Source organism: Streptomyces sp. LZ34, assembly GCF_053890475.1.
Genome location: NZ_CM132680.1, coordinates 2,588,071 through 2,702,464 on the forward strand (window position 1 = coordinate 2,588,071; position 114,394 = coordinate 2,702,464).

Below are 114,394 nucleotides of genomic sequence, written 5' to 3' on the forward strand. Positions count from 1 at the left end.
GCGCTGCGTGGAGGCGCTGGACGAGCGGCCGGACGTGATCCTCGCGCACGCCGACCAGGCGGTCATCGACGGCGACGGCCAGGTGAAGGTCCCGTACGAGTACGGGCTCGCCACCGACTCGCCGCACCCGCCGGAGCGCTTCCGCAGCATGCTGTTCGAGCCCGGCGGCGACGACTTCTACGGGGTGATACGGGCCGACGTACTGCGCCGGGTGAAACCGATGGACAGCTACCACCACGCGGACCGCACGTTCGTCGCCGAGCTCGGCCTGCACGGGCCCTTCCACCAGGTGCCGGAGCTGCTGTACTTCCGCCGCGACCACCCCACCCGCGCCGAGCGGGCGAACCCCAGCAAGCGCTCCCGGTGCGTCAACCTGGACCCGCGCCGGGCAGGCCCGCTGCACCCGACGCCCCGGCTGCTCGCCGAGTACGTCTGGGGCTTCGTCGCGGCGATCCGGCGGGCGCCGTTGTCCCCGGCCGACCGGCGCGCGTGCTACCGCCACCTGGCCGCATGGATGGCCAGCCGGGCCCGGCCGGGCGCCGGCGAACGGGTCGAGGACCGCGCCCCGGTCGACCCGGCCCTGCTCACGGTCTCCGTCGACGCCCTTGTCGCCGGCCGTGAGGGGAGGCAGGCATGACGCCTGCGAACGAGACTCCGGTGCGCGTCGGGGTGTTCGGCCTGCTCGGCTCCGGGAACCTCGGCAACGACGGGTCGCTTGAGGCCGTGCTCGGGTACCTCCGCGCCGAGCACCCGGAGGCGGTCGTGGACGCGCTGTGCGGCGGGCCCGAGGCCGTGACGACCCGGTTCGGGATCCCCGCCACGCGGCTGCACTGGAACCGCGCGGAGTACCGGACCGCGTCACGTGCGGGCGCGATCGCGGCGAAGGGGCTGGGCAAACTCGTCGACGTCTTCCGCACCGCCGCCTGGGTGCGCCGGCACGACGTGGTGATCGTGCCGGGCATGGGCGTCCTGGAGGCCACGCTGCCGCTGCGGCCGTGGGGCTTCCCGTACTCGCTGTTCCTGCTCTGCGCGAGTGGCCGGCTGCTGCGTACCCGGGTCGCGCTGGTCAGCGTCGGCGCCGCCGAGATCGGCAACCGGCCCACCCGGGCCCTGGTGCGCTGGTCGGCGCGGCTGGCCGCGTACCGGTCGTACCGGGACGCCCAGTCCCGTGACGCGATGCGGGCGATGGGCGTGGACACCGCGCGCGACGAGGTCTACCCGGACCTCGCGTTCGCCCTGCCCACGCCGCGGGAATGGGGTATCCCCTGCTCGGAGCTTGTCGGAGAGCTTGGGGAAGCGCCCTCGGGCCCGCCGGGCCCGGTCTGCGTCGGCGTCATGGACTTCCACGGCGGCAACGACGACCGCGCCCGGGCCGAGGAGATATACCGGCGCTACCTCGACGGGACGATCCGGTTCGTCCGCGCGCTGGTCGAGGAGGGCAGGCCGGTCCGGCTGCTCACCGGCGACGCGTGCGATGCGTCGGTGGTCGCCGCGATCCTCGACGCGGTGGACTCACCGCTGGTCACCGCTGCCGAGCCGGCCTCACTGGCCGACCTGATGAACGAGATGGCGGCTGCCGACACCGTGGTGGCGGTCCGATACCACAACCTGATCTGCGCGCTGAAGGCCGGCACGCCGGTGCTCGCACTCAGCTATGCGGCGAAGAGCGACGCGCTCATGGACCGGATGGGGCTGGGCGCGTACTGCCACCCGGCGCGCGAGGTCGACGCCGACCGGCTGCTCGAGCAGTTCCGGGCGCTGGAGAAGCGATCGATCGAGCTGCGGCAGACCCTCACCGAGCGAAACCTGGCCGCCGCCCGGCAACTCGAGCACCAGTTCACCGCCTTGACCGCGGCCCTGTTCCCGGCGACCGACCACACCCACGCCCACGCTCGGCAGGAGTCTCCATGAAAGCGACCGAAGTCCCGGCGATCGCCGGCGCGTACCTCTTCGAGCCGACGCCGTACGCCGACGAGCGCGGTTTCTTCTGCCGCACCTTCGACGCCGACGTGGTCCGCTCGGTGGGGCTCGACCCGGACGCCTTCGTCCAGGACAGCCTGTCCCGCTCGGTCCGAGGCGTGCTGCGCGGCCTGCACCTGCGCTCCGGCGCCGGCGAGGCCAAGCTGGTGCGGTGCTCGTACGGGAGGATCTTCGACGTCGTCGTGGACCTGCGGACGGACTCGCCGACATACCGCAACCGGGCCTTCTTCGAGCTGTCCGACGAGACGCAGGTGACCCTGTACATCCCGGCGGGGTGCGCACACGGCTTCCAGGCTCTGACCGAAACCGCCGACACCTCGTACCGGATCGACCGCCCGCACGATCCGGCCGAGGACGTGACGATCGCCTTCGACGACCCGGAGCTCGCCATTCCCTGGCCGCTGCCGGTCACATCGATGTCCCAGCGGGACCGGGAGGCGCCGAGCCTCGCCGAGGTCCTGAAGCAAAAAGAGAGTTGAGGTCGGCGTGAACACCGAACACACCGAAGGGACCAAGGAGTTCGCCCTGCCCCGGTCGCGGACGGCGAACGAGCGGCTGCACGCCATGATCCCCGGGGGCGCGCACACCTACGCCAAGGGCGACGACCAGTACCCCGAGAACCTGGCCCCGGTCATCAGCCACGGCCGCGGTGCCCACGTGTGGGACGTCGACGGCAACCGCTACATCGAGTACGGCTCCGGCCTGCGGTCGGTCAGCCTCGGCCACGCCCACCCACGCGTGATCGAGGCGGTGCGGCGGGAACTCGACCGCGGCAGCAACTTCGTCCGGCCGTCCATCGTGGAGGTCGAGGCCGCGGAACGCTTCCTGGCCACGGTGCCGACCGCCGAGATGGTGAAGTTCGCGAAGAACGGCTCCGATGTCACCACCGCCGCGGTGCGCCTCGCCCGCGCCGTCACCGGGCGCCCGCGGGTGGCCATCTGCGGCGACCATCCGTTCTTCTCCGTCGACGACTGGTTCATCGGCACCACGCCGATGTCCGCCGGTGTTCCGGCGGCGACCAACGAGCTCACCGTGGCGTTCCCTTACGGGGACCTGGCCGCCACGGAGGAGCTGCTCACCCGGTACCAGGACGAGGTCGCCTGCCTGATCCTCGAACCCGCCACCCACGCCGATCCTTCCCCAAACTCTCAACTTCGTTCGAGCAGGGGAGACCCCACTCCCGGGTACCTCGCCGGCCTGCGCGAACTGGCCGACCGACACGGCTGCGTACTGATCTTCGATGAGATGATCACCGGTTTCCGCTGGTCCGAGGCGGGCGCCCAGAGCCTGTACGGCGTCGTCCCCGACCTCTCCACGTTCGGCAAGGCGCTGGGCAACGGGTTCGCCGTCTCCGCGCTGGCCGGGCGCCGCGATCTGATGGAGTTGGGCGGGCTGCGTCACTCCGGCGACCGAGTGTTCCTGCTGTCCACCACGCACGGCGCGGAAACGCACTCGCTGGCCGCCGCGATGGCCGTGCAAACCACGTACGTCGAGGAGGGCATCACCGCGCGGCTGCACGCCCTCGGCGAGCGGCTGGCCGCCGGTGTCCGCGAGGCCGCGGCCGGCATGGGCGTCGGCGACCACATCGTCGTCCGGGGCCGGGCCAGCAACCTGGTCTTCGCCACCCTCGACGAGAACCGGCAGCCGTCGCAGCAGTACCGCACCCTGTTCCTGCGCCGGCTCCTCGCGGGCGGGGTGCTGGCCCCGTCGTTCGTGGTGAGCAGCGCGCTCGGCGACGCCGACATCGATCACACCGTCGACGTGGTGGCCCAGGCATGTGCGGTGTACCGGAAGGCACTGGACGCCGCTGACCCCACCCCCTGGCTGGCCGGACGACCGGTGAAGCCCGTGTTCCGCCGCTTGGCGTGACGTGACGTGACGTCAGTGGCGCTCCCGCCGACCGGCGTCGGCCATCCGATCGGCCAGCCGGTCAGCCATCCGGTCGACCAGCCACGCGGTCGCCGGTATCACCGCCAGCGCGGTGCACCAGCCGCCGAGGACGTCGGTCGGGTAGTGCGCGCCCAGGGCGACCTGCGCCCAGCCCATGGCGGCGCCGGCAACCAGCCCCGCGGCGAGTACGAGCAACGTGCCGGCCGTCCTGCCGAGGCCGAGCCGGCCGGTCGCGAGCAGTGCCACCACGAGGGCGAGCGCGGTGGCGAAGGCGGTGTGCCCGCTCGGGTAGGACAGGTTCCCGTCGTGGATGGTGCGTCCCACCAGGGACTTGAGCAGCGTCGCCGTCCCCACGGCGATACCGACGCCGGCAACGATGAGCACCGCCGCGCGAGGACGCCGAAGCAGCAGGCAGCCCGTCACGGTGGCCACGACCAGCGTCGCCGCTCCCACGGGCTCCCCCAAGAAGTCCGTGGCCAGAGCGACGTGCCGCCACGTCGGCCCCACGCCTTCCACCGCCGCCCAGATCCGCGCGTCCACCATGCCGGGCTTGCTGTCGTCGGCATACAGGACCCCGAGCACGACGACCACCAGCGCGGCGAGGGCCGCGATCAGCCCGAGCCACACGCGCAGTAGTGGGGGCAGCACCGCGGGCGCCGACCGGCCGGTCACACGCCCACCGCGCCCGGTCGACCTGCGGTGCTTTGCCGTGATCGGTAGATGACGACTCCGGTGACCGTAAGTCCGGGCACGACACGGCCAATGTGTCCCGTCAGTACCTCGGCTCCCGCGCAGGTCGCGCGCATCGGGCCGCGCACACCGTCACAGACCATCCGGCAGATGTGATGCACCTCCCCCTCCCGTCGGAGCCGACGCCATGTACGGGCTGCGCACGGCTGGGCCGAGCAAGATTGCAAACACATCAAGCGCGAACCGGGCTGAGCCGACTTCCGGGCCCGCTCCGGCCAGGCGATCCAACGCCACTGACGCTGGTCGATGTGGCCTCCGGCTTCTGCTGACGCCAACTCCCCACCAACGAGCCCCCCCGTCGTGTCTGACTTGGCCCGCGCGGGAGCCATCAGCCTGTCCATCACCCTGGTCAAGGGCATCGGAATCAGTCTCTGATTACCACCCTAACCAACAATGCGGTCGCGGCACACCGCCGTCGGAAAGTCCGCGTGTCAACACTCCGCGCGGGCCTCGACTTATTCGCGGGTGCCGACGAGCTGAACCGTCCTGGCGCGCAATGCCGCGCTGACGGGCAGCACGGTTCCGGCCACGGCGAGCAGCGTGGACATGACGGTGATGCCGGTGATCACTGCGTACGGCACCGTGATGGGGGCCGTGCCGAACAGCTGGTGCAGTGCGCCCCACAAACCGGTGAGGTTGAGCGCGGTCGCGATCAGTGCCAGTGCCACCCCGATGGCGGCCACCAGGAGCGATTCCGCGATGAAGAACCGCATGACCTGTTTCGGGGTGGCTCCGGCCATCCGGAGCACCGCCAGATCGCGTCGCCGGTCGGCGGTCGCCATGAGCAGGGTGTTGAGGATCGCGATGAAGCAGAAGATCACAACGATCACGGTGATGGAGCGCTGCCGCACCTCGGTCAGGTGGCGTGCGTACGCGCTCTCCGAGGCGACCAGCTGGTCCCTGGTGATGAGGCGGGCTCCGGTTCCGGCGACCGCCTCGCGGATTGCCGTGGTCGTGGCAGTGCGGTCGGTGCCGGACTCCAGTGAGATGTAGGCGCGCCGCGCGAGTCCGTCGCGGGCGTAGACGGCGGTCTTGGCGAACCGCTGGGGCAGATAGGCGACGTCCTCGCCGGGCAGCGCATGGTAAGTGGCCGCGATGCGCAGGTCGGCCTCTTCGCCGTCGGCCATCAGGATCTTGAGCCTCGAGCCGACCTTCCTGCCCCACAGTTCGGCCACGACCGTGCTGTTGTCGTCCAGGGCGTCCAACGAGCCGTCGACCACCTTCAGGTCCATCATCCGCTTCAGCGCGGCACCGTCCACGACGAGCCCGTCGTTCACCTCCAGCCGGTCCTCGTCGTGGGTGTAGACGGTGGTGAGGATGGGGGCCGCGACCTGGACGCCGTCGATCCGGGAGACCTTCTCGACGACCTGCGGGCTGATGCCCGAAGTGCCGTCGGGGGCGAGCGCATACTCCGACTTCACCTGGTTCTGCAGTCCGTTCTCGCGTGCCGCACCGAGCGCGTCGGTGGCGGCCAGCAGCGAAAATGTCAGGCCGACGGTGAGCAGGACGGGCGCGGCTGTGGCAGCGGTGCGCCGCCGTGAGGTCAGCACGCTCTCCCGTACGAGCATGGCGATGGGTCCCGAGAAGCGGCGCACCGGCCACATCAGCAGCCGGGTGAACGGCCCGACGGCGAGCGGTGCGAGTACAGCGGCGGCCAGGACCGGAACCAGCAGCGAGAGAGCGTAGGCGCTGGGCGAGAGGACCATGGCGGGGTCGCCGAGCGCGATCCAGGCAGTGAGCCCGGCTCCGCAGACCAGCCCGATGGCGCCGAGCAGCAGTCGCCCCGGGGTCCTCCCGGAGTCGTCGACCGCCGCCTCGCGCAGCGCCTCGACGGGACGGATGTTGCCGGCCCGGCGTGCGGCGACGGTCACACCGCAGAGCGCCACCAGGACGCCGACCAGGAAGGCGGCGACGAGTGGTGTCAGCACTGTCCAGCGCAGCGAGGGTCGGATACGGAACCAGGGTGGGGAGACACCCATCCCGATGAGCATGTCGGCGAGCAACTGCGCGCCGAACAGGCCGAGTACCGTACCCACCACCGACGCGAAGCCGCTGACCAGCAGCGCCTCGTTCCGTATCATCCGGCGCACCTGTCGGGGGGTGGCACCCACAGTGCGGAGCAGGGCGACCTCGCGGCGGCGCTGAATCACCGCGAAGGCGAAGGTGGAGGCCACCACGAACACCGCTGTGGTGCCCGCCACACTGGCCATCACCGGCACCAAGGTGATGGTGTTGTCCAACGCCTCGCGGTCGCGGTCCTCGCTGGCGTCGGCCTTGTGACGGTCCTGCCCGGTGAGCACCTCGGCGTCCGCACCGACTGCCTCGCGCACCTTGTCGATCGCACCGAGTGCCACCAGAGCCTCGATCCGTGGGGCCAGGCGGGCCGCTTCGGCGTCGGTGAAGAAGACCGCGTCCTCCCAGTCGACCGGAGTGACAGTGCCGCTCACTGTGTACGATCCGACGCCCGCGGCAGTCAGCACGGTCACCTTGTCTCCGGTCCGCGCCTGGCCGGAGGCGACGACGATCTCCCTGTCGGAGGCGGGCGCGCGGCCGTCCTGCAACGTGTACCCGCCGAACCGTGCCACTGGCCAGGGATGCCCGACCTGGTCCTTGGGGCCGCCTTCGAGCTGGGCGTAGAAGGCCCGGTCCACCACGGCGCCGCCGGTGCCGGAGACCTTCCGCAGCAGATCCTGCGATACGCCCTTGGCCTGCGGAAACGAGCGGACGCCGAGGTCGTGGTGGGCGGGATTCCACGTCGGGTCGGAGGGCATCACCACCGCCGGGGCGCCTGCGAACCGCTCCACCGGCCGGTCCGGTGGGTCGAGCGTGGTCATCAGCAGTAGGCCCATGGCCGCGACCTGGGCGACCCCGAGTACCAACGCCACAACGGTGCCGAGGAACGACACCCAGCGGCCCCGCAGGGTCTGGAAAGCCACTCCTAGCACTTCGGCACCGCCAGCTCGGTCATCCGCGCGGCGACGGCTTCGGACGTGGGTGAGATCAGTTCGCCGACCAGACCGCCGTCGGCGAGGAACAGCACCCGGTCCGCACACGAGGCCACGTTCGGATCGTGCGTGACCATCACCACCGTGGTCGGTCCGCCGTCCGCCGGGCTGTCGACCAGTTTCCGCAGTACATCCAGCAGTTCGCGTCCTGTGGTGAGGTCGAGCGCACCGGTGGGTTCGTCGGCAAAAAGCACGGCCGGGCGGGTCACCAGCGCGCGGGCGATGGCGACACGCTGCTGCTGGCCGCCGGAGAGCTGACTGGGACGGCTCCCTGCCTTCTTCTCCAGCCCCACCTGGGCGAGTGCCTGCTGCACCGTCCGCCGATCGGGCTTGCGCCCGGCCAGCCGCACCGGCAGCGCCACATTCTGCTCGGCCGTCAGTGCGGGCAGCAGGTTGAACGCCTGGAAGACGAAACCGGTCGATTCCCGCCGAAATTCGGTGAGTTGGGTCTCGCTCAGCCCCGCGATATCCGTCCCGTCGATGAATACCCGGCCCGACGAGGGCCGGTCCAGGGCGGCGGCACACTGCAGCAGCGTTGACTTCCCCGAGCCGGACGGCCCCATGACGGCGGTGAAGCTCCCCTTCGGAAAGGAGACCTGGATGTCGCGAAGCGCGGTCACCGCGCTGTCGCCCGATCCGTAGGTCTTGGCCAGCGACTCAAGCCGTACTGCATCGTCCATGGATTCCTCGTCGTTGACGTGTGATGGCGGGATCTCTGCCGGTCCGCACAGCGCTGCGCGACGGACGATCCAGGCTGCTCAACGCACCTTGTGTACGATGTCCACATTGCAAGCGCCGCAGTGGGCGCCACAATGTGGGGAGGGCTTTTCGCAGGATACACAGCTATGTGGACGCCGTCCACAAAAGGAGTGGCGATGACTTCCAGGGCCGGCGCAAGGAAGCGCGACACCTACCGGCACGGCAATCTTCGGAACGCACTGATCCAGGCCGGGCTCGAACTGGTCCGCGACGGCGGGCCGGACGCGGTGGTCCTGCGCGAGGTCACCCGGCGGGTGGGCGTGGTCCCCAACGCCGCCTACCGCCACTTCGCCGACCGCAACGCCCTTCTGCGCGCCATCCGCCAGGCCGCGCTGGCCCAACTGGCCGCCGCCATGGAGACGGAGCTGGCGGCCCTGCCGCCGGCCGACGACCCGGTCGAGTCCGCCCGCGCCCGCATCCGCGCCCTCGCCGCCAGCTACCTGCGTTTCGCCCAGGCCGAACCAGGGCTGTTCCGCGCCGCGTTCTCCACCACCGACATGGCCGACACCGAAAACGAATCCGCCGACGGCCCCGGCGGCTTGACCGCGTTCCAGCTTCTGGGCGCGGCCCTGGACGACCTCGTCGAGAGCGGCGCCCTGCCCCCCGACCGCCGCCCCGGCGCCGAATACTTCGTCTGGTCCGCCGTGCACGGCCTGGCCGTACTCCTCATCGACGGCCCCCTGCGCGACCTGCTTCCCGTACAAGCCCACGAAGCCGGACAACGGCTCATGGACTCGATCGAACGAGGCATCTGATCCGGACCCCGCGGGACGCAAGAACTTTTGCTCCACAGCCTGACCAGGCCGGCGCTCACCCCCTGTACCGCGCTCGGCGGGCTCGCCAACCTAGCCGCCCCTGTGACAGCAAGGCTGCCGTCTCCCGGGGCACTCGGATGTACCGCGGCCCCTTCCGAACCTATGCGCCACGACGGACCCGGGCGGCCTTGCGGGCCTCGGCCATCTGGCGGCCCTCAGCAGCCCGGCGAGACTCGCCACCGCCGCGGCCGGCCCGCCCCGGGCGGGTGCCCAGACCGCGGAAGGGAGCGCCCCCGCGCTTCGGGCGCTCCGCGACCGGCCCACTGCCGCTGATGGGGACACCGGAGGGAGCCTGAGCGCCGGTGATGCGGCTCAGTTCGGCCTCGCCGGAGCGGACCTGAGTGATCTGCGGCCTGATGCCGGCGTCGGACATGAGACGGGCCATGTCCCGGCGCTGGTTGGGCAGGACCAGCGTGACGACACTGCCGGACTCGCCGGCGCGGGCGGTACGGCCGCCACGGTGCAGGTAGTCCTTGTGGTCGCCGGGCGGGTCGAGGTTGACCACAAGGTCGAGGTCGTCGATGTGAATGCCCCGGGCCGCGACATTGGTGGCCACCAGGACCGTGACGTGACCGTCCTTGAACTGGGCCAGGGTGCGGGTGCGCTGGGGCTGCGACTTGCCGCCGTGCAGCGCCGCGGCCTTGACGCCACTGCTCAGCAGGTGCTTGGTGAACTGGTCGACAGCGTGCTTGGTGTCCAGGAACATGATCACGCGCCCGTCGCGGGCGGCGATTTCGGTGGCGGTGGCGTACTTGTCGGCGCCGTGCACCTGCAGCACGTGATGTTCCATCGTGGTGACCGCGCCCGCCGACGGGTCGACCGAGTGGACCACCGGGTCATGGAGGTAACGACGGACCAGGAGGTCGATGTTGCGGTCGAGCGTGGCCGAGAACAGCATGCGCTGGCCGTCGGGGCGTACCTGGTCCAGCAGTTCGGTGACCTGGGGCATGAAGCCCATGTCGGCCATCTGGTCGGCCTCGTCGAGGACGGTGATGTTCACCCGGTCCAGGCGGCAGTCCTTGCGCTCGACGAGATCCGCGAGGCGGCCCGGAGTCGCGACGACCACCTCGGCCCCGGCACGCAGTGCGCCGGCCTGCCTGCCGATCGACATCCCGCCGACCACAGTGGCCAGCCGCAGCTTCAGCGACCGGGCGTACGGGGTGAGCGCATCGGTGACCTGCTGAGCCAGCTCGCGCGTGGGGACGAGAATGAGGGCCAGCGGCTTCCGCGACTCGGCACGCTGCCCGGCCGTGCGCACGAGGAGCGCCAGGCCGAAGGCGAGCGTCTTGCCCGATCCGGTACGCCCGCGGCCCAGGACGTCGCGCCCTGCGAGGGAGTTCGGCAACGTGGCGGCCTGGATCGGGAACGGCTCGTTCACGCCGAGAGAGGTGAGCATCTTCAGCAACTCGGCGGGCATGTCCAGTTCGCCGAAGGTCGCAACCGCGGGGAGGGCAGCGGTGACGGTGACCGGCAGCGCGAACTCCCCCTGTGGTGTGGAGGGGCGGCGCCCGTTGCCGCCCGAACTGACGCCGGGGCGACCCCGACCCTGTGGCCGGAAACGGTCATTCGTGCGAGCTGAACGGCTCATGGAGAACCTTCCTCGATGGGGCACGCATCGAGGAATTCCCGACAGAAATGAGCCGGATGAATTGCAAGAACGAGCCGAAAGTGAGACCAAGAGAATTTGAATGCAAAAAAGCAGTAAGCTGGGGCCACACCACAAGGTGCGAGCCCCAGCTACCTCATACGCTTCGACGTCAGGCGGGAGTAATGTTCTCCGCCTGCGGACCCTTCTGTCCCTGCGTGATGTCGAAGTTCACCTTCTGGCCTTCCTGGAGCTCACGAAAGCCCTGGGCGGCGATGTTCGAGTAGTGGGCGAAGACGTCGGGGCCGCCACCGTCCTGCTCGATGAAGCCGAAGCCCTTTTCCGCGTTGAACCACTTGACGGTGCCGCTAGCCATATCAGATCTCCTTCGGGGCAGTGCCCAGGGGTCCACACCGTGTGAACCCTTGCGTTGCCACAATGAACCCCGTCCGGATAAGCACCGGAGATACAAAAGTGCCCGACGGTATACAACCGCCGAGGCATTTGAAGTTTCGGGAACCACAACTGCAACTACCATCAAGCTTAGCACGCCACACGCATCCGCACTGCCTTTTGTCCGTGGCTCCGGATCGGCCGCGCAGGCCTGCGCGAACTCAAATACACGCAAAAGGTTAATTTTCGGATTACACAAGGTGCGACCAAGAAGAACTCCTCCCATTACCCTCTTGATGGTCGGTGCCGGTCTCGATAACGCCGCCGCCCCCGACTTCGGTCGGTCGACGATGACCGCGCAGAGTCCAGGGTCGGTGAAGGCCACGCCGGTCGAGTTCCATGGAGCCGAGGCCGCCAGCACGTGGCGGACCGGAAACCGTCCATCGAGTCCGCGGTGGCGGCTCGCTTCGCGAGGAAGCTCAACCGCACCTGGCGGTCGGGGTTGTCCCTGTTGGTGTCCGCCAACCTCCGCAAAGACAACCTTCAGCGTAGACGCGCACTTGCCCGGCGAGGGAGCCACCGCCGCGCCTCCGCCGACGGGCGAGCCGCCGCAGGAGAGCATGCGCCGAGGGCAAGGGCGAGGCGAAGACATAAGACGAGCAAAGCACGCGGAGGTCACCGGCAGGTCGGTATGAGGGTGAGAGGGCTCAGTGGAGGGGCTTGACGTGAGGGGAACAGAAGCGAGGAGAAGACGTGCAGCCTGAACGTGTGTCGGAACTCGCGGATCTGTTGTCGCGCGCGCGTAGTGCCAGGGCGGGCATGGGCAACGCCGTCCTGGTCCGGTCCGACTCGGGAATGCACTGTTCCGCACTCCTCGGCGAGGTGGCCGAACGTGTGCGGCGCTTGGGCAGCATAGTCCTGAGCCTGTCGTGTTCTCCTTCGGACGCTCACAGTCAGTCAGCCGTCGTCCGCCAGCTCAGGGCCGCCTCGCTCAAGGTCGCCGGCAGGGATGAAGACATCGAGGGCGAGGAACCGCTCAGCGGGATACCCGAAGGCACCGGCCCGTTCGACCATCAGCTCTGCGAAGTCCTGTGGGAAGGCTTCACGCAGGGCGCCCGCCGGCATCCGCTGGTCGTCATCGTCGATCACATCCAGTGGATGGACGAAACCTCGCTGCGCTGTTTCGGCTTTCTGGTACGCCGCCTGAACAACCTGCCGGTCTTGCTGATCCTGGCCTACCGTACGGACGAAACCCCGGTCGGCCGCACGCTGATCGACGACATGTCCAAGTGCGACCGATGCCAGTCCCTCACCCTCAGCCCGCTCTCCCCGCACAGCGTGCGCGACGTGGTCCAGACCGCCTATTCCGGGCAGAGGTGCGATGACGAGTTCGTGCAGGCTTGCGCCGAGGCCACCCACGGGCGCCCCTCCCACCTGGAAAAGCTGCTGGCGTCCCTGACCGCCGACTTCGTGCCCCCTCGGGCGTCACAGGTCGAGCGGGTGCGGCGATGCGGTGAACGGCTGCAGGCCGAGGCCGCCGTCGACCGACTGCTGCGCCAGCCCGCCGCCCTCCAGGAGGTCGCCGAGGTCGCCGCGGTACTCGGCGAAGAAGGCGATTGTGCGGTGATCGCGGACATGCTGGACCTGTACGGGGACACGATCTGGGGACTCACTGCGGAGCTGACCCGAGTGGGGGTCTTTCGCGCGACGGGCACCCCCGAGCGCTATCGCTTCAGCAATGCCGAGCTCAGGAAGCTGATTCACCGGGACATGTCCGCCGATGCGCGGCGCGCGTTGCACATGCGGGCCGCCCGGCGGCTGAACGATCTGGGAGCGCCGCTGCCGCAGGTCGCCGAGCACCTGCTGCAGGCCGACGTGGCCGAGGACGCGTGGGCGTGCAGTGTCCTGAAGAACGCCGCAGACGACGCCTTGAAGGCGGGCGCCCCCAAAACGTGTGCCGAGTACGCGTGGCGTGTGCTCCGGGACTGGATTCCGGAGGCGGAACGCGCAGAGGTGCTCTGGCTTCTGGGCCGCGCCGAGGTGCTCTTCGCGCCCGCGGCCGCCGACCGCCATCTGGACGAGGCAGTCCGTCTCTTCTCCGATGCGGAGCGCCAGGCGGCGGCGATCGTGGAACGCGCCCACGCACGGGCCCTGCGGCAGGGCAGTGCCGAGTCGGCTCTGCGTCCGCCCCGCACCGTGCTAGCCCATGTCGACGAAAAGGCGTTCGCCGAGCTCGCCGATACGGAACTGAGTCTGAGCCTGCAGTCCCTGACCAGTACGGTCCCTGCCGAGGGAGGGGGGGCAGTCCCAGAGGCGCTCGACCGTCCCGCCCTGAGCCACACACTCGGCGTCACCCCTGGCGAGCGGGGACTGCTGGCAGCCATCGCCGGCGATCTCGCCTGCAGGTCCGAGCCCCGCGACGTCCCGCTGGAGCTGGTGCGGCGGGCGCTGGCGGGCGAGCGGCCGGCTGACAGCACTTCGATGGTGCTGCTGCTGCGATGTATCACCGTACTGACGTGGGCAGGGCATCTGCGTGAGGCCCAGCGCTGGGCCGATCACATGCTGACCAGAGCGCTGCACCAGGACGCGCTCTTCCCCCGGGTGATCGCTCATTGCCGGCGCGCCGAGATCGCAGTGCGGATGGGAGATCTGCCCCTGGCGCTCACCGAGGCCAAGGGGGCGCTGACCCTCACCACTGCCCATCATGAGGTGAAGAGCTGCCATGCCGTCGCGGTGACCGAGGTCGCCAGGGTGCGCGGGGCCATGGGTCACTACGAGGAGGCCGTCGGCCTCCTGCAAGGACTCCACGACCTGCCCGCAAGCGCCCTGGGCATTCGGGGTAGGTTCCGCCTGCACTCGGGTGACCTCCGGGGCGCACTCGCCGACCTGATGGAGTGCGGGCACCGGCTGGAGGCACTGGAGATCGTCAACCCCGCTCTGAGTGCCTGGCGCGGCTTCGCCGCGCTGGCGTGGAAACGGCTGGGAAACGACGCGGAGGCTTGTCGGCTTGCGGAAACGGAGGTTGGACTGGCCCGGCGCTGGGGCAATCCCGCGGTCATCGGCCAGTCGTTGCGCTCACTGGGGGAAGTGAGCTCGGGGGCGGCGGCGGAGCGCGCGCTCGCCGAGTCCGTGTCCCTGCTCGAGCAGACCGACGCCCGGCTCCAGCTGGCGCTTTCACTCGTCGCGGCGGGCCAGGCGCAGGGGCGCAAGGGTTCTCTCGCACATGCCCGGCAAGCGCTGCACAGGGGAATGCTGCTCGCCGAAGAGTCGGGCGCGCAGTCGCTCACCGCCGAGGCGCACAAATCGCTGCTCGCCTCTGGGGGACGGCTTCGGCGCACTCCGGTGTCCGGGCTCCCGGCCCTCACCCCGGCCGAGCGTCGCATCGCCATGCACGCTGCCCGGGGGAGAACCAACAAGAGCATCGCCGATCTGCTGCACATCACCCCGCGCACCGTTGAGGTCCATCTCACGCATGTCTACAGCAAATTGTCCATACCTGGACGGAACGCCCTTCCCGACGCCCTGGGCGCGCTCTTGCGCCATGAGTGCTGAGGCGTGCACCCGGTCCTGACGGCATGCGGCTCCGGGCACCGCCGGGCTGCGTCTTCCCGGCCCGGCACCCCACAGGCCGCACCCGCCCTGGACCCCAGGGTGGCGGGGCACTTACCGGGCTGGTCGGTGGACACTTCCGGGCCTACCGGCGTCCCACCACGGCGAATCCCAGCAGCAGGACGAAGCCGTCACCGGCTACGAAGCTCTGCCAGGCGGTCATCGCGCGGAGATACGCCGTCATGCTGACCGCGCCCCGCTCGACCAGCGGCAGCAGCCGCTCCGGGGACAATTGCGGCGCCAGGGCCGCAAGCCCCACTTCGTCGCTGGTATAGGCGAACGGTCGCACGGTCACGTCCGTGTAGCCGGCGTCCCTGAGCACGCGGGGCAGTCGCCGGGCGATGAGCCGGTCCCCTCCGTCCGCGGACTGCGCCGCGCCGAGTGCGCGGTACGCCTCTTGCGACAAGCCCGACAGGTCGGGCTCCGCCGTCCCCCACAACCCGGCATCGATGTCGATCACGGCAAGGTGCCCGCCCGGCCGCAGGACCCGGCGCAGCTCTCGTGCCGCGGCGACCGGCTTCCTCAGGTGCTGGAAGACGTACCTCGACAGCACCAGGTCGAACGTCGCATCCGCGAACGGCGTGTCGCCGATGTCGCCCAGGAACAGCTCCGGCCCCGCTCCGGCTGCCCCGCGAGCGCGCGCCCGGTCCAGCAGTCCGGGGTGCACGTCCAGCCCGACGACGCGAGATCCCGGCAGCGCGGCGCTCAGTTCGGCGGTCACCGCGCCGCTTCCGCAGCCCGCGTCCAGCACCGCCCCACCGCCGGAGGGCGCCAGCGGCTTGAGGACTCGCCACTCGTGAGCCCAGGTCAGCGTGGCCTGGCGGTCCAAGCGCTCAACCTCCTGCTCGAATCCGCCCAGTTCCCTTTCGGGGCAGTAGCTACGAGCGCCTGGCGTCACCGGCTGTCCCGCCTCACCCATGGCGCCGCTCCACCCGCATCAGCAGACCGTCACGCGGACGTAACGTGACCAGCGCCTCGGGGACGACCGTGGTGCCGGGTGCCCGAGTCAGCCGGAGCCGCTGCAGGACGACCGTGAGTACGAGCATCGCCTCCGCCGTGGCGAAGGCCTGCCCGATGCAGACCCGGGGGCCACCGCCGAACGGCAGGTACGAGTGGCCCGCTCGGCTGTGCCGGCGTTCGGGCCGGTACTCCTCGGGCGCCTCCCAGTACTCCGGATGCCGGTGCAGCGTCCAGGGGCTGATGCACACCAGCGTGCCGGCGGGGATACGGAGCCCGCCGAGGAGGTCGTCGTGCACTGCGAGCCGGGAGATCAGCCACACCGGCGGGAACAGGCGGACAGCCTCGTCGAGACACTGCCTGGTATAGACCAGATCGGGCAGGTCCGCGGCGGTCGGCAGCCGGGTACCCACGACCCGGTCGATCTCGGTTCGAACCCGCACTGCGTGCTCGGGGTACCGGTCGAGCAGGTGGAGCGTCCAGCTGAGGGCCTTCGCGGTGGTCTCGTGACCGGCCATGACCATGGTCAGGACCTGGTCGTGCAACTCCTTGGCGGAGAGGGCGTCGCCGTGCTCGTCCCGGGCGCCCAGCATCGCGTCCAGCAGGTCCCCGGGGTGCCCATGGGGGCCGGTCAGCCGCCGGGCCCCGATCATGGTGCCGACCACCCTGTCCAAGAAGCTCTTCGCGCCCGCGTACGCCCGGAGCCGGGCCCGGAAGTCCTCGTCCTGGGGCGGGGTTCCGTCGAAGTGCCCGATGAACCGGTTGATGTCATCGACGGCCTGCCCGAAACCGCGGCCGCCCGCCGTCAGCTCGGAGCCGAGCAGCGCGGAGGCCACCACCCGCAGGGTGAGTGCCGTGAAGTCGTGGTCCACACGGACGGCCTCGCCCCGGTCGGCCGCCTCGCCCCAGGCAGTGGCCAGGTCGAGAGCCGCCTCGACCATCAGGCCGTCGAACGACTCGACCGCCAAGCGCCGGAAGGATGGCGCACACAGTCGCCGCTGCCGTTCCCACTGCGCGCCGTTGCTGGTGAGCAGCCCTTTTCCGAGCAGAGGAGTCAGCATGAAGTCGTCCGGCGTCCCGGCCTTGGTGTAGTTGGTGTAGTTGTCCTTCAGGATGTGCCGGGCGAATTCGGGCGAATTGGCGAACCACACAACCTGGCCGCGGGTCTGATGGCTGCAGAGGTCGCCATACTCGGTGACCAGGTCCTGCAGAAAGGTGAGCGGATCCGCGCGTATGCCGACCAGTTCCAGGTCCTCCGCCGGCCCTGGGGGGCGGTCGTCGGAGCCGGCCGTCGGGATGGCGTCGGACATGGAGCGGCGGGGCATGACAAGTCTCCTTCGGAACAGCAGGTCGGGGATCGTGCGCCTGGGCACGACCTGTTGTGGCTCGCGGTACCGGGCGCCGGCAGACGACTTGGGGGCCGTGGGCCGGCGCCCAAGGCGCCGCGGGTCGCATCCGCTTTCTGCAGCGACCCTCGCGCCGACGTCCGCCGCGTCGGTTCCCGCGGCGACGTACTGCCCGCTGCCGACCAGCAAGGCGATCGCCCGGCCGGAGAAGGGGGCCCGGACGGTCTTGGCGGCTCGGCTGGGTCAGGCGCACGGGGCTGTCCAGTTCGTCGGGTTGGCGCAGGTTCTCCAGTGCCTTAGGCCGGAACTACATCGCTGCCCTCCTTTCCACGGCTGCCGAGCAGGAACTCGCCGACGGTCGACTCACTCTCCCAGGGCACCCCGGAGGCGACGGCGAAGGCGTCGGAGTCGCCGCCGCCGAGCCCGCAGCCCGCGAGCCCCATTGCGGTGGCGACGCTGTACATCACCTGGTAGAGGACCCCCACGTGTTTGAGCACCAGGGCGTAACCCATCGAGGAGTACTTCCACATCACCCTCCCGAAGCGCGCCGTAATCAGCAGCGTCACCTGCGGCGGTGAGGACATCTGCGCGGTCGCGCGGGACATGTCGGCAAGGCGGGTCAGCGCCGGCCCCGGCTCGGCGACCAGTTCCAGCCGGTGTTTCTCGGGGTCGTAGTGGTACAGGCCCGGTTCCACACCGTCCACCTGGTGGATCAGCGGATAGACCTCAAGTTCGTATGCCCGGCCGCCGGACGGGTAGGGCCGGTCGCCCAGTTCCTGCGATCCGTCGTCATACGTGCCCCGGTTTCGTGCACTCCGGTACAGGAACTCGCCCAGTTGCTCGGCCGTGAGCGGCGCCGAGCTGTCGTGCAGCCGTAGCGACTGTCGGTCCTCCAGTACCTCGGTGAGGGTGCGGTCGCTCGCGCGCAGAGCCTGCAGGTCCGCCCGGGGCAACTCCACCGAGCGACCGTCGAAAGGCGGCCGGACCGAGGGCAGCGGCTCGGCGAAGCCCTTGGCCCAGTACGTGCCGCCGTACGGCAGGTCGTGGCGTCCGACACGAGTACGGCTGTGGAACCACAGCTCGTGCGGCGACCACTGCGCGAAGCGGAAGCCTTCTTCGGCGGCGCCGCTCCGCGGAACCAGAAAGCCGTGCCGGGCCAGGGCGCTCAGCAGCGCGGGGACCGCTTCGGGCCAGTCCACTGGGTGGGTCCGCGCGCCCGCGGGGTCGCGGGGAGCCGGCCCCGGACCCCGCTGTGTGGGCAGCGAGGCCAGCAGACCGACGAGCGCCGGATCGTGCAGTTCGGCAGCGACGTGCGCCAGCGGCGACTCCAGCGCCATGCCCGTGCCATCGGCGCGCAGCACGGCGAAGCGGGACATCCGCAGCTCGGCCGGGTCGCCGTCATGCCTGAGAACGGGCGGAACGACGGGGCCGAGCGGACGGAAAGTCAGCACAGCCGACCCCGCGACCGCCAGGGTGGTGGAGAGCCAGCCGCCAGCCCTCAGCCTCTGCAGCAGCTTGGGCATCTTGAGCATGCCGAGCTCGCCCTCGTGGCTCTGGACGACGTCCAGCAGCTCGTCACTGCCGACCCGTCTGGCGGCGAGCAGTTCCATGGCCGCCGTCAGTCCGGGTGTCAGAGCACCCAGCGAGGTACCGCGCTGCCCGATGAAGATCTGGGTCGCGCCGCTGGGGACGGGGACGATCCGAGCGCCCGGGTGAAGCCGCAGGAGTTCACCGACACGCGCCGGACCGCGAGCGGGTGGGGGGTTGCTGATGGCGCCGTAAGGATCGGGACCAGTCATGTCACCTCCAGGGAGATGCGTTGAGGAAACCCCTGTCACGGGGCAGGAGCGTGATGTCCAGGCCGCTTGCGCGGGCGGGGTGTCCACTCGGGGGCGAGCGGGTGGGGACGGATCAGAAGAAGACGCTTCGCGGGTTCATCCGGTCCTCGGCGGTTGCCGCAGACAGCCAACCCAGTTCCACCGGTACGGCGTAGAGTCGGCCCGGACCCAGCCGGCGCCAGAAGTGGCGCATGCCCGGGACCATGACCTTGGCGACCTTCAGCTCCAGGTCGGGCAGGCTCTGGTCGAGGACGATCACTTCGAGGCCAGCCTTGCCCACCCGCTCGACACCGTTACGGATGTCCTTGGCCAGGTCACCGGAGAACAGGCCGGAGTAGCTGTCGGCCGAGGTGGTGGGGAGGTTCGCGGACGGAACGACCCAGGGGTCCTGGGCAACCGTCACCTGCTGCAGCCACTCGAGCGTGTCCGGGTCGTCCTCCCAGTAGTCGGTGGACCCGTCCGCTTTGCGGTTGATCACCGCCGGCAGGAACTGGTTGACCTCGGTCAGGGCCCGCAGGACGGCGATCCGCACGTCCAGGTGCGCCCCAAACCCCAGCAACACGTCCTCCACCGGGTGGTCGACCCGGTGCGAGACCGCGGCGAAGGTGGGGATGCCCAGGTCGGTGGTGAGGTCCACCACCGCCAGGCTGCGGTTCATGCCGGCGTAGAAGTCGCGAAGGGTGTCGATGTACGGCTCGTGCAGGCTGTCGAGATCGAAGCCGGGCCGCAGCGCGCGGTTGTACCACCACAGGCCGACTGCGTCGCGCTCGCAGAGTTCATAGAACGCCTGCAGGATCGCCTCTTCGAGGGTGTTCCCGGCGGCGTTGCCGTTGCCGTCGCTGAAACAGTAGAAGTGGTCCGCCAGGTCGGGGTGGCCGAACCAGGCGTATCCTGCCGGCACCAGCCGCTCCCGGTCGTGCGTCAGCGACCACGCCGCCGTCCAGTCGATCTCGCGGCCGGTGTCGAACGGTTCCGGCACGATGTGCAGCCGACCCGCGCCGTTGTGGTTCCATTCCTCCCGGCCGGCGTACTGAGCCTCGGAGTACAGCAGCAACTCGTTGGCGTGAACCGCCAGGTCGGAACCGAGCGCGTCGAAGCTGGCCCGGCGGGTGGGGCGGTCGTTGCGCCACACTCCCGAGTACCGTTCGATGGCCTCGCACATTCCGCTGACACGGGCCTGGATGTCGGTGCGGCCCTTGCCACCGCTCTGACCGCGCAGGTTGCGGCGCAGCATGGCGAGATTGTCGCCGGGCATCGCGAAGTTGTGGCCGGCCGAGTAGCTGTAGGTGACGCCGTTGTCGACGTCATTGAGCAGCCGCAGGGAGCTGACGGCGCCGGTCAGTCGGCTGACGTGCTTCTGCAGCCGCTTGTAGGTGTCGTCGGGGCGCATCGTCCGGTGCCCGCCGTCCGCGCTGAACCGCACGGCCTGCTCGGTCAGTTCGATCCGTGGGGCGACATGCAGGACCGAGGGGTCTCCACAGCCGGGACACTGCGGCCGCCGGATCAGCTCGTGGCGTTCGGTCCGCATGGTCGGGACATGCACCGAGACCAGGACTCCCCGGTAGTCGGACGCCTCTGCCCCGATGATGCCGGCCACGGCACCGACGACCATCTGGGCCGAGAGTCCCCCCGACCAGGGAGACGTCGCCAGAGAGGTGAGGAGCGGAGCTTCGTCGCCCCGCTTGCGCTGGAGGTACGCCTCCACCTGCCGATTGCCTTCCAGCCGTTGGGCCAGGCACTGCCAGCATCCGGTGACGTCCGGCACCAGGTAGGGGCCGGTCCAGACATCGGCGCCGTGGGGCTTGGCCAGCAGCCAGGGTATGCCGGCACCGCGCAGGCGGGCGTCGACAGCGGCGAGTTCGGGGTTGCAGTAGTCGTCGGCGAGCACGATGGCCAGGGTCGGAGCGGAGGCACCGGCTGCGGCGGCGGTGACCGGCCGCACCTCGATGCCGGTCGTCCGCAGCGCGGCCACCACCTCCGCTTCGTCCACCGCACCCACCGAGGTGATCTCCACCTGGGCCTCGTCCAGCCGCCGGGTGGCCTCGGCGGCGTCCACGCCCTGGGCCTCCCAGAAGGCCACCGAGGCACGGTCGGTCCCGACAGGACCCTCGGCGAGGTGGTTGAAGCGCTGGAACTTGCTGATGGCGAAGACGACTTCACCCAGCGTAAACCGGTCGGAGAGCTTCTGGGCTATCTCGGCGATCGCGTGGGTCCCGTCCAGGAAAGGCGCCACCTCGGCAACCGCCTTTCCTTGGACCAGATAGTGGCCTTCCTCCGACACCAGGAAGACCCGATCCGGGCTGACGACCTGCGGGACAAGGTGTGCCTTAAAGCGAGGCAGATCCACTGCGCCCTCCAAAAACATCTCGATGTGGTCCGACACTCTATTACCCGTCGGGATAGGTAAAGCAAGGAATTCAGGACGCCCGTCAGTATTCTTTCGGCACTCCTCGACTGCACCTGCCGGATGGCCTTCTTATCTATAGGGGGGCCTCCCGCTACCCTTGCGGGCCACTAGCCTCCGACCGCCCTGAGCTGCAATAACTGCATGGGGACGCAGGTTCTGCGGATACGGGTGAGGCTCCAAAAAGTTCGGGACCACAATTAAAAAGATGGCAGTTGACTTACAGGTGGTCGACTCTGAATGATTTCCACGTCCACCCGAAGCCGACTTGGCAGAATCGACAAGCAATAAGGAGGACCCATGGAGCCCAGAGAGAGGTCGGCATTCGTCAGCTCTTACACCAAGGTGCTGACGGCTGCCTGGTCGAACAATGACTACGCGACGCGACTGGAGAGGGAACCGCGCGCCGCACTGGCCGAGCAGGGCCTGGAACTGCCGAAGAACGCAACCGTGAAAATCATCCGGAACATGGAGGGTGATCCCGACCTGGAGGCCCAGGTTGCCCTCTGGGAAGCCGGCAAGACGACCGGTGTCTACGAGCTGAGGGTACCCAACTCACCCCAGCTCGAGGACCGTGAGCTGTCCGAGGCCGACCTGAAGGGCGTATCAGCCAGCGACACCACCTACTGCTGCTGCTGCTCACCGTGCTGCTGCTGCACCTGATCCGATGGTGGACCGCCTGAACCCGCCGGCCGTAACGGACGAGGAACTCGTCCGTTACGGCCGGCGGGCCCGGCAGAGCCAGGCAACGAGACCGAGACCAGGAGAAGTTCGAGAAATGACGTCAGCCGACCCGCCGGCAGGGCTCAGCCCGTCCTCTGCCGCGACTGGACGGCGCCAAGTGCACCTGGTCGAGATGACCGTGATGCCCGGCGTCCGCTACAGCACCGTGCTGGGCTACCTGCAGGCCGCCGCCGGGGCGGCCCCGGACCTCGCTGAAGCCTGTTCCTTCACCAAACACGTGTACATGCAGGGCGGGGACGCTTTCGAGGCCGCCTGCGCCAAGGTGCTGGGCGCGCTGGAGGATCCGCTGGCGGTCGCCTTCACCGTCTACTTCTGGAACCGGCCCAGCACGCTTGAACTGGCCCGGCGGGTCAAGGAGCGCTGGCCCCGTTGCCGCATCGTGATCGGCGGAAACGATGTGACGCACCAGCAGGTGGTGTTCACCGAAGCGCCCTGGGTCGACGTCCTCGTCCACGGCGAAGGAGAGTTACGCTTCCGCGACCTGCTGCGCGTATTCCTGCGCCATGAGGAGCCGATCACCGCCGACGGCGAGTTGGCGGCCCTGCCCGGCATCAGCTACCTCTCCGCCGATGGCGAGGTGGTCACCACCCCCGAAGCCCCCCGGATCGCAGACCTTGGCGAGTTGCCCTCGCCGCTGCTCGGGAACACCTGGACCGACGAGGACATCGCGCAGTCCCGCATGTTGGTGTACGAAACCAACCGGGGCTGCCCCTACTCCTGCGCCTTCTGCTACTGGGGCGGGGCCACCAACTCCAAGGTCCGCCAGTTCCCCATGGACCGCATCCAGAAGGAACTGGAGCGCATCGTCCGGATCGCCGCCAACGGCACCCAACTGTTCATAGCCGACGCCAACTTCGGCATCGTCGCGCGCGACGTGGACATCGCACGCCACATCGTGGAACTGTGCCGGCGCCACAACAAGCGGCTGCTGGTGATGACGAACTGGGCGAAGAACACCAACGGCCGTGTGGTGGAGATCGCGGGGATCCTGTACCGGGCCGGGCTGACCGGGGCCATCACTCTCTCGGCACAGTCCTTCGACGCCGAGGTGCTGCAGATCGCCAACCGCCGCAACATCCGGGTCGACAACTACCGCCGTATGCAGATCCAGTTCCGGGCCCAGAACATCCCCACCTACACCGACCTCATCTGGGGCCTGCCCGGCGAATCCCGCGCCGCCCACCTGACCGGGATCGAGGAGGCGATCGCCTCGGGGGGCTCACCCGTCATCTACCCTCTGCTGCTGCTCAACAACACCGACTACACGCACGACCGCTTCCGGGACGATCACGGTCTGCGCACCGGGTACATGCCCTGCGACCCCGGGAACACGGACCTGATGGCCGACGTCGTGATCGAGCACTCCCGGATGACGTTCGAAGACTGGCTGAGCGGGATGGCCTTCCGGATCCCGCTGACGCTCTTCCACAAGTGCCTGCTCCGCTCGACCTTGAGAGTCCTCGCCGAGATCTCCGGCGTGCGCACGGTGGACCTGGTGGAACTGCTCGGCCCGTTCCTGCGCGAGGGGGGTGGGGACGACCCCTTGATCTCCTTCCTGATGGCCGACTACACCCGTGCCTGGCGGGAGCCCGCCAGCTTCAACCGCGACCTGCTGTACGGATACGTCGGGCACCCCGTGATCCACGAAGAAGTCCACTACCAGGCAACTCTCCGGCGCATGGTGGGCGATAAGGGCCGTGCCGCCCACTACGCCCGGGCAGCCGTGGACTTCCTGTACGAAGCGCTCATGCCTCAAGGGCGCCCACTACCGGACCGCGCCGATCTCGACATGGTCACCGACTTGGACCTGGCGGCGGCAGCCGTGTTCCGGGCAGGGATCCACGGGAAGGCGGAGCAACACGACCTCGCCCTGCCGGAAGCGCTGTTCGACCTGCTGAGGCGTTACGGCGACGTGCCGGGCGGAGCTCCCGCGGCGGTTTCCAGCGAAAATCTGGTACATGTCCGGATCGAGGTGCCCGAGTCGAGAACGCGGTACCCTTTCAGCGCATACGCGCTCTCGGTCTGGCACGGCAGCGGACGGCCTCTCCACGATGTCGGCATGCGCCTCGATGTTCACGACCACCGGACGGGGAGGCTGTCAAGACGCTCGCGGTATCACCCACAGCCTAGGAAGCCCCCGGCGGCTCCGGCCGCCGAACCCACCCCTGGGGAAGGATCCCTGCCGTGAACCGAAACCTGCGCAATGCCATCCCGGCCGTCTATGCGGCGCTCATCCCCTTGGGCTTTCTCATCAGCACCACCGCCGGAATCGCCGTGGTCATCGTCGGCGGAGTGCTCATCAGCGTGATTTACACCGCCACCAGGGGCGGCCGCGCCGCGGACGCCACACCGCGCCGCGCCCGTCGGCAGCGCAACCGCCGCTGAGGCGACACGGCCGGGAGACACTGGCGCACCAGGTCCGCCAGCCGCTCTCCGCCGCCCTGGCCAGGCGGCCTGTTGCCCCCTCCCCCGAACATGGGAGCTATCTTCACGCAGGTGACCGACACCATCGGTGACCGCCGCGCCGCTCTACGTGATGCAACGACAGTGGATGCCCCGGTTGCCCAACGCTCACCGCCGAGCCCCTGTGTGTCGCACGCGTCACCCCTGCAACTGGTCCGCCTTCGAATCCACCACCTCACTGGCCAGGGACCACTGGTCGAGAGCATGCATCCGTCATTGACGCGGCACCAGTCGATGAGCAGGTCAGGTGGGCTGGAACGGCGTCGCCGGCATCGAAAGCTGTCGCAAATTCAGCCGAGAAAGCTGAGCCGCACCTGGCGGTCGGGGTTGTCCTTGTTGGTGTCGACAAGGCACACGGACTGCCAGGTGCCGAGCGCCATCCGGCCGCCGATGACCGGGAGCGTCGCGTGCGGCGGAACGAGCGCGGGGAGCACATGGTCGCGGCCGTGGCCGGGGCTGCCGTGGCGGTGGAGCCAGCGGTCGTCGGCGGGCAGCAGATCGCGCAGCGCGGCGAGCAGATCGGTGTCGCTGCCCGCGCCCGTCTCCAGGATCGCGATGCCGGCGGTCGCATGGGGGACGAAGACATTGAGCAGCCCGTCCCGGCCCTGGCTCACCTCTCTCAGATAGGCCTCGCAATCGGCCGTGAGGTCGACCACCTTCTCGGTGGAGCCCGTGGTGATCCGGAGGATGTGGGTGCGGAAGGTCTGGGTCATGGCCCCATCCTCGTACGTCCGCCCGTAAAACCGCCGCAACAAAGGTCCGAGTGGCAAGACGCCATTGACCGGTTCCGGACACCCTCGCTACGTTCAAAGGCATGTCTACGTCAGCCTTGCTCACCACGCGCGGTCACATCGACCTGCTGCGGGTGGCCTCCGCCGCGTGTCCCGGCGGCTGCTGATCCTGTAGCGGCTTCGCGCGTAAGCACGCCTGCGCCGACGCGTCTTACCGCTCTCTCCGCTTCTCCCCCTCGCCTCCCTTCACCTCCCCTTTTGTGGAGCCCCCATGTCCCCGGTTCTCGAACCGGTCGTTCCGCTGTCCGCGCGCCGCCGCTCCGTGCCCCGGTGGCTGCGCCGTACGACCGGCCCCCTCGTCCTGCTCGTCGCCTGGCAGGTGTGCAGCGCCACCGGTGTGCTGTCCCCCGACACCCTCGCCTCCCCCGGCACCATCGCCCGTACCGCCTCCGGCCTGATCGAGGACGGCACACTGCCGCACGCCATGCTGGTGTCGGTGCAGCGGGTGCTGGTCGGGCTGTTGATCGGCGCGGTGGCCGGAGTGTCGCTCGCCCTCGTCTCGGGGCTGTCCCGGCTGGGCGAGGACCTGGTCGACGCGACGGTGCAGATGCTGCGCACCATTCCCTGGGTCGGGATGATCCCCCTGTTCATCATCTGGCTGGGCATCGGCGAGGCGCCGAAGATCGCGCTGATCGCGCTCGGTGTGACCTTCCATCTGTACCTGAACGTCTACGCGGGCATCCGCGGGGTCGACGCTCAGTTGATCGAGGCCGGGACCTCGCTCGGACTCGGCCGCTGGGGGCTGATCCGCCATGTGGTGCTGCCCGGCGCCCTGCCGGGGGCGATGACCGGGCTGCGCTACTCGCTCGCCACCGCCTGGCTCGCGCTGGTCTTCGGCGAGACGATCAACGCCGACGACGGGATCGGCTTTCTGCTCAACCGGGCGCGGGAGTTCTTCCAGACCGATGTGATCGTGGTCTGCCTGATCGTCTACGCCGCCCTCGGCCTGCTCGCCGATTTCATCGTCCGTACTCTTGAGAGGCTGCTGCTGCAATGGCGACCGAGCTTCACGGGCAAATAGGCCCGGTCGAGAAGGATCTGCCCGCCGAGATCCCCGCCGACCCCGCCGCCGTACGGGTCCACGGGCTGACCCGCGCCTTCGACGGCCGCGCCGTGATCGACCGGCTCGAACTGACGGTACACCCCGGCGAGTTCGTCGCCCTGCTGGGCCACAGCGGCTGCGGCAAGTCCACCCTGCTGCGCATCCTCGCCGGGCTCGACCGGGAGATCGAGGGCGAGGTGCTGGTGCCGCGCGCCAAGGCGGTCGCCTTCCAGGCGCCGCGTCTGATGCCGTGGAAGCGAGTCTGGCGCAATGTGCTGCTGGGGCTGCCCGGCCGCCCCGGGCGGGCGGTCGCCGAGCGGGCGCTGGCGGAGGTCGGGCTCGGCCAACGGTCGAACGCCTGGCCGAAGACGCTGTCCGGCGGCGAGGCCCAGCGCGCCTCGCTCGCCCGCGCGCTGGTACGCGAGCCCGATCTGCTGCTGCTCGACGAGCCTTTCGGCGCCCTGGACGCGCTCACCCGCATCAAGGCCCAGCAGTTGGTCGCCGAGCTGTGGCAGCGGCGCGGCTGCGCGGTGCTGCTGGTCACGCACGACGTCGAGGAGGCGCTGCTGCTCGCCGACCGGGTGCTGGTGATGGACCACGGCGTGATCGCGTACGAGAGACAGATCGGCCTGGAGCGGCCGCGCGACATCGCCGATCCGCGCTTCGCGGAGCTGCGCACCGAACTCCTGGACCGGCTGGGCGTGGCGGCGCCCGCGGCATCGCCCCGCAAAGCCGCATGACACCCCCTCAACGCCGAACCGCCCCATCAGCACAGACACACCCCGCACCATCCGAACCACCCTCACGAACGGATCTGCCGATATGAGACGGCGCATCGCCCCGGCCCTGCTCCTCCCCTTCGCCCTGCTGCTGGCCGCCTGCACCGCCACGTCGTCCGCCGACGACTCGGGCGGTGCGGGCTCGAACACCGACGGCAAGGGCGATGTCACCTTGCGGGTCGGCGACCAGAAGGGCAATGACGAGGCGGTGCTGCGCGCCGCCGGCCAGCTGGACGACCTGCCGTACAAGATCCGCTGGTCGACCTTCACCTCCGGGCCGCCGATCCTGGAGGCGGTGAGCGCCAAGGCGGTGGACATCGGCGGCGTGGGCAACACCCCGCCCGTCTTCGCCGCGGCCGCCAACTCCAAGATCGAGGTGGTGGCGGCCAAGCACGGCACGGCCGACGGCGAGACGATCCTCGTGAAGAAGGACTCGCCGCTGAAGAAGGTCAGCGACCTCAAGGGCAAGTCGGTGGCCGTCGCGCAGGGCAGCTCGGCGCATTACCAGCTCGTCGCCTCGCTCGCGAAGGCCGGGCTGTCGATCAAGGACGTCAAGGCCACCTTCCTCCAGCCCGCCGACGCGCTCGCGGCCTTCACCCGCGGCAAGGTGGACGCCTGGGCCATCTGGGACCCGTACACCTCGCAGGCGCTACGCTCGGCGGACGCCCGCACCCTCACCACCGGCCAGGGCGTGGTCAACGGCCTCAACTTCCAGGTCGCCAACCCCTCCTCGCTCGCCGACAAGAAGAAGGCCGAGGCGATCGCCGATTACCTCAAGCGGCTGCGCCGCGCCCAGGACTGGGTCTACAAGCACCCGGAGGCGTGGGCCAAGGTCTGGGCGAAGGAGACCGGTCTGCCGTACGAGGTGGCGCTGGACTCGGTGAAGCGGACCAACGGCACCCGGGTGTATGTGGCGGTCGACAAGGACGCCGTGGCCTCGGAACAGAAGATCGCGGACACCTTCGCCAAGCTGAAGCTGATCCCGCGCCGCGTCGACTTCGCCGATTACGTCGACACCCGCTTCAACGGCGGCCTGCCGCCCTCCACCACGGCGCCGCGCAGTTACGGAAAGGGCTGAGCCGACAAAATGAGAATTCAGAATTAGCCCACCAAAGAAAGGCCATAGCTTTATCCGGGAAGAATTCTGTTAACGTGCCGTCATGAAGTCGCAGCCCGTGGCGGAGGGGCGCGCCGATCCCGCTCGGCGTGCCCGTCGCCGTGTCCGTACCCCCAGCTCCGAGGGCCCTGTATTCGTCGATTCCTCAGGTCGCAGGGCCCGCCTGTTGAGACGGGCCGGCGTGGTCGCGGGAATCATGTTCTTCGGATACGCCATCGTGCTCGGGTTGGCCTTCATGGGCGGCACTCCCTTCGCCCCCGAGACGCTGATCCCGGGAAGCAAGGCGACTTCCAAGGAAGGCGAGCAATCGAATAAGGGCCGTTCCAAGAAGGGGAATTCGGCGACTTCCACGCCCTCCTCCGGGCCGTCGTCGGCCTCCGCGAGCCGCGCCGCCGTCACCGTGCCCACGGCCCGGCCGTCGCCCTCCACCAAGAAGCCCAAGGCGAGCGGGCGGGCATCTTCCTCCGCCACGGCCACCGCGACGGCGTCTCCCCGCACCTCCGGGCCGTCCGGCACCTCCTCGGCCTCGGCTCCGGCATCGGCCTCGGCTTCCTCCTCGGCGCCGCCGAAGGCGACCCCCTCCTCGTCCGTCTCGCCCGGCCCCGCCGCCACGGACACCGCCGAGGACAGCGCAACGAGCGAGCCGGAGGCCGTCGGCTGACGGCCCGGGTCCGTCGTTGTCTGGTGCCGGGTGACAGCAACGGGAGGGTGGACGTTTTCGTCCGCCGTCTCCGCCGACCGATCAGCCAAGGGCCTTGCGTACGTTGCTCCGCAGCACATCCAGATCGCCGCGGACCGCTTCGTACGTGTCCTTGTTCCGCTGGATGTCAGCGCGCTGACGCTTGGCGAGGGCGGCCCACCACACGCCGAAGGTGTTGTGCTCCCGCTTGCACTCGACGTCGGCGACGGCCGTGTCCACCTCCCGCCGGGTGTGGGTGGTGTTGCCGTCCTTGCCTCGCTCCCACGCCTTGTCCCGGTACGCGGCCATCGGGTCCGCGTACCGCTTGCCCCCCTTGTCCACGACGCACTTCGACCAGGTGGCGAAGGCCCGGCGCACCTGCTGGTCCTTCTTCAGCGCCTTCCGCAGGTCGGCATCGCGCCCGGGGGGATAGGTCCACATGCGCCTGGCGTCCGCGACGCCCTTGAGCAGTTGCTCGTTCGCCCGCCCCGAACACCCCCGCTCGGGGGGCTTGTGCCCGCTCGGTGTGGCTCCGCCGCTGGACATGCCGTACAGGGCCGCGTACTCCGTGTCCGTCATCGCCCGTCCGGTCGGCTCCAGGGCCTTACGGGGCTTCGGTTCCCAGCCGTAGCCCCACCGCTCGGCCCGGTCGAGGTCGAGCGCGCCCAGCGGTGTCGACATGGCGGTGATGATCAACGCCGCCGCACTGGGACGGCTCGGAGGCTTCGGGTCGGCGGGGAAGTCGGTGAACCCGAGGCCCACCATGCACCGCTGGGCCAGTCGGCGCTGCGCCTTGCTGAACCGCCTGTTCTCCTCGTCGCCGAGTCGGTAACGGTCGAGCGGGAGGTCCGGCAGGTCCTTCTCGTCCCTGACCTCGGGCACTCCCTTCGCACCAGGCGAGGAGGGCGCGTCGGCGCCGGCGCCGCAGCCCGCCACCGTCACCGCGGCCAGAAGGGCGGCAGCCCACCACCGCGCACACGTCGACACCTGCGAAACCATCGAACACCCTCCCCGGACGCCCCACCCAAGAGACCGGACCCTACCGTCCCGCCGCGTCGGCGAGGAGCGGGGCCCGGCGGGAAGATCCGGCCGCATGCCGTAGTTAGTAGAAGCGTGAACGACATAGCGGCGGTGCGCGAAGTGGACGTCGTGGTGATCGGGGCCGGGCAGGCGGGGCTGTCCAGCGCGTATCACCTGCGACGGGCGGGGTACGAGCCGGGGACCGGCTTTGTGGCCCTCGACCACTCCGCCGGCCCCGGTGGCGCCTGGCAGTTCCGCTGGCCGTCGCTGACGTACGGCAAGGTGCACGGGATGTACGACCTGCCCGGCATGCGGCTGACCGGCGCGGATGACGGCCGGCCGTCATCCGAGGTCATCACGGAGTACTTCACGCGCTACGAGTCCGCCTTCGATCTCCGGATCGTCCGCCCGGTCGACGTCGCGGCGGTGCGCGAGGGGGACGGCGGGCGGCTGCGGGTGGAGAGCCCGGCGGGGGTGTGGTCCACGCGCGCGCTGATCAACGCGACCGGCACCTGGGACCGCCCCTTCTGGCCCCGCTACCCCGGGCAGGCCACGTTTCGGGGGCGGCAACTGCACACCGCCCAGTACCCGGGGCCGGAGGCGTTCGCGGGACAGCGGGTGATCGTCGTCGGAGGCGGGGCCTCCGGCGTACAGCATCTGCTGGAGATCGCCGAGGTGGCCGCGGAGACCACCTGGGTGACGCGCCGGCCGCCCGTCTTCCGCTCCGGGCCCTTCGGCGAGGAGCAGGGGCGGGCGGCCGTGGCGATGGTGGAGGAGCGGGTGCGGCGCGGGCTGCCGCCGCTCAGCGTCGTGTCCGTGACCGGGCTGCCGATGACCGAGGCGATGCAGCGGGCCCGCGAGAAGGGGGTGCTCGACCGGCAGCCGATGTTCGAGCGGATCACCCCGGACGGGGTGGTCTGGGCGGACGGGCGGGCCGTGGACGCCGATGTCATCCTGTGGGCCACGGGCTTTCGCGCCGCCATCGACCACCTCGCCCCGCTGAAGCTGCGCGAGCCGGGCGGCGGGATCGCCGTCGAGGGGACGCGGGCGCTCCGCGACCCCCGCGTCCATCTGGTCGGCTACGGCCCGTCGGCCAGCACGGTCGGCGCCAACCGGGCCGGGCGGGCCGCCGTACACGAGATCCGGGAGCTGCTCACGGCGCCCGAGCGCGCCACCACCGCGCCGGCCGCGGCGGCCGTTTCGGTCTAACCGCTGAGCGGCCCTACGCCCCGCGCCCGGGGCGGCCGGCGACCGCGAAGGTCGAGTCGCGGACCACGAGTTCCGGCTGGAGGACGATGCGCCGGTGCCGGTGTGCGTCGGCGTCCTCGCCGGTCTCCTCGATCAGCAGCTCCGCCGCCGTACGCCCCATCCGGAACGCGGGCTGCCGTACGGACGTCAGCGGTACGGCGGCGGCCGAGGCGAACTCGATGTCGTCGTACCCCACCAGCGCCACATCCCCCGGCACCGACACCCCGGCCGCGAAGAGCGCCTGGAGCACCCCCAGCGCCAGCAGATCGTTGGCGCAGAAGACCGCCGTCGGCCGCGGCGACATCCCCAGCAGCCGCGCCCCCGCGTCCCGCCCCGCCGACACATCGAGCCGCTCCGCCTCGATGTGGACCAGGTCGTCGGGCCGCATGTTCTCCTCGGCGAGCGCGCTGAGCAGGCCTTTGTGCCGGTCCTGGCACTGGGGCAGGTGCATCGGGCCGCTGACGTAGACCAGGGCGCGGTGTCCCTGGGCGATCAGGTGGCGCCCGGCGAGGGCGCCGCCCTCGACATCGTCCACGGACACCGAGCAGGCCTCGTCGTCCGGCACCTCGCGGTCCACGAACACATACGGGATGTCGTGGCGCCGGAAGTTGCGCAGATTGTGCCCGGTCGCGTCGGCCGGGGTCACCAGCACGCCGCGCACCCGGTGTTCGGCGAACAGGGAGAGGTAGTCGGCCTCCTCGTCGGGGCTCTGCGCGCTGTTGCACACCATCACCCCGAGCCCCGCCTCACGCGCCGCCCGCTCCGCGCCGCTGGCCACATCCACGAAGAACGGGTTCGCCATGTCCAGCACCAGCAGCGAAATGATCCGGCTACGGCCCGCCCGCAGCTGCCGCGCCGACTCGCTGCGCACATAGCCCAGCCGTTCGATCGCGGCATGCACCCGGTCGCGGGTGGCCTCGGCGACCATCTCCGGGCGGTTGATCACGTTTGAGACCGTACCGACGGATACGCCCGCCTGCCGCGCGACGTCCTTGATCCCTACCATGCGTCCCACGACCTTCGACCGCCCGCCTCCCGCGGCCGGTGGCGGCCGCGGGACCCATGCTATGGCGTCCGGGGCGGCTTCCTCGCGCACCCTAGGTCCTGTCTCCGCCTAGGGGCAGGTATCCGTGGAACCGCTCGCGCTCACCCGCAACGCACCCCCCGAGGTGTTGGCACTGTCGCTCACGCAGTAACCGCTGACGCTCTGGAACATGACGTCGGCGGGGCTGTCGCTGCCGCGCTGCGCCGTGAAGTGGTCGAACTTCAGGCCGCTGCCGGTGTTGGCGATGACCGCCGGGCGGCCGTCGCCGTCGGCGAACCGCACCGAGCTGTCGGTGAAGGTGACGCGGTCCGCGTTGTGGAGATACCAGCCGAAGGCCGGGCGGGTGCCGATGCTCTTCGGGTTGTACTCCTTCGGGTCATTGCTGGGCACTCCGGTGGACATCGTGCCGTTGCCGCCGGGGACCGTCAGGTTGACCTTGTTGAAGGTGATGTCGCTGATGTGGTTCGCGCCCGACTCTCCCCACAAAGTGGGGCTGAAGGAGGGGCTGTTGCCGGTCCCGGTGATGTTGTCGTAGGTGACGTTGCTGATGTGGCCGACGCCCGGGTTGTTGCCGCAGCGCTTTCTGGTCCCGATCTTCAGCATGATGGGCGAGTGGACCCCGGTCATCGTGATGTCGCGGTAGTGGACGTCCGAGATGTCGGCCCCGTCCATGGACACCATGCCGAGACCGGACTTGTCCGCGCCGGTGATGGTGATGCCCTGGAAGTCGTAGTCGGTGAAGTCGCCGCAGGTCTCCGAGCCGAACATCAGGGCGTTGCAGCACTCCGCGGACAGCTTGCTGTCCCGCACCTTCACATGGCCGTTGGGGAGCTTGGCGCCGAGGGCGTAGTCGCTCTTGAAGGCGAGCGCGTCGTCGTTGGCGGCGATGTCGGCGTTGGTGACGGTGACATTGGTGGTGCTGATGATGTTCCAGCCGTCACGGTCGCTCGCGGTGTCGATCGTGAGGTGGTCGGAGGTCACGTTGTCGCAGCCGTTGATGAGGGCCGCGAAGTGGCCGCCGCGCCGCAGGGTGATCCCGCTGAGGGTCAGGCCCTTGCAGCGGGTCAGCGAGATGATCTTGTCGGCCTCGCCGGAGTCGGGGTTGCCGGTGATCAGGTTGCCGGCGCCGTCGATGGTGCCGGAGCCGGTGAAGCCGATGTTGGTGAGCTTGTCGCCGTAGAACATCGCGTTGTGGAAGTGGCTGTGCCCGTAGTCCTGGTAGTCGTCGTTCGAGTTGGACTCGGGTTTGTCGTAGGTGTCCGCGCTGGAGCCCAGGATGGTGGCGCCGGAGTCCAGCTGGAGGGTCACATTGCTCTTCAGATGGACCGTGTTCTTGGACTTGTACTGCCCGGACGGGAATTCCACGATCCCGCCACCGGCGGCGTTGGCCGCGTTGACGGCCTTCTCGATCGCGCCGGTGTCATTCGTCGACCCGTCGGCCTTCGCTCCGTAGTCCTTGACGTCGAAGGTGGCGGCGGCGCGGCCGGCGGCCGGGGCGGCCAGCGTGGGCGCCTGGGTCAGCCCGAAGACGATGGCGAGCACGAACACCGCTAATGCGGCGATTCTCTTCACCCTTCTCTCTCCTTCGCGTATCGGCCTTGGCAGATCCGATGTATCCGAAGGTTGAGCCGTGATCCCTGCGATCCGGTGAGCCACAGACGATGGCGGAGCACGAATAGATCGGATCTCTCTTCAGCGGAATGTAACAGGCGCAGAAGAGCTGTCAATGGGCTGGGCGCAGCCGCGCCAGGCTCGATCCGCGGACCACGAGCTCCGGCTGGAGCACGATCCGCTGATGCCGGTGCGCGCCGGCCGCCTCCCCCGTCTCCTCGATCAGCAGCTCCGCCGCCGTACGCCCCATCCGGAACGCGGGCTGCCGTACGGACGTCAGCGGTACGGCGGCGGCCGAGGCGAACTCGATGTCGTCGTACCCCACCAGCGCCACATCCCCCGGCACCGACACCCCGGCCCCGTACAGCGCCTGGAGCACCCCCAGCGCCAGCAGATCGTTGGCGCAGAAGACCGCCGTCGGCCGCGGCGACATCCCCAGCAGCCGCGCCCCCGCGTCCCGCCCCGCCGACACGTCCAGCCGCTCGACCTCGACATGGCGCAGCGCGTCGTCGCCCAGTCCCGCCTCGCGCAGGGCGCGCACCGCGCCGGTGCGGCGGTCGTGGCACTGGGCCAGCTGCATCGGGCCGCTGACATACGCGATGGAGCGGTGGCCCTGGTCGAGGAGGTGGCGGGCGGCGAGCGTGCCGCCGGTGACGTCGTCGACCGAGACCGAGCAGCCCTCCGCGCTGGGCACCACCCGGTCGACGAAGACGAACGGGATGCCGTGCCGCCGGAACGACTCCAGGTTGCGCCCGGTGATGTCGGCGGGGGTGACCAGGACGCCGCGCACCCGCTGCTCGGAGAAGAGCGCCAGATACTCGGCCTCCTCGTCGGAACTCTGCGCGCTGTTGCACACCATCACCCCGAGCCCCGCCTCACGCGCCGCCCGCTCCGCGCCGCTGGCCACATCCACGAAGAACGGGTTCGCCATGTCCAGCACCAGCAGCGAAATGATCCGGCTGCGCCCCGCCCGCAGCTGCCGCGCCGACTCGCTGCGCACATAGCCCAGCCGTTCGATGGTGGCGAGCACCCGGGCCCGGGTCTCCTCCGACACCGACTCCGGACGGTTGATGACGTTGGAGACCGTACCGACGGAGACCCCGGCCTGGGCGGCCACCTCCTTGATGCCCACCGGCCGTGCCATCAAGCCGCGACTTCCACAAGTTCCAGGCCGGTGAGGTCGGCGAGGGCGCGCAGTTCGGGCAGCAGCCGGCCGGTGGCGAGCGCCCAGTGGTGGGCGACCCCGCTCGCGCTCCAGGCGTCGGTCCACTCCCCCGGGTCGCAGCCGAAGTCGACCCGGGAGGTGGTGTTGCCGATCTCCAGCAGCGGGCCGCCGACCACCTCGCCCTCCGAGGCGACGATCTTGTAGCGGCCGTCCCGGGTCTGGCCGAGGCCGACGAGGGTGACCGGTCCGTGCCGCACGTCGAACTCGACGGACACGCCCCAGCCGCGCTTGCCGTGGTAGACACCGAGGCCGCGCAGCAGCGGCTTGCGCTCGCTGATGGCCAGGTGGCCGGGCCCGTCGTGACCCATCTCCACCACCGCGTCCCGGAAGTTGAGCGCCTGTAGCTCGGTGAAGGAGCCGCCCGCGCCGAACCGGTCGCAGATCAGCATGGCCAGCGAGGTGCGCAGCTCGTACTCGCCGGCCGCCGGGACGCCGCGGGCGGTGAGCAGCGACGAGCCGAGGATCATGCCCGCGCCCAGCTTCTCGTGGGTCTCGCCGTCCAGGCCTCGGTGGTAGTACGCGAGCGAGTCCAGGTCGAAGTCCGCCACCAGCCGGTCCAGGCCGACGGACACGCGCGCCGCCCAGGCCAGGTCCTCCTCGACAACGGAGTCGGCCAGCTCGAACATCTCACGGGTCTCGGCCAGCTTCGCCTCCACCTCGTCGTCCTTGACCTGCTGGACCCGCACCCGCAGATCGTCGAACTCCAGGACCTCGACATGGCCGCCGAGGTTGCCGGTGACCATGGTGAGGTCGGTGGACACGTCGTACATCCCCGGGTAGAGGTGTCCCATCAGCCCGTGGCGGCCGTGGCGCAGGACGGACCGCACCCCGGCGGCCCGGATCCAGCGGCCGATGCGGTCCCAGGCCCGCTGGTCCTCCAGATACCCGGACACCGAGCGGAAGGGGACGCCGACCCGCTCGAAGGCGTTCGCCATCTCGGGCAGCGGACACGCGCCGCAGTAGGCGAGCCAGGCGCCGGTGTCGAAGGACGCGTGGTCCATGGCCTCGGTGGGCTGGAGGTTGATCAGCAGCACGGGGGCGCCACTGCGCTGGGCGATGGGCACCAGCATGGTGGCGGTCATGTAGGTGGTGAGAAAGCCGACGATCAGGTCGCAGTCGGCCGCGCGGAGCTTCTCGGCGGCCGCCGCGCCCTCCTGGGCGTCGGAGATGAAACCCACGTCGACGACCTCGGCGTCGAACTCCCGCATGCGCTCGGTCACCCGGGCCGCGGAGCGGCGCAGCTGCGGGAGCAGATCGGGGAACTGGGGCCAGTACGCCCCGAGTCCGCCCGCGACCAGCCCGATCTTCGGTGTGCGCGCGACGGCGGCAAGACGTGCGGTCATGGTGGCTCTCTCACGTTCCTTTCCTGGTGCGATCGGGGGGCGGGCTGGGGGTGGTTCCCCCAGCCCGCCCCTCCCGGGGCTAGGCCCTGTCTCCCCGATCTCTGTGGATCAGCCCGCGGCGTCTGGTGCGTGCGATCGCAAGGCGGAGGGTCGCCCTCGTAGTGGGCCTACTCGGGCGGGCCCGACAACGCAGCGAGCGTGCGTGCCAGGCGTCGCGGGCCCGCAGAGATCGGGGAGACAGGGCCTAGGCGAGGTGGAACACCTCTGTCAGCGGCTTCATCGCCTCATCCGGCTTCGCGCCGTCCAGCGCCTCGAAGAACTCCGCCATCTCCGCCTGCCACCTGGCATTGACGTCCGTCTCCGCCATGGCCGCCTGAGCCGCCGTGAAGTCCTCCGTCTCCAGGTAGCCGACCAGCAGACCGTCCTCGCGCAGGAAGAGCGAGTAGTTGTGCCAGCCGGCGGCGGAGAGGGCGTCGAGCATCTCGGGCCAGACGGCCGCGTGGCGCTCGCGGTATTCCTCGAGCCGGTCCTGGCGGACCTTCAGCAGGAAGCAGACGCGCTGCATGCCGGGCCGCCTCAGAAGTCGAAGTCGTCGATGTTGTCCTTGTCGAAGACGGTGGGCGGGCCGAGGATGACCTCGCCGTCCTTGCCGATCGTGTACTCGCCGAGCTTGCCGGCCTTGAACTTCTCCCCCTCCGCGCCGGTGATCTGCCCGGACGCGAGCGCCGCGGCCGCGTAGGAGCCGAGGTAGCCGAGCTTCTTCGGGTCCCACAGGGAGAACTGCTCGACCGTGCCGTCCTTGACGTACTTGCGCATCTGGTTGGGGGTGCCGAGGCCGTTGATGACGACCTTGCCCTTGTACGAGGAGTCGCTGATGTAGCGGGCGGCCGCCGCGATGCCGACCGTGGTGGGCGAGATGATGCCCTTGAGGTTCGGGTAGGCCTTCAGCAGGCCCTGGGTCTCCTGGAAGGACTTCTGGTCGTCGTCGTCCCCGTAGGCCGTCTTGACCAGCTTCATGTTCTTGTACTTGGGCTTCTTCAGCTCGTCCTTCATGAACTCGATCCAGGTGTTCTGGTTGGTCGCGTTCTGGGTGGCCGAGAGAATGGCGATCTCGCCCTTGTAGTCGAGCTGTTCGGCGATGTGCTGGACCTGGCTGCGGCCGATCTCCTCCGAGCTGGCCTGGTTGATGAACAGCTGGCGGCATTCCTTGGCCGTGTCCGAGTCGTACGCGACGACCTTGATGTCCTTCTTCATGGCCTGCTTGAGCGGGCCGCAGACCGCGTTGGGGTCGTTGGCGGCGATGAGGATGGCGTCCTGCCGCTGCTGGATGAGGGTGTTGATGTATGACACCTGGGAGGAGGCGCTGGCGTCGGAGGGGCCGACCTCCTTGCCCTTGCCGCCGAACTCCCCGGCGGCCTTGATGCCCGCGTCGTCGACGATCTTCTCGTACGGGTTGTTGATCTGCTTGGGCAGGAAGGCGAGCTTGAGCCCCTTCTTCAGCGGGGCGTCGGGGTTGGCCTTCGCGTCCGTGGCCTTGACGTCGCCACCGTTGTCGGAGGAGGAGTCCTTCTTGGTGGTGCCGCCGCAACCCGCGAGGGTGACGGCCAGGGCACAGGCCGCGGCGACGGAGGCCGCGGCGCGGCGCCGGGAGGACGTGCGGAGGAACATGGAGAGACCTTTCGGGGAAGTGGGACGTGGTGCGGCGACGCGTCAGCTGGAGGGGGTGGCAGCGGCGGCTCTCCGGTGGCGCCATTCGCTGACGGTGGAGATCAGACGGGGGGTGAGGACGGAGGCCACCAGCAGCAGCCCGGTGACGATCACCTGGACCTCGTTGGCCACGTCGTTGAGGGTCAGCAGGTTCTTCAGGATGCCGATGAGCAGCACTCCGGCGACCGCGCCGAAGAGGGTGCCCTTCCCGCCGTCGAAGTCGATGCCGCCGAGCAGGACGGAGGCGATGACCAGCATCTCGAAGCCCGAGCCGTTGTCGGCGCGGGCGCTGCCGTAGCGGAGGGTGAACACCACGCCCGCGAAGGCGGAGACGAGCCCGGTGACGACGAACAGGAGGAGTTTGATGCGCTTGACGCGGATACCGGCGAAGTACGCGGCGTCCTCCTGGGCGCCGATGGCGAACAGCGACCGGCCCAGGCCCGTGGCGTGGAGCACCACCGCGGCGACGACGGCCAGCACGATGAACAGCGCCACCGGATAGGTGATGAAGGTGCCGGGGATGGTGGTGGTGTCCACCGCCCATTTGGCGTAGGTCTCGGGGAAGTCGGTGATGGCGTTGGAGCCGAGCACCACGGACGCCAGCCCGCGGTAGAGGGCGAGGGTGCCGATGGTGACGGCGAGTGAGGGCAGCCCGACCTTGGTAACCAGCCAGCCGTTGAGCAGCCCACCGGCCACGCCGACCAGCAGCACCACGGGCACGATGGTCTCGAACGCCCAGCCGGAGTCCCACAGCTGCCCGGTGAGGGCGCTGCTCAGCCCCAGCATCGAGGCCACCGACAGATCCACCTGCCCCGCCACCACCAGCAGCGTCATGGGCAGCGCCATCAGCGCCACCTCGGCGATGTCGTTGAAGGCGAAGGCCAGGTTGTCGCGGCTGCCGAAGCCTTCGGTGGTGCCGAGGCCCGTGACGAAGACCGCCACCAGCAGCACGCCGACCGCCGTGTCCCAGCGCAGCGCTCCGCGCAGCGGGCTCATCGGGCGCTCCTCTTCCTCAGCGCACGGGTCATGCGCACATTGACGATCCGGTCCACGCTGATCGCCGCCAGCAGCAGGGCGCCGGCGATGGCGTCCTCCCAGAAGGAGTCGACCTTCAGCACGGACAGGGCGCTGCCGATGGTGGTCAGCAGCAGCGCGCCCAGCGCCGCGCCCCACACCGTGCCGACGCCGCCGACGATGGCGACGCCGCCGACCACGACCGCGCTGACCACGGTCAGCTCCCAGCCGTGCGCGTTGTCCGCGACGACGGTGCCGAAGCGGGCCAGCCACAGCGCGCCCGCGAAGCCGGCGACGGCGCCGGAGAAGACATACGCGCCCAGCACCCGGCGCCGGATCGGCACCCCGGCCAGCCGGGCGGCCTCCGGGCTGGAGCCGATGGCGTACAGCTCACGGCCGCTGCGGTAGGTGCGCAGGAAGTAGGCGGTCGCGGCGAGCACGGCGAAGGAGATCAGCGGCAGATACGGGATGCCGAGCACGCTGCCGCTGCCGAGGTCCAGCACGGACTGCGGCACATCGGCGGCGTTGATCTGCTCGCCCTCGGCCCACCAGTAGTCGATGCCCTGGATGATGTAGAGCATCCCGAGGGTCACCACCAGCGCGGGCACCTTGCCGAAGCTGACGAGTGCGCCGCTGACCAGGCCGCAGGCCGCGCCGACCGCGATGCCGAGCAGGGCCACCAGCAGCGGGCCGTGGTCCGTGCCGGACACGAACTTGCCGCAGGCGAAGGCGGAGAGCCCCACCACGGAGCCCACCGACAGGTCGATGTTGCGGGTGACCACGACCACGGACTGCCCCACCGCGAGCAGCACCAGGATCGCGGCGTTCAGCAGCAGGTCCTTGACGCCCTGGTCGTTGAGGAAGCGGGGCTCGGCGATCCAGGTGAAGAGCACCAGGAGCACCAGGGCACCGGCGATGCTGATCTCTCGCGCGCGGAAGACGGTGTCGACCAGCGAACGCGCCGACCGGCCCGCCTCGGGCTGAGCCGTGGGTTTCTCGATGGTGGCCGTCATGCCGCAGCCCTTCCCTTGCCGGTACGGCCGGTCGCGGCGGCCATGACGGACTCCTCGGTGGCCTCGGCGCGCGGGATCTCCGCGACCAGGCGGCCCTCGTGCATCACCAGGACCCGGTCGGCCATGCCCAGCACCTCGGGCAGGTCGGAGGAGATCATCAGCACCGCGAGCCCCTCAGCGGCCAGCGACGACAGCAGCCGGTGCACCTCGGCCTTGGTGCCGACGTCGATGCCGCGCGTCGGCTCGTCGACGATGAGCACCGCCGGGTCGGTGGCCAGCCACTTGGCGAGCACGACCTTCTGCTGGTTGCCGCCGGACAACACACCGACGTGGTCGCTCAGCTTGCCGTACTTGAGCTGGAGCCGGGTGGCCCAGTCGGTGGCCCGGCCGCGCTCCAGGGCCCGCTTGACGAGCCCTCCGCCGCTGATCCGGTCCAGTCCGGTGAGACCGATGTTCCGCTCGATGGACATCTCCATGACCAGGCCCCGCTGGCGCCGGTCCTCGGGTACGAGCGCGAGCCCGGCGGCCATCGCGGCGTTCGGCGAGCCGGGGCGCAGCGGTGTGCCGGCCACCTGTACCTCGCCCGCGTCCGCCCGGTCGACCCCGAAGACGGCCTGCGCCACCTCGGTGCGGCCCGCGCCGACCAGCCCGGCCAGCGCGACGATCTCGCCCCGGCGCACCTCGAAGGACACATCCCGGAACACGCCCTCGCGGGTCAGCCGCCGCACGGACAGTGCCGTCTCGCCGACCCGCGTGTCCTGCTTGGGATACAGCTCGTCCAGGTCCCGGCCCACCATGCGGCGCACCAGGTCGTCCTCGGTGAGGCCCGCCAGCGGCTCGGAGGCCACCCAGCGGCCGTCCCGCAGGGTGGTCACGCGCTGGCAGAGCCGGAAGATCTCCTCCAGCCGGTGCGAGATGAACAGCACGGCCGCGCCCTCGGCGCGCAGCGCCTCGACGACCGAGAAGAGCCGAGCGGTCTCGCTGCCGGTGAGGGCGGCGGTCGGCTCGTCCATGATCAGCACCCGGGCGTCGAAGGAGAGCGCCTTGGCGATCTCCACGATCTGCTGGTCGGCGATGGACAGCCCGCGGGCGGGCCGGTCGGGGTCCAGAGCCACCCCGAGCCGTCCCATCAGCCCGGCCGTCGCGGTGCGCACCGCCTTGTGGTCGATCCGGCCGAGCCGCCGCCGGGGCTGGCGGCCCATGAAGATGTTCTCGGCGATCGACAGGTCGGGGAAGAGCGTGGGCTCCTGGTAGATGACGGCGATGCCCACGTCACGGGCGTCGGCGGGGCCGTGGAAGACCACCGGTTCGCCGTCGAGCAGCACCTGCCCGGCGTCGGGGCGGTGCACCCCGGCGAGCGCCTTGATGAGCGTCGACTTGCCGGCTCCGTTCTCGCCGGCGAGGGCGTGTGCCTCGCCCGGGAACAGCTCGAGGGAGACGTCCCGCAGGGCCCGGACGGCGCCGAAGGATTTGTTCACCCCCTTGAGGGCGAGGACCGGAACTCCGGTCGAAACAGCCTGGCTCACGGTGTCGGTGTCTCCTTGCTTCCTTGCAAGAGTGGCCTTCAGGCCGAGCAAAATGAAATGATTCAAAGTCGGTGGCGGGAAGCTAACCCGGCGATTTGCCACCGTCAAGGGGGTATGCGCCAGGTAAACCAAGTCGTTGTCGTCCCTCTTGACGCGCCGGTAGCGGTGGACCTACGGTCCAGGCGCTTCTACATTGAATCGTTTTTCCACGTCAGCGGCCCCGGACTCAGGGCCGCACCGCTTCTTGACGCCCGGCCATCCACACGGCTAGCGTCTGTTGAATCGTTTCATAGTTGCCCTCGAGGAGACGCATGTCTGACCTTCCGGCCGTGAAGGCGGCTCTCAAGACCCAGGCCGTCGAGACGCCGTCATGGGCGTACGGCAACTCTGGAACCCGCTTCAAGGTCTTCGCCCAGCCCGGTGTCCCGCGCACCCCGCAGGAGAAGCTCGACGACGCCGCCCAAGTGCACGCCTTCACCGGGGTGGCCCCGACCGTCGCCCTGCACATCCCCTGGGACAAGGTGGACGACTACGCGGCGCTCGCCAAGCACGCGGAGGAGCGCGGGCTGAAACTCGGCGCGATCAACTCCAACGTCTTCCAGGACGACGACTACAAGCTCGGCTCGGTCACCAACCCCGACCCCGAGATCCGCGGCAAGGCGCTCGCCCACCTCCTGGAATGCGTCGACATCATGGACGCCACGGGATCCCGCGACCTGAAACTCTGGTTCTCCGACGGCACCAACTACCCCGGCCAGGACGACATCGCAGCCCGCCAGGACCGGCTCGCCGAGGCCCTCCAGGCCGTCTACGAGCGGCTGGGCGACGACCAGCGGCTGCTGCTGGAGTACAAGTTCTTCGAGCCCGCCTTCTACGCCACCGACGTCCCCGACTGGGGTACGGCCTACGCCCACTGCCTCAAGCTCGGCCCCAAGGCCCAGGTCTGCGTGGACACCGGCCACCACGCGCCCGGCACGAACATCGAGTTCATCGTCGCGCTGCTGCTGCGGGAGGGAAGGCTCGGCGCGTTCGACTTCAACTCCCGCTTCTACGCGGACGACGACCTCATGGTCGGCGCGGCCGACCCCTTCCAGCTCTTCCGGATCATGTACGAGGTGATCCGCGGCGGCGGCCTGGACTCGGACATCGCGTTCATGCTGGACCAGTGCCACAACATCGAGCCGAAGATCCCGGCGATCATCCGCTCGGTGATGAACGTGCAGGAAGCGACGGCGAAGGCCCTGCTGGTCGACCGCGACGCGCTGGCCGCCGTGCAGGCGTCGGGGGATGTCCTCGGCGCCAACGCGGTGTTGATGGACGCGTACAACACCGACGTGCGGCCGCTGCTCGCGGAGGTCCGCGAGGAGCTGGGGATCGATCCCGATCCGATGGCGGCGTACAAGGCCTCCGGGTGGGCGGAGAAGATCGTGGCGGAGCGGGTGGGTGGCACGCAGGCAGGCTGGGGCGCGTAGCGCCTCCGGCGGGCCTGTTCCCCACCCCACCCCCGTGATGAGCCCGGGCGATGGACCGGCCGACTTCACCAACACACGAAGAGGAAGAACATGACCGCAGAACCGCACCCCGAAGCGGCCACCCTGCTCGAGCGATCACACCGCCTCGGAGCCGACCCCCGGAACACCAACTACGCGGGCGGGAACACCTCCGCCAAGGGCACCGCGACCGACCCCGTCACCGGGCAGGACGTGGAGCTGATGTGGGTCAAGGGCTCCGGGGGCGACCTGGGCACCCTGACCGAGGCCGGTCTCGCCGCGCTGCGGCTGGACCGGTTGCGGGCGCTGGTCGGGGTGTATCCGGGGGTAGAGCGCGAGGACGAGATGGTCGCCGCGTTCGACTACTGCCTGCACGGCAAGGGCGGCGCCGCGCCGTCCATCGACACCGCCATGCACGGCCTGGTCAACGCCGCCCATGTCGACCACCTGCACCCCGACTCCGGCATCGCGCTCGCGTGTGCCGCCGACGGCGAGGCGCTGACCAAGGAGTGTTTCGGCAACCAGGTGGTGTGGGTCCCGTGGCGCCGGCCCGGGTTCCAGCTCGGGCTGGACATCGCCGCCATCAAGAAGGCCAGCCCCGAGGCGATCGGCTGCGTTCTCGGCGGCCACGGCATCACCGCCTGGGGCGACACCTCCGACGAGTGCGAGGCCAACTCGCTCCGCATCATCCGCACCGCCGAGCGATTCCTCGCCGAGCGCGGCAAGGCGGACCCCTTCGGCCCCGCCGTCCCCGGCTACGAACCCCTCCCCGAGGCAGAACGCCGCGCCCGCGCCGCCGCGCTGGCCCCCGTCCTGCGCGGCCTCGCCTCCATGGACCGCCCCCAAGTGGGCCACTACAACGACTCCGACGCCGTCCTCGACTTCGTCTCCCGCGCCGAACACCCGCGGCTGGCCGCGCTCGGCACCTCCTGCCCGGACCACTTCCTCCGTACGAAGGTCCGCCCCCTGGTCCTCGACCTCCCGCCCGCGGCCCCCCTCGACGAGACGATCGCCCGTCTCAAGGAGCTGCACGCCGCATACCGGACCGACTACCAGGCGTACTACGAGCGGCACGCCGCTCCCGACTCCCCCGCGATGCGCGGCGCCGACCCGGCGATCGTCCTCATCCCCGGTGTCGGGATGTTCAGCTACGGCAAGGACAAGCAGACGGCCCGGGTGGCGGGCGAGTTCTATGTCAACGCGATCAATGTGATGCGCGGCGCCGAGGCCGTGTCCGCGTACTCCCCGATCGAGGAGTCGGAGAAGTTCCGCATCGAGTACTGGGCGCTGGAGGAGGCCAAGCTTCAGCGGATGCCGAAGCCCAAGCCCCTGGCGACCCGTATCGCCCTGGTCACGGGCGCGGGCTCGGGCATCGGCAGGGCGATCGCGAACCGTCTCGTGGCCGAGGGCGCCTGCGTCGTCGTGGCCGACATCAACGCCGAGAACGCCGCAACCGCAGCCGCCGAACTGGGCGGCCCCGACAAGGCGGTCCCCGTCGCCGTCGACATCACCTCCGAAGAGCAGATCACAACGGCCTTCCAGGAAGCGCTCCTGGCCTTCGGCGGCGTGGACCTCCTCGTCAACAACGCGGGGATCTCCATCTCCAAGCCCCTCCTGGAAACCACCGCCAGGGACTGGGACCTACAGCACGACATCATGGCGCGCGGCAGCTTCCTCTCCTCCCGCGAGGCGGCCCGGGTCATGATCGACCAGAACATGGGCGGCGACATCATCTACATCGCCTCGAAGAACTCGGTCTTCGCGGGCCCGAACAACATCGCGTACTCCGCCACCAAGGCCGACCAGGCCCATCAAGTACGTCTGCTCGCCGCCGAGTTGGGCGGCCACGGCATCCGCGTCAACGGGGTGAACCCCGACGGAGTAGTGCAGGGCTCGGGGATCTTCGCGGGCGGCTGGGGCGCGCAGCGCGCGGCCACGTACGGCATCCCCGAGGAGGAGCTGGGCAAGTTCTACGCCCAGCGCACCCTGCTCAAGCGCGAGGTGCTGCCCGAACACGTGGCGAACGCGGTCTTCGCGCTCACCGGGGGCGACCTGACGCACACCACCGGTCTGCACGTCCCGGTCGACGCCGGGGTCGCGGCGGCCTTCCTGCGCTGACGCGCGCGTGAGGGGGTCGGGGGTGCAGGCCCCCGCCCCGTACCCACCACAGCAACGACACCACACAAGGACCCCAGTGCCACCTGCGCAAGCCACCGAAGCCCGCTTCGCCGCCGTAGACCTTGGCGCGTCCAGCGGCCGCGTCATGGTCGGCACGGTCGCCCCCGGCGCCCTCTCGCTCCAGGAGGTGCACCGCTTCCCCAACCGCCCGGTCCGCGTGGGCGGCACCCTGCACTGGGACATCCTCGCCCTCTACCAGGGCGTCCTGGACGGCCTCCGCGCCGCGGCCGAGGCCGCCCGTGCCGCGAACACCCGTCTGACCAGCATCGGCATCGACAGCTGGGCCGTCGACTACGGCCTGCTCGGCGCCGACGGGGCGCTGCTCGGCAACCCCGTCCACTACCGCGACACCCGCATCGACGGCGCGGCCGAGAAGGTCGCGGCGATCCTCACGCCCGAGGAGCTGTACGCGGCCACCGGCCTCCAGCACCTCCCGTTCAACACGATCTACCAGCTGACCGCCGCCCAGGGCAGCTCGCCCCTCGCCGCGGCACACCGCCTCCTCCTCATCCCGGACCTCATCTCGTACTGGCTGACGGGCGAGGCAGGCACCGAGCTGACGAACGCCTCGACCACCCAGCTGATCGACCCGCGCACCCGCGACTGGTCCCGCACCGTCGCCGACGCCGCCGACACCCTCGGCATCGATCTGTCGCTCTTCCCGCCCCTCCGCCACCCCGGCGACCCGGCGGGGACACTGCGCCCGGAGGTCCTGTCCGCGACCGGCATCGAGGCCTCCATCCCCGTCACCGCCGTGGGCTCGCACGACACCGCCTCGGCCGTCGTCGGCGTCCCCGCCACCGCGCCCGACTTCGCGTACATCGCCACCGGCACCTGGTCCCTGGCCGGGCTGGAGCTGGACGCCCCGGTCCTCACCGAGGCCGGCCGCCGGGCCAACTTCACCAATGAGCTCGGAGTGGACGGCACGGTCCGCTATCTGCGCAACATCATGGGCCTGTGGCTGCTTCAGGAGTGCCTGCGCACCTGGGAAGCCGAAGGCAGACCCCAGGACCTGCCAAGCCTGCTCGACCAAGCGGCACAGGCCACCCCCCTCCGCTCGGTGGTCGACGCCGGGGCCCCCGAGTTCATCGCCCCGGACCGGATGCCCGACCGGATCGCGGACGCCTGCCGCCGCACCGGCCGGCCGGTCCCCCGCACGCCCGCCGAGACCGCCCGCTGTGTGCTGGACTCCCTCGCGCTGGCCCACCGCCGCGCGATCCTGGACGCCCAGCGCCTGTCCGGCCGTACGGTCCGCACCGTGCATATCGTCGGGGGCGGCGCGCACAACGCGCTGCTGTGCCGGCTGACCGCCGACGCCTGCGGGCTGCCGGTGGTCGCGGGCCCGGCGGAGGCGGCCGCGCTCGGCAACGTCCTGGTGCAGGCCCGGACCGCGGGCGTGGTCGGCGGCGGCCTGCCCGAGCTCCGTGCGCTGCTTCACAGCACCCAGCCGCTGAGGCAGTATGAGCCGTCGGGTGATCAAGCGGCGTGGTCCCGGGCGGCCGCCCTCGTCGAGGGCGGGCGGGCCGAGGGCCAGGAGGAGGAACCGTGCGTGTAGCGCTCTTCATCACCTGCGTCAACGACACGCTCTATCCCCGCACCGGACAGGCCGTCGTCACCCTCCTCGAACGGCTGGGTGTCGACGTCGGTTTCCCGCCGGGGCAGAGCTGCTGTGGCCAGGCGCAGTTCAACACCGGCTACCGCCACGAGACCGAGCCCCTGGTGCGCCGCTACGCCGACGCGTTCCAGGACTACGACTACGTGGTCACCCCCTCCGGGTCGTGCGCCGCCATGGTGCGCGACAACTATCCGAGGATCGGGGCGAAGGCGGCCGCCGAGGGCCGTGGCCAGGAGCTGACCGAGCTCGCGGCGGTGGCGGTCCCCAAGACGTACGAGCTCACCGAGTTCCTGACCGATGTGCTCAAGGTGACCGACGTGGGCGCGTACTATCCGCACACCGTCACCTACCACCCCACCTGCCACGGGCTGCGGATGCTGCGCCTGGGGGACCGGCCGCGCAGGCTGCTCGCGGCCGTCAAGGGGCTGGAGCTGGTCGAGCTGCCGGGCGCGGAGGAGTGCTGCGGCTTCGGCGGCACGTTCGCCGTCAAGAACACGGCGGTCTCGGCCGCGATGGGCGCCGACAAGGCGCGCAACATCACCGCGACCGGGGCCGAGGCGGTGTGCACGGTCGACAACTCGTGCCAGATGCACATCGGCGGAACGCTCGCCCGGCAGGGCTCGACGGTCCGGCCGGTCCACCTCGCCGAGATCCTGGCGAGCACCGAAGGAGACGTCTGGTGACCGGCACCTATCTGGGCATGCCCGCCTTCCCCGACGCGGCCGCCACCTCGACCAGGAACACGCAGCTGCGCGCCAATCTGCGGCACGCCACCCACACCATCCGTGCCAAGCGCGCCACGGCCGTCGCGGAGCTGGAGGACTGGGGCGAGCTGCGCGCCGCGGGCGCGGCGATCAAGGATCGTACGCTGCGCCATCTCGACCACTACCTGGAGCGGTTGGAGAGCGCCGTGACGGCGGCGGGCGGCCAGGTGCACTGGGCGGCGGACGCGGACGAGGCGAACCGGATCGTCACCGAGCTGGTCCGGGCCACCGGCGAACGCGAGGTCGTCAAGGTCAAGTCGATGGCCACGCAGGAGATCGGGCTGAACGACGCGCTCGCCGAGGCGGGCATCCGCGCGTACGAGACCGATCTGGCCGAGCTCATCGTGCAGCTCGGCGACGACCTGCCCTCGCACATCCTGGTGCCCGCGATCCACCGCAACCGCACCGAGATCCGCGACATCTTCACCCGCGAGATGGCCCGTTGGGGCCGCCCCGCGCCGGAGGGGCTGACGGACGCTCCGGCCGAGCTGGCGGAGGCGGCCCGGCTGCATCTGCGCGAGAAGTTCCTGAACGCCAAGGTCGGCATCTCCGGCGCCAACTTCATGGTGGCCGAGACCGGCACGCTGGTCGTGGTCGAGTCCGAGGGCAACGGCCGGATGTGCCTGACCCTCCCCGAGACGCTGATCTCCGTCGTGGGCATCGAGAAGGTGGTGCCGACCTGGCAGGACCTGGAGGTGTTCCTCCAGCTCCTCCCCCGCTCCTCGACGGCGGAGCGGATGAACCCGTACACCTCCACCTGGACCGGCACGACCGACGGCGACGGCCCCCGCGCCTTCCACCTGGTCCTCCTCGACAACGGCCGCACGGACACGCTCGCCGACACCGTGGGCCGCCAGGCGCTGCGCTGCATCCGCTGCTCGGCGTGTCTCAATGTGTGCCCGGTGTACGAGCGGGCGGGCGGCCATGCGTACGGGTCGGCGTACCCGGGGCCGATCGGGGCGATCCTCACCCCGCAGCTGCGCGGTACGCAGAGCGAGCTGGACGCCTCGCTGCCGTACGCCTCGTCGCTGTGCGGCGCGTGCTACGAGGTGTGCCCGGTCGCCATCGACATCCCGGAGATCCTGGTCCATCTGCGCGAGCGGGTGGTCGAGGGCGGCCCGGTGTCGGTGCGCGGGACCCGGACGGTCGTCAAACCGGCCAAGGGGCATGCCGCGGAGCGCGCCGCCATGCGGGCGGCGCGCTGGGCGCTCGACCACCCGGGCGTGCTGCGCGCCGGGCAGCGGCTGGCCTCCCGTACCCGCCGCTTCCACCCGCGCCGGCTGCCGGGGCCGGGGCGGGCGTGGACGGACACCCGGGAGCTGCCGGACGTGCCCGCCGAGTCGTTCCGGGACTGGTGGCGCAGAACACGCGGCGACGAGGGCGAGAACACGGGAAACCGAACCAAGGGGAACCAGGCCAAGGGGAACCAGGCCAAGGGGAAGAGGACGACGTGAGCAGCCGAGACCTGGTGCTGGCCCGCGTCCGCCGCGCGCTGGCGGACGTCCCCCGTACGGAGCGCCCCTCCGAGGCGCCCGTGGACCGCGGCTATCTGCGGGCCCACGGGGACCGGACCACACCGCAGACCGTGGATCTCCTCGCGGAGAACCTGGCCGACTACCGGGCGGTCGTCCACCGTACGGACCCGGCGGGGCTCCCGGGTCTGATCGCCCGGCTGCTGGACGGGCGCGGCGCGACCAGCGTGGTGCTGCCGCCCGGCCTGCCCGCCGACTGGCTTTCGGCGCTCGACGCGCGGCGGGTGGAGCGGATCGCGGACACCCCGGAGCTGACCCCGCACGACCTGGACGCGGTCTCCAGCGTCGTCACGGGCTGCGCGGTGGCCGTGGCCGAGACGGGGACCGTCGTGCTGGACGCGGGCCCGGACCAGGGGCGCCGGCGCATCACGCTGGTGCCCGACCACCACATCTGTGTCATCCGGGTGCCCGAGCAGGTCGTGGACTCCGTGCCGCAGGCCCTTGAACGGCTGGCTCCGGGGCGCCCGTTGACCTGGATCTCCGGGCCGTCCGCGACCAGCGACATCGAGCTGGACCGGGTGGAGGGGGTGCACGGCCCGCGGACCCTGGAGGTCGTGCTCGTCGAGAGCTGAAACCACAAGGGGGGGGTGCTCCGGATGCGGTCTTGCTCACATACCCGCGGTAACAGGGCACTTGAACGATTTGCACCGGTGCCGTTGTCGGTGGCTGCCCGTACTCTAATCCCCATGCGTCCGACTCCTACTCACCACGAACCCGCTTTAATCACCACTTCCACCGACCAGGCGAACGAGGCGATCCGTGTGTTTCTGCGCGCGCGGGCCGGCCGGGCGCTGCGCCCGCAGGAGCGGGTCGAATACGGTCGGTTGCTCTCGGTCTACACCAGGGCGCTGCGGGGAGAGGTCGAGCAGGCGGCGTGAGCCGCTGCGGCGCGCCGGGGGGGCGCGTCGCGGGTCACGCCCTGCGCTTGTGGCCTGAACTACCCCTTGTGATGGGGTATCACCGTCCATAGGTTGTGAACTCGTTGTGCGTCCTGCCGCTTGACGCGGGGGTGGAGCGGCAGGGCGCCAGCCATCATGGGGGGGGATGGACCAAGGGCATGCGTGCAGCGGGAAGAGTCGTGCTCGGTGTGACAGCCGTCGCGGTCGTAGGCGTAGCGGGCCTCGGCGCGTACAACGTTTACACCGGGCTCACCGGAGGCAACCAGGGGCCGGGCCACGACGGCGCGGTGACCGCGTCCGAAGTGCGGGAGACCGCGCAGAAGTTTCTGGCCGCCTGGGCCGATCAGAACGATACGCGGGCCGCGCAGCTCACCAATGACGCCGAGTCCGCCATGGCCGCGCTGAGCGGCTACCGCAAGGACGGCCATGTGGCGAAGCTGACGCTCAAGGCGGGCCTGCCACACGGCACCCGGGTGCCGTTCGACGTCACGGCCAGCATCTCCTTCGAAGACGCCCACTCCACCTGGACGTACGCCTCGGAGCTGTCGGTGGTGCGGGGCAGGACGACGGGCAGACCGCTGGTCGACTGGACGCCCACCGTGCTGCACCCCAAGCTGACGGCCGAACGTCCGGCCCTGCGGACGGGCCCGGCCGAGTCGGTGTCGATCAAGGTGGTGGACCGGGACGGCAAGGAGCTGACGAAGGACCGCTATCCCTCGCTCGGCCCGGTGCTGACCGAACTCCGCACGAGGTACGGCGCCGCCACGGGCGCCGGCAGCCGGGTCGAGGTGTGGGCGGCCGGCGCGAGCGGCAAGCCCACCACGACGCTCCATGTGGTGTCCAAGGGCAAGCCGGGCACGCTGCACACGACGCTCGACGCACAGGTGCAGAGCCGTGCCGAGAAGGCGGTCGCCAAGCGTACGGGCGCCTCGGTGGTCGCGCTCAAGCCCAGCACGGGTGAGGTGCTGGCGGTCGCCAACTCCGACCGCGCCGAGTTCAGTCCGGCCTTACAAGGGGCCACCGCGCCCGGCTCGACATTCAAGATCGTCACTTCCGCGGCGCTGCTGGAGTCCGGCAAGGTCACACCCGGCCGCGCGGTGCCCTGCCCCAAGACCACCTCGTACCAGCAGGGAATGACCTTCCACAACGTCGAGGACAGCGAGAATCCGGCCGCCACCTTCGCCCAGGACTTCGCCGCCTCCTGCAACACCGCCTTTGTCTCGCTGGCCGGCGATCTGTCCGACGACGCGCTCGCGGACGAGGCGCGGGACGTGTTCGGGATCGGGCTCACCTGGCATGTGGGGGTGGAGACCTTCGACGGCTCGGTGCCCACGGGCAGCGGGGACGACAAGGCCGCCGCGCTGATCGGGCAGGGCCGGGTGCAGATGAACCCGCTCACCGTGGCCTCGGTCGCGGCCACCGCCCAGACGGGTGCGTTCCGGCAGCCCGTCATCGTGCCGCGGTCCCTGATCAAGGAGAAGACGGCGACGGCGGAGCGCGCTCTGAGCCCCACGGCCGTCCAGCAACTGAAGGGCATGATGCGGCTCACCGCCACCAGCGGCACGGCGGCGCGCGCGATGTCCGGGCTCACCGGGGACATCGGGGCGAAGACCGGCTCCGCCGAGATCGACGGGCAGCCGACCACGAACGCCTGGTTCACGGCCTACCGGAACGACATGGCAGCCGCCGCCGTGGTCGTCAAGGGCGGCCACGGCGGCGACGCGGCGGGTCCTGTCGTCAGGGACGTGCTCACCACCCACGGCTGACCCACCGCTGGACCTCGCGGAGGGGCTGACCGTGAGGGGGGCGCGGCCTACCTGACGTTGTTGATCGGCCAGTGGGTCACTGATATGGCGTCTCCGCAGTCTCCGGTGTCCGTGGTACCCCGGCACACCTTCAGCTGGCCGGTGGTGGTCAGCCCGTAGGGGCTCAGCCGAATGTTGACGGGAGAAACCCCGCCACCGCATTGGGATGCCTGTCTGGTGTAGGGGGTGACGACCCAGTCATGGATCCACCGGACCCAGACCGAAGTGCATTCGGTGCCCGTGTTCCGGAGTTCCCCCTCGATCACGAGATCTGTCCAGCCGTCGACCCGTTCGGTCCATCGGGTACCGGATGCGGTGGCCGAACCGTGGGTCGCCGACCACTCCACCGCGGCGACCGCCGCATTTCGGGGAGTGGCCGCCGCCGAGTTCGCCGAGACCGATAAGGCGGCGATGCCGACAGCGATGGTCACGAGGGCCTTGTTTCCTGACGTGAGCCTCACCTGAAATCACCTGCACTTCTGCCGGAGGTATGTGCGGTAGGTGCTGCCCTGCATATTTTGGCCCAGGCCATTCATATTTTGGTCAGGGATGTCCATATCCTGGTCCAGGACGTTTCGGCCGCTACGTCGTTCCGCTTCGTACAACGGTTGCGCGAAGGGGTTGTCCAGGTGTGGCGCGCGGCCTAATGTGGCGCCGCGTCATACGGGCCGCACCACCGAGCACGGAGGACCCGGCGTGAAGCGCACGTCCCGCGACATCCGCACCGAGAACCGCTACGAGGTGCTGCGCCACATCATCGCGGAATCCCCCGTCTCCCGGCAGCAGCTGGCCGCCGCGACCGGGCTGAGCCTGGCCACCGTCGCCACCCTCGTCGGCGAGCTGCTGGACTTCGGCATGCTGGTGGAGGGCGGATACGAGGACTCCGACGGCGGGCGGCCGCGCGGCCTGGTCGCCGTCAACGCCTCCGGCGGCGCGCTGATCGGCGTGGACGTGGCCGAGACCTACGTCCACGTCGAGCTGTTCGACCTGGCCCTGACCGTGCTGGCCCGCGCCGACGAGGAGCTGCGCCCCGGCGAACGGGACGCGGCGCGGGTCGTCGGGCGCATCGCCGCCGCCGTGGCCGGTGTCGTGGAGCGGTCAGCCGTCGCCGCGGACACGGTGCTGGGCGTCGGGGTCAGCATGCCGGGGCAGGTGGACCGGGAGGGCGGGGTCTCCGTCTACGCCGCCAACTGGAACTGGCACGACGTCCCGCTGCTGGACCTGCTGGCCGAACACCTCCCCTATCCGCTCCACCTCGACAACCCGCTGCGCGCCAGCACCGTCGCCGAGCAGTGGTTCGGCGCGGCGCGCGGCCGCGGCGACGCGATCGTGGTCAACCTGGGTACGGGGGTGGGGGCCGGGTTCACGCTGGGCGGCACGCTGCACCGGGGGGTGACCAACAGCGCCGGCGAGTGGGGGCACACCACCCTCGTCCTGGACGGACGGCTGTGCCACTGCGGCAACCACGGCTGCGTGGAGACATACGTGGGCGCCCCCGCCATCATGCGCAGCCTCCGTGAACTGAGCCCCGACAGCCCCCTGCTGCACCCGGACGACCAGACCGCCACCATCGAGGCGCTCGGCCGGGCGCTGGCCGACGGCGATCCGGTGGCCGCGCGGGTGGTCCGCGAGACCGCCCGCTATCTCGGCGCGGCCCTGGCCGACCTGGTCAACCTGCTCAACCCGGAGGTGATCGTGCTCAGCAGCTGGGTGGCGGCGGCGCTGGGCGAGCCGCTGCTGGCCGAGGTGCGCGAGGCGGTGGCGCGGCGCGCCCTGCGCCGCCCTTTCGCGAGCGTCGAGATCGTTCTGTGCCCGATCCCGTCCAACCCCGTGAGCCTCGGGGCCGCGACCTTCGCCCTGGAGGGCTCGCTCGCAACCATGAGATCGAAGCATCACCGCACCCCCGCCGCGAGCGGCGGCCGCGACAGCACGTCCTGACGCCCGGGCCTCCCTCCAGCAAGCGCTTGCAACAGACTTCGTCCAACCCCTTGCAAAAGTCTTTCGCCGCTCGTTAACGTCCCATGCTGGCGGCCCGGGACAAACGCCCGGGCCGGCGCGCTCGGGCCGCTGGGGCGCGTGCCGACCGATCGTCGTACCCCTCCCGCCATCGCCGACCGAGGAGACCGATGAGCACCACCCACGACGCCCAGCTCCCCTACTACGAGGACGTGTCCCCGGGCAGCGGAGGGCTGCCGCCCCGCGCCTGGACCGCCGGGTCCGACGCCGCGCGGCTGGGCCTGGGCGGCGACTGGGCCTTCCGGCTGTCGCCGACCGCCACCGCCGAGGACGAGTCCTTCGCCCGCCCCGACTACGACGCATCCGGCTGGGACACGGTCGCCGTGCCGGGCCACTGGGTGCTACAGGGCCACGGCGCGCCCATCTACACCAATGTGCTGTATCCGTTCCCGGTGGACCCGCCGCGGGTGCCCACCGAGAACCCGACCGGCGACCACCGCCGGATCTTCGACCTGCCCGAGGACTGGCCGGCCGACGGCGGCGCCGTGCTGCGGTTCGAGGGCGTGGAGTCCTGCGCCCGGGTCTGGCTCAACGGGCAGGAGCTGGGCGTCTTCAAGGGCAGCCGGCTGCCGCACGAGTTCGCGGTGGGCGAGCTGCTGCGGCCGAGCGGCAATGTGCTGGCCGTGCGCGTCCACCAGTGGTCCTCGGGCACTTACCTGGAGGACCAGGACCAGTGGTGGCTGCCCGGGATCTTCCGCGAGGTGACCCTACTGCACCGCCCGGCCGACGCGGTCACCGACTTCTTCGTACACGCCTCCTACGACCACGCCTCCGGCGAGGGCACGCTGCGGGTCGACGCCGAGCCCGGCGGCCGGGTCACCGTGCCGGAGCTGGGCCTCGACCTGGCCACCGGCGAGAGCGCGACCGTGGCCGTCGAGCCGTGGACGGCCGAGACGCCGCGCCTGTACGACGCGGAGCTGGCCACCGGCGGCGAGCGGGTGCGGCTGCGGGTGGGCTTCCGTACGGTCGTCGTCGAGGACGGCGTGATCAAGGTCAACGGCAGGCGGGTGCTGTTCCGCGGGGTCAACCGGCATGAGTTCCACCCCGAGGCCGGGCGCGCCGTGGACCTGGAGACCATGCGCCAGGACCTGGTGCTGATGAAGCGGCACAACATCAACGCCGTACGCACCAGCCACTATCCGCCGCACCCCGCCTTCCTCGACCTGTGCGACGAGCTGGGCCTGTGGGTGATCGACGAGTGCGACCTGGAGACCCACGGCTTCGTCGACCTCGGCTGGCGCGGCAACCCGGTCGACGACGACCGCTGGACCCCGGCCCTGGTGGACCGGGCCCGCCGGATGGTCGAGCGCGACAAGAACCACGCGTCGGTGGTGATGTGGTCGCTGGGCAACGAGTGCGGCACCGGCCGCGGGCTGACCGCCATGGCCGACTGGATCCGCGAGCGCGACTCCTCGCGCGTGATCCACTACGAGGGCGACATGTCCTGCGCCGACACGGACGTCTATTCGCGGATGTACGCCTCGCACGAGGAGGTCGACCAGATCGGCCGGCGCGTCGAGGCCCCCTGGGCAGACGCCGAGCTGGACGCCAAGCGCCGCGATCTCCCCTTCATCCTCTGCGAGTACGCGCACGCCATGGGCAACGGGCCGGGCGGACTCAGCGACTACCAGCGGCTGTTCGAGGCGCATGAGCGCTGCCAGGGCGGCTTCGTATGGGAGTGGATCGACCACGGCATCGCCAAGCGCACCCCCGAGGGCGAGCTCTTCTACGGGTACGGCGGGGACTTCGGCGAGGAGCTGCACGACGGCAACTTCGTCTGCGACGGGCTCCTCTTCCCCGACCGCACCCCCTCCCCCGGCCTGATCGAGTACAAGAAGGTCATCGAGCCGGTCCGGATCGAGGGCGACGGCGCGGCGGGCACGGTCCGCGTCACCAACACCCACGACTTCGCCGACCTCACCCATCTGGCGTTCTCCTGGGCCTACGAGGCCGAGGGCGTGGAGGTCGGCGGCGGCGAGCTGGCGGTCCCGCCGCTGGCCCCGGGCGAGTCCGCCGACCTCAAGCTCCCCGAACGGCCCGCGACAGGCGCTGACGGCGAGGCGCTGTGGACCGTACGGGCGCGGCTCGCGGCCGACACCGCGTGGGCGTCGGCGGGCCACGAGGTGGCCTGGGGCCAGCTCCCGGCCGCCGCCCCGACCGCCTCGTCTGCCTCGTCTGCCACGGATGCCGCTGTCGCGCCGCGCCGCGAGGACGGCGCGATCGTGCTGGGCCCGGGCAGCTTCGACCCGGCCACCGGCGCGCTGGTCTCCCTCGGCGGCCTCGCGGTCACCGGCCCCCGCCTCGACGTGTGGCGCGCCCCCACCGACAACGACAACGGCGCGTCCTGGCAGCCCGACGAGCGCTACGGCCTGATCTGGCGCCAACTCGGCCTGCACCGCCTCCACCACCGCGTCGACGCCGTGGAGGTGGCGGACGACGCCCTGACGGTCCGCACCCGCGTCGCCCCCGCGGCCACCGACGTCGGCCTGGAGGCCGTCTACCGCTGGACCGCCGACCCCGCCGCCGCTGCCACCCCGGGCCGACTGCGCCTGGCCGTCTCCGTCACCCCCCTGGGCGAGTGGACCTGCCCGCTGCCGCGCCTGGGCCTGCGGCTCGGCGTCCCCGCGACGCTGGGCCGGGCCGAGTGGTTCGGCGGCGGCCCCGGCGAGGCGTACCCGGACACCCGTGCCGCCTCCCGGATCGGCCGGTGGGCGCTGTCCGTCGACGACATGCAGACGCCGTACGTCAGGCCGCAGGAGAACGGGGCCCGGGCGGACGTCCGGTGGGCCCGGCTGACCGATGACGACGGCACCGGGATCGCGGTGGAGGGCGCGCCGCCGTTCTGGTTCACGGCACGGCGGTGGACCACGGAGCAGCTGGACGCGGCCGAGCACACGCCGGACCTGTCCGCGTCGGCGGACACGGTGTGGGTGAACCTCGACCACGGGCAGCAGGGCATCGGCAGCCAGTCGTGCGGGCCCGGGGTGCTTCCCCAGTACCGCCTCGACGCCGGGCCCGCCGAGTTCTCCTTCACCTTCTCGCGTCTTTAGAAGGGAGTTCGCGGTGGATCTGCGCCGACGACACGCCGACGCCACGGCGTGTCCGTGACGCAGATCCACCGCGAACGCGGGCGTTGGACGCGGGCGTGCTCAGGAACCGCGCCGCACCAGCAGGCCGCCCAGCGCGGTGCGCCGGTGCAGCACCGCGCGCCCGGCGCGGACCGTGGTGATCAGGCCGGCGCCGCGCACCCCGGGTTGCCGCGGGCCGGGGTGGACTGGACGGCCACCATGACGCATGCCCACATGGGCGCGCCCGCGCGCCCCGTCCGGCATCCGGTGCTGCTGTACAGCCCGGGCGGCGGCGACCCGCGCGGCCTGGGCACGGCGGTCGCCGAGGAGTTGGCGAGCCACGGCTTCGCGGTGGTGACGGTCGACCACCCCGGGGACGCCTGCGCGGTCGAGTTCCCCCGCGCGATGACCGGACGGGACATGGTCCGCCCGACCGTCTTCCGCGGGGATCCCCGGACGGACCCGGCGACCTTCCGTACCATGATCACCACCCGGATCGCGGACATCCGTTTCGTACTGGGTCAGTTGGCGGCGCTGGCGAGCGGGCGGAACCCGGACGCGGCGGGGCGCCCGCTACCGGAAGACCTCGGCCGGGCGCTGGATCCGCGGCGGGTGGGGGTGTACGGCGCCGGGACGAGGACATGCGGCGTTCCTGGGCGGCCCTGCTCTCCCACCCCGGCGATCGCATCGAGCGGAGGGAGCTGCGCGACGCCATGCACTGGGTGTTCACCGACTACGCCGCCATCGCGCCCCAGTTGCAGACCGCCGGGCTGATGACCGCGGAGGCCCGGGCCGCGCTGGTGGGCACGGCTGATCCGGCTCGCTCGGTGCCCGCCGTGCGCGGCCCCGTGCGGGGGTTCTTCGCCCGGCACCTGCCGGCACGCTGAATCAACGGATCACCCCGGCCGGGACCAGGCGCTGGGCGCGGCCTTACGCCGGGGGCAAGCGCTTGCTGGAGGAGTTGCCAAGGGGTCGAACGCCCGGGGCGCGCGGGTCATTACCCACGCGCCTCTGGACTCCTGCGCGCCTCGCTACGCCGTCGTACGCCCCGCTTACGCCGCCCTGTTCCGCAGCGCCTCGAGCGCCTTGTCCGCGTGCACGCTCATCCGGAACTCGCTTTTGACGATCTCCAGCACCCGCCGGTCGGTGTCGATCACAAAGGTGACCCGCTTGGTGGGGACGGCCGCTATGCCGCGCTTGACCCCGAACCGCTCCCGTACGGTCCCCTCCGGATCGGACAGCAGCGGATAGCCGAAGGAGTGCGTACGGGCGAACTCCGCCTGCTTGTCCACCGAGTCCGCGCTCACCCCGACCGGCTGGGCGCCGAGCGCCTTGAACTCCCCCGCGATGTCCCGGAAGTGACAGGCCTCCTTCGTGCAGCCGGGCGTGAAGGCCGCGGGATAGAAGAACAGCACCACAGGGCCGTTCTCGAGCAGCCCGCTCAGCGTGCGGGCGGCGCCGCTCTCATCCGGCAGTTCGAAGTCCTCGACGACATCACCGATATCCATGGCCCGAGGCTACTCGGCGGCCGGAGACCTACTCGCCCAGGGCGGCCCTCAGGGCAGCCGTGCGTCGCTGGTCGGTGCGGATCCGGTTCAGGTCGTACAGGCGCAGGGGCGGGCGGCGTTCGGCGGTCAGCGACTCGCGCAGCGGGTCCACGGCGGCCTCGGGGAGGCTGCCGCCGCCGAGGTCGCGCAGCAGGTCGAGCGCCGTCTGGGGGTCACGGGCGTAGTCGACGGTCACGAGCAGCGCGTCGGTCAGCTCCTCGCGCTCGACCACCCCCTCGGGCCCCACGGCCCCCGGGATGGCCAGCAGGGCGCGTACGGCGGGCAGGAAGGTGTCCAGGGACTCCAGCAGCGGCGCGATCCGCTCGGCCAGGGGCGCGGCGGCCGCGCCCAGCCGGGCGGCCACGCGGACCGCCGAGGCTCGGGGCGCCGCGTATTGGGTCTCCAGGCCCTGGGCCACGACCGGGATCAGCTCGTCCGCCGCCGATTCGCCGGCGATCGCCAGGATGGCGGACGCGGCCGTCAGACAGTCGCCCAGGCCCCACCCGTCACCCTCGCCGGGGGCCAGCAGCTCGCGCAGGCGGGGCAGCAGCGGCTCGGCGGCCGGGCCGAGCCGCCCGGCCCGGCCCACCGCGGCGCGCTTGCTGTAGAGGATGTCGTCGAGGCCGGGGCGGACCGCCTCGACCAGCTGCGCGGTGTCACCGGTGAGCCGGTGCAGGGCCTCGGCGGTGGGCATGCGGTCGTAGACGGAGGCGCCTTCGGCGGCGGCGCGCAGTCGTTCTTCGGCCTCGGCGGCGGCCTCGGTGCCCGCCGCGGCGGCGGCCACCGCGCCCGGGGCGTGCTGACGCTCCTTGGTCAGCAGGGAGTACAGCTCCGGGAGGGCGGAGGCGGCCTGCGGGCCCCAGGAGGCCAGCAGGGTGCACAGGTACCGGGGCGCGCTGTAGTTCCGGCGGTCCGGATGGCGGATCAGGTCGCGGGCGGCGTCCAGGAGCTGCGGGTCGAAGGGCACCGACGGCTCGTCGTGGCGGCTCCAGGGCGAGGTGCCTATGGCGGTCTCCAGGGCCTCCTTGCGGCGCGGCAGATCGCGGGCGAGCAGCGGCACGGCCCTGGGGTCGCCGAGGTCGACGAGCGCTCCCAGGGCATTGTCGGCGACCTCCTCCGCGTCCTCGGCGTCGAACTTGTCCTCCGCCTCGGCGACCCTCTCGCCCGAGGCGTGGGTCAGCAGCGCGTCGGCGGCGGGCCGGCCCTCGTCCCCCAGGCGCCGCAGCTGGCCGACGGCCCGCCCGGCCACGACCAGGTCCTGATGTGTCACCAGGGACGCCAGGCGCGGGGCCAGCAGCGCCGGGGCGGCGCGGAACTCCGCGCACAGCGGCTCGATGGCGCCCAGCGCCCGGCGGCCGCGCAGGCCGGCGCCGGGGCCCTCCGCGGCCAGGACCACGTCCAGCAGACGGAGGGCCACCGGGAGCTCTCCGCGGTCGGCGAGCAGTTGGAGGAGGAGCTCGAAGGACTCGTCGTCGGGGTCGGTGTCCTTCCAGTCGCCGGAGTCCGCGTCGAACCACCGCTCGACCGGTTCGAGCTCGCCGCCGCCCAGCGCCCACGCGGTGGCGGCGGCCTCCAGCTCGTCCGTCCAGGAGGCCCCGTCCCGCACCAGGTTGAGGGCGGCCACGAGCCGGATCTCGGGGTCCCGGTCGGGGTCGAGTTCGCCCGCGCTGAGCTCCGCCGCGACGTCCGGGTCGGCGATCCGGCAGGCCGACAGCAGGGCGGAGCGCAGCGCGGGGTCGGACTCCTGCGCCCAGCGGGCCCGTATCGCCTCGGCGCTCTCGGAGGACCGGCCGGACAGCAGGACGATACGGATCAGCCAGCGCTTGATGTCCTCGTCGTCGTGCGAGAGGAGGGGCAGCAGCAGCGGCACCTGCGCGGCGACGGCGGCCGTGAGTTCGTCCTGGTCGTTGCGGGGCTGGTCCTCCCCGTTGGCGACGCTGTGCAGGAGTTCGAGCAGCGTCTCCTGGTGGATCCCGGCCGCGCAGGCCCGGGCCAGGTACGGGATGACCCGCACGGTCGCGCGGTAGGCGGGGACGCGGGCGCGCAGCGCACCCCAGAAGGACGCGAGCGCCTCCTCGCGGACGTTTTCGTTGTCCGCCGAGACCAGGGCGCGCAGCGTGCCGGCCGGGTCGGCGGCGGTGCCGCGGGAGAAGCCGATGGTGGGCCAGTCCTCGTCGTCCAGGCCGGCGAGGATCGTTTCCGGGTCGTGCTGTGCCGTCATGCCTGCGATCTTGGCATGTCCCGGAGGCCCGGCCCGAACGGGCCTCCGGGGCACGGGCCTCAGCCGCTGTGGACGATGGGTTCCTGGAGCTCGGTCACCCACTGGGTGCGGTCCTCGGGGCAGTCCAGGGAGACTTCGCGCGGGTATCCCGTCGAGCGGTAGCCGTTGGCGTCGATCCAATGGGCCAGCGCCTGGGAGGTGGACACCACTTCGCCCTCCATGGGGCCGCGGTGCACGATGGTGGCGGCGCGCTCGACGCCGGGCAGGTGGACGATCCGGACGTCCTCGCCGACGCTCACCTGCGCGCCGACCGGCAGCCCGGCGTGGACCGTGATCGCCCCGCCGCCCTCGGGGGCGTCCTCGTAGTAGGCGAGCCCGGGGCCGGTGGGGGTCACGCCCGCGGCGTCCAGCAGTCCGCACAGCCGGCCGAAGAGGGGGCCGATGACGGGCCCGATGTCCTGCGGTTCGAAGCTCGCCGCGGTGGCGCTCAGCTCGGCCAGGCGGAGCGGCGGCAGACTCTTGATCACAATGTCTTCGGTGGGCATGCGTCCCTCGTTCTCAATGGTCCGGAGCCTCGCCTCGACCTGGGCCAGCCGGGCCACCGCCTCCGCGACGGCCGATTCCAGCTCCGCCCGGCGCAGCCGCAGCATCCCGCGCAGCTCCTCGGTGCCGATGTCGTCGTCGAGGAGCGCCTTGACCTGGTGGAGGCTGAAGCCCAGGTCCTTGAGCGCGATGACGCGGTTGAGCCGTGCGAGCTGACCGGCCTTGTAGTAGCGGTAGCCGCTGGTCGGGTCGGTGTGGACGGGGCGCAGCAGCCCGATGGCGTCGTAGTGGCGCAGCATGCGGACCGACACACGTCCGTGCTTGGCGAACTCTCCGATGGTGAACATGACGCCTTCCAGTGCAGGCCCTCACACAGTGAGAGGGTCAAGCGTACGGAGGCGAAACGCGTCGGCGCCCGGCCACGACCGGGCGCCGATGTCACCATGTCACCTTGTCACCGCGTCGTCAGTTGCCGCCGGTGACCTTGACGTAGTCGACCACCAGTTGCTGCGGGAAGGTGGTCGAGCCGTCCGGATCGCCGGGCCAGTAGCCGCCGACCGCGAGGTTGAGAATGATGTAGAAGCCGTGGTCGAACACCCAGCGGTTGCCGTTCAGATCGGCCGGGGTGCGGGTCTGGTAGACGTTGCCGTCCACGGACCAGGTGATCTTGTTGGGCGACCAGTCGACCGCGAAGGTGTGGAAGCCGTCGGCGAACTTCTGCCCGTTCGGCAGGGTGTAGCCGGCGCCTATGCCGCCCGAGCCGGAGTAGCCGGGGCCGTGGATGGTGCCGTGCACGGTGCTGGGCTCGAATCCGACGTTCTCCATGACGTCGATCTCGCCGCAGTTGGGCCATCCGGCGCTGCCGATGTCGTTGCCGAGCATCCAGAAGGCGGGCCACATGCCCTGCCCCCGGGGCACCTTGATCCGGGCCTCCACATGTCCGTACGCGGTGGTGAAGGTGCGCGCGGTGGAGAGCCGGGCCGAGGTGTACTCGCACCGGCCGTACCAGCAGTTGTAGTTGGCCGGGTTCTCCTTGCGGGCGGTGATGACCAGGTTGCCCTGGCCGTCGAGCGCCGCGTTCTTGGTGCCGTCCGTGTAGTACTGGCGCTCGTGGTTGTTGACGTTGTCGCCGGTCTCGTAGCCCCATTTGGAGCCGTCGACGGCGCCGCCCGCCGGGCCGTCGAAGTTGTCGGTGAAGGTGGCGGCGACGGCCGGCGGGGCGGCGTCGGCTGCCGGGGCCGGCCAGGGGGCGGCGGCGAGGGCGGCCGCCGCGAGCAGGCCGGTCATGGCGATGCGCAGAGTTTTCCTCATGAAGCGATGGCCTTCCTGTGTGGGGGAACGGGCGCGCGAGGCGGCCCGTGGGGAAGGGTGCGCGGTGAGGACATCATGCCGAGCCTTGTTCAAGGCATGTCAATAGTCTGGACCATTCGCGTCAAAGAAGTTGAGGCATTTCGCCGTCCGCACCACCCGCGGCGGACAGAAGTCGAACGGGCCACAGCGGCCCGGGACGTCAGCTCATTCCGCCACACCGAACAGGGTGAGCAGATCCCGCCGCCCGAACATGCGCGCCGCCTCGACGGCCGAGGGCGAGCCCGCCCGCGGGTCGGCGCCACCGGCCAGCAGCACCCGGAGCACCTCCCCCTCGCCCTTGAACGTGGCGCCGGCGATGGGCGTCTGGCCGCCTTCGCTGGGACGGTTGGGGTCGGCCCCCCGGTGCAGCAGTGCGGAGACCGTCGCGGCGTGCCCGTGGCAGGCCGCGAGCATGAGGAGCGAATCCCCCTTGTCGTCGGTGAGGCTGACCGGGACGCCCGCGTCCACGTAGGCGGCGAGCGTGTCGGTGTCCCCGTGCCGGGCCAGATCGAAGACCTTGGCGGCGAGCTGCAGCACCTCCGGGTCGTGGGCCGGCTCGGCCTCGCGGTTCTGGTCGCTCATGGCGTCTCGCCTCCGGCTTCTGAGTGATTACACCGATAATCCACCCATTTGCACCTTTTGCCGAGTGGGTACTTGGCGTGACCCTGGAAGGACTCATGGTGACCGTCCCCCACCAGCCAGGAGACCGTGATGATCCTGTCCATTTCCGGCGTCGTACTGCTCGGTGTCGTCGTCTTCGTGTTCTTCCGCAAGGACGGCCTCAAGGCGTCGCACGCCATCATCTGCGCCCTTTTCGGCTTCTATCTCGCGAGCACCGCGATCGCTCCGAGCATCAGGGCCGGTGGCACCAGCCTGGCCAACCTGCTGGGCGGGATCAAGTTCTGACGTGCGCCGACGACCGCTCCCCCGTGTCCTCAGCGCCGGCGGCCCGCTCGCCCGCGCCCGCGGGTTCGCCCGCGGCGGCAAGCTGACCCGCGGCGGCAAACCGGCCCGCGGCACCAAGCTGGCCCGCGCCCGCGGCTTCGCCCGGGCCGCCGGCGACGGCGCCGCCGATGTGCTGCATCCGCTGATCGCGCTCTGCCGCGGGCTGCGCGCCATGGCCGCCGGCGGGCGGCGCAGATGGGCGCAGACCCCGAAGGAGCGCCGCGGCCCGGCGCTCTTCCTGATGGCCACCTGCGTGGTGGGCATCGCCCTCCTGCCGTACGGCCCGACACTGTCGGCCGTGAGCCTGATGGGGGCCGCGTTCTGGGCCGGGCGGAAGGGCCCAGTGAGGGATCCGGGGCCCGGCGAGGCCGGCCGGGAGCGCCTGCTGATCCTGTACGAGGCCCTGGTGCCGTACTTCTCCGCCCCTGAGGACCCCAGCCCGCTGTACGCGCACGGCGGTGAGTGGTCGAGCGCCTTCGGCTCCTTCGAGTTCGACGAGAGCGGGCGGCTGACCCGGCTGAAGCTGCGCTACCCCGCGTACTTCACCGACGGCGACGCGGAGTCCCGCGCCCGCGTCGAGCGGCTGCTGTACGCCAAGTCGGGGCGCGGCCGGGAGTACTTCTTCGAGTGGGACGAGGAGGCCAACCATCTGACGCTGACGGTGCTGCCCGCCCTGTCCACCGCGATCGGCGCGCAGCACTTTGTGACCACGCCCGGCGAGACCGTGCTCGGCTTCACCGACGCCTCCTCGGTGCAGCGCACGCTGCCCGTCACGGAGGCGGCCGACGACCCGGCGGAGGAGGTACGGCGGGACGCCCCGCCGGTGGTGTGGCGCACCGGGCCGCGGTCGACGGAGCCGCATCTGCTGGCCCTCGGCCCGCCCGGGAGCGGCACCACGACCCTGCTGCGGTCCATCGCGCTCCAGGCGCTGTGCCACGGTCAGGTGCTGGTGGTGGACGGCAGCGGCACCGGCGAGTACGCGTTCCTGGGCGGCCGGGCCGGGGTGCTGGGCGTCGAGTGCGGGCTCGCCGGGACGCTGGCGACGCTGGAGTGGGCGGCACACGAGACGGAGCGGCGGCTGATCGCGGCGAACCGGGCCCGCCAGACGGGCCACCCGCCGCCACAGGACATCCGCCGCCCGCTGTGGCTCGTCCTCGACCGGCCGACGGTGCTCAGCCAGCTCGCCGCGGCCGAGGGCCGCCGCGACCCGCAGGAACTGCTCCAGGTGCCGCTGCGGCACGGGCGGGCGGCCCAGGTGCGGGTGGTGGTGGCCGACCACCTCGACGCCGCGGACGCGCTGAGCGAGGTCGTACAGTCCCACACCCGGGCCCGTGTGGTGCTGGGGCCCGGCTCCGACGAACAGATCCGGGCCGTACTCGGCGCCCCGCCGCACACCACACCGACCCCCGAGGTGCCCCCGGGCCGGGGCTATGTACGGCTCGGCGCCGGCCCGGTGCACCGACTGCAGGTGCCGGCCACCCCCGACCCGTACGACGAGGCGACGAGCGAGGCGCAGCGGCAGGCGGTCCTCGGGCTGCTGCCGGAACCGGAGCTGCCGCGGGAGGCGGCCGCGGCCCCGGGCCCGGCCGAGGCCGCGGGGCGGGTCGACATGGTGAAGGCCGGGCCCGCGGGGAGCCCGGCGGAGGGCTAGGCCGTCCGGGCGCCCCTCAAGGCGCGCCGCAGCCGGTTCAGGCCACGTAGCTGCGCGGCACCTGGGACTCGACCGCGGCGCCGGTCGCGACCAGCTCCGCCGCGGCGGCGAGGCAGGCGGCGGCCTTCTCGGCGACCGCGCCGCCCACGGTGAACGGAAGCCGTACGTACCCCTCGAAGACGCCGTCGACCCCGAAGCGGGGGCCCGAGGGGACCCGTACGCCCAGCCGCTCGCCCGTCTCCGCGATCCGTGACCCGGACAGGCCGCCGGTGCGGGCCCAGAGGGTGAGCCCGCCGTGCGGCACGGCGAACTCCCAGTCGGGGAGGTGGCGGCGGACGGCGGCGACGAGCGCGTCGCGGTTCTCCCGCGCCTGCGCCCGGCGCAGCTCGATCGCCTCGTCCCAGCCGCCGGTGGCCAGCAGCCAGCCCACCGCCAGCTGTTCGACGACCGGGGTGCCCATGTCCGCGTAGGCGCGGGCCGCGACCAGGCTGCGGATGACGTCGGGGGCGGCGCGCACCCAGCCGATGCGCAGCCCGGCCCAGAAGGACTTGCTCGCCGAGCCGACGGTGACGACCGTGCTGCCCCCGGGGTCGAGCGCGGCGACCGGACGGGGCAGCTCCACCTCCTCGTCCAGACGCAGTTCGGCCATGGTCTCGTCGACGACGAGCACGGTCCCGGCCGAGCGCGCCGCGTCGACGAGCTGTCTGCGCTGCTCGTCGGTGGCCAGCGAGCCGAGGGGGTTGTGGAAGTCGGCGACGACATAGGCCATGCGCGGCGCGGCGTCGCGCAGCGTCTGCCGCCAGGCCGGCAGGTCCCAGCCCGCGAGCCCGGGGGCCATGGCCACGGGCACCAGCCGGGTGCCTGCCTCCCGCAGCAGCTGGAGGATGTTCGCGTACGAGGGCGACTCGACGGCGACCCGTTCGCCGTGGCGGACGAACAGCCGGCTGATGGCGGCCACGGCGCCCATGGCCCCGGTGGTGACCATGATCTGCTCGGGCATGGTCGGTATGCCGCGGGCGGTGTAGCGGTCGGCGAGGGCCTGGCGCAGCGCGGGCAGCCCGGCCGGGTAGTCGCCGTGCGTGTGGGCGTACGGCGGGAGCTCCTCCAGGGCGCCGCGCATGGCGCGGGTCAGCCAGGGCTCGGGCGCGGGCAGGGCCGCATGGCCCAGATCGATCACGGAGCTCGCGGCCTCGGGCGGCAGCGGGTCGAGCCCGCGGGTGGGCAGCGGGCTCCCGGCGGGCATCGCGGTCCAGCTGCCGGACCCGCGCCGCGATTCCAGGAAGCCCTCCTGGCGCAGCGCCTCGTAGGCGGCGGCCACGGTGGTCCGGCTGACCCCCAGGGCCGCCGCCAGCTCGCGCTCGGCGGGCAGCCGCGCCGCGACCGGGACCCGGCCTTCGAGGACGAGCAGCCGTACGCGATCGGCGAGCGAACGGTAGGCGGGTACGCGCCGGCCGCCCGTCACCGAGACGATCGCCGCGGCCTCGGCGTCGCGCGTGTGCTCCGGCCCGAGCAGGCGAGCCAACTGGGATGCCCCCACCGCGGATGTCCACGGACTCATCGTCTGCGGTCCACCTTTCCGGAATTGGCCATGGAACTGGACTGGTCTTGGGCTACAGAGTGACATGCCATAGTCCACCGCCTCCACCGGCCAGGCCACTTCAGCCTCTTGGAGCCTTCTTTGTCCGTGCCACCCGTGCCACCCGTGCCACCCGTGCCGTCCGCGTCGTCGTCCGAGCCCGAGCCCCCGTCGTCCCCATCGCCGCCATCAGCGTCGCCACCGTTTCCCGGTCCCCGGCTCGCGCGTCGCCTGGTCCATCTCTACGCCGGGCTGGTGCTGTACGGCGTCAGCATGGCGCTCCAGCTGCGCGCCGGACTCGGGCTCGACCCCTGGGACGTCTTCCACCAGGGCATCGCCGGACACACCTCGCTGTCCTTCGGAACGGTGACCATCGTGGTCGGTGCCGCCGTACTGCTGCTGTGGATCCCGCTGCGCCAGCGCCCCGGGCTGGGCACGGTGTCCAATGTGGCGGTGATCGGCCTAGTGGTGGACATCACACTATGGCTGATTCCGGAGCTTCACGCCCTGACACTGAGGATCCCCCTGCTGGTGTTCTCGGTGGTCCTCAACGGCGCGGCGACCGGCCTCTACATCTCGGCGCGCTTCGGGCCGGGCCCGCGGGACGGGCTGATGACCGGGCTGCACCGGCGCACCGGGCGCTCGGTGCGGCTGATGAGGACCGCGATCGAGGTGACGGTACTGGCGGTGGGCTTCGTGTTGGGCGGATCCGTGGGGGTCGGCACGGTGCTGTACGCGCTGTCCATCGGACCGCTCGCGCAGTACTTCCTGCGCTTCTTCGCGCTTCCCTCGCCCGCCGGCGAGCACTCGCCGGTCATCGCGCAGGGCAACCACCCACAGGCAACACAGATAACGCAGACAACACAAACGACACAGAAAACGCGGGCAACGCAGACAACACGGACATCGATTCATGACCGGATTTAGCCCTCGCGGGCATGGAGCGGTAGTGTACGCCCTCGGCCTACCAGGCGGACCGTTACTGCGCGCTAAAGTACCAGAAACACTGGGTGACATGTGCTGCCAGATGTGACAAACCGGGCGCCTGTGGGTAGAACAACGGGGCGGCACGACGGGCGACGCATGTCCCAGTACGGGAATCTTCACCGCCGACCGGACGTTGACCGGATGACGACGACAGCGACACCTGTCCTGTGGGCGACAAGCCCGGGAGGCACGATTCATGAGTGAGCGAGCTCTCCGCGGCACGCGACTCGTGGTGACCAGCTACGAGACCGACCGCGGCATCGATCTGGCCCCGCGCCAGGCGGTGGAGTACGCATGCCAGAACGGACATCGATTCGAGATGCCGTTCTCGGTAGAGGCGGAGATCCCGCCGGAGTGGGAGTGTAAGGCCTGTGGTGCCGTGGCACTCCTGGTGGACGGCGATGGTCCTGAGGAGAAGAAGGGCAAGCCCGCGCGCACACATTGGGACATGCTCATGGAGCGACGCACCCGCGAGGAGCTCGAGGAGGTGCTGGCCGAGCGGCTGGCCGTACTGCGCTCCGGCGCCATGAACATCGCTGTGCATCCGCGCGACACCCGTAAGTCCGCCTGATCACACGACAACACCGACAGCGACAACATCAAGGGCCGGGGCCACTGCCGAGCAGTGGCCCCGGCCCTTGTCGACCTTCGTAACGGGACCGGACCGGGACGGGAGCGCGTCAGCCCCTGGGCGCCGAGTGCGGGCCCTCGTCGTCCGCTATGACCTCGCCCTGGATGACCTTGCCATCGGGGTGGCGCATCCGCTCCTGGCCGTGGCCCGGCGCGAAGCCGCCGCCCATCGGCCCCGGGACATATCCGACCCGGCGCCTGAGCATCGCCTCCGCGCGGCCGCGCAGCAGCGCGCGCGTCGGCGGGAACAGACACACCAGCGCGGCCACGTCCGAGACCAGGCCGGGGATCATCAGCAGCAGCCCACCGAGCATCGTGAAGCTGCTGCCCGTCCCCGCCGCCGGGTCCTGCGGCGCGGCGCCCGGCTGCATGGACCGGGAGAGGTTCTGCCAGGCCCGGCGGCCGGCCCGCTTGATCACGGCCGCGCCGACCACCACACCGGCGAGCAACAGCGACAAGACCGTGAACCCGCCGGCGGCCTCCGCCACCACGGTCAGCAGCCAGATCTCGAGCACCAGCCAGGCCGCGATACCCAGCGGCAGGAAGGTGCGGGCGCGCGAGCGCTTCGGACGGGTCGGGTCGGTCTGCTGCGACGGGCCGGTCATCATGCTCCAAGTGTGCCCGGACCGGCGGCGCGGCCGGGCCCCGGGGGCCAAAGATCTCTGCGGAGAGATCCGGGCCACGGCCAGGCCCTGTCCGGGCGATCTTCGTGGCTGTGACATCAGCGGCTGGCGCCGCGGGGCCCGCGGCGTCTGGTGAGGGGGCACCTCCCGGCCGAAGGCTGGGGGAGCATCGCAAGGCGGAGGGTCGTCCTCGTACCGGGCCGCTGCGGCCGATATGCCGCTGACGCGGCGTGGCGGACGATCCCGACAACGCGGCCGGGGGCGCCTCCCAGCGGTAGCTGGGGGCGCGGTGCCAGGCGTCGCGGGCCCGCGAAGATCGCCCGGACAGGGCCTACGAGGGGTCGCGCCCCAGCAGCTTGTTCGCCCGGGAGCTCACGCCCCAGGTGGCGACCCGCCAGAACGCCTCGGTGACGATGTCGCGGTTCATCTTGCTGTCGCCCCGCTCACGTTCGATGAACGTCACGGGGACCTCGATGACGTGGAAGCCCGCCTTGACCGCGCGCCAGGCCATGTCGATCTGGAAGCAGTAGCCCTGAGAGGCGACGGCGTCCATGCCGAGGCCCTCCAGGGTCTCCTTGCGGAAGGCGCGAAAGCCGGCCGTCACATCGCGGATCGGCACATCCAGCAGGATCCGGGAGTAGGTGCTGGCGCCGCGCGAGAGGTACTCCCGCCGCTTGGGCCAGTTGACGATGCGGCCGCCGGGCACCCAGCGCGAGCCGATCACCAGGTCGGCGCCCTTGAGCGCGGTCAGCAGCCGGGGCAGCTCCTCCGGCTGGTGCGAGCCGTCGGCGTCCATCTCGACCAGCACGCCGTAGCCGTGCTCGATGCCCCAGCGGAATCCGGCGAGGTAGGCGGCGCCCAGGCCCTCCTTGCCCTTGCGGTGCAACACCCGGACATGATCGTCCTCGGCCGCGATCTCGTCCGCGACCTTGCCGGTGCCGTCCGGGCTGTTGTCATCGGCGACGAGCACATGGGCCTCGGGCACGGATTCCCGTACCCGGGCGACGATCGGCTTGATGTTCTCCGCCTCGTTATAGGTCGGGATGATCACCAGGACCTTGCCGAGCGGACCGTACTTCCGCCGCCCGCCGTCACCATCGGTCCCGGCGCCGTCCTGCTCGCTTCTCCGCCCGCGAGGCGAATCCGCGGCGTCCGAGGTGTGGCGCGGCTCGTCGGCCTCGCGTGCGTCGCTCACCGCATCATTTTGCTCGCTTCTCCGCCCGCGAGGCGAATCTGCGGCGTCCGAGGTGTGGCGCGGCTCGTCGGCCTCGCGTGCGTCGCTCACGGTGTTTACTGCCCTTTCTCGTCCGTACGTCCCCGACGGCCAATCACGATCGCGGCCGCGCAGGAGAGAACGCCCACCATAGCGAGCACCCACTCGGGGGTCGCACCGACGCGGTCGGCGACAGTGGTGCCATCGCGCAGCGGGACGCGCGCGGTGAGCACATCTTGCGTGAATTCTTTCGTCCGCTGCTCGATCGTGCCATCGGGGGCGACGACCGCGCTGATGCCGCTGGTGGCCGCGGTGACCACCGCGCGGCCGTGCTCGATGGCCCGCAGCCGGCCCATGGCCAGCTGCTGTTCGGGCTGGCCGGTACGGCCGTACGTGGCGTTGTTGGTCTGGACGACGATCATGCGGGCGCCCGCGTTGACCGTGTCACGGACGATCCCGTCGTACGCGACCTCGAAGCAGATCACATCGCCCAGCCGGGCCGGGCCGACCTTCAGCACACCGCTGTGGTGGCCGGGGTAGAAGTCGCGCGGGACACGCTGGAACCGGGTGATGAACTTGGAGAGCTGCTCGCGGAAGGGGACGTACTCGCCGAAGGGCACCGGGTGCTGCTTGGTGTAGGAGGCGCCGGGGCCGGTCGTGGGGTCCCAGACGATGCCCTGGTTCAGTACGTAGCCCTGCTTGGTGGGGTGGTCGACCAGCGCGCCGACGAGGACGGGCACGTCGATGGCCTTCACGGCCTCGTCGATCCGCGCGTACGCCTCCCGATACTGGAAGGGGTCGAGGTCGGAGGCGTTTTCCGGCCAAATCACCAGGTCGGGCTTTTTGATCCGGCCGGCCTTCACATCCTTGGCCAGATCGAGCGTGGCGTTGACGTGATTGTTGAGGATCTTCATGGGGCGGCCCAGGAAGTCCATACCGGGCTTCTGGACGTTGCCCTGGACGATCGCGATGTCCACGGCGTCGTCGGCGCCCGTGGGAATGGGCACGGCGAGCCCGGCCACGGTCACGGCCGCGGCCACGGCGACCGACCCGCCGGCCGCCAGCGCGGCGCGCGGCCGCGGGGCGCCGCCACGCATGCCGTACAGGGACAGGGCCGCGGCGGCCAGCAGCGTGCCCGTCAGGGCGACGGCGAAGCTGACCAGCGGCGCGCCGCCGAGCGCGGCGAGCGGCGTGTAGGGCGACCCGGTGTTGGCGAAGGCCAGCCGGCCCCAGGTGAAACCGCCGAACGGCACCCGGCCGCGGGCCCACTCCTCGGCGATCCACAGGCAGGCCGCCCACAGGGGGCGCAGCCAGGACACCGGAAGCCGGGAGGTCAGGGCGAGGGCCGCGCCCAGCGGAAGGAAGTAGAGCGCTTGCAGGATCGCGAGGCCCACCGTCGCGTCCCAGCCGACGACATGCAGCCACTTCAGCAGGAGCACAAAGAACGGCAGCGCCATCGCGAAGCCGGTCCAGGCACCCTGGCGGGCCGTGCGGCCGTGGGTGAGCAGGCTCAGGGCCGCCACGGAGACCAGCGACAGCGGCCACAGCCCGTACGGCGGGAAGGCGAGGCCGAGCGCGAGGCCGAATACGGCCGCGACGGCGCTGCGGGGCGCCTCGCGGCGGGCGAGCCGGGCCAGGCGGCGCATCCGGCCGGGGCGGCCCGCTTCGGTGCGGCCCGCTTCGGTGCGGCCCTCTTCACGACGGCTCGCTTCGGGGCTGTCCAACTCGGCGGCCGACTCGGGGCGGCCCGGCTCCGGGCCGTCCCGCTCGGGGCGTGCCGCGGCCGGGGACGCGGCATCGCGCGCCGGGGCGTCGGTGTCGGCCGCGGCAGGCACCGCGGCGGACTCCGGCCGCTCCCCCGGTCGGTCTTCGGCCGCGCCCCGGGAGCCGGTCTCGGCGTTGGTTTCGGTACCCGAATGCACGTGCTGCCTTCCTGCAAGTCGTGCGGTGGTGAGGTGACCGTATAACGCGGGGCTCGAATGTGTGTCCCGAGGTGCGGAACGCTCAGGCGGACAGCGGGGTTCCCAAGCCGTCACGAGGGCGCCATGAACGCGCCACGCGGGCGTCGTGAGTGCGTCATGAGTGCGGATCGGGGCCCGGCGCCCTTCGGGCCGGCCTGGGACCCGCTGGCTGCGGGTCGACCGAGAGCCGTTGTCTACTGAGCGTCCGGGCCCCTCCCGGGTCGCACCTGCCGACCCGGCGATCCCTCCCTCGCCCCCGTGCGCTGGACCTGGCTCCCAGCGGCGGCGCGCTGGACCAGCGCGCCACCCCATGGCCCAGCGGCGTTCGACGACTGCGTGGAGATTCCCCGGTCGGACGTCCTGTGGTGGACACGGCCGAACCTACCGGCCGCCGCCCGCACCCTGTCAACACCGGCATGACCTGCGTCGTTTCCCCAAATGAGCAGGTCAGTACGGACTGCGTTCAGCTGCCGCGACAAGCCGCGGGAGCATCGTTCGGCGGTACGGCACGGCCGTGCGTCACTCGTCCGGCCGGAGGTACACGGTCCGCCCGGCGACCACCGTGCGCACGCAGACGGGGAGTTGGCCGCCGGGCGTGAGGTCGGGCAGCCCCGGCGTCCCCGAGCGCGGGTCGGTCGACCAGTCGGCGACGCGGGTGTCGGGCACCTGTACGACAAGCTCCCCGGTGCGCCAGACCGCGTAGTCGGCGGGCGCACCGGGCACCAGGACGCCCGCGTCGTCACGCCCGATCGCCCGCCAGCCGCCGCGGGTGTGCGCGGTGAAGGCGGCGCGGGCGGAGACGCGGTGCTCGGGGGTGCGGTGGAAGGCGGCGGCGCGGACGGTGCCCCAGGGGTCGAGCGGGGTGACCGGGCTGTCGGAGCCGAGCGCCAGGGGCACGCCGGCGCGCAGCAGCGCGGCGAAGGGGTTGAGGGTGCGGGCCCGATCCGGGCCGAGCCGCTGCGCGTACATGCCCGTCTCGCCGCCCCAGGCGGCGTCGAAGGCGGGCTGGACGGAGGCGGTGAGGCCGAGTTCGGCGAAGGCGGCGATGGCGTCGGGGGCGAGCATCTCGGCGTGCTCGACGCGGTGGCGGGCGGCGCGGACGCGGGCGAGGCCGACCTTGTCGGCGGCCGCCCGTACGCCCTCCACGACGGTGGTCACGGCGGCGTCGCCGATGGCGTGGAAGCCGGCCTGAAGCCCGGCCTCGGTGCAGGCGATGACATGGGCGGCGACGGCGGCCACGTCCAGGTGGGCGGTGCCGGTGTGCGACGCGTCGGCGTACGGCTCGTGCAGATGCGCGGTGTGCGAGCCGAGGGAGCCGTCGACGAAGAGGTCGCCCGCCGCTCCGAGGGCGCCGAGGTCGCGCACCTTGTCCAGGTCGGCGGCGCTCGCGGCGGCCTCGGCCCAGTAGCCGAAGACGCGCGGGCCCGGCTCCTCGGCGGCCAGCCGCAGCAGCCCGGCGAGGTCGTCCTCGGCGGAGATGTCGGGGCCCGCGCACTCGTGGACCGAGCCGATGCCGAGGGAGGCGGCGCGGGCGAGGGCGGCGCGCTGGGCGGCGGCGCGCTGCCGGGGGGTCACCCCGGCGCGGGCGGCGGCGCGCACGGCGTGGTGGGCGGCGCCGGTCAGCGGGGCGTCAGCGCTGACGGCGTGGTTTCCGGCCGGTCCGGCGAGGCCCGGGACCAGGTCGAGCATGGCGGTGGTGACGACGGCGGAGTGCACATCGATGCGGGTGAGGTAGAGCGGGCGGCCGCCGGCGGCCTCGTCGAGCTCGGCGCGCGTGGGGGGCCGCCCCTCGGGCCAGCCGCTGGCGTCCCAGCCGTGACCGAGGAGGATCCGGTCGTCGGGGTGGGCGTGGGCGTGCGCGCGCACGCGGCCGAGCGCGTCCGCGAGCGTGCGGGCGCCCGCGAGGTCGAGGCCGGTGAGGGCGAGGCCGGTGGCGGTGGTGTGCACATGCGCGTCGGTGAACGCGGGGGTGACCAGCGCCCCCTCGAGGTGGACGACCTCGTCCACGCCGTCGGCGAAGCTGTCCGCGGCGCCCTCCGAGCCGACCCAGGCGACGGTGCCCCGCTCGACCACCATGGCGGTGGCGAACGGGTCGGCGGGGCTGTGGACCTCGCCGCCGCGCAGCAGAACGGTGCGGCCTTCGGCCTGGGCGGGTGTGGGGTCGTTCACGGCGGGCTGCCTCGCGGGGTCGGATCGGGCGTGCGGTACGACCCTCAGTCTCGCCCCTCGACGGGGCCGGCCCGCACCAGGGGCGGCGCGGGTCGCGCCCGCGCCAGGGGTGGCGCGGGTCGCGGAGCCGGCCTCGTCGGGCGCGGCGCGCTCACACGCGGGGCGGGCGCGCCTCGTAGGGCGTGGACAGCACGACGGTGGTCCGGGTGGAGACCCCGGCCAGCGAGCGGATCCGGCTGAGCAGGTGCTCCAGCTCCAGCGGCGCGGCGACGCGCACCTTGAGGATGTAGTTCTCGTCGCCCGCCACGCTGTGGCACGCCTCGATCTCGGGCACCTCGGCCAGCCGCTCGGCGATGTCGTCGGGCGCGCTGGGGTCGAAGGGTTTGACGGAGATGAACGCCGTGAGCGGCAGGCCGACGGCCTCCGGGTCCACGACGGCCGCGTAGCCGCGGATGACCCCCCGCTGTTCGAGTCGGCGCACGCGCTGATGCACCGCCGACGTGGACAGGCCGGTGGCCTTGCCCAGGTCGGTGTAGCTCATCCGCCCGTCCTTGACGAGCAGTTCCACGATCTGTCTGTCCAGCTCCTCCACAGCCGATCACCTTATGTGGTCGGGGGCGGTCCGGCCCAGTCGGCGTTGCTCCCGGGGACGCCGGGGACATACGCCCATGTTCGCAGCATCTGCGTCGGGCATGTGACGAACGCCACATACATTCGTCGGGGTCCCAGGGAGTGCCGTGATTACCCGCGTAGTGCCGCGGGAAATGCTTGCTGTGGTCGAGGCCGACGCGCCTGACCAGGCCGAGGCCGACGAGCCCGGCCAGCCCACCCGAGGGGGAAACTCATGCCCTATTTGGAGCGCCTCGAAGAAGGCGACAGCGATACGGACGAGACCTACGAGATCTTCCGGGTCATCTGCCCGGACTGCGCTCGTCCAATCGCCCTGCTGGCGGACGAGGACGTGCTCCCGGAGCACGCGCTGTGCCCGTCCCCGTGGAACCCGTTCGGGCTCACGGTGTGCCCCGGCACGGGGCGGGGGGTGACGGGGACGTCCGCCGCCGACGCGTCGTTGGAAGCGTCGGAGCAGGACCCGGCGATGCTGCTGACGCTGCCGGAGACGCTGGACTGGCGGATGCAGCCGTTCTCGCACATCGGCGGCCCCGGGTCGCAGCCGATCCGGATGCCGGGCCTGCGCCGCCGTCCCCGGCCGTCCCGGGTCTGAGGCCCGCCGCTCAGCGTGGGGGCCCGGCGCGCCGCGCCCCCACCGGCGTGAGCTTCAGTACGTCACCTCACGTCACCTTACGTCACCTCCGCCGTCACCGGCACCGCCTCAGCGACTCTCCGGACCCGCGAGATGGCGGGCGATCACGACCCGCTGGATCTGGTTGGTGCCCTCCACGATCTGCAGCACCTTGGCCTCCCGCATATAGCGCTCGGCCGGGAAGTCCGCGGTGTAGCCGTAGCCGCCCAGCAGTTGGACGGCGTCCGTGGTGACCTTCATGGCGGTGTCGGTGCAGAACAGCTTGGCCATCGCCGCCTGCTTGGAGAACGGCCTGCCCGCGTCGCGCAGCCGTGCGGCCGCGAGGTAGAGGGCGCGTCCGGCCTCTATCCGGGTGGCCATGTCGGCGAGCATGAAGCGCAGCCCCTGGAAGTCCACCACGGGGTGACCGAACTGCCGCCGCTGCGTGGTGTAAGCGAGCGCCTCGTCCAGCGCCGCCTGAGCGAGACCGGTCGCGCACGCCGCGATGCCGAGGCGGCCCGCGTCGAGGGCCGAGAGGGCGATGGCGAAGCCCTGGCCCTCCTCGCCGATACGGCGGGCGTCGGGCACCTGGACGCCTTCGAGGTTGATCTGCGCGGTGGGCGAGCCCTTCATGCCCATCTTGCGCTCGGGCGCGGCGGCGGAGAGCCCGGGGGCGTCGCCGGGAACGAGGAACGCGGTGATGCCCCGGGTGCGGTCCGGTCCGCTGCGCGCCATGACGGTGTAGAAGTCGGCGATGCCGCCGTGGGTGATCCAGGCCTTGGTGCCGGCCAGGGTCCAGCCGTCGCCCTCGCGGGTGGCGCGGGTGGTGAGCCCGGCCGCGTCGGAGCCGGAGGAGGGCTCGGACAGGCAGTACGCACCCAGCAGCCCGCCGCCCAGCATCGCGGGCAGGTGCTCGGCGATCTGTTCCTTGCCGCCGTAGTGGGCGAGCGCGTGGCAGGCGAGGGTGTGCACGCTGACGCCCAGGCCGACGGTGAGCCGGGCCGCGGCCAGCTCCTCCAGGACCTGGAGATAGACCTCGTACGGCTGCTCGCCGCCGCCGAACTCCTCGGGGTACACCAGCCCCAGCAGCCCGGAGCTCGACAACAGGGTGAACAGGTCGCGCGGGAAGTGCCCGGCGGCCTCCTCTTCGGCCGCGTGCGGCCTGATCTCCCGTTCGATCAGCTCACGGACGAGCGAGATCAGGTCGTGGGCCTCCTCGGTGGGCAGCTCACGCTCCACCGGCTGCGGTCGGCGGTCAGTCATGGCGGCGCTCTCCTCTCCCTCTTCCGTCCCTGTCGGGGGTTGCTGCGGCGGCGCGGCGCCGAAGGGTGCAGCGGCGGCCGCCGGGGGGGCTGCCGGGCGGTCGGAAACGCTCCCGTCGGATCGCGAACGGGGCGTGACCTGCGCCGTGGCGGTTGGAGTATGCCCGATCCAGAGCCCCGCGTCACCGATCGGTGGATCTTCAACCGAGTTCCGCGCACGGCGAGCACATTGGTCCAAACCATTGACCTCACTGGTCTAGTCCTTCTACGGTGCTCCCACCGTGCCTGCGCGTTCATGTCAAGTCATGGGCGGGTCGTCAGGCAGCACCTTTTCCCCTCACCCCCACGGAGGAGAATCCATGCGCAGACCTCGCGGACTTCGCGGACTGCTCACCGCCCTCGCGGCGCTGTGTACGGCGGTCCTGGCCGCCACGATGCTCGCCGGCCCGGCCGCCGCCGGCGAACCCCACACGAAGGCCGCGAAGGCCGGTACGAAGGCCGCCGCGGGCGACAAGAAGGCCGCCGCAGGCAACAAGGTGGTCGGCTACTTCACCGAATGGGGCATCTACCAGCGCAACTACCACGTCAAGAACATCCAGACCTCCGGATCCGCCGCCAAACTCACCCACATCAACTACGCCTTCGGCAACGTCACCGGCGGCAAGTGCGCCATCGGCGACGCGTATGCCGACTACGACAAGGCGTACGACGCGGCGAGCAGCGTCGACGGCGTCGCCGACACCTGGGACACGGGCGCGCTGCGCGGCAACTTCAACCAGCTGCGCAAGCTCAAGAAGCTGCACCCGAACCTGAAGGTGATCTGGTCCTTCGGCGGCTGGACCTGGTCGTCCGGGTTCGCCGAGGCCGCCAAGAACCCCGCCGCGTTCGCCCAGTCCTGCTACGACCTGGTCGAGGACCCGCGCTGGGCCGATGTCTTCGACGGGATCGACATCGACTGGGAGTACCCCAACGCCTGCGGCAACACCTGTGACTCCAGTGGCAGGGACGCCTTCAAGAAGGTGATGGCCGCGCTGCGCGCCAAGTTCGGCAGCGGCAACCTGGTGACGGCCGCCATCACCGCGGACGCCTCCTCCGGCGGCAAGATAGACGCCGCCGACTACGCCGGCGCCGCGCAGTACGTCGACTGGTACAACCCGATGACCTACGACTTCTTCGGGGCCTGGGCGGCCCAGGGCCCGACCGCCCCGCACTCCCCCCTCACCTCCTACAGCGGCATCCCGCAGCAGGGCTTCAACACCGACGCCGCCATCACCAAACTCAAGGGCCTCGGCATTCCGGCCTCGAAGCTGCTGCTGGGCATCGGCTTCTACGGGCGCGGCTGGACCGGCGTCAGCCAGGACGCCCCCGGTGGGACGGCCAGCGGCCCGGCCCCCGGCACGTACGAGGCGGGCATCGAGGACTACAAGGTGCTCAAGAACTCCTGCCCGGCGACCGGCAAGGTCGCGGGCACCGCGTACGCGCACTGCGGCAGCCAGTGGTGGAGCTACGACACACCCTCGACCATCGCCGGGAAGATGACCTACAAGCAGCAGCAGGGCCTGGGCGGCACCTTCTTCTGGGAGCTCAGCGGCGACACGTCGAACGGTGAGCTGATCAAGTCCATCAGCTGACCCCCATCAGCTGACCGCTCCCAACCGGGAGCGCGGGGCGGGGCGCCGGATTTCCGGCTCCCCGCCCGCCTTTTTCGGCTCGCCCCCCAGCTACCGCTGGGAGGTTCCCCCGGCTGGTGGCGGTCTGCCGCTCGGCCGGACACCCGGGTGTTCGCCTGCACGGACGGGGTGACCGAGGCACGCGATCCCGCCGGGGAGTTCTACCCCCTGGCCGACCGCCTGAGCGGCTGGGCCTCGCTGCCGACCCCCGAGCTGCTGCAACGACTGAAAAAGGATCTGGACGCCCATACGAAGGGGCGGCTCCAGGACGACGCGGCGGTGATCGTCCTGGAGCACGTCCCCGGTGGACCCGGCTAGCGCGAGCCCACCGGCTCGGGTACGCCGACGCGGCCGGACCGGCCAGTCCGGGCCGGCTCAGCCACACCACCCGGCTCAGCCGCGCCACCCTGCTCAGCCGCGCCGGAGGCGACCCGCTCCGCCGTCGCCAGCTGCTCGATCAGCGCTTCGCGGGCGCGGGCGACCCGGGAGCGGACCGTGCCCACCGGACAGCCGACGACGAGCGCGGCCTCGGCGTAGGGCAGCCCGAGCAGCTGGGTGAGGACGAAGGCCTCGCGCCGGTCGTACGGCAGCAGGGCGAGCAACTGGGTCAGGGCCACCGCGTCGTCGAAGCCGGTGTCCGGCGCCGCCCGGCGCTGGGCCCGCTCGGCCGCCGCCTGCCAGTCGTCGGTGTCGGCCGACCGCGGCCTGGCCGCGTTGCGGCGCAGCCGGTCCACGACCGCCCGGCGGGCGATCGCCAGCAGCCAGGTGCGCGCCGAGGATCTGCCCTCGAAGCGGGGCAGTCCGCTCAGCGCGCGCAGATAGGTCTCCTGGACGAGGTCGTCGGCCGCGTGCGGGTCGTCGCTGAGCCGGTAGACGTACCGCCACACATCGCGCCGGGTGGCGCGTACGAAGCGGTCCACGGCCTCGGGGTCGCCGCCGCGCGCGGCGAGCGCCCAGGAGGTCAGGGTCTCGTCGTCGCGGTCAGGCATCGCGGCCCTCCGCGGCATCGGGGACCATGAGGGGGTGTTCTGTGCTCAGTTCCGGGTCGCCGTGTCGGCCCGTGTCGACGGCGAGGCGCCGCCGCCGGAGGTCCCGGACGCGGATCTCGACGCCCATCTGCTGGAGTGCCCGGAGTGCCGCCGCTGGGGCGAGCGGGCGCGGCGGCTGCGGGAGCTCGCGGCCGGTCTCGACGGACCGTGACCGTGAGATCGGTACGGGCAAGGGTGCCGGGCGCCGCCGTGGCAGGGCGGCCGGGGTGCGGGCAGGGGTCATCGCCTGCGGTCCTTCCTGGAGTCCGGACGGCCCGGCGGGCCGCCCGGTGACGTGGTGGGCCTGGAGGGCCGTCGTCCGTCAGCGGACGACGGCCCCGGGCGGCGGACCACGGGTGGCGATGACATGGGCGAGCAGCAGCAGCCGCAGCCGCTGAGAGCCGCCGTGGCGCACGGCGCGGACGCGGGGCCGCGCGGGCACGCGCGGGGCGCCGTACAGCAGGGTCAGCAGGGGCGCGAAGAGGCCGACGGCCAGGGTCCGCACCAGCCGGAACGCGGCCTGTTCGCCGCCGGAGAGCCACATCCCGCACAGCAGGGCGGCCAGCAGGTGCGCGGACCACATGCCGAGCGCGCCGTACCCCTGGCCCCCGGGCAGCGGCGCCGAGGCCATGGCGTCGTGGGCATGGGCCATGTGGTGGGCATGCTCAGGCGTCGACATCGGCATCGGCGACGACATGGGCATGCGCATGGGCGCCGTGCCGGACGGCGCGGCTGTCCCCGTCCCCGTACTGGCCCCGGCCATGGCGCCCTGCGCGAGCATGAACGCGGCGTGGAGCGCGGTCTGCGCGCCCACGGTCGCGGCGACGACCGCCAGCGGCCCGCGCTCGCGCCCCGTCAGGCACCAGGCCGCGCCGCCGGTGACCGGCACGGCGGCGCCGATCACCCACCACGGGACGGCGGCCCCCGACATCAGGGCGTGCCCGAGCGCCGCGAGCAGCACGCAGACCGCTGCGAACACCGCGGCTCGCAGCGCCCGCAGTACGTGGCCCGCTTCCATGACGCGCTCATCGTCGCACCCGCGCCCCGACTGGCACCGCCAGGGGCGCGGAAGTTGAGCAAGTTGCGCGCGGTCCCGGCTCTTGCGGGCCGGCCCGCGCACAGGAGAGTGTGAGAATCGGGGCGGCCGGGGCCGCTCGGCTCTCCCGTGCCGCCCGTCGCCGACCTGACCGTCCGTGAGACTCTCCGTGACCTCGAGTGAGGACCTTTGGTCAACCCCTGGCTGGCGATGGCGTCGGGCGCGGATCCCGCGGAGCGCGTCCGCGCGGTGCGCCGCGCCCACGAGGCATTCCTGACCGAGGGGGCGGTCTCGCCGGCCGTCCGCCCGGTGGTGGCGGACTCCTGGCGGCGTTCGGCCAGGGCGCGGGTGGGCCAGCAGCCGCTGGCGCCGATCGACCTGGCGGACGCCGAGTTGGAGGCGTACCGCGCGGAGCACCCGCTGGCCCGGGTGATGCCGCTGTTCCGCGAGCTGCTGGGCACCATCGCCCACGACGGCGCGCATCTGCTCGCGGTCTGCGACGAGCAGGGCCGCATGCTGTGGGTGGAGGGGCACGCGGGCGTACGGCACCAGGCCGAGCGGATGAACTTCGTGGCCGGGGCGCGCTGGGACGAGCGGCACGCGGGCACCAACGCGCCGGGCACGGCGCTCACCGTCGACCACGCGGTGCAGATCTTCGCCGCCGAGCACTACCACCGCGCGGTGCAGCCCTGGACCTGTGCGGCCGCCCCGGTCCACGACCCGCACACCGGGCGGCTGTTGGGCGCGGTGGACATCACCGGCGGCGACCATCTGGCGGCCCCGCACAGCCTGGCCCTGGTCCAGGCGACCGCGCGGGCCGCCGAGGGCCGGCTGGCGGCCGAGGCGCCGCGGGCGGCGGGCCCGCGGGTGCGCCTGGCGGCGCTGGGGCGGGACGAGGCGCTGCTGCTGACCGACGGGCGGCGGCTGCGGCTCGGGCCGCGGCACAGCGAGATCATGGTGCTGCTGGCCGCCCACCCGGAGGGCCTGAGCGGCGATCGGCTGGCCCTGGAGCTGTACGGGGACCAGGCCGGCCGGCGCTCCCCGGTCACCCTGCGCGCCGAGCTGTCGCGGCTGCGCCGCCTGGTCGGGCCGCTGCTGGGCTCGCGCCCCTACCGGCTGTGCGCGCCGGTACGGGCCGATGTGGCGGCCGTGACGGAGGAGTTGGCGGCCGGGAACGCGCATGCGGCGGTGCGCGCGTACGCGGGGCCGCTGCTGCCGCTGTCGGAGGCGCCGGGGGTGTGCCGGATGCGCCGGATCCTGGAGGAGGACGTGCGCCGCACCGTGCTGGCCTGCGGCGACCTGGAGTTGCTGCGGTGGTGGGCCCGGACGCCATGGGGCGAGGAGGACCTGGAGGCCGGCGAGGCCCTGCTGGCCGCCCTTCCGGCGCACGCCCCGGGCCGTGCGTCGCTGCTGCCCCGGGTGCGGCGGCTGCGCGCCGCGTACGGGCTGAGCGCCGAAGCCCGCCCGTACGCCGCCGACCCCGGAGGGCCGGCGAGGCGCGCAACCTTCGCGCAACGTACCGGCCTCTAGCGTCGCCGCCAACCTACCCCTGGCGCATACCGCCGCATACGACGAACACTGGGAGGGCCGCCCCATGCCGCGTTACGCAAGCCCGGGATCCGAGGGCTCGGTCGTCAGCTACCAGCCGCGCTACGACCACTGGATCGGCGGCGCGTACGTGCCGCCCGAGCGGGGCGGGTACTTCGAGAACCCGACCCCGGTCACCGGACAGCCGTTCACCGAGATCGCCCGGGGCACCGCCGAGGACGTCGAGCGGGCCCTGGACGCCGCCCACGCGGCGGCCCCGGCCTGGGGCCGTGCCGCGCCCGCCGAGCGCGCCTCGGTGCTGCTGAAGATCGCCGACCGCATGGAGGAGAACCTCGAAGCGCTCGCGGTCGCCGAGAGCTGGGAGAACGGCAAGCCGGTGCGCGAGACGCTGGCCGCCGACATCCCGCTGGCCATCGACCACTTCCGCTACTTCGCGGGGGCCATCCGGGCGCAGGAGGGCAGCCTCTCGGAGCTCGACGAGGACACCGTCGCGTACCACTTCCACGAGCCGCTGGGCGTGGTGGCCCAGATCATCCCGTGGAACTTCCCGATCCTGATGGCCACATGGAAGCTCGCCCCGGCGCTGGCCGCGGGCAACGCGGTGGTCCTGAAGCCCGCCGAGCAGACCCCGGCCTCCATCCACCTGTGGCTGAGTCTGGTCGCCGACCTGCTGCCGCCGGGCGTGGTCAACATCGTCAACGGCTTCGGCGTGGAGGCCGGAAAGCCCCTGGCCTCCAGCGCGCGCGTGGCCAAGGTCGCCTTCACCGGCGAGACCACCACCGGGCGGCTGATCATGCAGTACGCGAGCGAGCATCTGAAGCCGGTGACGCTGGAGCTCGGCGGCAAGAGCCCGAACATCTTCTTCGACGACGTCTCGGCCGCGGACGACGACTTCCTGGACAAGGCCCTCGAAGGGTTCACGATGTTCGCCCTCAACCAGGGCGAGGTGTGCACCTGTCCCTCACGCGCCCTGGTGCAGCAGGGCCACTACCGGGACTTCATGGCCGCGGCCGTGGCCCGTACGGAGAAGATCGTCCAGGGCCATCCGCTGGACACCGACACCATGCTGGGCGCCCAGGCCTCCAACGACCAGTTGGAGAAGATCCTGTCCTACCTGGACATCGGCCGGCAGGAGGGCGCCCGGGTGCTGACCGGGGGCGCCCGCGCGGAGCTGGGCGGCGAGCTGTCGGGCGGCTACTACGTGGAGCCCACGGTCTTCGAGGGCGCCAACCACATGCGGGTCTTCCAGGAGGAGATCTTCGGCCCGGTGGTGGCCGTGGCCCCGTTCACCGACTTCGACGACGCGATCAAGATCGCCAACGACACGCTGTACGGGCTGGGCGCGGGCGTGTGGACCCGCGACGGCACGACCGCGTACCGCGCCGGGCGCGCCATCCAGGCGGGCCGGGTGTGGACCAACTGCTACCACGCCTACCCGGCGCACGCGGCGTTCGGCGGCTACAAGCAGTCCGGCATCGGCCGCGAGAACCACAAAATGATGCTGGACCACTATCAGCAGACGAAGAACCTCCTGGTGTCGTACTCGCCGAAGAAGCTGGGCTTCTTCTAGACGCACGAAAAAGGCCCGGGGAGGTGGGCCCCGGTGCCGGGGCGGGCTGTCGCCCCGGCACCGCCGCGTCACTCCTCGTCGCGCAGCCGAGCCGCCAGGGAGATCAGCGGCTCGGTCTCCTCGGTGTGCCCCAAGTCGGTCAGGCGGGAGACCGCCGCGTCGAGGCGGGTGAGGGCGGGGGCGGGGCGTTCCAGGTAGATGCCCTCCACGGCACCCGCGAAGCGGACGCACTCGGCCCACTCGCCGACGCGGTCGTCGCCTCTTCCCGGCTCGCCGAGCAAAGCGAGGGCCTTCTCCAGGGCGGCCAGGGCGTCCTCGTACTCACCGGCGTAGGCGTTGACCCGTCCGTGTTCGTAGGCCAGAGCGGTGTCCAGGGAGCGGCCGTGGGCCTCGTATTCGGCGGCGCGGGCCTCGTCGGCGATCCGGCCGGCGTCGGCGAGGAAGGCGAGGGCGTCGGCCAGGCCGTCGGGGCCCTGCTGCTGAGCCTGGAGACGGGCGAGTTCGCGCAGGCAGTTGCTGAGCTGCTGGTAGCGCGGGGCCCGGGCGTGGGCAACGAGTGCCTGGTCCGCGGCCTCGCGGGCCCGGCCGAACTCGCCGGACTCGCCGAGGAGTACGGCCGTCTCCGCAGCGATCATGGCGTGGCTTCCCGGGTCGTCGTCCCAGCCGGACGACTCGGCCGCAAGGGCGACGAACTCCGCCGTGGCGGCCTTGAGGTCCTCCCCCGCGTGCAGCGCGCGGGCGCGGGTCAGGCGCAGCTGAGCGACGAGCCGGTCGTCCAACTCTCCGGCGGCGACGTCCGGTTCCGCCAGCACGGAGTCGAGCAGAGCGATGCAGTCCTCGACGCGGCCCAGGTCGAGGCTGAGCCGAGCCGCGTTGCTGTACGTGCAGAACGCGTCCGTCCGGCTGCCGCGGCGAAGCTCCAGCTCCGCGGAGCGCGTCAGGTGGCGCAGGGCCTCGTCGGGGCGGCCCAGGTGCATGCAGGCCTCGGCCAGATCACCGTGAAGGCGGGCGGTGTCGACCGCGTCGGCCGGCCAGTCGGCGGCCAGTCGCAGGCCTTCGGTCAGGTCGGCGTGCGCGGCCTGCGCGTCCTGGAGGCCGAGTTGGAGTTGGCCGCGCAGTCCCAGCGTGCGGGGCAGGTGCCAGGCGGGGCCTTGCGCCTTCAGCCGGTCGAGGAGGGCGTCGATCTCGGTGACCGCGGCGGGCAGGTCGCCGGAGATGGCATACGTGCTGGCCCGCAGCAGCAAGGCGCCGGAGATCTGCCCGACGAGGTCGTGCCGGGTGGCGAACGCGTGCGCCACGTCCACCTCGGCGAGGACCGGCGCGACGTGCTCCTCGCTCCCCGACGTCTGCAGGCGCAGGCCGAGCGCGGTCGCCCGCAGCCGCAGCAGGCGGGCCTCCTGGAACGGGGCGAGGCCGGGCGTCTCCTCGTGCAGGCGGACCGTGGACACGTGGGCGGCGGTCAGCGCGGCGGCCTTCGCCTCGGCTCCGTCGGCGCCCTGCGCGGGGGTCTCGGCGGCAGCGAGCAGGGCGCAGGCGCGGGCGAGTGCCGCGTGACCCGGCAGTCCGGCGTCGTCGTACAGGGCCGCGGCCTCCTCGTGGAGGGCGGCGGCGTCGGCGAACTCGTCCTTCTCGCCCGCCCGGCTCGCCTCGTGGGCCAGCAGGTCCGCGCGCAGTTGTACGAGCGGGCCCACGGCAGGGTCGCCGGGGTGGGTGTAGTCGCGGGCGGCGACGAGCGTGCGCAGCCGCGCCCAGCAGGCCTGTGCGCCTGGGTGCCCCTGCTCGTCCAACAGCCTTGCCCGGAGGATGAGTTCGGGCAGCGAGTCGGGGACGGCAGCGGCTGTACGGGCGGCGGGCGCGGCAGCCGGTGCCGCCGGGGCCACGTCGTCGAGGCTGCGGGTGCGCAGGGTCAGTTCAAGTGCGTCCAGGAGCGGGGCACGGTCGAGGCGGGCCCTGCGGCGGTCGGTGTGGGCCGTGGTTCCGTTGCGGGCATCGAAGCGGGCGGCGAGGTCGTCGGCGCGGCCGCGCACCTCGGCGCGCAGGCCGGCCACCGTCCAGGTGCGGCCCGCGTACCCGGCGGCGGGCAGTTCGCCGTGGCCGAGGAGCTCGACGCGGTGGAGGAGGACCTCCACGCCGGTGAGGAAGCTGAGCAGGTCCAGCGGCGAGTCGACCTCGTCGAACAGGCTCCGGTTCTCGGCGAGCAGTTCCAGGCCGCGTGCCTCGTTGCCGGTGAGCGCGCAGAACTCCAGGTGCCGGCCGACCTCCGGGGACATCGAGGGGTTGCGGCGGCAGCTGCGGTAGCCGGCGAGGTGCAGTTCGCGGGCCCGGTCGGTGCGGCCGGTGCGCAGCAGGGGCAACAGCGCGTGCGAGACGGAGCGGGCCGGCTCCTCCCGGCAGGATTCCTTCCCGGCCAGGACGGGCTCCCAGGTGCGCAGCGCCCGGTCGTCGTCGCCCGCCGTGAGGTGGTGCAGGGCGCGCTCGCAGATCTCGCAGGCCTCGCAGTCGCTGAGCCGGGTGCGGGTGCGGCCCGCCCACAGCTCGTAGGCGAGGGTGGTGTCCTCGCCTACGTGGACGGCCAGCTGGTACGCCTGTCCGTAGTAGGGCTGGAGGCCCAGACCGGCCTTCTCGTACCGGTCGCGCATCTCCGTCTGCCACTGGCGCAGGCTCGCCAGCGGTACCTCGGGCAGCGCGCGCAAGGCGTTGGCCACCCATTTGAACCGCCAGAACAGCATGTGGCGCAGGCGCTCGTCGAAGACGTCGGGCTGCTCGTCGAAGAGGGTCAGCAGGCGGGCGAAGACGACGGGCGACTTCCGGGGTTCGGAGCCGTAGGTGTACGCCTCCTGGAGTTCGAGGAGCGCGTGGACGAGGGGGGCGGGCTCCGCGAACTGCTCGGCGGCGTCGACGAGTTCCTCGGCGGTGACGGTGCGGGTGCGGCCGTAGGGGCGCCGGTCGTTCTCCTGGAGCGCCTGGTACAGCTCGTCTGTGTTCTGGGGATGGGGTGCGGGTGCGGTCGGCATCGTCAGCTGTCCTTGCGGAGGGCGTGGGCGAGCAGGTCGAGGAAGGAGCGGTTGATGAGGCTCGATTCGGCTGGCCTCAGAGGGCGCCGGGACAGCATCGCGGCCTGCCCGTAGAGGGCTTCGGCGCTGGTGCGGGCCAGCTCGGGCTCGTCGATGGTGACGGCGGTGCGGACCAGCGGGTTGAGCTGGTTGAGGATCAGCTGGGCCCGCGGGGCCTCCTGGCGCAGAGCGCCGAGGATGTCGCCCCACAGGCCGCCCTCCTGCTCACGGGCGAGCTGGGAGCGGGTGCGCTCGTGCCGCGCCTCGCGGCTGTCGACGAGGAGGGCGGGGGCGGAGGCGGGCTGGAAGGTGCGCAGCGCGACATCGCAGTCGAAGACCGCGAGGGCGTCGCGGGCCACGGCGAGGTAGGCCGCGGCGGCCAGTTCCGTCTCCCGGTCGACGGGGTCGAGGTGGGCGGTGAGGGTCGCCGGGTCGAGGTCGGCGACGCCGGCCTCGGGCCTGATCTCGGGCAGCCGGTGGACCAGTTCACGGTCGTAGGTGTAGCCGCCGTTGACGACGCCGAGCCCGGCGGCCGAGGCGATCGCCGCGACCTGCCGGAACTCCTCCACGCTCGACGTCACGAGCACGGTGCGGTGGGTGCGCGCGAACTCGTCGAGGGTGGTGTGCCCGTCGGTGGTCTCGAACGGCAGCCAGGGCAGCAGCATCCGCAGGATTTCGTCGTCGTGCACCGCGAGCGACTTCACGGCCAGGTGGTGGGCCTGGAGGAAGCGGGCGAGCAGGTCCGGGTCGCTGGCGGCGGCCCGGGCGATCCACGCGCGCAGCCGCTCGGCAAGGGCGTCGCGGACGGCGGCGAGAGTGTCGTCCTCGTACAGGGACTCGCGGGACGCCGTCGGGCGCAGGCTCTCGGCGTCGACGACGCAGCGCACGAAGAAGGCCCACTCGGGCAGGATCTCCTCGGCCTGCTCGGACAGCAGCATGCCCTTGACGTGCACGCGGTGGCCGTGGCGGCGCCCGGCCGGCACCGCCTCGGGCAGCACGCACGCGATGCCCTTCAGGCCTACGGCCGGCAGGTCCAGCTCGATGGTGTCCAGCGGCGTGAATCCGAAGACCTCCTCGCCGTACGCGGCCAGCGCACGGGAGCGGGCTCCCGGCGTGGGGTACGTACGCGCCCAGGGTGCGGGCTCGGGGTTGACGGACGCGCCCGGGCCGCCGGTGCCGTCGTCGAAGGTCACCGGGTGGCGCAGCAGGGAGCCGAAGTGCCGGGCCAGCGCGTGCGCCTGCGCCGGCCGGGTCCACTCGCCCGCGTCGGCGCGCGGCGTCAGCGTGACGGTGGTGCCGGGCCGGGGGCGGGCGGAGGCGGGCAGGGTGCGGACGGTGTAGCTGCCGTCGCCGCGTCCCCGCCACTCCACGGCGGGGGCGTCGGGGGTGCGGGCGGAGCGGCTCAGGACGTGGATCTCGTCCGCGACCAGGAAGCAGGAGAGCAGGCCGATTCCGAACTGGCCGATGAAGTCGCCGCGTTGCTCGGCGATTCGCTCGGCGCGCTTGCTGCTGCGGCCGATCGTGGCGAGGAAGGTGTGCACGTCGGCTTCGGTGAGACCGACGCCGTCGTCCTCGACGCGTACCACCGAACCGTCGGCGTACAGGCGGATGGCGAAGGCGTCGACAGGTGCGGCCGGTTCGAGGCCGTGCCGGGCGGTCAGCGCGTCCACCGCGTTCTGCAACAGTTCGCGCAGGTAGACGCGAGGGCTGGAGTAGAGGTGGTGGGAGAGGAGGTCGACGAGGCCGCGCAGATCCACCTGGAAGGTGCGGTCGGCGCCGGCCGGGTTGACGGTGGTGTCGGGCAGAGTCATCGGGCAGTCCGGAGTGGGAGGGGCGACGGGTGGCGGGCCGGCGGTACCGGGGCCGGCGGGTACTCAGGCACGGCGGTGGTGGCGGGCGAACTGCTTCTCGGGCTCCGCGAAGTAGGTCCATGGCCACTTGGTGTAGGCACCGTCCAGCGCTTGGAAGACGCGCCGGACCGTGTGGCGCTCACCGGCCAGCGACAGGGCCATGGCGAACATGTTGAAGTCGTGCTGCCAGCCCGGGCGCCACGCGTAGGCGGGGTGCAGGATGCTGTGGTCGGCCGCGCCCCGCAACTCGGCCTGGATTTCGGGGGTTTCGAGGCAGTCCCCACGGTCCGACTCGACCCAGTCCTCGATGTGCGCCATGGCGATCACGCAGCCGAGGCGGTGCCCCTGCGGAGCGCGGGCGAGCGCGTCGCGGGCGAACGCCAGGGCCTGGCCGGGCTCGCCGCCCCAGCGGGGCTGCAACTGCGACACCCACTCGACGTGGCTCTCCAGGTCGAGTGGGGCGCGGCCCAGGGCGGCGTCGAGCCGGGTCTCGTTGACGGCGGGGCCCAGCGACATGCCGCGACCGGAGGTGAGGAGACGGCGCCACGGCGTGACCCATTCCGGCCGTAACTCGGCGGCCCCGAGCAGCTGCTCCTCGGCGATGCGGAGCCGCTCCTGGAAGACCCGCCACTGCTCCTGCGTGACGTTCACGGCACGCGCGGCGGTGCGGGCCTCCCAGCCCCAGCTGATATAGCGCGTCCCGGATATCAGCAGGGCGGTCGCCCGGTGCTCCTTGTCCTCCTCGACGGCCCGGCCGATCCAGTCCTGCACACCGTCCAGGTCGGCCAGCTCGCCCAGGACCTGGTGGTCGCGGCCGAGATCAAAGGGGGCCAGCGCCGCCTTGACCGCCTTCCAGTCACCCGCGTCGGCGGCCTCCACCAGCGCGAGCACCCGCGCGTCCCCGAGCGCGCGCAGCGTGTACATCCCGTTCTTCTGCCTGCGCGGGACGGGAAGGGCGTGCGGATCCGCCGCCGGTCTCTCCGCACCCCTGCCGAACAGCTTGCCGAACATGCCGCGCCCTCCCCTGGTACCGCGTGCCTGTCTGGGGCAGCATAAACGGCCCCACCGACACTACTTCCACAGGGTTTTCACCGGCGCTTCACGGGCCCGGCGTCACCTCACCGGCGGCGAGGTCGGACGGATGCCGGGCGAGCGGCGTCACGCCGATCTTCAGGTAGGGGAAGAGGGGAAGGTTCCACAGGATGCGGTGCAGCGCCTCGTTGTCGGCGACGTCGAAGACGCTGATGTTGGCGTACTGGCCGGCGCACCGCCAGATGTGCGCCCACTCCCCCGACTTCTGCAGTTCCTGGCAGTAGGCCTTCTCCCGCGCCACCAGGTCCGCGCGGACCTCGGGGTCGAGGTCGCGTGGAATCTCGACGTCCATACGTACCGCGAACAGCACCGGGCATCACGCCTTGTCGAGGACGAAGTCGTAGGTGACCTCACGGCCGTTGCCGTCCGCCGCCGGGCCGGGGTCGAGGATCAGCTCGGGCTTCACCGCAGAGGCGATGTCGTCGACGATGTACTCGCCGCCCTTGAAGTACAGCTGGGTGGTGATCGGCTGGTGACCCGGTGTCGACACCTTCAGGTGCAGGTGGGCGGGGCGCCATGCGTGCCAGCCCGCGGCCGCGATGAGCCTGCCGCACGAGCCGTCCGTCGGGATCTGGTACGGCGCGGGCTGAATGGTGCGGATCCTGAAGTTGCCCTGGTCGTCGGCGACGACCGTGCCGCGCAGGTTCCACTCGGGCAGTCCGGGTGCGAACTGCGAGTAGTAGCCGTCGTTGTCGGCGTGCCAGATGTCCATCGTCGCGCCGGGCAGCGGGGTGCCGTCCACCGCGCGCACCTGCCCCTGGAAGAGCAGCGGGGTGCCCTCTTCACCGTCGCGCATGGGCAGGGTCGCCCCGGCCGGCAGCCGGGGCGCGCCGGGGACGTAGTACGGGCCCTCGATGGTGCCCTTGCTGCCCTCCCGGCTCTCGCTCGCGGCCTCCTCGACGACGTGCTCCAGCCACACGTCGAGGAAGAGCGGCCACTCGCCGTCCTCGCCGACCTGGATCAGCCAGGACTTCAGCGCGTCGTACTCGGCGTAGGTCACCTTGTGGCGGCGGATGATGTCGTGGGCGGCGGTGAGGAGTTCGGAGACCAGCGTGTCGACCCGCTTGGTGTCGACGTCCGCCGCCTCCGCCCGCTGCTTGGCGCGGAACTGCCCGGTGGCGGCGGCTCCGGACGCGGCCGCGGTGGCCTGCCCGGTCGTGATGTCGGTCATGGTCCCGTCCCTTGGGTATGCGTAAGCCGGTGCTGTCCGTCAGCGGTCCTGGCGGTAGCGGGCCAGCTTGTCGGGGTCGATGTCGATGCCGAGCCCGGCGCCCTCACGGATGTGCAGGGTGCCGTTCTCGATGGTCAGCGGCTCGGTGAGGAGGTCGTCGGCCATGTCGAGGAAGTTCGACAGCTCGCCGGCGTGGCGGGAGGCGGACCGGTGCGCGGCGCCGAAGGCGACGGTGCACGACGTCCCGATCTGGCCGTCGATCTGATTGCCCATCACCACCTCCACTCCCAGCCCCTCGCACGTGTGCAGGACGCGCTGGGACGCGGTGAAGCCGGTGCGGGCGGTCTTGACGCTGATGGCGGTGGCGGACCCGCCCAGCAGTTCGCGGGTCACCTCGGCGGCGCGGGTGGCGCTCTCGTCGGCGATGAACGGCACCGGGCTGCGCGCCACCAGCCAGCGTCGGCCGAGCACGTCGTCGGCCGGGCAGAGTTCCTCGGCGAACGTCAGCCCGAGGTCGGCCATCTCGCGCAGAGCGCGCGCCGCGTCGGAGGCGCTCCAGCCGCGGTTGCCGTCGATGTAGAGCTCCACGTCCGGGCCGAGTGCCTCGCGCAGCGCCCGGCAGGCCGCGACATCGTCGCGGTAGGGCTGCCGACCGACCTTCACCTTGAAGGTGGTGATGCCGTACGTGTCCCGGATCCGCTCCGCCTGCTCCACCATCTCCTCCGCCGGCGCGAAGCCGACCATGTGGCTCACCCGCATGCGGTCGGTGTAGCCGCCCAGCAGCCCGGACACCGGCATGCCCGCGGCCCGGCCGAGGATGTCCCACAGGGCCATGTCGATGGCGGCCTTGGCGGTCGGGTTGCCGACGGTCCGGTCCAGCCGCTCGTGGACGGCCTCCCGTTCCAGTGCCGTGAGACCCATGAGTTGCGGGGCGAAGATCTTGTCGATCACCGCGACGATGGATTCCTGGGTCTCGCCGTATGTGTAGGGCCGGGGCGGCGCCTCCGCCGTGCCCGTCAGGCCTTCGTCGGTGTGCACGCGTACGAGTACGTGATCGGCGGTGTGCACCTCCCCGCTCGCGAATTTCAGCGGTTTCTCGTATGGAATGGCGAAGGGAATTGCCTCCACCTTGACGATCTTCATGCCACTCCCTCAGGAAACCTCGAGGAATACGTCGTTCTGCTCCAGCACCTTCAGGAGATTCCGCAGCAGCGGCGAGGTGTCGTCCTCCCGCCAGGCCAGGTCGAGCCGCACGGTCAGCGCGTTCTCGATCTCCTTGCACCGCACGCCCTCGCGGGGAGCGGAGCGGATCGAGTCCGGCAGGACGGCGACTCCGAGCCCTGCGGCGACCAGGGCCAGGGCGGCCGAGGTCTCGGTGACCTCGTACGCGTGGTGCGGGTAGAAGCCGGCGGCGAGGCAGCTGCGGACGACGGCGTCGTTGACGACGGAGCCGAGCGTGGCGCCGTACATGATGAAGTCCTCGTGCCGCAGCTGCTCGACGCGGACGGCGCCGGCCTCGGCGAGCCCGTGCTGCTCCGGGACGGCGACGACCAGGGGCTCGGTGGCGATGGGCCGGTGGGCGATCCCCTCCTGCCGTACCGGCGGGCGCAGCACGCCGACGTCGAGGCGGCGCTCGAGCAGGCCCGCTTCCTGGACGGGTGTGAGCATCTCGGTGTGCACCTCCAGCATCACTTGGGGCATCTCGCGCTTCACCAGCCGGGCGAGTGCGGGCAGTTGGCGGTACGAGGCGGAGCCGGTCAGGCCGATCCGCAGCACCCCCTCCGCGCCGGCGGCGAAGCGCGCGACCCTCGCGACCGCCTCGTCGACGGCCTTGAGGATGCGCTCCACGTCGGTGCGGAACACCTCGCCGGCCCCGGTCAGGGTGACCTGCCGGGTCGTGCGGGCGAACAGCTCCACGCCCAGTTCCGTCTCCAGTCGGCGGATCGCCTGGGAGAGCGGCGGCTGGGCCATGTGCAGATCTTCCGCGGCCTTTCCGAAGTGCCGGGTCTCGGCGACGGCCGCGAAATACCGAAGGTGCCTGAGCTCCATCGGGCTGCCCCTTTCTGGTTCGGGGGGCCTCGAATGCGCCCCAGCGTACGGAGCGAATCCCATACACCACAAATACTTGATCGCAAGCTATTGAGATGCGTGGCATATCAATCTCCGGACCTGTCCTGGCCGCAGCTGACCTGGCGACAGCGTCGACAGCACCGCCTACACTGTGTGTCGCCAGCAGACCCTCAAGAAGCGGGGGGTTCTTCCGATGACCGAGGTGTCCCGGGTCGCGCTGACCCCGGCCGCGGCGGAGCTGATCCGGCGACTGAGCGAGGCGCACGGCCCGCTGATGTTCCACCAGTCGGGCGGCTGCTGCGACGGCAGCGCGCCGATGTGCTATCCGCTGGGCGAGTTCCGTACCGGGGCGGCGGATGTGCTGCTCGGGCAGCTGACCGTGGAGGGCGTCGCGGAGCCGGTCGGGTTCTGGATGTCGGCCGACCAGTTCGAGCGGTGGCGGCATACGCATCTGACGGTGGATGTGGTGCCGGGCCGGGGCAGCGGCTTCTCCCTGGAGGCCCCGGAGGGCGTCCGGTTTCTGATCCGCTCCCGGCTGCTGGACCCGCCGGGCTGACGCGGGGCCGACGCTCGCGTCAGCTCGCGTCGGCGAGGGCGAGCGTGTGGAGGCGCTCGGGCGGGCCGGGGCGGGCGTAGTACCAGCCCTGGGCGGTGTCGCAGCCCAGGCCCCGCAGACACTCGGCCTGCACCGCGGTCTCCACGCCCTCCACCGTCACCGCCAGGTCGAGCGTGCGGGCGAGCGAGACGATGCCCTCCACGATCTTGACGTCGACCGGGTCGATCGGGGCCCGCTGCATGCCCCGGGTGAAGGAGCGGTCGAGCTTGAGCGTGGAGACCGGCAGCCGACGCAGATACGAGAGGTTGGAGTAGCCGGTGCCGAAGTCGTCCAGGGCGATGTCCACGCCCAGGTCCGCCAGTTGGCGCAGCGGGCGCAGCGCGTCCTCGTCCACGCCGATCAGGTCGTTCTCCGTCACCTCCAGGCACAGCGCGCTCGGGCACAGCCCCGCGTCCTCCAGGACGGCCACGGTGTCGGAGACCAGGCTGGGGTGGCTCAGCTGGCAGGGCGAGAGGTTGACGTTGACCCGCAGCTGCTCGTCGTCGTCCGCGGCGGCGTCCTGCCAGTCGCGGGCCTGCCGGGCGGCCTGCTCCAGCACCCAGCGGCCGAGCGGCACGATCAGCCCGGTGTCCTCGGCGAGCGGGATGAACTGGTCGGGGCCGAGCACGCCGTGCTTGGGGTGGAGCCAGCGTACGAGGGCCTCGGCGCCGCGTACGGTGCCGTCGGCCAGCCGCACCAGGGGCTGGTACTCGATGAAGAACTCGCCTCGCTCCAGGGCGGCGGGCAGGCCGTTGGTCAGGCTGTGGCGCGCGATGACCCGGGCGTTGGAGTCGGCGTCGGCGAGCTCGTAGCGGTTGCCGCCGGCCGCCTTGGCCCGGTACATGGTGATGTCCGCGCTGCGCAGCACCTCGGCCCGGCTGAGCTCGCCGGCCAGGCCGTCCACGACGCCGATGCTGGCGCGTACGAGCAGCTCGCGGCCGTCGACGCGGACGGGCTCCTCCAGGGCGGCGAGCATCCGGCGCGCGAACGCGGTGGAGTCCTGCTGGGCCGTGGGGCCGGTGACCAGGGCCAGGAACTCGTCGCCGCCCACGCGGGCGAGCAGCTCGTCGGGGGAGGCCGCGCTGTCCTGAAGCCGCTCGGCGACGGCCTTGAGCAGCCGGTCGCCCGCGATGTGCCCGAGGCTGTCGTTGACCGACTTGAAGCCGTCCAGGTCCAGGTAGCACACGCCGAAGCGCTCGGCGTCGGCCTCCCCCGCCAGCACCTTGTCCAGTCGCTCGAGGAACAGGGTGCGGTTGGGCAGCCCGGTCAGCTCGTCATGGGTGGCCTCGTAGCGCAGCCGCTCGCGCAGCAGCCGGTGCTCGGTGATGTCCTCGGCGAGGGTGAGCTGGTACTGCGGGGCGCCGGTGGAGTCGCGGAGCAGGGTGACCGTGAGATTGGTCCACAGCACGCTGCCGTCGTCGCGGTAGTGGGGCTTCTCGACGCGGAAGTGGTCGCGCCGGCCGGTCACCAGCTCGCGGTAGATCTCGTGGACTCCGGGCGCGTCGTCGGGGTGGACGAACTCGTTGACGTTGCGGCCGGGGCGGAAGAAGTCCATGCCGCCGAACATCCGGGCCATGGCGTCGTTGACCACCAGGATCTGGCCGTCGAGACCGCAGATCCCGACGCCGACGACCGCGCCCTCGAACACCGCCTGGAACTTGGCCTCGCTGGCGTGCAGCGCCTTCTCGGCCTCGGTGCGGGCGGCCTCCGCGGCGCGCGAGATGGCCTCGTGCTGATCGCGCTCGCGCTTCCTCAGCTCGCGGACGAAGCCGGCGGCGAGGGCGTGCTGGAGCCGGGTGCAGCGGGCCCGCGCCTCGCCCTCCGCCATAGGCTCGGCCATCGGCTCACCTGGCGGGCAGTGCGGCACCAGATGGCTGTCGATCGCGCCCAGGATCACCGGCAGCGCCTCGGGTTCGGTGCACTGCGCGGCCACCAGCGCGGCCCCGACCTCGTACGCCGGGGCGGTGTCGAAGGGCTGGGAGCCGAGGGCCGCGCTCAGCCGGTGGGCCAGCGGCACCAGGCGCGCCTCGAACTCGGCACGGGTCAGCGTCGTCGCCGCCACCGGGTGGACGGCGCAGCTCCAGACCTCCGCGAACCGCCTGACCCGGGCGTCCGGGGCCGCAGCGCTCTCCGCCGTGCTCTCTCTCGGTCTCCGCCCGCCGTCCGGCCCGGAGGTCATATCGCGGGCCCCGCCGCGGCGAGGCCGTCATGAGCCGCCGCGTCATCGCCTACGCCGTCGCCGTCGTCGCCCTTCGGCCGCCAGTACACGTCCTGCACTTCCTCGCCCTCTTCCGGCTTCCGGGGCCGCCCTCAGGGTCGTCCGCGTCCTCGGGGAAGTGGAGCATGACGAATAGCGGCAGGGCAACCCGCTGCTGAGCCGAGATTACTGATCGACCGTCCATTGTGGAGCGTGAAGTGGAAATCACTAGTCCGCTTCTTGGTCGTTTTCGGCGCCAGGAACGGAAAAGCCGGGAGAAGCCGGACAGATACTCGGACGGTTACCCGCTCATCGCGGTTCATCTGTCCGCCGACCGCGGCGGAACACACCCGAAGGGGCGGTCCCGCCGCGGGACAGAGCCTCCATCGGCGGGTTCAGCCGCGCCTGCTCTCGCCGGCCTCGGTGATTTCGACGTGGCGGGGCTTGGTGGTCTCCGCCTTGGGGACGTCGATCGCCAACACGCCGTCGGACATGGCCGCCTTGACGCCCTCGGTGTTCACTTCGCCCGGCAACCGCATCCGGTACTCGAAGCGGCCGGTGCGGCGAGTGCTGCGGCGCAGGACGCCTGCGCGCTCCCGTTCCTTGATCTCCCCCGAAACGGCCAGTTCCTGCCCGCTCACCTCGACATCGACGTCCTTACGGCTGACGCCGGGCAGCTCGATCTGTACGTGGTAGGCCTCATCGGTCTCGGACACGTCGGCGGACGGCGTCCAGGCCGCCAGGCCGGCGCCCGGCACCGCGCCGCCGACCGTGGATTCGAGCAGACCGCCCATCTGGTTGAGCAGATCGTCGAATTCGGCCAGCGGACTGCGTACCCAGCCGCGCTGGCGCTCCAACGCGCCCTCGTTTCGTGTTCGTCGGACGGGCATGCTCATCGCCCATCACCTCCGTCCTCTCGGTGATCCGCGGATGTGTTGTGTCCACCGTCCGGCTCGACCGGCGGGCCGGACGGAGCATGGGTCGCGGGGATCCGGAACAGAGACGGCTCGGGCTGGGGGGCCATGGACATTCACCCTTCCTCGCGCTGCGGGCGACGACCTCTCCCTGTCCAGGATGGGCAGCCCGGGGGCCGCCCGCACCTCGGATCATGGCCGGGGCGGGTCGGGGCGGGTCAGGACAGAAGGGCAGAGTGGGGCGAGGAAGGGGCGAGGGCGGCGCCCAGGGGCCGGAGGGCCGGGGGCCGGGCGCCGCCGGCGGGCTCAGCGGATGCCCAGCTCCAGCAGGGCCCGGCGCTGGCTCGCGGTCGGCTTGGCCGGGAAGTACAGGTAGCACACGCCGCCGGAGCCGGAGGCCACCGCGCCCTGGGCGTTGTAGCGCTTGGTGCGCAGCCAGATGTTCTCGAACTCGCGCCGCTTGTAGACGTGGCGGACCGCCGCGTTGTCGGCCGACGCCGGGTCGTTGGCGATGACGTCGCCGTCGGCGGTGAAGCCGATCACGGTCATCAGATGGCCCGCGGTGCCGTAACCGGCTCCGGTCAGCTCCTCCTTGAGGAAGGACTGGGAAGTGATCACCGGAATACCGGCGGCGATCAGCTTCTCGGCGTCGTTCAGCGAGCCGAGCCGGGTGACCACGCCCTGTAGATCGCGGTACGTGGCGGCGTAGGCGGCGTTGAACGGCCAGTTGCCGCAGCCCTCGTACTGGTAGTCGAAGGTGTACCGGGCGGCGTGACAGACCTGCGGGTCGGCGTAGTCGGGGTTGACCCAGGCCAGGTCCCCGGCGGTGGGCCGGCGGCCCCAGTACTCGACGATCATCTGGGACGAGGTGGGGCTGCACCACGCCTCGCCGCCGTTGTCGTACTCCGGGTACTGGCCCTTGTGGATCTCCTGCGAGTAGCGCGGTACGGCCAGCTCCCGGCCGCCGGCCAGGCCCGGGGTGGAGGCGGGCACCTCGAAGCGGTCGGGGACGTCCGAGCCCATCGCGCCCACGCGCCAGACCGTGGGCGTCAGGCCGCTGCCGGGCTTGCGGTAGAGGGTGAGCCGCACCCGGTACGAGGCGAGCCGCAGCCCGCTCGCCGGGTCGTCGATGGCGAAGGTGTCGGTCCACACCGAGCTCTTGTCGTCACTCTGGTCGTCGACCGAGGTCCGCCGGATGGAGTCCGCGCCGTCTCCGGACGCCCAGCGGCCCATCACATACCAGGGGGTGTCGGTGCCGTCGGTGTACGTGCCCTTCAGCTCGGCCTGGATCCAGGTGCCGGCCGGGGTACGGGCGTTCCAGGAGACGATCGCCTCGGTGGCCGGGTGGGGCAGGGTGTGCACCGGGGAGGTCCAGGTCGCGTACTCCCAGGCGGCGGTGGTGCCGGTGTGCGGATCGGTGTAGTCGGCGGTGCCCGCGGGGCGGGAGATGACCACGCCCGGGCGGGCTCCGGCCTCGACGCGGATGCCGTCGCCGGCTCCGGCCCGCCAGTCGGCGAGGCTGGTCCAGCCGTGGTAGCCGACGGCCGGGGCGGCGGCTTTGCGGGCGGGCCGGGCCGCCGGGCGCACCCCCTCGGCGGCCGCGGTGCCCGTGGCGGACAGCGCGGCCGCCCCGGTGACGGCGAGGGCGGCGGCGAGCACGGTGCGGCGAGGTGTGAATCCGTCTCCGGATCTGGTCATGCGGGGTTCCCCCAGTCGTCGTCCGGGTGGGCCGCGAGTGCGCGACAGTCGCACAACTATGGCCGCTGCGAATGGCTTCAGGCCAGTGATTCCCGGCTCGGCGCCTCATCAATATTGGCGTGGACCATTGGAGTGAAGCAGAGCGGACGTGGCGTGCGAGCGGAGCCGGAAAACGGCCGCGCGACCGGCCCGGGGCGGCGGCCGTAAGGTGGTCGGCGATGGACCTGTCTCGCACCACCGCCCCACCCGCCCCGCTGGGCCCCCTCGCCGCCCCGGCGCTCGACGCGCTGGCCGGGCGGCTGCGCGCCCTGCCGCCCTCGTGCGGGCCGGTGCGGCTGGTCGCGGTGGACGGGCACGCGGGGTCCGGCAAGACCACGTTCGCCGGGCGGCTGGCGGCGGCGCTCGGCGGCGCCCCCGTGCTGCACACCGACGACCTCGCCACCCACGAGGAACTGTTCGCCTGGACCGGGCGGCTGCGCGAGCAGGTCCTCGCCCCCTTCGCCCGCGGCGCCGCCGCCCGGTACGCCCCGTACGACTGGGTGGAGCGCCGCTTCGCGGCCGGCCCCCGGCGGCGGCTCGACCCGGCTCCCGTGGTGCTCGTCGAGGGCGTGGGCAGCGGCCGCCGCGCCCTGCGCCCGCAACTCGCGCATCTGCTGTGGATGGAACTGCCCGAGGTGGAGTCCTGGCGGCGGGGACAGCTGCGGGACGGCCCGGAGATGTCCACATTCTGGGACGGCTGGCTTCTCGCCGAACGTACGCATTTCGCCGTGGATCCCTCGCGCCCGTATGCCGAAACCCTGGTAGTGCAGCGAAGAGAGGGGTACGAGTTGCTGACGGGGCCCGCCGTGGCGGCCCGAACCTCCCCTCGGCCTCACGCTGTGTGACCAGGCGCGGCCGGGCCGCACCCGATCGGCGCTCCAGACCCGCGACGCGCGCCCCAACTTGGCTTGACCCGGGGCCCATACAGGTCTTACGTTCTCAATGTGCGACTCGTACGAGTCGCCCCACAACGCGAAGCCCCCGGTTGTTCCCCCGTGATCGGGGGCTTCGTCCTGTCCGGGAGGCCCTCCGAGGGCCCGCCGGAGGTCCCTTTCCGCCGCTTTTGCTCCACAGCCCCCTCACCCTCGGTGACCAGCGCCTTCCGGCCTTTCGCGCCCCGTCCGCGCCCCCGCGCACGCCGCCCGGCCAGGCAAGTTGGACACGAACAGCCGTGCGGCACCCTCGGCCCGTGCGGCCTGCGCAGGTACGATGCGAAACGGGGCAGCCGCCCCTGCGGCAACCACGGGGGCAGGGTTTGTGGGGGACGTGATGGGTTTCGGCACGCAGAGTTCGCACGCCCCAGCCGATCTCGCCTGGCTGCGCGCCGTCGACGCCTACACCATGGGCGGGTACGCGCAGGCCGAGGACGAGTTCCGGGCCGCGGTGCGGCACGACCCCGGAATGGCCGACGCCTGGCTGGGCCTGCACGCGCTGCGCGCCGACACCACGACCGCGCTGCTGCGGATGTACCGGCACCGCGACCGCTTCGGCGAGCAGCGCGCCCGCCACCACCGCACCCTGAACTCCTGGTACTGGCTGGGCTGGTGGGTCCAGCCGGTGCTGGAGACCAGCCGGGACCTGCTGCTCGCACACGCCTCCCACTGGCTCGACGGCCGCCACGTCCCCGAGCTCGACCGGGCCCTGGCCGGCTGCCCGCCCGTGGAGGCCGATCCGCAGGCGCGCTTTCTGCACGCCTGCCGGGCCTATCTGGTCAAGGACTGGGAGCAGCTGGTCCGGCACACCGAGCCGCTGCTGGACGACGCGTTACTGGGCATCGAGGCGGGGCTGTTCGGCGGCATGGCCCGGGTGCGCCTCGAGATGTTCGGCCAGGCCGAACCGCTGCTCTCCGCCGCCCTGATGCGCTGCCGCAGCGAGCAACCGCAGCGCAAGGAGCTGCGCTACTGGCTGGCCCGCGCCCACGAGGGCACCGGCCGCAGCGCCGCGGCCCTCCCCCTCTACCGCGCGGTGCACCGCATCGACCCCACCTTCATGGACACCTCGGCCCGGCTCGCGGCCATAGCCGAGGGCGACGGCCTGGACGAGACCGCCGACTTCGCCGCCGTATCGCTGGCCGGACTCGGCAGCCAGGACGCCGCCGAGGGCCGTGACGCCCCCGCCGCCGACCCCGACCCGCTGGTCACGGCCGACCCGCCGGACGGCCGCGAGCTGCGCACCACCGGCCCGGAGCCGGAGGGCCCCCCGCTGGTGAGCTCCCCCGTGGTGGCGGCCGACGGCCCGCGCGTGCGGGCCGGCGTGCCCCCGCAGCCCGGCCCCTCCGACCCGGTCCTGCTGGAGCACGCGCTTCAGGAGCTGGAGCGCATGGTCGGCCTGGAGCCCGTCAAGCGGCAGGTGCGCGCGCTGTCGGCACAGCTCCACATGGCCCGGCTGCGCGCCGGGCAGGGCCTCCCGGTCCAGCCGCCCAAGCGGCACTTCGTCTTCTCCGGCCCCTCCGGCACCGGCAAGACCACGGTCGCCCGGATCCTCGGCCGCGTTTTCTACGCGCTCGGACTGCTGGGCGGCGACCATCTGGTGGAGGCCGGGCGCGCCGATCTGGTCGGCGAGTACCTCGGCCAGACCGCCGTGAAGGCCAATGAACTGATCGACTCGGCGCTCGGCGGAGTGCTGTTCGTGGACGAGGCGTACTCCCTGTCCAACTCCGGCTACAGCAAGGGCGACGCGTACGGCGACGAGGCGCTCCAGGTGCTGCTCAAGCGCGCCGAGGACAACCGCGACCGCCTCGTGGTGATCCTCGCCGGCTATCCCGAGGGCATGGACCGGCTGCTGGCCGCGAACCCCGGCCTCGGCTCGCGCTTCACGACGCGCGTCGACTTCCCCAGCTACCGCCCGCTGGAGCTCACCCGGATCGGCGAGGTCCTGGCCGCCGAGAACGACGACATGTGGGACGAGGAGGCGGTGGAGGAGCTGCGCTCCATCAGCGGGCACGTCGTGGACCAGGGCTGGATCGACGAGCTGGGCAACGGACGGTTTCTCCGGACCCTGTACGAGAAGAGCTGCGCCTACCGGGATCTGCGGCTGTCCGGCTGGACCGGCGCGCCGACCCGCGAGGACCTCGCCACGCTGCGGCTGCCGGATCTGATGCAGGCCTACGGAGAGGTCCTCTCGGGCCGCGGCCCCATGTACCGCGACCCGCAGGACCCGCCGCTGGGGTAGGCAGGCACTGTCTGCCGCAGCGCGAGGGCCCTTGGCCGAGCGGGTGCCCCCGCTCAGCCGACCATCGCCCGCTCCTCCTCTGCCGAGGCCGCCGCAGCCTCGGCAGAAGCCTCGGAAGAAGCCTCGGCAGGGGACGGCGCCGCCTCGCCCCGGGGCTCGGCCACGCGGTCGCGGGTCCCGCCCCGGTGGGAGGGGTCGCGCACCTCGCCCACCAGCATCTCCAGGACGTCCTCCAGGGCCACGAGCCCCAGCACCTTCCCGGACGCGTCGGCGACGGCCGCCAGGTGCGCGGCCGCCCGCCGCATCACGGTGAGCGCGTCGTCCAGCGGCAGCTCCGCCCGCAGCGTTCCGATCGGACGCCACACGTGCTGGGGTACGGCCCGCTCCCTGGCCTCCAGGTCCAGGACGTCCTTCACATGCAGATAGCCCATGAAGGCCCCGCCGGCCCCGCGCACCGGGAAACGGGAGTAGCCGGTCCGTACGGTCAGCTCCTCGATCTGCCGGGGCGTGACCGAGGGGTCGACGGTGACCAGGCCGGCCGGGTCGAGCAGCACATCCGTGACCGGGCGGCTGCCCAGCTCCAGGGCGTCGGCGAGCCGCTCGTGCTCGCCGGGGTCGAGCAGCCCGGCCTGCCGGGAGTCCTCGACGAGGTGGGTGAGCTGCTCGCTGGTGAAGACCGCTTCGACCTCGTCCTTGGGCTCCACCCGGAACAGCCGCAGCACCAGCCGGGCGCAGGCGCCGAGCAGCGCGGTGACCGGCCGGCACAGCCGGGCGAAGGCGACGAGGCCGGGCCCGAGCCACAGCGCGGTCTTCTCGGGGGCCGCCATGGCCAGGTTCTTCGGCACCATCTCGCCGATGACCAGGTGCAGACAGACCACCACCGCGAGCGCGATGGCGTAGCCGAGGGGGTGGACAAGACCGCCGGGCAGATGGACGGCGTGGAAGACCGGCTCCAGTAGGTGCGCGACGGTCGGCTCGGCGACCGCGCCGAGCGTCAGCGAGCAGATGGTGATGCCGAACTGCGCGGCCGCCATCATCTGCGGCAGGCTCTCCAGGCCGGTGAGCACCGTACGGGCGCGGGCCGAGCCCTCGGCCGCGCGCGGCTCGATCTGGCTGCGGCGGACGGAGACGAGGGCGAACTCGGCGCCGACGAAGAAGCCGTTCGCGAGGACCAGGAGAGCGGCGAAGAGAAGTTGGACCAGGCTCATCGCTCCGCCCCCCGCGCGTCGCCGGTGACGGCGCCGCTTGCTGTGACTGTGCCGGTGGCGGCGGCCGCCCCGGCTACGGTGCCGGTGCGTATGATCCGCACCCGCTCGGCCCGGTGGTGCCCGACCTGCCGGACCGAGAGCTTCCAGCCGGGCAGCTCGGCGGTGTCGCCGACGGCCGGGATCCGCGCGAGGAGGTCGGCGACCAGGCCGGCCACCGTCTCGTACGGCCCGTCCGGCGCCTCCAGGCCGATCCGGCGCAGGGTGTCGACGCGGCAGCCGCCGTCGGCCTCCCAGGCGGGGCGGCCGTCCTCGGCCGCGGCCGGCATCAGGTCCGGGGTGTCCGCGGCCTCGTCGTCGTGTTCGTCGCGCACCTCTCCGACCAGCTCCTCGACGATGTCCTCCAGGGTGACCACGCCCGCCGTGCCGCCGTACTCGTCGACGACGACGGCTATCGGCTGTTCGCTGCGCAGCCGCTCCAGGAGGGGCTGGACGGGCAGCGTCTCGGGGACGAGCAGCGGGGGCTGGGCGATCCGCGCGACCGGTGTGCGCAGCCGCTCCTCCGAGGGCACCGCGAGGGCGTCCTTGAGGTGCACCATGCCGATCACCTCGTCGAGGCGGTCGAGGTAGACGGGGAAGCGGGACAGCCCGGTGGCGCGGGTCAGGTTGAGCACGTCCTCCGCGGTCGCGGAGGACTGGAGGGCGCTGACCCGGACGCGGGGGGTCATCACATGCTGGGCGGTCAGCTCCCCAAGGGAGAGGGTGCGTACGAACAGGTCGGCGGTGTCCTGCTCGATCGCGCCGGCCCGCGCGGAGTGGCGGGCCAGGGAGACCAGCTCGCCGGGGGTGCGGGCCGAGGCCAGCTCCTCGGTGGGCTCGACGCCCAACGCCCGCACCAGCCGGTTGGCGACCGTGTTGAGCAGGGCGATGACCGGGCGGAAGAAGCGGGCGAAGGCGTACTGCGGCCCGGCGACGAACCGCGCGACCTGGAGCGGCCGGGAGACGGCCCAGTTCTTGGGCACGAGCTCGCCGACGATCATCTGGACGGCGGAGGCGACCAGCATGCCCACGACGACCGCGACGCCGGAGACGGCGCCGTGCGGCAGCCCGGTCGCGGTCAGCGGCGGGGTCAGGAGCTCGCCCAGCGCGGGCTCGGCGAGCATGCCGACCACCAGGGAGGTGATCGTGATGCCGAGCTGGGTGCCGGAGAGCTGGAAGGACAGCTCGCGCAGGGCTTCGACGACGGTGCCGGCCCGGCGGTCGCCCTCGGCGGCGGCCCGCTCGGCGTCCGGCCGCTCGACGGTGACCAGGCCGAATTCGGCCGCCACGAAGAAGCCGTTGGCGAGGATCAGAACGAGTGCTGCGGCGAGCAGCAGAAGGGACAGGGTGGTACTCATGCCGCCGCCGTCAGGTGAGGGGCGGCGCAGGTACTACAGGACGATCCGTCCATCTCTGGAGGGAGTCACTCCTCGGGTCGCAGGGGCCTGCCGGGGTGGGCCGGGCGGCGCACGGACAGGTGGTACGGGCCGGGGCGCTGGCAGCGCCCCCGCAACAGAGTAATCAAGGATCCGGCTTTCCGGGCAGGCCCCGGGACCCGGACAGGGCCGATCGAGCGGCGGCCCTCTCTTTTTTCGGCGGCTCGCCCCCAGCTACCGCTGGGGGTGCCCCCGGCCCGACCGGTCCGTGCCGTGCTCCTCTGCCAGCGCCCGCAGGGCGCGCGCGTCGCCGATGGCGCGGGACTTGGCGATGCCGGGCTGGATGCCCATCGCGGGCAGGCTGGTGCCGTCGGAGAGGTCCAGGTAGACCCACGGGTCGCCGGGCCGCAGATTGACCCGGAGGACCTCCGCCCACGCCAGCCGGCGCTTGGTCGTCAGGTTGACGACGGTCACCCCGTCGGCGTCGGCGACCACCTTGGGCCGGCTGAGCAGCGCCAGCACACCGAAGAACAGCAGACCGGTGAAGACGAAGCTGAGCTTCTCCCCCGGGTTCAGCCCCTCCAAGAGCAGGGCGACCGCCGTGAGGACGACGACGACGGCGACCCCCGTGGTCAGCAGGACGGCCCGGGTGCGGGTCGGCCGGAAGGTGACGGGGAGGGCGGGGAGCCCGGCAGGGGGCTGCGCGGGCGCCGGCTCAGAGGCGGACACGTGGCGTGGGGTCTCTCCGTGAGAGGAACGGTGGTCTGGTGCGGGAATGTCCGGGGCTCAGAGGCGGCAGGCGTGGATGCCGGTGGTCAGGATGGCCCGCGCCCCCAGGTCGTACAGCTCGTCCATGATCCGCTGGGCGTCCTTGGTGGGGACCATCGAGCGGACCGCGACCCAGCCCTCGTGGTGCAGCGGGGAGACGGTGGGCGACTCGAGGCCGGGGGTGAGGGCCACCGCCCGCTCCACCTGCTCGACGCGGATGTCGTAGTCCATCATCACGTAGCGCCGGGCCACCAGCACGCCCTGCATCCGGCGGAGGAACTGCTGGACCTTGGGGTCGTCGGCGGGGGCGCCGGTGCGGCGGATGACGACCGCCTCGGACTCCAGGATCGGCTCGCCGATGATCTCCAGGCCGGCGTTGCGCAGGGTGGTGCCGGTCTCGACGACATCCGCGATGACCTCGGCCACACCGAGCTGGATGGCGGTCTCGACGGCTCCGTCGAGGTGCACGACGGCGGCGTCGACGCCGTTGTCCGCGAGGTGCTTGGTGACCAGGCCGGAGAAGGAGGTGGCGACCGTCATGCCGCCGAACTCGCTGACGTCCTTCGCCGTGCCGGGCCGGGTGGCATAGCGGAAGGTCGATCCGGCGAAGCCGAGCTGCATGATCTCCTCGGCCTGGGAGCCGGAGTCGAGCAGCAGATCACGGCCGGTGATGCCGATGTCGAGGCGGCCGGAGCCGACGTACACGGCGATGTCGCGGGGGCGCAGGAAGAAGAACTCGACGTCGTTGTCGGAGTCGACGAGCACCAGTTCCCTGCGGTCCTTGCGCTGCCGGTAGCCCGCCTCATGGAGCATCGCCGACGCAGGCTCGGACAGTGAACCCTTGTTGGGGACGGCGATGCGCAGCATGAGACCTGTTTCCTTACGTGTGGGCGAGGGTTGGGTTGGGCGTGCTCAGAGGTGAGCGTAGACGTCGTCGAGGGTCAGGCCCCGGGCGATCATCATCACCTGGAGGTGGTAGAGGAGCTGCGAGATCTCCTCGGCGGCCGCGGCGTCGCTCTCGTACTCCGCGGCCATCCACACCTCGGCGGCCTCCTCCACGACCTTCTTGCCGATGGCGTGCACGCCCGACTGAAGCAGGTCGGCGGTGCGGGAGGTCGCGGGATCGGCCGTGAGGGCCTTCTGCTGAAGCTCGGCGAAGAGCTCCTCGAACGTCTTCTTGGGCATGATGCCCGTCATCCTACTGGGGCCGCGGTACGCGACTCAGAGCCAGGGCTCGGAGACCGACCGCAGAGTGGCGGCGGTGACCACGGCCGCGGTGACGGCCTCGTGGCCCTTGTCCTCGTTCGACCCTTCGAGCCCGGCCCGGTCCAGGGCCTGCTCCTCGGTGTCACAGGTCAGCACGCCGAAGCCGATGGGCACCCCGGTGTCCACGCTGACCTGGGTGAGGCCCTGGGTGACGCCCTGGCACACATAGTCGAAGTGGGGGGTGCCGCCGCGGATGACGACGCCCAGGGCCACCACCGCGTCGTAGCCGCGGCCGGCGAGGACCTTGGCGACCACCGGCAGCTCCCAGCTGCCGGGCACGCGCAGCAGGGTCGACTCGTCGATGCCCAGCTCGCGGAGCGCGCGCAGCGCCCCGTCGACGAGTCCGTCCATCACCTGGGCGTGCCACTGGGCGGCCACAACGGCCACGCGCAGGTTTCCGCAGTTCTCCACGGACAGCTCGGGGGCTCCCTTACCGCTCACGTCTACGTCTCTCCTTGGTACGGGTGTTGCTCTGGTGCGGGGTGTCGCTCTGGTGCGGGATGTTGCTTTTGGTGCGGGTGTCGCTTTTGGTGCGGGGCCGTGGCTACTGGTTGCCGCAGGCGGACATCGGCTGGGGGTGGCCGCTCTCCAGCCACGGCAGGTCGTGGCCCATACGGTCGCGCTTGGTGCGCAGATAGCGCAGGTTGTGCTCGCCGGCCTGGATGGGCATCGGCTCCCGGCCGGTGACCCGCAGCCCGTGCCGGACCAGTGCCGCGGTCTTCTCCGGGTTGTTGGTCATCAGGCGCAGCGAGCGCACGCCGAGGTCGGCGAGGATGCGGGCGCCGGCGGCGTAGTCGCGGGCGTCGGCGGGCAGGCCGAGCTCGAGGTTGGCGTCGAGGGTGTCGCGGCCCAGCTCCTGAAGCTCGTACGCGCGCAGCTTGGACAGCAGCCCGATGCCGCGGCCCTCGTGGCCGCGCAGATAGACCACCACGCCGCGGCCCTCGGCGGTGACCCGCTCCAGGGAGGCGTGCAGCTGGGGGCCGCAGTCGCAGCGCTGCGAGCCGAAGACGTCGCCGGTCAGGCACTCGGAGTGGATGCGGACCAGGACGTCCTCGCCGTCGCCGATGTCGCCCTGGACGAGGGCGATGTGCTCGACGCCGTCGACGGTCGAGCGGTAGCCGTACGCCTGGAAGTCGCCGAAGGCGGTGGGCAGCCGGGTCTCGGCCTCGCGCCGCACGGTGGGCTCGGTGGCCCTGCGGTAGGCGATCAGGGCCTCGATGGAGATGATCGCCAGCCCGTGCTCGCGGGCGAAGGAGACCAGTTCGGGCAGGCGGAGCATGGTGCCGTCCGGGCCCGCGATCTCGCAGATCGCGGCGGCCGGGCGCAGCCCCGCCAGCCGGGCGAGGTCGACGCCGGCCTCGGTGTGGCCGTCGCGGGTCAGCACGCCGCCCTCGCGGGCGCGCAGCGGGAAGATGTGTCCGGGGCGCGCGAAGTCGCCGGGGGTGCTGTGCGGATCGGTCAGCAGGCGCAGGGTGGCGGACCGGTCGGCCGCGGAGATGCCGGTGCCGACGCCGTGTTCGGCGGTGGCGTCGACCGAGACGGTGAAGGCGGTGCGCATGGACTCGGAGTTCTCCGCCACCATCTGCGGCAGCCGCAGCCGGTCGAGGTCGGCGGCGTCCATGGCGGCGCAGATCAGCCCGCGGCACTCGCTCATCATGAAGGCGACGATCTCGGGGGTGGCCTTCTCGGCGGCGACGATGAGGTCGCCCTCGTTCTCCCGGTCCTCGTCGTCCACGACCACGACGGGGCGCCCGGCGGCGATTTCGGCGATCGCCCGCTCGACGGAGTCGAGCGCCAGCTCGTCGGGCCACTCGGAAGCGTTCTGCAGGCTCTGCACGGCCTGCACGCTCTGCAAGGGGGTCATGTGTCGCTTCCTGGTGTTCCTGGTGTTCCTGCTGTCCACGCTGTCCACGCTGTCCACGCTGTCCATGGGCCCTTGGGCCTCGTCGGCGGGGGCGGTCATGCGACAGCCCCCGCGTCCTTGCCCAGCAGCCGCTCGACGTACTTGGCGAGCACGTCCACTTCGAGGTTGACCGGGTCGCCGGCCTGCTTGACGCCCAGGGTGGTCAGATCGAGGGTCGTCGGGATGAGGCTGACGGTGAAGTAGTCGGGGCCCGCGTCAACGACGGTCAGGCTGATGCCGTCGACCGTGATGGAGCCCTTCTCGACGACATAGCGGCTCAGGCCGGCGGGGAGCGAGATCTTGACGATCTCCCAGTGCTCGGAGGGCTTGCGCTCGACGATGGTGCCGGTGCCGTCGACGTGACCCTGCACCAAGTGGCCGCCCAGGCGCCCGCCGAGCGCCATGGGGCGCTCCAGGTTGACGCGGGAGCCGACGGTGAGGGCGCCGAGGCTGGAGCGGTCCAGGGTCTCGGCCATGACGTCGGCGGAGAACCGGCCGTCCTCGAGGTCGACGACGGTGAGGCAGACGCCGTTGACGGCGATGGAGTCGCCGTGCTTGGCGCCTTCGGTGACGACGGGGCCGCTGACCAGGAAGCGGGACGCGTCGCCGAGGTTCTCGACGGCGACGATCTCGCCCAGTTCTTCGACGATTCCGGTGAACACTCAGCTCTCCTCGGGTGCGGCAGGGGCGGTGGGCGCTGGCACGGCGGTGACGCGCAGGTCGGGACCGAACCTGGTGACGTCGGTCAGTTCCAGGCGCAGCGCTTGCGTGATGGTGGTGATTCCGGCGTCGGCGAGGGCGGGGGCGCCCGCGCCGAGCAGTGCGGGGGCGAGATAGCCGACGACCTTGTCGACGGCGCGGGCGGCGAGAAACGCCCCGGCGAGCGTGGGGCCGCCCTCCAACAGGACCGAGCGGACCCCGCGCGCGTGGAGTTCGCCGAGCAGCGCGGGGATGTCCAGGCCCGGCCCGGACGCGGCGCGCGGCAGCCGTACGGTCTCGGCGCCCGGCAGCCGTACGGCGGGGGCGTCTTCGGCGACGGCGACCAGGGTGGGCGCGGTGCCATCCAGGACCCGGGCGTCCGGGGCGATGGTGGCCTTGCTGTCGAGTACGACGCGCAGCGGTTGCCGGGCGCCGTCCGGGCCGCGCACCGCGAGGTGCGGGTCGTCGGCGCGCAGGGTGCCGGAGCCGACCACGACGGCGTCCGCCTCGGCGCGCAGCCGGTGCACATCGGCGCGGGACTCGGCGGAGGTGATCCACCGGCTGGTGCCGTCGGCGGCGGCGCTGCGCCCGTCCAGGGTCGCGGCGTACTTCCACAGCACGAAGGGGCGGCCGCGCCGCATCGACGTCAGCCACGCCTCGTTGACCGCGGCGGCCTCCTCGGCGAGCAGTCCGCTCTCGACGGCGGCCCCGGCGGCGGCCAGGGTGGCGGCCCCGCCGGCGGCCTTGGCGTTGGGGTCGGCGACCGCGTACACGACGCGGGCGATCCCGGCGTCCAGCAGCGCCTGGGCACAGGGGCCGGTGCGGCCGGTGTGGTTACAGGGTTCGAGGGTGACGACGGCGGTGCCACCGCGGGCCCGCTCACCGGCGGCGCCCAGGGCGTGGATCTCGGCGTGCGGCCCGCCGACCCGCTGGTGCCAGCCCTCGCCGGCGGTACGGCCGTCGGCGTCGAGGATCACGCAGCCGACGACGGGGTTGGGGCTGGTGTGGCCGAGGCCCCGGGCGGCGAGCGCGACGGCACGGCGCATCGCTTCGGATTCGGCTGCGGTGGCCACCGGGTCCTCCTGCCTCTTCGGGCACGGACTCCGGGGCTGTCGAGATGACAGAAGCGGAAAGACGGCATCGGGGAACGCCTGAGCCGGGATACGGTCCGCCACAAGGGGCGGGCCGCCGACAGCGGCGCACCGGTGCTCTACTCCCGCCGCGCACTGCCTCCCATCCGGACTTTCACCGTCGGTCCAGGAATTTCACCTGGTCAACCGGCCGCTGGCAGCGGACGGGTCGCGGACTGTAACCGCCGGTTCGGATTTTCACCGACCCCGGAGTGCGCTGACGTCACTGGTACGGCCCCAGTGTGCCATGGGACATCGGCACAGCTGGAGCCGCGGGAGTGTGGCCTGCCTCACCCGCCTGTCAACCAGTGGTGGCGATGCTGTCAAGCTGCTCGACGGCCGGCCGCACCGCCCACAGGTCGCCGCCGGGCGGCGCCTGGAGCGCGGGGAGCGCCGCCTTGGCCTTCCGGTCGCCCGCGTCGGCCGCCGCGTGCACGATGTCGCTGGCGGCGTAGGCGCGGAAGTCCAGCTCCGGGTACGGCCAGGGCTTCGCCCCGGTGGCCGCGGGGAGCAACAGGTCGACGGCCTTGAAGAGGTTCGCTCCGTCCGGGCCGGTGTAGTGCCACAGGTCCACGCCGACGTGCTCGCCGACGGCCGCGAGGCGGATGAAGGCGACGAGGTTGAAGGTGGAGTAGTGGAAGCTGCGGGTGCGGGACAGCTCGCCGGGCTGGGTGCCGTCCCCCGCGATCTGGGCGTCCACGCGCTTGGTCCGGGCCTCGCGGACGACCTGGCGGGCGAGGTCCCGGTCGCCCACGGCGGCGGCGATGGCGGCGACCTGCATGTCGAAGAACGTGCCGTGGTTGTTCTCGGCGGCGCCCTCCTCCTTGCCGAAGTCGCTGTTCACCAGCCAGTCCAGGAACTGCTTGTTCCAGGTGCGGAAGCCCGCGTGGTCGCTGCGTGACCAGCCGGGGGCGCCGGTGTCGAGGATGGCGGCGGCGTCCAGCAGGCTGGTGAAGCCCTGGGAGAAGTCGATGATGCCGATCGAGCGGCCGTCGAACTTGCAGGGGATGAACTGGGCGTGTTTCAGGCTGGGGTTCATCCGGGTCGCGGGGTCGACGAACCAGGTGCGCAGGATCTCGGCGGCGTGCTCGGCGTAGCCGCGCTTGCCGGTGTAGTACCAGGCCAGGGAGAGCTCATAGGCGGACTCGAAGACCTTGCCCACCTCGGGACGGTCCGTCATCTTGTCCACATCGGGGTTCCGTTGGCCATCCTTCTGAACGTAGGGGCAGCCGTACGGGTTGTCTTCGGTCTTCGGCTCGGTGGGCCACCAGTACGGGGCCTGGCTGAAGTAGTCGTGCTTGTCGCCGCTGGGCGGCACCTGGTCCTTGTCGGTGACCGTCCACGGGCCCTGGTTCATCCACTGGTCGGCCTGGGTGGTCAGATCGCGTACGGTCCGCTTCAGCCGTGCGTCCCCCAACTGCAGCTTCACCTTGGTCACGGCCAGCCGTGGGCCGTCGAGCACCACGGTTTTCGGTACCGGGGCCGGATGGCGGGCCGGTTCGGCCCCGTGGGCCGAGGGGGCGGCCGGGGTGGCGAAGACGGCGAACAGCGCGGCAAGGGCGACGGAGAGGGCGACGGCGGCGCGGGCGATCGGCCCACGGACTGGAGAAGTTGCACCCATCGAGGACCCCAATCAGCTATCTGAACAGAATTCAGGATCGCGATCGTGGGTCAGGCTATGTCGGGACCATGCTCACGACAAGACATCGCGCACAACTCAACACAAGCGCACCGCGGGTCGCGGGGGCGACACCGGGCCGGGGACCGGCTAAGGGGCGCCGAACAGCTGGTTCTGGGTGGCGTCCGTGGCGGTCAGGACCGCGCCACGCAGCACCCCGCCGCCGCCCACCACCCCCGCCCGCACCTGGGTGCGCAGCGGCGACATGCGCCGCAGCCGGCCCTCGACGCGGCGCGCGAGGGCGGTGCCCCCGGCCCGGCCCACCTCTCCGCCGAGCACCACACAGCCCGGGTCGAGCACCGCGCACACCGCGGCCGCCCCGACCGCGATCCGGCCCGCGAGCGCGTCCAGGAACGGCTCGCCCCGCTCCCCCGCGTCCACCGCGGCCCGTACGACCGCCTCCGCCGCGGGCGCGTCGTCCGCCGCGTCGGCCGACAGCCCCAGCTCGCGGGCGAGTTCACAGACGGCGGGGCTGCTCGCGAGCGAGTGGAAGCCGCCCTCGCAACCCGTCGCGGACGGCAGTCCGGACGTCCCCGGCACCGGCATGAAGCCGATCTCCCCCGTCCCACCGGAGGCGCCGCGTCTCAGCACCCGGTCGAGCACGACGGCCGCACCGACGCCATGGCCGAGCCACAGGAGCACGAAGGTGTCCCGGTCGCGGACCACGCCGAGCCGCTGCTCCGCGACGGCGGCCAGGTTGACCTCGTTCTCCAGCAGCACCGGGGCCCCGAGGCCGCCGTGCAGGGCGGTGCTCAGCTCACGGTGCCAGCGGGGCAGGGCATCGGTGGCGGCGAGTTCGCCGGTCGCCGGATCGACGAGCCCCGGGGCGCCGATGCCGATGTGGTGCAGCCGCTCGGCCCCGGCCTCCCGGGCCGTGCGCCGCACGAGGTCCACCGTGGCCGCGGCGGCCCGCGCGGGCTCGGCGTCCGCGGCGACCGGCAGCGACGCCTCGGCGAGGATGTTGCCCAGCAGATCCGCCACACAGACCGCGACGCTCCGTGCCCGGACGTCCACGCCCGCCACATGCGCGCTGTCGGCGACGATGCCGTACACCCGGGCGTTGGGCCCCCGGCGCTCCGCGCCCGCCTCCCCCACCACCGCGATCAGCCCGGCGCCCCGCAGCCGCTCCACGAGGTCCGCGATGGTGGGCCGGGACAGCCCGGTCAGCGACTTGAGCTGGCCGGCGGTCAGCGGTCCCTCGTCCTTGAGGAGGTGCAGGGCGAGGCGGTCGTTGATGACCCGCGCCGTACTCGGGGAGGCGGTACGGCCCGCCAGGGGCACGCGCGTCGACGTCATGGCGGGATCCTTTCAGAGGCACCGCTCATTCGGACTCTATCTATCAGGGACCCTTCCTGATAGTTTCCGTGGGCGAATCGCGTCTCCGGGAGGGTGGGCAGCAGACATGGGCAGCGTTACGGAGGCGCAGGCACTCCGCCGGGCGCGGGTGGCCGTGGCGGTCGTGTTCGCCGTCCACGGCGCGGTCACGGGCAACTTCGCCACCCGCGTCCCCTGGCTCCAGGAGCACCTGGACCTCGGCGCGGGCCTGCTCGGCCTCGCGCTGGTCTTCCCCGCGGTCGGGGCCTCCGTCGCGATGCCCCTGGCCGGGCGGATCAGCCACCGCTTCGGCGCCCGCGCCGCCCTGCGCGGGCTGCTCGCGCTGTGGTGTCTGTCGCTGGCGCTGCCCCCGCTCGCGCCCGGCCTGGTCTGGCTGTGCGGCGCGCTGTTCGTCTACGGCGCCGCCGCAGGAATGGCCGACGTCGCCATGAACGCCCTCGGCGTGGAGATCGAGAACCGTCTCGGCCGCTCCATCATGTCCGGGCTGCACGGCATGTGGAGCGTCGGAGCGCTGCTCGGCTCGGCGGCGGGCACGCTCGCCGCCCACGCCGGCACGGACGCCCGGCTGCACCTCGGTCTCGCCGCCGCCGTGCTCACCCTGATCGGCGCGGTCGCCTGCCGCTGGGTGCTCGACCTGCGCAGCGCCCCCGAGGAGAACCCACCGCCCCGCTTCGCCCTGCCACCCCGCTCCGCGCTGCTCATCGGTGCGGTCGGCTTCTGCGCGGTGTTCGCCGAGGGCGCGAGCCTGGACTGGTCGGCGGTCTATCTGCGGGACGTCCTGGACTCCTCCCCCGGCCTCGCCGCCGCCTGCACCACGGCCTTCTCCTGCACGATGGCCGCGGCCCGGCTCGTCGGCGACGCGGTGGTGGGCCGCTTCGGCGCGGTACGGACCGTACGCGTGGGCGGCGTCCTGTCCACGGCCGGCGGCGCGCTGGTCGTGGCCGCCACCGGCCCCGCCCTCGCCATCGCCGGATTCGGCCTGCTCGGCCTGGGCATCGCGGTGGTCGTCCCGCTCGCCTTCGCGGCGGCCGGACGCAGCGGGCCGGCTCCCAGCCAGGCGATCGCGGGCGTCGCCACGATCACGTACACCTCGGGCCTGATCGCTCCGGCCGCGATGGGGTCGATCGCCGACGCGACCTCGCTGACGGCCTCGTTCGGTGTGGTGATGGTGCTGGCGCTGGGACTGGTGGTGGGGGCGGGGGTGCTGCGCGGGCCGGCGCGCGAGGGGGCGGGGACCGGCGGCCACGCGGACGCCCCGGCGCCGAGCGCGACGCCTCGCTGACGGGTCGCCCGGCCCGCCCCAGCACCAT

Annotated in this window: 96 protein-coding genes and 1 riboswitch (1 of these 97 cut by a window edge); of the genes, 38 read left to right on the forward strand and 58 right to left on the reverse strand. The window is 71.7% G+C overall.

The annotated features are described in order from the left end of the window. The 4 genes from ACWY4P_RS09345 to ACWY4P_RS09360 all read left to right on the forward strand — a co-directional run. Positions 1–637: the 3' portion of a glycosyltransferase family 2 protein gene (locus tag ACWY4P_RS09345; RefSeq protein ID WP_456209874.1), read on the forward strand. Its footprint begins 311 nt before the window's first position; only the last 637 of its 948 coding nucleotides appear in the window; its start codon lies off the left edge, out of view; its stop codon occupies positions 635–637. Further along, a complete protein-coding gene (locus ACWY4P_RS09350; protein WP_456209875.1) occupies positions 634–1,911 on the forward strand; it encodes a polysaccharide pyruvyl transferase family protein in 1,278 nt (425 codons plus the stop codon). The genes ACWY4P_RS09345 and ACWY4P_RS09350 overlap by 4 nt, the downstream gene beginning before the upstream one ends. Further along, positions 1,908–2,459, forward strand: a complete 552-nt coding sequence (rfbC, locus tag ACWY4P_RS09355; RefSeq protein ID WP_456209876.1) for a dTDP-4-dehydrorhamnose 3,5-epimerase — start codon at positions 1,908–1,910, stop codon at positions 2,457–2,459. The genes ACWY4P_RS09350 and rfbC overlap by 4 nt, the downstream gene beginning before the upstream one ends. Positions 2,460–2,544: 85 nt before the next feature. Then, positions 2,545–3,849 carry a glutamate-1-semialdehyde 2,1-aminomutase gene (locus ACWY4P_RS09360; protein ID WP_456212864.1) on the forward strand — a complete coding sequence of 435 codons (1,305 nt, stop codon included), beginning with the start codon at positions 2,545–2,547 and terminating at the stop codon, positions 3,847–3,849. Positions 3,850–3,861: 12 nt separating this feature from the next. Here the strand turns inward: ACWY4P_RS09360 and ACWY4P_RS09365 are convergent, their stop codons facing one another. The 3 genes from ACWY4P_RS09365 to ACWY4P_RS09375 all read right to left on the reverse strand — a co-directional run bounded on the left by ACWY4P_RS09365 (position 3,862) and on the right by ACWY4P_RS09375 (position 8,305). After that, on the reverse strand, positions 3,862–4,542 hold the full coding sequence (locus tag ACWY4P_RS09365; protein ID WP_456209877.1) for a phosphatase PAP2 family protein: 681 nt from the start codon (positions 4,540–4,542) through the stop codon (positions 3,862–3,864). Positions 4,543–5,075: 533 nt separating this feature from the next. Then, on the reverse strand, positions 5,076–7,556 hold the full coding sequence (locus ACWY4P_RS09370) for an FtsX-like permease family protein (RefSeq protein ID WP_456209878.1): 2,481 nt from the start codon (positions 7,554–7,556) through the stop codon (positions 5,076–5,078). 2 nt (positions 7,557–7,558) lie between these two features. After that, complete coding sequence (locus tag ACWY4P_RS09375; RefSeq protein WP_456209879.1) at positions 7,559–8,305, reverse strand: ABC transporter ATP-binding protein; 747 nt, start codon at positions 8,303–8,305, stop codon at positions 7,559–7,561. A 195-nt stretch (positions 8,306–8,500) separates the two neighbouring features. On the opposite strand from ACWY4P_RS09375, the gene ACWY4P_RS09380 reads away from it, so the two are divergent. Beyond that, positions 8,501–9,139 carry a TetR/AcrR family transcriptional regulator gene (locus tag ACWY4P_RS09380; RefSeq protein WP_456209880.1) on the forward strand — a complete coding sequence of 213 codons (639 nt, stop codon included), beginning with the start codon at positions 8,501–8,503 and terminating at the stop codon, positions 9,137–9,139. Between the two features lie 160 nt (positions 9,140–9,299). On the opposite strand, the gene ACWY4P_RS09385 is transcribed toward ACWY4P_RS09380, so the two are convergent. Together ACWY4P_RS09385 and ACWY4P_RS09390 are read right to left on the reverse strand one after the other, a co-directional pair. Beyond that, a complete protein-coding gene (locus ACWY4P_RS09385; protein ID WP_456209881.1) occupies positions 9,300–10,787 on the reverse strand; it encodes a DEAD/DEAH box helicase in 1,488 nt (495 codons plus the stop codon). Positions 10,788–10,956: 169 nt separating this feature from the next. Beyond that, entirely contained in the window at positions 10,957–11,160 is a 204-nt protein-coding gene (locus ACWY4P_RS09390; RefSeq protein WP_364940881.1) for a cold-shock protein, read from the reverse strand. A gap of 770 nt (positions 11,161–11,930) precedes the next feature. On the opposite strand from ACWY4P_RS09390, the gene ACWY4P_RS09395 reads away from it, so the two are divergent. Beyond that, entirely contained in the window at positions 11,931–14,729 is a 2,799-nt protein-coding gene (locus ACWY4P_RS09395; RefSeq protein ID WP_456209882.1) for a helix-turn-helix transcriptional regulator, read from the forward strand. 142 nt (positions 14,730–14,871) lie between these two features. Here ACWY4P_RS09395 and ACWY4P_RS09400 read toward each other — a convergent pair whose 3' ends face one another. The 4 genes from ACWY4P_RS09400 to ACWY4P_RS09415 all read right to left on the reverse strand — a co-directional run bounded on the left by ACWY4P_RS09400 (position 14,872) and on the right by ACWY4P_RS09415 (position 21,274). Continuing rightward, the gene (locus tag ACWY4P_RS09400; RefSeq protein WP_456209883.1) at positions 14,872–15,705 is read right to left on the reverse strand and encodes a methyltransferase domain-containing protein; all 834 of its coding nucleotides are present in this window, start codon (positions 15,703–15,705) and stop codon (positions 14,872–14,874) included. Next, positions 15,698–17,068, reverse strand: a complete 1,371-nt coding sequence (locus tag ACWY4P_RS09405) for a cytochrome P450 (RefSeq protein WP_456209884.1) — start codon at positions 17,066–17,068, stop codon at positions 15,698–15,700. The genes ACWY4P_RS09400 and ACWY4P_RS09405 overlap by 8 nt, the downstream gene beginning before the upstream one ends. Before the next feature lie 317 nt (positions 17,069–17,385). Then, positions 17,386–18,888, reverse strand: a complete 1,503-nt coding sequence (locus ACWY4P_RS09410; protein ID WP_456209885.1) for a SagB family peptide dehydrogenase — start codon at positions 18,886–18,888, stop codon at positions 17,386–17,388. 112 nt (positions 18,889–19,000) lie between these two features. Next, entirely contained in the window at positions 19,001–21,274 is a 2,274-nt protein-coding gene (locus ACWY4P_RS09415; protein ID WP_456209886.1) for a TOMM precursor leader peptide-binding protein, read from the reverse strand. Positions 21,275–21,631: 357 nt separating this feature from the next. Between ACWY4P_RS09415 and ACWY4P_RS09420 the strand changes: the two genes are divergently transcribed. From ACWY4P_RS09420 to ACWY4P_RS09430, 3 genes are all read left to right on the forward strand, one after another. After that, positions 21,632–21,994, forward strand: a complete 363-nt coding sequence (locus ACWY4P_RS09420) for a hypothetical protein (protein WP_456209887.1) — start codon at positions 21,632–21,634, stop codon at positions 21,992–21,994. Positions 21,995–22,109: 115 nt separating this feature from the next. After that, positions 22,110–24,263 carry a radical SAM protein gene (locus ACWY4P_RS09425; protein WP_456209888.1) on the forward strand — a complete coding sequence of 718 codons (2,154 nt, stop codon included), beginning with the start codon at positions 22,110–22,112 and terminating at the stop codon, positions 24,261–24,263. Then, on the forward strand, positions 24,260–24,460 hold the full coding sequence (locus ACWY4P_RS09430) for a hypothetical protein (protein WP_456209889.1): 201 nt from the start codon (positions 24,260–24,262) through the stop codon (positions 24,458–24,460). The genes ACWY4P_RS09425 and ACWY4P_RS09430 overlap by 4 nt, the downstream gene beginning before the upstream one ends. 368 nt (positions 24,461–24,828) lie before the next feature. On the opposite strand, the gene ACWY4P_RS09435 is transcribed toward ACWY4P_RS09430, so the two are convergent. Continuing rightward, on the reverse strand, positions 24,829–25,251 hold the full coding sequence (locus tag ACWY4P_RS09435; RefSeq protein ID WP_456209890.1) for a secondary thiamine-phosphate synthase enzyme YjbQ: 423 nt from the start codon (positions 25,249–25,251) through the stop codon (positions 24,829–24,831). A gap of 101 nt (positions 25,252–25,352) precedes the next feature. Here ACWY4P_RS09435 and ACWY4P_RS09440 point away from each other — a divergent pair, with 101 nt between their 5' ends. The 4 genes from ACWY4P_RS09440 (at position 25,353) to ACWY4P_RS09455 (ending at position 28,228) form a co-directional block, all read left to right on the forward strand. Further along, complete coding sequence (locus tag ACWY4P_RS09440; RefSeq protein WP_358647469.1) at positions 25,353–25,436, forward strand: putative leader peptide; 84 nt, start codon at positions 25,353–25,355, stop codon at positions 25,434–25,436. A gap of 104 nt (positions 25,437–25,540) precedes the next feature. Continuing rightward, on the forward strand, positions 25,541–26,350 hold the full coding sequence (locus tag ACWY4P_RS09445; RefSeq protein WP_456209891.1) for an ABC transporter permease: 810 nt from the start codon (positions 25,541–25,543) through the stop codon (positions 26,348–26,350). Further along, the gene (locus ACWY4P_RS09450; RefSeq protein ID WP_456209892.1) at positions 26,323–27,111 is read left to right on the forward strand and encodes an ABC transporter ATP-binding protein; all 789 of its coding nucleotides are present in this window, start codon (positions 26,323–26,325) and stop codon (positions 27,109–27,111) included. Before ACWY4P_RS09445 ends, ACWY4P_RS09450 begins: the two co-directional genes overlap by 28 nt. A gap of 82 nt (positions 27,112–27,193) precedes the next feature. Further along, positions 27,194–28,228, forward strand: coding sequence for an ABC transporter substrate-binding protein (locus ACWY4P_RS09455; protein ID WP_456209893.1), 1,035 nt, complete (start codon positions 27,194–27,196; stop codon positions 28,226–28,228). Positions 28,229–28,297: 69 nt separating this feature from the next. Here ACWY4P_RS09455 and ACWY4P_RS09460 read toward each other — a convergent pair whose 3' ends face one another. Together ACWY4P_RS09460 and ACWY4P_RS09465 are read right to left on the reverse strand one after the other, a co-directional pair. Next, positions 28,298–29,017 carry a hypothetical protein gene (locus ACWY4P_RS09460; RefSeq protein ID WP_456209894.1) on the reverse strand — a complete coding sequence of 240 codons (720 nt, stop codon included), beginning with the start codon at positions 29,015–29,017 and terminating at the stop codon, positions 28,298–28,300. Continuing rightward, entirely contained in the window at positions 29,010–29,945 is a 936-nt protein-coding gene (locus ACWY4P_RS09465; RefSeq protein WP_456209895.1) for a hypothetical protein, read from the reverse strand. The genes ACWY4P_RS09460 and ACWY4P_RS09465 overlap by 8 nt, the downstream gene beginning before the upstream one ends. Before the next feature lie 132 nt (positions 29,946–30,077). Here ACWY4P_RS09465 and ACWY4P_RS09470 point away from each other — a divergent pair, with 132 nt between their 5' ends. Next, entirely contained in the window at positions 30,078–31,175 is a 1,098-nt protein-coding gene (locus tag ACWY4P_RS09470) for an NAD(P)-binding domain-containing protein (RefSeq protein ID WP_456212865.1), read from the forward strand. 13 nt (positions 31,176–31,188) lie between these two features. On the opposite strand, the gene ACWY4P_RS09475 is transcribed toward ACWY4P_RS09470, so the two are convergent. The 9 genes from ACWY4P_RS09475 to ACWY4P_RS09515 form a co-directional block, all read right to left on the reverse strand. Beyond that, positions 31,189–32,220, reverse strand: a complete 1,032-nt coding sequence (locus tag ACWY4P_RS09475) for a LacI family DNA-binding transcriptional regulator (RefSeq protein ID WP_456209896.1) — start codon at positions 32,218–32,220, stop codon at positions 31,189–31,191. 108 nt (positions 32,221–32,328) lie between these two features. Continuing rightward, positions 32,329–33,831, reverse strand: coding sequence for a glycoside hydrolase family 28 protein (locus ACWY4P_RS09480; protein WP_456209897.1), 1,503 nt, complete (start codon positions 33,829–33,831; stop codon positions 32,329–32,331). Positions 33,832–33,982: 151 nt separating this feature from the next. Next, complete coding sequence (locus ACWY4P_RS09485) at positions 33,983–35,014, reverse strand: LacI family DNA-binding transcriptional regulator (RefSeq protein WP_456209898.1); 1,032 nt, start codon at positions 35,012–35,014, stop codon at positions 33,983–33,985. Beyond that, complete coding sequence (locus ACWY4P_RS09490; RefSeq protein ID WP_456209899.1) at positions 35,014–36,438, reverse strand: arabinose isomerase; 1,425 nt, start codon at positions 36,436–36,438, stop codon at positions 35,014–35,016. Before ACWY4P_RS09490 ends, ACWY4P_RS09485 begins: the two co-directional genes overlap by 1 nt. A gap of 244 nt (positions 36,439–36,682) precedes the next feature. Further along, the gene (locus tag ACWY4P_RS09495; protein ID WP_456209900.1) at positions 36,683–37,003 is read right to left on the reverse strand and encodes an L-rhamnose mutarotase; all 321 of its coding nucleotides are present in this window, start codon (positions 37,001–37,003) and stop codon (positions 36,683–36,685) included. Positions 37,004–37,014: 11 nt separating this feature from the next. After that, entirely contained in the window at positions 37,015–38,106 is a 1,092-nt protein-coding gene (rhaS, locus tag ACWY4P_RS09500) for a rhamnose ABC transporter substrate-binding protein (protein WP_456209901.1), read from the reverse strand. Between the two features lie 42 nt (positions 38,107–38,148). Continuing rightward, positions 38,149–39,141 (reverse strand): ABC transporter permease, encoded by a 993-nt coding sequence (locus ACWY4P_RS09505; protein WP_456209902.1) that lies wholly within the window; start codon positions 39,139–39,141, stop codon positions 38,149–38,151. Beyond that, on the reverse strand, positions 39,138–40,172 hold the full coding sequence (locus ACWY4P_RS09510) for an ABC transporter permease (RefSeq protein ID WP_456209903.1): 1,035 nt from the start codon (positions 40,170–40,172) through the stop codon (positions 39,138–39,140). The genes ACWY4P_RS09505 and ACWY4P_RS09510 overlap by 4 nt, the downstream gene beginning before the upstream one ends. Beyond that, entirely contained in the window at positions 40,169–41,698 is a 1,530-nt protein-coding gene (locus tag ACWY4P_RS09515; protein WP_456209904.1) for a sugar ABC transporter ATP-binding protein, read from the reverse strand. Before ACWY4P_RS09515 ends, ACWY4P_RS09510 begins: the two co-directional genes overlap by 4 nt. Before the next feature lie 311 nt (positions 41,699–42,009). On the opposite strand from ACWY4P_RS09515, the gene rhaI reads away from it, so the two are divergent. From rhaI to ACWY4P_RS09550, 7 genes are all read left to right on the forward strand, one after another. Then, positions 42,010–43,170: an L-rhamnose isomerase gene (rhaI, locus tag ACWY4P_RS09520; protein WP_456209905.1), complete on the forward strand. Its 1,161-nt coding sequence runs from the start codon at positions 42,010–42,012 to the stop codon at positions 43,168–43,170. 90 nt (positions 43,171–43,260) lie between these two features. Then, positions 43,261–45,306 (forward strand): bifunctional aldolase/short-chain dehydrogenase, encoded by a 2,046-nt coding sequence (locus ACWY4P_RS09525; RefSeq protein WP_456209906.1) that lies wholly within the window; start codon positions 43,261–43,263, stop codon positions 45,304–45,306. A gap of 145 nt (positions 45,307–45,451) precedes the next feature. Beyond that, the gene (locus ACWY4P_RS09530; RefSeq protein ID WP_456212866.1) at positions 45,452–46,921 is read left to right on the forward strand and encodes a rhamnulokinase; all 1,470 of its coding nucleotides are present in this window, start codon (positions 45,452–45,454) and stop codon (positions 46,919–46,921) included. After that, positions 46,912–47,664, forward strand: a complete 753-nt coding sequence (locus tag ACWY4P_RS09535; protein WP_456209907.1) for a (Fe-S)-binding protein — start codon at positions 46,912–46,914, stop codon at positions 47,662–47,664. The genes ACWY4P_RS09530 and ACWY4P_RS09535 overlap by 10 nt, the downstream gene beginning before the upstream one ends. Continuing rightward, a complete protein-coding gene (locus tag ACWY4P_RS09540) occupies positions 47,661–49,199 on the forward strand; it encodes a lactate utilization protein B (RefSeq protein WP_456209908.1) in 1,539 nt (512 codons plus the stop codon). Before ACWY4P_RS09535 ends, ACWY4P_RS09540 begins: the two co-directional genes overlap by 4 nt. After that, positions 49,196–49,849, forward strand: a complete 654-nt coding sequence (locus ACWY4P_RS09545) for a LutC/YkgG family protein (RefSeq protein WP_456209909.1) — start codon at positions 49,196–49,198, stop codon at positions 49,847–49,849. Before ACWY4P_RS09540 ends, ACWY4P_RS09545 begins: the two co-directional genes overlap by 4 nt. 485 nt (positions 49,850–50,334) lie before the next feature. Next, complete coding sequence (locus ACWY4P_RS09550; protein WP_456209910.1) at positions 50,335–51,942, forward strand: penicillin-binding transpeptidase domain-containing protein; 1,608 nt, start codon at positions 50,335–50,337, stop codon at positions 51,940–51,942. 47 nt (positions 51,943–51,989) lie between these two features. On the opposite strand, the gene ACWY4P_RS09555 is transcribed toward ACWY4P_RS09550, so the two are convergent. After that, positions 51,990–52,412 carry a hypothetical protein gene (locus ACWY4P_RS09555; protein WP_456209911.1) on the reverse strand — a complete coding sequence of 141 codons (423 nt, stop codon included), beginning with the start codon at positions 52,410–52,412 and terminating at the stop codon, positions 51,990–51,992. 265 nt (positions 52,413–52,677) lie between these two features. On the opposite strand from ACWY4P_RS09555, the gene ACWY4P_RS09560 reads away from it, so the two are divergent. Together ACWY4P_RS09560 and ACWY4P_RS09565 are read left to right on the forward strand one after the other, a co-directional pair. After that, positions 52,678–53,919: an ROK family transcriptional regulator gene (locus ACWY4P_RS09560; protein WP_456209912.1), complete on the forward strand. Its 1,242-nt coding sequence runs from the start codon at positions 52,678–52,680 to the stop codon at positions 53,917–53,919. 188 nt (positions 53,920–54,107) lie between these two features. Further along, entirely contained in the window at positions 54,108–57,047 is a 2,940-nt protein-coding gene (locus ACWY4P_RS09565) for a glycoside hydrolase family 2 TIM barrel-domain containing protein (protein ID WP_456209913.1), read from the forward strand. 99 nt (positions 57,048–57,146) lie between these two features. Here the strand turns inward: ACWY4P_RS09565 and ACWY4P_RS09570 are convergent, their stop codons facing one another. Next, positions 57,147–57,407, reverse strand: coding sequence for a hypothetical protein (locus tag ACWY4P_RS09570; RefSeq protein ID WP_456209914.1), 261 nt, complete (start codon positions 57,405–57,407; stop codon positions 57,147–57,149). A 299-nt stretch (positions 57,408–57,706) separates the two neighbouring features. On the opposite strand from ACWY4P_RS09570, the gene ACWY4P_RS09575 reads away from it, so the two are divergent. Further along, entirely contained in the window at positions 57,707–57,952 is a 246-nt protein-coding gene (locus tag ACWY4P_RS09575; RefSeq protein WP_456209915.1) for a hypothetical protein, read from the forward strand. A gap of 165 nt (positions 57,953–58,117) precedes the next feature. Here ACWY4P_RS09575 and ACWY4P_RS09580 read toward each other — a convergent pair whose 3' ends face one another. The 5 genes from ACWY4P_RS09580 to ACWY4P_RS09600 all read right to left on the reverse strand — a co-directional run bounded on the left by ACWY4P_RS09580 (position 58,118) and on the right by ACWY4P_RS09600 (position 63,308). Continuing rightward, entirely contained in the window at positions 58,118–58,573 is a 456-nt protein-coding gene (locus ACWY4P_RS09580; RefSeq protein WP_456209916.1) for a peroxiredoxin, read from the reverse strand. Positions 58,574–58,601: 28 nt separating this feature from the next. Next, on the reverse strand, positions 58,602–60,833 hold the full coding sequence (locus ACWY4P_RS09585) for a hypothetical protein (protein ID WP_456209917.1): 2,232 nt from the start codon (positions 60,831–60,833) through the stop codon (positions 58,602–58,604). Positions 60,834–60,892: 59 nt separating this feature from the next. Then, on the reverse strand, positions 60,893–61,723 hold the full coding sequence (locus ACWY4P_RS09590) for a MerR family transcriptional regulator (RefSeq protein WP_456209918.1): 831 nt from the start codon (positions 61,721–61,723) through the stop codon (positions 60,893–60,895). Positions 61,724–61,841: 118 nt separating this feature from the next. Then, positions 61,842–62,687, reverse strand: a complete 846-nt coding sequence (locus tag ACWY4P_RS09595; protein WP_456209919.1) for a glycoside hydrolase family 16 protein — start codon at positions 62,685–62,687, stop codon at positions 61,842–61,844. Between the two features lie 204 nt (positions 62,688–62,891). Beyond that, a complete protein-coding gene (locus ACWY4P_RS09600; RefSeq protein ID WP_456209920.1) occupies positions 62,892–63,308 on the reverse strand; it encodes an ankyrin repeat domain-containing protein in 417 nt (138 codons plus the stop codon). Between the two features lie 129 nt (positions 63,309–63,437). Between ACWY4P_RS09600 and ACWY4P_RS09605 the strand changes: the two genes are divergently transcribed. Together ACWY4P_RS09605 and ACWY4P_RS09610 are read left to right on the forward strand one after the other, a co-directional pair. Next, the gene (locus tag ACWY4P_RS09605; protein WP_319692928.1) at positions 63,438–63,632 is read left to right on the forward strand and encodes a hypothetical protein; all 195 of its coding nucleotides are present in this window, start codon (positions 63,438–63,440) and stop codon (positions 63,630–63,632) included. 1 nt (position 63,633) lies between these two features. Then, positions 63,634–65,322: an ATP-binding protein gene (locus ACWY4P_RS09610; RefSeq protein WP_456209921.1), complete on the forward strand. Its 1,689-nt coding sequence runs from the start codon at positions 63,634–63,636 to the stop codon at positions 65,320–65,322. A gap of 37 nt (positions 65,323–65,359) precedes the next feature. Here the strand turns inward: ACWY4P_RS09610 and ACWY4P_RS09615 are convergent, their stop codons facing one another. Next, positions 65,360–66,880 carry an SCO1417 family PLP biosynthesis transcription factor gene (locus tag ACWY4P_RS09615; protein WP_456209922.1) on the reverse strand — a complete coding sequence of 507 codons (1,521 nt, stop codon included), beginning with the start codon at positions 66,878–66,880 and terminating at the stop codon, positions 65,360–65,362. Positions 66,881–67,153: 273 nt separating this feature from the next. Between ACWY4P_RS09615 and yczE the strand changes: the two genes are divergently transcribed. Both yczE and ACWY4P_RS09625 read left to right on the forward strand, forming a co-directional pair. Next, positions 67,154–67,825: a membrane protein YczE gene (gene yczE, locus ACWY4P_RS09620; RefSeq protein WP_456209923.1), complete on the forward strand. Its 672-nt coding sequence runs from the start codon at positions 67,154–67,156 to the stop codon at positions 67,823–67,825. A 256-nt stretch (positions 67,826–68,081) separates the two neighbouring features. Continuing rightward, the gene (locus ACWY4P_RS09625) at positions 68,082–68,456 is read left to right on the forward strand and encodes an RNA polymerase-binding protein RbpA (protein ID WP_065966324.1); all 375 of its coding nucleotides are present in this window, start codon (positions 68,082–68,084) and stop codon (positions 68,454–68,456) included. Between the two features lie 109 nt (positions 68,457–68,565). On the opposite strand, the gene fxsA is transcribed toward ACWY4P_RS09625, so the two are convergent. The 5 genes from fxsA to ACWY4P_RS09650 form a co-directional block, all read right to left on the reverse strand. Continuing rightward, the gene (gene fxsA / locus ACWY4P_RS09630) at positions 68,566–69,120 is read right to left on the reverse strand and encodes an FxsA family membrane protein (protein WP_456212867.1); all 555 of its coding nucleotides are present in this window, start codon (positions 69,118–69,120) and stop codon (positions 68,566–68,568) included. 349 nt (positions 69,121–69,469) lie between these two features. Then, positions 69,470–70,192: a polyprenol monophosphomannose synthase gene (locus tag ACWY4P_RS09635; RefSeq protein ID WP_456212868.1), complete on the reverse strand. Its 723-nt coding sequence runs from the start codon at positions 70,190–70,192 to the stop codon at positions 69,470–69,472. Between the two features lie 236 nt (positions 70,193–70,428). Beyond that, the gene (lnt, locus tag ACWY4P_RS09640) at positions 70,429–72,186 is read right to left on the reverse strand and encodes an apolipoprotein N-acyltransferase (protein WP_456212869.1); all 1,758 of its coding nucleotides are present in this window, start codon (positions 72,184–72,186) and stop codon (positions 70,429–70,431) included. A 645-nt stretch (positions 72,187–72,831) separates the two neighbouring features. After that, complete coding sequence (locus tag ACWY4P_RS09645; protein ID WP_456209924.1) at positions 72,832–74,481, reverse strand: amidohydrolase; 1,650 nt, start codon at positions 74,479–74,481, stop codon at positions 72,832–72,834. A gap of 151 nt (positions 74,482–74,632) precedes the next feature. Next, positions 74,633–75,073, reverse strand: coding sequence for an Lrp/AsnC family transcriptional regulator (locus tag ACWY4P_RS09650; protein ID WP_358642342.1), 441 nt, complete (start codon positions 75,071–75,073; stop codon positions 74,633–74,635). Between the two features lie 252 nt (positions 75,074–75,325). On the opposite strand from ACWY4P_RS09650, the gene ACWY4P_RS09655 reads away from it, so the two are divergent. After that, entirely contained in the window at positions 75,326–75,703 is a 378-nt protein-coding gene (locus ACWY4P_RS09655; RefSeq protein ID WP_456209925.1) for a hypothetical protein, read from the forward strand. 108 nt (positions 75,704–75,811) lie between these two features. Here ACWY4P_RS09655 and ACWY4P_RS09660 read toward each other — a convergent pair whose 3' ends face one another. Then, the gene (locus tag ACWY4P_RS09660; protein WP_456209926.1) at positions 75,812–76,984 is read right to left on the reverse strand and encodes an acyl-CoA dehydrogenase family protein; all 1,173 of its coding nucleotides are present in this window, start codon (positions 76,982–76,984) and stop codon (positions 75,812–75,814) included. 358 nt (positions 76,985–77,342) lie between these two features. Between ACWY4P_RS09660 and ACWY4P_RS09665 the strand changes: the two genes are divergently transcribed. Beyond that, positions 77,343–78,614 carry a glycoside hydrolase family 18 protein gene (locus ACWY4P_RS09665; protein ID WP_456209927.1) on the forward strand — a complete coding sequence of 424 codons (1,272 nt, stop codon included), beginning with the start codon at positions 77,343–77,345 and terminating at the stop codon, positions 78,612–78,614. Positions 78,615–78,782: 168 nt separating this feature from the next. After that, positions 78,783–78,971 (forward strand): SpoIIE family protein phosphatase, encoded by a 189-nt coding sequence (locus tag ACWY4P_RS09670; RefSeq protein ID WP_456209928.1) that lies wholly within the window; start codon positions 78,783–78,785, stop codon positions 78,969–78,971. On the opposite strand, the gene ACWY4P_RS09675 is transcribed toward ACWY4P_RS09670, so the two are convergent. Next, positions 78,968–79,642 (reverse strand): sigma-70 family RNA polymerase sigma factor, encoded by a 675-nt coding sequence (locus ACWY4P_RS09675; protein ID WP_456209929.1) that lies wholly within the window; start codon positions 79,640–79,642, stop codon positions 78,968–78,970. The two genes, ACWY4P_RS09670 and ACWY4P_RS09675, sit on opposite strands and share 4 nt — an antisense overlap. Before the next feature lie 34 nt (positions 79,643–79,676). Here ACWY4P_RS09675 and ACWY4P_RS09680 point away from each other — a divergent pair, with 34 nt between their 5' ends. Next, on the forward strand, positions 79,677–79,853 hold the full coding sequence (locus tag ACWY4P_RS09680) for a zf-HC2 domain-containing protein (protein ID WP_456209930.1): 177 nt from the start codon (positions 79,677–79,679) through the stop codon (positions 79,851–79,853). Between the two features lie 150 nt (positions 79,854–80,003). On the opposite strand, the gene ACWY4P_RS09685 is transcribed toward ACWY4P_RS09680, so the two are convergent. Next, a complete protein-coding gene (locus ACWY4P_RS09685; protein ID WP_456209931.1) occupies positions 80,004–80,699 on the reverse strand; it encodes a hypothetical protein in 696 nt (231 codons plus the stop codon). Between the two features lie 207 nt (positions 80,700–80,906). On the opposite strand from ACWY4P_RS09685, the gene ACWY4P_RS09690 reads away from it, so the two are divergent. Both ACWY4P_RS09690 and exaC read left to right on the forward strand, forming a co-directional pair. Next, entirely contained in the window at positions 80,907–82,247 is a 1,341-nt protein-coding gene (locus ACWY4P_RS09690) for a GAF domain-containing protein (protein WP_456209932.1), read from the forward strand. Positions 82,248–82,311: 64 nt separating this feature from the next. Then, positions 82,312–83,835: an acetaldehyde dehydrogenase ExaC gene (exaC, locus tag ACWY4P_RS09695; protein ID WP_456209933.1), complete on the forward strand. Its 1,524-nt coding sequence runs from the start codon at positions 82,312–82,314 to the stop codon at positions 83,833–83,835. 68 nt (positions 83,836–83,903) lie between these two features. Here exaC and ACWY4P_RS09700 read toward each other — a convergent pair whose 3' ends face one another. From ACWY4P_RS09700 to ACWY4P_RS09730, 7 genes are all read right to left on the reverse strand, one after another. Beyond that, positions 83,904–86,849, reverse strand: a complete 2,946-nt coding sequence (locus ACWY4P_RS09700) for a hypothetical protein (protein WP_456209934.1) — start codon at positions 86,847–86,849, stop codon at positions 83,904–83,906. A 2-nt stretch (positions 86,850–86,851) separates the two neighbouring features. Next, on the reverse strand, positions 86,852–88,699 hold the full coding sequence (locus tag ACWY4P_RS09705; protein WP_456209935.1) for an HSP90 family protein: 1,848 nt from the start codon (positions 88,697–88,699) through the stop codon (positions 86,852–86,854). A gap of 63 nt (positions 88,700–88,762) precedes the next feature. Continuing rightward, positions 88,763–89,749 carry a hypothetical protein gene (locus ACWY4P_RS09710; protein WP_456209936.1) on the reverse strand — a complete coding sequence of 329 codons (987 nt, stop codon included), beginning with the start codon at positions 89,747–89,749 and terminating at the stop codon, positions 88,763–88,765. Positions 89,750–89,837: 88 nt separating this feature from the next. Then, positions 89,838–90,122: a muconolactone Delta-isomerase family protein gene (locus ACWY4P_RS09715; protein ID WP_456212870.1), complete on the reverse strand. Its 285-nt coding sequence runs from the start codon at positions 90,120–90,122 to the stop codon at positions 89,838–89,840. Positions 90,123–90,146: 24 nt separating this feature from the next. After that, positions 90,147–91,001 carry a catechol 1,2-dioxygenase gene (catA, locus tag ACWY4P_RS09720; RefSeq protein ID WP_456209937.1) on the reverse strand — a complete coding sequence of 285 codons (855 nt, stop codon included), beginning with the start codon at positions 90,999–91,001 and terminating at the stop codon, positions 90,147–90,149. Positions 91,002–91,040: 39 nt separating this feature from the next. Further along, complete coding sequence (locus ACWY4P_RS09725; protein WP_456209938.1) at positions 91,041–92,144, reverse strand: mandelate racemase/muconate lactonizing enzyme family protein; 1,104 nt, start codon at positions 92,142–92,144, stop codon at positions 91,041–91,043. A 9-nt stretch (positions 92,145–92,153) separates the two neighbouring features. Further along, positions 92,154–93,050, reverse strand: a complete 897-nt coding sequence (locus ACWY4P_RS09730; protein WP_456209939.1) for a LysR substrate-binding domain-containing protein — start codon at positions 93,048–93,050, stop codon at positions 92,154–92,156. Positions 93,051–93,264: 214 nt separating this feature from the next. On the opposite strand from ACWY4P_RS09730, the gene ACWY4P_RS09735 reads away from it, so the two are divergent. Further along, the gene (locus ACWY4P_RS09735) at positions 93,265–93,627 is read left to right on the forward strand and encodes a DUF779 domain-containing protein (protein ID WP_456209940.1); all 363 of its coding nucleotides are present in this window, start codon (positions 93,265–93,267) and stop codon (positions 93,625–93,627) included. A 19-nt stretch (positions 93,628–93,646) separates the two neighbouring features. Here the strand turns inward: ACWY4P_RS09735 and ACWY4P_RS09740 are convergent, their stop codons facing one another. The 3 genes from ACWY4P_RS09740 to ACWY4P_RS09750 all read right to left on the reverse strand — a co-directional run bounded on the left by ACWY4P_RS09740 (position 93,647) and on the right by ACWY4P_RS09750 (position 98,475). Next, positions 93,647–95,845 carry a putative bifunctional diguanylate cyclase/phosphodiesterase gene (locus ACWY4P_RS09740; RefSeq protein WP_456209941.1) on the reverse strand — a complete coding sequence of 733 codons (2,199 nt, stop codon included), beginning with the start codon at positions 95,843–95,845 and terminating at the stop codon, positions 93,647–93,649. Positions 95,846–96,258: 413 nt separating this feature from the next. Continuing rightward, positions 96,259–96,759, reverse strand: coding sequence for an Hsp20/alpha crystallin family protein (locus tag ACWY4P_RS09745; RefSeq protein ID WP_456209942.1), 501 nt, complete (start codon positions 96,757–96,759; stop codon positions 96,259–96,261). A 324-nt stretch (positions 96,760–97,083) separates the two neighbouring features. Next, entirely contained in the window at positions 97,084–98,475 is a 1,392-nt protein-coding gene (locus ACWY4P_RS09750) for a peptidase C39 family protein (RefSeq protein WP_456209943.1), read from the reverse strand. A gap of 218 nt (positions 98,476–98,693) precedes the next feature. Between ACWY4P_RS09750 and ACWY4P_RS09755 the strand changes: the two genes are divergently transcribed. Both ACWY4P_RS09755 and ACWY4P_RS09760 read left to right on the forward strand, forming a co-directional pair. Then, positions 98,694–99,359, forward strand: a complete 666-nt coding sequence (locus ACWY4P_RS09755) for a uridine kinase family protein (protein ID WP_456209944.1) — start codon at positions 98,694–98,696, stop codon at positions 99,357–99,359. A 424-nt stretch (positions 99,360–99,783) separates the two neighbouring features. Beyond that, on the forward strand, positions 99,784–101,685 hold the full coding sequence (locus ACWY4P_RS09760; RefSeq protein WP_456209945.1) for an AAA family ATPase: 1,902 nt from the start codon (positions 99,784–99,786) through the stop codon (positions 101,683–101,685). A 53-nt stretch (positions 101,686–101,738) separates the two neighbouring features. Here the strand turns inward: ACWY4P_RS09760 and ACWY4P_RS09765 are convergent, their stop codons facing one another. The 11 genes from ACWY4P_RS09765 to ACWY4P_RS09815 form a co-directional block, all read right to left on the reverse strand. Continuing rightward, on the reverse strand, positions 101,739–102,893 hold the full coding sequence (locus ACWY4P_RS09765; protein ID WP_456209946.1) for a hemolysin family protein: 1,155 nt from the start codon (positions 102,891–102,893) through the stop codon (positions 101,739–101,741). Next, a complete protein-coding gene (locus ACWY4P_RS09770) occupies positions 102,890–104,287 on the reverse strand; it encodes a hemolysin family protein (protein WP_456209947.1) in 1,398 nt (465 codons plus the stop codon). The genes ACWY4P_RS09765 and ACWY4P_RS09770 overlap by 4 nt, the downstream gene beginning before the upstream one ends. A 252-nt stretch (positions 104,288–104,539) precedes the next feature. After that, complete coding sequence (locus ACWY4P_RS09775) at positions 104,540–105,034, reverse strand: PH domain-containing protein (protein ID WP_456209948.1); 495 nt, start codon at positions 105,032–105,034, stop codon at positions 104,540–104,542. Between the two features lie 57 nt (positions 105,035–105,091). Then, positions 105,092–105,940, reverse strand: a complete 849-nt coding sequence (gene hisG / locus ACWY4P_RS09780; RefSeq protein WP_456209949.1) for an ATP phosphoribosyltransferase — start codon at positions 105,938–105,940, stop codon at positions 105,092–105,094. 45 nt (positions 105,941–105,985) lie between these two features. Beyond that, positions 105,986–106,258: a phosphoribosyl-ATP diphosphatase gene (locus ACWY4P_RS09785; RefSeq protein WP_014174926.1), complete on the reverse strand. Its 273-nt coding sequence runs from the start codon at positions 106,256–106,258 to the stop codon at positions 105,986–105,988. A gap of 36 nt (positions 106,259–106,294) precedes the next feature. Further along, entirely contained in the window at positions 106,295–106,780 is a 486-nt protein-coding gene (gene ribH, locus ACWY4P_RS09790; protein WP_456209950.1) for a 6,7-dimethyl-8-ribityllumazine synthase, read from the reverse strand. Between the two features lie 103 nt (positions 106,781–106,883). Further along, entirely contained in the window at positions 106,884–108,203 is a 1,320-nt protein-coding gene (locus tag ACWY4P_RS09795) for a bifunctional 3,4-dihydroxy-2-butanone-4-phosphate synthase/GTP cyclohydrolase II (protein ID WP_456212871.1), read from the reverse strand. Positions 108,204–108,298: 95 nt separating this feature from the next. Then, positions 108,299–108,904 (reverse strand): riboflavin synthase, encoded by a 606-nt coding sequence (locus ACWY4P_RS09800; protein WP_456209951.1) that lies wholly within the window; start codon positions 108,902–108,904, stop codon positions 108,299–108,301. Then, entirely contained in the window at positions 108,905–110,014 is a 1,110-nt protein-coding gene (gene ribD, locus ACWY4P_RS09805; RefSeq protein ID WP_456209952.1) for a bifunctional diaminohydroxyphosphoribosylaminopyrimidine deaminase/5-amino-6-(5-phosphoribosylamino)uracil reductase RibD, read from the reverse strand. 146 nt (positions 110,015–110,160) lie between these two features. Continuing rightward, positions 110,161–110,291: riboswitch (FMN riboswitch) on the reverse strand. 81 nt (positions 110,292–110,372) lie between these two features. Continuing rightward, positions 110,373–111,692 (reverse strand): alginate lyase family protein, encoded by a 1,320-nt coding sequence (locus ACWY4P_RS09810; RefSeq protein ID WP_456209953.1) that lies wholly within the window; start codon positions 111,690–111,692, stop codon positions 110,373–110,375. 147 nt (positions 111,693–111,839) lie between these two features. After that, the gene (locus ACWY4P_RS09815; protein WP_456209954.1) at positions 111,840–113,045 is read right to left on the reverse strand and encodes an ROK family transcriptional regulator; all 1,206 of its coding nucleotides are present in this window, start codon (positions 113,043–113,045) and stop codon (positions 111,840–111,842) included. A gap of 106 nt (positions 113,046–113,151) precedes the next feature. Here ACWY4P_RS09815 and ACWY4P_RS09820 point away from each other — a divergent pair, with 106 nt between their 5' ends. After that, on the forward strand, positions 113,152–114,366 hold the full coding sequence (locus tag ACWY4P_RS09820) for an MFS transporter (protein ID WP_456209955.1): 1,215 nt from the start codon (positions 113,152–113,154) through the stop codon (positions 114,364–114,366). Positions 114,367–114,394: the final 28 nt, after the last annotated feature.

What these genes read in the sequence shown, in the direction of transcription:
- ACWY4P_RS09350 (WP_456209875.1), top strand. Translation starts at nt 634, where the DNA reads ATGACGCCTGCGAACGAGACTCCGGTGCGCGTCGGGGTGTTCGGCCTG.
- rfbC (WP_456209876.1), top strand. Translation starts at nt 1,908, where the DNA reads ATGAAAGCGACCGAAGTCCCGGCGATCGCCGGCGCGTACCTCTTCGAG.
- ACWY4P_RS09360 (WP_456212864.1), top strand. Translation starts at nt 2,545, where the DNA reads ATGATCCCCGGGGGCGCGCACACCTACGCCAAGGGCGACGACCAGTAC.
- ACWY4P_RS09375 (WP_456209879.1), bottom strand. Translation starts at nt 8,305, where the DNA reads ATGGACGATGCAGTACGGCTTGAGTCGCTGGCCAAGACCTACGGATCG.
- ACWY4P_RS09380 (WP_456209880.1), top strand. Translation starts at nt 8,501, where the DNA reads ATGACTTCCAGGGCCGGCGCAAGGAAGCGCGACACCTACCGGCACGGC.
- ACWY4P_RS09385 (WP_456209881.1), bottom strand. Translation starts at nt 10,787, where the DNA reads ATGAGCCGTTCAGCTCGCACGAATGACCGTTTCCGGCCACAGGGTCGG.
- ACWY4P_RS09390 (WP_364940881.1), bottom strand. Translation starts at nt 11,160, where the DNA reads ATGGCTAGCGGCACCGTCAAGTGGTTCAACGCGGAAAAGGGCTTCGGC.
- ACWY4P_RS09400 (WP_456209883.1), bottom strand. Translation starts at nt 15,705, where the DNA reads ATGGGTGAGGCGGGACAGCCGGTGACGCCAGGCGCTCGTAGCTACTGC.
- ACWY4P_RS09405 (WP_456209884.1), bottom strand. Translation starts at nt 17,068, where the DNA reads ATGCCCCGCCGCTCCATGTCCGACGCCATCCCGACGGCCGGCTCCGAC.
- ACWY4P_RS09410 (WP_456209885.1), bottom strand. Translation starts at nt 18,888, where the DNA reads ATGACTGGTCCCGATCCTTACGGCGCCATCAGCAACCCCCCACCCGCT.
- ACWY4P_RS09420 (WP_456209887.1), top strand. Translation starts at nt 21,632, where the DNA reads ATGGAGCCCAGAGAGAGGTCGGCATTCGTCAGCTCTTACACCAAGGTG.
- ACWY4P_RS09425 (WP_456209888.1), top strand. Translation starts at nt 22,110, where the DNA reads ATGACGTCAGCCGACCCGCCGGCAGGGCTCAGCCCGTCCTCTGCCGCG.
- ACWY4P_RS09435 (WP_456209890.1), bottom strand. Translation starts at nt 25,251, where the DNA reads ATGACCCAGACCTTCCGCACCCACATCCTCCGGATCACCACGGGCTCC.
- ACWY4P_RS09440 (WP_358647469.1), top strand. Translation starts at nt 25,353, where the DNA reads ATGTCTACGTCAGCCTTGCTCACCACGCGCGGTCACATCGACCTGCTG.
- ACWY4P_RS09445 (WP_456209891.1), top strand. Translation starts at nt 25,541, where the DNA reads ATGTCCCCGGTTCTCGAACCGGTCGTTCCGCTGTCCGCGCGCCGCCGC.
- ACWY4P_RS09450 (WP_456209892.1), top strand. Translation starts at nt 26,323, where the DNA reads ATGGCGACCGAGCTTCACGGGCAAATAGGCCCGGTCGAGAAGGATCTG.
- ACWY4P_RS09455 (WP_456209893.1), top strand. Translation starts at nt 27,194, where the DNA reads ATGAGACGGCGCATCGCCCCGGCCCTGCTCCTCCCCTTCGCCCTGCTG.
- ACWY4P_RS09465 (WP_456209895.1), bottom strand. Translation starts at nt 29,945, where the DNA reads ATGGTTTCGCAGGTGTCGACGTGTGCGCGGTGGTGGGCTGCCGCCCTT.
- ACWY4P_RS09475 (WP_456209896.1), bottom strand. Translation starts at nt 32,220, where the DNA reads ATGGTAGGGATCAAGGACGTCGCGCGGCAGGCGGGCGTATCCGTCGGT.
- ACWY4P_RS09485 (WP_456209898.1), bottom strand. Translation starts at nt 35,014, where the DNA reads ATGGCACGGCCGGTGGGCATCAAGGAGGTGGCCGCCCAGGCCGGGGTC.
- ACWY4P_RS09490 (WP_456209899.1), bottom strand. Translation starts at nt 36,438, where the DNA reads ATGACCGCACGTCTTGCCGCCGTCGCGCGCACACCGAAGATCGGGCTG.
- ACWY4P_RS09495 (WP_456209900.1), bottom strand. Translation starts at nt 37,003, where the DNA reads ATGCAGCGCGTCTGCTTCCTGCTGAAGGTCCGCCAGGACCGGCTCGAG.
- rhaS (WP_456209901.1), bottom strand. Translation starts at nt 38,106, where the DNA reads ATGTTCCTCCGCACGTCCTCCCGGCGCCGCGCCGCGGCCTCCGTCGCC.
- ACWY4P_RS09505 (WP_456209902.1), bottom strand. Translation starts at nt 39,141, where the DNA reads ATGAGCCCGCTGCGCGGAGCGCTGCGCTGGGACACGGCGGTCGGCGTG.
- ACWY4P_RS09510 (WP_456209903.1), bottom strand. Translation starts at nt 40,172, where the DNA reads ATGACGGCCACCATCGAGAAACCCACGGCTCAGCCCGAGGCGGGCCGG.
- rhaI (WP_456209905.1), top strand. Translation starts at nt 42,010, where the DNA reads ATGTCTGACCTTCCGGCCGTGAAGGCGGCTCTCAAGACCCAGGCCGTC.
- ACWY4P_RS09525 (WP_456209906.1), top strand. Translation starts at nt 43,261, where the DNA reads ATGACCGCAGAACCGCACCCCGAAGCGGCCACCCTGCTCGAGCGATCA.
- ACWY4P_RS09530 (WP_456212866.1), top strand. Translation starts at nt 45,452, where the DNA reads ATGGTCGGCACGGTCGCCCCCGGCGCCCTCTCGCTCCAGGAGGTGCAC.
- ACWY4P_RS09550 (WP_456209910.1), top strand. Translation starts at nt 50,335, where the DNA reads ATGCGTGCAGCGGGAAGAGTCGTGCTCGGTGTGACAGCCGTCGCGGTC.
- ACWY4P_RS09565 (WP_456209913.1), top strand. Translation starts at nt 54,108, where the DNA reads ATGAGCACCACCCACGACGCCCAGCTCCCCTACTACGAGGACGTGTCC.
- ACWY4P_RS09575 (WP_456209915.1), top strand. Translation starts at nt 57,707, where the DNA reads ATGCGGCGTTCCTGGGCGGCCCTGCTCTCCCACCCCGGCGATCGCATC.
- ACWY4P_RS09580 (WP_456209916.1), bottom strand. Translation starts at nt 58,573, where the DNA reads ATGGATATCGGTGATGTCGTCGAGGACTTCGAACTGCCGGATGAGAGC.
- ACWY4P_RS09585 (WP_456209917.1), bottom strand. Translation starts at nt 60,833, where the DNA reads ATGACGGCACAGCACGACCCGGAAACGATCCTCGCCGGCCTGGACGAC.
- ACWY4P_RS09590 (WP_456209918.1), bottom strand. Translation starts at nt 61,723, where the DNA reads ATGTTCACCATCGGAGAGTTCGCCAAGCACGGACGTGTGTCGGTCCGC.
- ACWY4P_RS09595 (WP_456209919.1), bottom strand. Translation starts at nt 62,687, where the DNA reads ATGAGGAAAACTCTGCGCATCGCCATGACCGGCCTGCTCGCGGCGGCC.
- ACWY4P_RS09600 (WP_456209920.1), bottom strand. Translation starts at nt 63,308, where the DNA reads ATGAGCGACCAGAACCGCGAGGCCGAGCCGGCCCACGACCCGGAGGTG.
- ACWY4P_RS09605 (WP_319692928.1), top strand. Translation starts at nt 63,438, where the DNA reads ATGATCCTGTCCATTTCCGGCGTCGTACTGCTCGGTGTCGTCGTCTTC.
- ACWY4P_RS09615 (WP_456209922.1), bottom strand. Translation starts at nt 66,880, where the DNA reads ATGAGTCCGTGGACATCCGCGGTGGGGGCATCCCAGTTGGCTCGCCTG.
- ACWY4P_RS09625 (WP_065966324.1), top strand. Translation starts at nt 68,082, where the DNA reads ATGAGTGAGCGAGCTCTCCGCGGCACGCGACTCGTGGTGACCAGCTAC.
- fxsA (WP_456212867.1), bottom strand. Translation starts at nt 69,120, where the DNA reads ATGACCGGCCCGTCGCAGCAGACCGACCCGACCCGTCCGAAGCGCTCG.
- ACWY4P_RS09655 (WP_456209925.1), top strand. Translation starts at nt 75,326, where the DNA reads ATGCCCTATTTGGAGCGCCTCGAAGAAGGCGACAGCGATACGGACGAG.
- ACWY4P_RS09660 (WP_456209926.1), bottom strand. Translation starts at nt 76,984, where the DNA reads ATGACTGACCGCCGACCGCAGCCGGTGGAGCGTGAGCTGCCCACCGAG.
- ACWY4P_RS09665 (WP_456209927.1), top strand. Translation starts at nt 77,343, where the DNA reads ATGCGCAGACCTCGCGGACTTCGCGGACTGCTCACCGCCCTCGCGGCG.
- ACWY4P_RS09675 (WP_456209929.1), bottom strand. Translation starts at nt 79,642, where the DNA reads ATGCCTGACCGCGACGACGAGACCCTGACCTCCTGGGCGCTCGCCGCG.
- ACWY4P_RS09685 (WP_456209931.1), bottom strand. Translation starts at nt 80,699, where the DNA reads ATGGAAGCGGGCCACGTACTGCGGGCGCTGCGAGCCGCGGTGTTCGCA.
- exaC (WP_456209933.1), top strand. Translation starts at nt 82,312, where the DNA reads ATGCCGCGTTACGCAAGCCCGGGATCCGAGGGCTCGGTCGTCAGCTAC.
- ACWY4P_RS09700 (WP_456209934.1), bottom strand. Translation starts at nt 86,849, where the DNA reads ATGCCGACCGCACCCGCACCCCATCCCCAGAACACAGACGAGCTGTAC.
- ACWY4P_RS09705 (WP_456209935.1), bottom strand. Translation starts at nt 88,699, where the DNA reads ATGACTCTGCCCGACACCACCGTCAACCCGGCCGGCGCCGACCGCACC.
- ACWY4P_RS09710 (WP_456209936.1), bottom strand. Translation starts at nt 89,749, where the DNA reads ATGTTCGGCAAGCTGTTCGGCAGGGGTGCGGAGAGACCGGCGGCGGAT.
- ACWY4P_RS09715 (WP_456212870.1), bottom strand. Translation starts at nt 90,122, where the DNA reads ATGGACGTCGAGATTCCACGCGACCTCGACCCCGAGGTCCGCGCGGAC.
- catA (WP_456209937.1), bottom strand. Translation starts at nt 91,001, where the DNA reads ATGACCGACATCACGACCGGGCAGGCCACCGCGGCCGCGTCCGGAGCC.
- ACWY4P_RS09725 (WP_456209938.1), bottom strand. Translation starts at nt 92,144, where the DNA reads ATGAAGATCGTCAAGGTGGAGGCAATTCCCTTCGCCATTCCATACGAG.
- ACWY4P_RS09730 (WP_456209939.1), bottom strand. Translation starts at nt 93,050, where the DNA reads ATGGAGCTCAGGCACCTTCGGTATTTCGCGGCCGTCGCCGAGACCCGG.
- ACWY4P_RS09735 (WP_456209940.1), top strand. Translation starts at nt 93,265, where the DNA reads ATGACCGAGGTGTCCCGGGTCGCGCTGACCCCGGCCGCGGCGGAGCTG.
- ACWY4P_RS09740 (WP_456209941.1), bottom strand. Translation starts at nt 95,845, where the DNA reads ATGACCTCCGGGCCGGACGGCGGGCGGAGACCGAGAGAGAGCACGGCG.
- ACWY4P_RS09745 (WP_456209942.1), bottom strand. Translation starts at nt 96,759, where the DNA reads ATGAGCATGCCCGTCCGACGAACACGAAACGAGGGCGCGTTGGAGCGC.
- ACWY4P_RS09750 (WP_456209943.1), bottom strand. Translation starts at nt 98,475, where the DNA reads ATGACCAGATCCGGAGACGGATTCACACCTCGCCGCACCGTGCTCGCC.
- ACWY4P_RS09755 (WP_456209944.1), top strand. Translation starts at nt 98,694, where the DNA reads ATGGACCTGTCTCGCACCACCGCCCCACCCGCCCCGCTGGGCCCCCTC.
- ACWY4P_RS09760 (WP_456209945.1), top strand. Translation starts at nt 99,784, where the DNA reads ATGGGTTTCGGCACGCAGAGTTCGCACGCCCCAGCCGATCTCGCCTGG.
- ACWY4P_RS09765 (WP_456209946.1), bottom strand. Translation starts at nt 102,893, where the DNA reads ATGAGCCTGGTCCAACTTCTCTTCGCCGCTCTCCTGGTCCTCGCGAAC.
- ACWY4P_RS09770 (WP_456209947.1), bottom strand. Translation starts at nt 104,287, where the DNA reads ATGAGTACCACCCTGTCCCTTCTGCTGCTCGCCGCAGCACTCGTTCTG.
- hisG (WP_456209949.1), bottom strand. Translation starts at nt 105,940, where the DNA reads ATGCTGCGCATCGCCGTCCCCAACAAGGGTTCACTGTCCGAGCCTGCG.
- ACWY4P_RS09785 (WP_014174926.1), bottom strand. Translation starts at nt 106,258, where the DNA reads ATGCCCAAGAAGACGTTCGAGGAGCTCTTCGCCGAGCTTCAGCAGAAG.
- ACWY4P_RS09795 (WP_456212871.1), bottom strand. Translation starts at nt 108,203, where the DNA reads ATGACCCCCTTGCAGAGCGTGCAGGCCGTGCAGAGCCTGCAGAACGCT.
- ACWY4P_RS09810 (WP_456209953.1), bottom strand. Translation starts at nt 111,692, where the DNA reads ATGGGTGCAACTTCTCCAGTCCGTGGGCCGATCGCCCGCGCCGCCGTC.
- ACWY4P_RS09815 (WP_456209954.1), bottom strand. Translation starts at nt 113,045, where the DNA reads ATGACGTCGACGCGCGTGCCCCTGGCGGGCCGTACCGCCTCCCCGAGT.
- ACWY4P_RS09820 (WP_456209955.1), top strand. Translation starts at nt 113,152, where the DNA reads ATGGGCAGCGTTACGGAGGCGCAGGCACTCCGCCGGGCGCGGGTGGCC.